The 102,533-nt window shown below is 66.7% G+C and carries 158 protein-coding genes (1 of these 158 running past the window's edge); 21 read left to right on the top strand and 137 right to left on the bottom strand.

The features are described 5' to 3' along the window. The 11 genes from ABGB08_RS15145 to tnpB all read right to left on the bottom strand — a co-directional run. On the bottom strand, positions 1-1,892 hold the 5' portion of the coding sequence (locus ABGB08_RS15145) for a phage portal protein (RefSeq protein WP_347590601.1). Its footprint begins 718 nt before the window's first position; only the first 1,892 of its 2,610 coding nucleotides appear in the window; it begins with the start codon at positions 1,890-1,892; its stop codon lies off the left edge, out of view. 17 nt (positions 1,893-1,909) lie between these two features. Beyond that, a complete protein-coding gene (locus ABGB08_RS15140; RefSeq protein WP_347590599.1) occupies positions 1,910-3,550 on the bottom strand; it encodes a hypothetical protein in 1,641 nt (546 codons plus the stop codon). Then, complete coding sequence (locus ABGB08_RS15135; protein WP_347590597.1) at positions 3,531-3,965, bottom strand: hypothetical protein; 435 nt, start codon at positions 3,963-3,965, stop codon at positions 3,531-3,533. The genes ABGB08_RS15140 and ABGB08_RS15135 overlap by 20 nt, the downstream gene beginning before the upstream one ends. 157 nt (positions 3,966-4,122) lie before the next feature. Next, complete coding sequence (locus tag ABGB08_RS15130; protein ID WP_347590825.1) at positions 4,123-4,413, bottom strand: HNH endonuclease signature motif containing protein; 291 nt, start codon at positions 4,411-4,413, stop codon at positions 4,123-4,125. Between the two features lie 141 nt (positions 4,414-4,554). Next, complete coding sequence (locus ABGB08_RS15125) at positions 4,555-4,860, bottom strand: hypothetical protein (RefSeq protein WP_347590595.1); 306 nt, start codon at positions 4,858-4,860, stop codon at positions 4,555-4,557. Positions 4,861-5,135: 275 nt separating this feature from the next. Beyond that, on the bottom strand, positions 5,136-6,011 hold the full coding sequence (locus ABGB08_RS15120) for a KOW motif domain-containing protein (RefSeq protein WP_347590593.1): 876 nt from the start codon (positions 6,009-6,011) through the stop codon (positions 5,136-5,138). A 45-nt stretch (positions 6,012-6,056) separates the two neighbouring features. Further along, on the bottom strand, positions 6,057-6,206 hold the full coding sequence (locus ABGB08_RS15115; protein ID WP_347590591.1) for a hypothetical protein: 150 nt from the start codon (positions 6,204-6,206) through the stop codon (positions 6,057-6,059). Beyond that, positions 6,199-6,483 (bottom strand): hypothetical protein, encoded by a 285-nt coding sequence (locus tag ABGB08_RS15110; RefSeq protein WP_347590589.1) that lies wholly within the window; start codon positions 6,481-6,483, stop codon positions 6,199-6,201. Before ABGB08_RS15110 ends, ABGB08_RS15115 begins: the two co-directional genes overlap by 8 nt. Continuing rightward, positions 6,476-7,012: a hypothetical protein gene (locus tag ABGB08_RS15105; RefSeq protein WP_347590587.1), complete on the bottom strand. Its 537-nt coding sequence runs from the start codon at positions 7,010-7,012 to the stop codon at positions 6,476-6,478. Before ABGB08_RS15105 ends, ABGB08_RS15110 begins: the two co-directional genes overlap by 8 nt. Next, the gene (locus ABGB08_RS15100; protein WP_347590585.1) at positions 7,005-7,472 is read right to left on the bottom strand and encodes a hypothetical protein; all 468 of its coding nucleotides are present in this window, start codon (positions 7,470-7,472) and stop codon (positions 7,005-7,007) included. The genes ABGB08_RS15105 and ABGB08_RS15100 overlap by 8 nt, the downstream gene beginning before the upstream one ends. Positions 7,473-7,503: 31 nt before the next feature. Beyond that, positions 7,504-8,892, bottom strand: a complete 1,389-nt coding sequence (gene tnpB / locus ABGB08_RS15095; protein ID WP_347590583.1) for an IS607 family element RNA-guided endonuclease TnpB — start codon at positions 8,890-8,892, stop codon at positions 7,504-7,506. A gap of 60 nt (positions 8,893-8,952) precedes the next feature. On the opposite strand from tnpB, the gene ABGB08_RS15090 reads away from it, so the two are divergent. Further along, positions 8,953-9,147 carry a helix-turn-helix domain-containing protein gene (locus tag ABGB08_RS15090; protein ID WP_347590581.1) on the top strand — a complete coding sequence of 65 codons (195 nt, stop codon included), beginning with the start codon at positions 8,953-8,955 and terminating at the stop codon, positions 9,145-9,147. A gap of 91 nt (positions 9,148-9,238) precedes the next feature. Here ABGB08_RS15090 and ABGB08_RS15085 read toward each other — a convergent pair whose 3' ends face one another. Together ABGB08_RS15085 and ABGB08_RS15080 are read right to left on the bottom strand one after the other, a co-directional pair. Then, on the bottom strand, positions 9,239-9,373 hold the full coding sequence (locus tag ABGB08_RS15085) for a hypothetical protein (protein WP_347590579.1): 135 nt from the start codon (positions 9,371-9,373) through the stop codon (positions 9,239-9,241). Next, the gene (locus ABGB08_RS15080) at positions 9,370-10,239 is read right to left on the bottom strand and encodes an ADP-ribosyltransferase (protein ID WP_347590577.1); all 870 of its coding nucleotides are present in this window, start codon (positions 10,237-10,239) and stop codon (positions 9,370-9,372) included. The genes ABGB08_RS15085 and ABGB08_RS15080 overlap by 4 nt, the downstream gene beginning before the upstream one ends. Before the next feature lie 39 nt (positions 10,240-10,278). Here ABGB08_RS15080 and ABGB08_RS15075 point away from each other — a divergent pair, with 39 nt between their 5' ends. Continuing rightward, positions 10,279-10,554: a hypothetical protein gene (locus tag ABGB08_RS15075; protein WP_347590575.1), complete on the top strand. Its 276-nt coding sequence runs from the start codon at positions 10,279-10,281 to the stop codon at positions 10,552-10,554. Here ABGB08_RS15075 and ABGB08_RS15070 read toward each other — a convergent pair. The 7 genes from ABGB08_RS15070 to ABGB08_RS15040 form a co-directional block, all read right to left on the bottom strand. Continuing rightward, positions 10,551-11,033 carry a hypothetical protein gene (locus tag ABGB08_RS15070; protein WP_347590573.1) on the bottom strand — a complete coding sequence of 161 codons (483 nt, stop codon included), beginning with the start codon at positions 11,031-11,033 and terminating at the stop codon, positions 10,551-10,553. The two genes, ABGB08_RS15075 and ABGB08_RS15070, sit on opposite strands and share 4 nt — an antisense overlap. Positions 11,034-11,229: 196 nt before the next feature. Further along, the gene (locus ABGB08_RS15065; protein ID WP_347590571.1) at positions 11,230-12,096 is read right to left on the bottom strand and encodes an NAD-dependent epimerase/dehydratase family protein; all 867 of its coding nucleotides are present in this window, start codon (positions 12,094-12,096) and stop codon (positions 11,230-11,232) included. Next, positions 12,093-12,668 (bottom strand): methyltransferase domain-containing protein, encoded by a 576-nt coding sequence (locus ABGB08_RS15060; protein WP_347590569.1) that lies wholly within the window; start codon positions 12,666-12,668, stop codon positions 12,093-12,095. The genes ABGB08_RS15065 and ABGB08_RS15060 overlap by 4 nt, the downstream gene beginning before the upstream one ends. Beyond that, positions 12,665-13,219 carry a hypothetical protein gene (locus ABGB08_RS15055; protein WP_347590567.1) on the bottom strand — a complete coding sequence of 185 codons (555 nt, stop codon included), beginning with the start codon at positions 13,217-13,219 and terminating at the stop codon, positions 12,665-12,667. Before ABGB08_RS15055 ends, ABGB08_RS15060 begins: the two co-directional genes overlap by 4 nt. 4 nt (positions 13,220-13,223) lie before the next feature. Next, positions 13,224-13,883 (bottom strand): hypothetical protein, encoded by a 660-nt coding sequence (locus tag ABGB08_RS15050; protein ID WP_347590565.1) that lies wholly within the window; start codon positions 13,881-13,883, stop codon positions 13,224-13,226. Next, positions 13,880-14,563, bottom strand: a complete 684-nt coding sequence (locus ABGB08_RS15045) for a hypothetical protein (protein ID WP_347590563.1) — start codon at positions 14,561-14,563, stop codon at positions 13,880-13,882. The genes ABGB08_RS15050 and ABGB08_RS15045 overlap by 4 nt, the downstream gene beginning before the upstream one ends. A gap of 8 nt (positions 14,564-14,571) precedes the next feature. Continuing rightward, positions 14,572-14,907, bottom strand: coding sequence for a hypothetical protein (locus ABGB08_RS15040; RefSeq protein ID WP_347590561.1), 336 nt, complete (start codon positions 14,905-14,907; stop codon positions 14,572-14,574). Positions 14,908-14,986: 79 nt separating this feature from the next. Between ABGB08_RS15040 and ABGB08_RS15035 the strand changes: the two genes are divergently transcribed. After that, the gene (locus ABGB08_RS15035) at positions 14,987-15,277 is read left to right on the top strand and encodes a hypothetical protein (protein ID WP_347590559.1); all 291 of its coding nucleotides are present in this window, start codon (positions 14,987-14,989) and stop codon (positions 15,275-15,277) included. Between the two features lie 47 nt (positions 15,278-15,324). Here the strand turns inward: ABGB08_RS15035 and ABGB08_RS15030 are convergent, their stop codons facing one another. The 37 genes from ABGB08_RS15030 to ABGB08_RS14850 all read right to left on the bottom strand — a co-directional run bounded on the left by ABGB08_RS15030 (position 15,325) and on the right by ABGB08_RS14850 (position 32,898). After that, a complete protein-coding gene (locus ABGB08_RS15030; protein WP_347590557.1) occupies positions 15,325-17,088 on the bottom strand; it encodes a hypothetical protein in 1,764 nt (587 codons plus the stop codon). A gap of 20 nt (positions 17,089-17,108) precedes the next feature. Beyond that, on the bottom strand, positions 17,109-18,104 hold the full coding sequence (locus tag ABGB08_RS15025; RefSeq protein WP_347590555.1) for a right-handed parallel beta-helix repeat-containing protein: 996 nt from the start codon (positions 18,102-18,104) through the stop codon (positions 17,109-17,111). Between the two features lie 19 nt (positions 18,105-18,123). Continuing rightward, positions 18,124-18,519 (bottom strand): hypothetical protein, encoded by a 396-nt coding sequence (locus ABGB08_RS15020; RefSeq protein WP_347590553.1) that lies wholly within the window; start codon positions 18,517-18,519, stop codon positions 18,124-18,126. 217 nt (positions 18,520-18,736) lie between these two features. After that, positions 18,737-18,973 carry a hypothetical protein gene (locus ABGB08_RS15015; protein WP_347590551.1) on the bottom strand — a complete coding sequence of 79 codons (237 nt, stop codon included), beginning with the start codon at positions 18,971-18,973 and terminating at the stop codon, positions 18,737-18,739. Positions 18,974-19,011: 38 nt separating this feature from the next. After that, positions 19,012-19,191: a hypothetical protein gene (locus ABGB08_RS15010; protein ID WP_347590549.1), complete on the bottom strand. Its 180-nt coding sequence runs from the start codon at positions 19,189-19,191 to the stop codon at positions 19,012-19,014. Beyond that, positions 19,188-19,526, bottom strand: a complete 339-nt coding sequence (locus ABGB08_RS15005) for a DUF6221 family protein (RefSeq protein ID WP_347590547.1) — start codon at positions 19,524-19,526, stop codon at positions 19,188-19,190. The genes ABGB08_RS15010 and ABGB08_RS15005 overlap by 4 nt, the downstream gene beginning before the upstream one ends. Positions 19,527-19,528: 2 nt before the next feature. Then, positions 19,529-20,197 (bottom strand): hypothetical protein, encoded by a 669-nt coding sequence (locus ABGB08_RS15000; RefSeq protein WP_347590545.1) that lies wholly within the window; start codon positions 20,195-20,197, stop codon positions 19,529-19,531. Beyond that, positions 20,190-20,498 carry a hypothetical protein gene (locus ABGB08_RS14995; protein ID WP_347590543.1) on the bottom strand — a complete coding sequence of 103 codons (309 nt, stop codon included), beginning with the start codon at positions 20,496-20,498 and terminating at the stop codon, positions 20,190-20,192. Before ABGB08_RS14995 ends, ABGB08_RS15000 begins: the two co-directional genes overlap by 8 nt. A gap of 100 nt (positions 20,499-20,598) precedes the next feature. Then, the gene (locus tag ABGB08_RS14990) at positions 20,599-20,796 is read right to left on the bottom strand and encodes a hypothetical protein (RefSeq protein WP_347590541.1); all 198 of its coding nucleotides are present in this window, start codon (positions 20,794-20,796) and stop codon (positions 20,599-20,601) included. A 159-nt stretch (positions 20,797-20,955) separates the two neighbouring features. After that, positions 20,956-21,963, bottom strand: a complete 1,008-nt coding sequence (locus ABGB08_RS14985) for a GIY-YIG nuclease family protein (protein WP_347590539.1) — start codon at positions 21,961-21,963, stop codon at positions 20,956-20,958. A gap of 381 nt (positions 21,964-22,344) precedes the next feature. Then, positions 22,345-22,551: a helix-turn-helix domain-containing protein gene (locus ABGB08_RS14980; RefSeq protein WP_347590537.1), complete on the bottom strand. Its 207-nt coding sequence runs from the start codon at positions 22,549-22,551 to the stop codon at positions 22,345-22,347. Further along, positions 22,548-23,213, bottom strand: a complete 666-nt coding sequence (locus ABGB08_RS14975) for a hypothetical protein (protein WP_347590535.1) — start codon at positions 23,211-23,213, stop codon at positions 22,548-22,550. Before ABGB08_RS14975 ends, ABGB08_RS14980 begins: the two co-directional genes overlap by 4 nt. 96 nt (positions 23,214-23,309) lie before the next feature. Beyond that, positions 23,310-23,552, bottom strand: a complete 243-nt coding sequence (locus ABGB08_RS14970) for a hypothetical protein (protein WP_347590533.1) — start codon at positions 23,550-23,552, stop codon at positions 23,310-23,312. 44 nt (positions 23,553-23,596) lie between these two features. Further along, a complete protein-coding gene (locus tag ABGB08_RS14965; RefSeq protein ID WP_347590531.1) occupies positions 23,597-23,758 on the bottom strand; it encodes a hypothetical protein in 162 nt (53 codons plus the stop codon). A 15-nt stretch (positions 23,759-23,773) separates the two neighbouring features. Further along, positions 23,774-24,028, bottom strand: a complete 255-nt coding sequence (locus ABGB08_RS14960; protein ID WP_347590529.1) for a hypothetical protein — start codon at positions 24,026-24,028, stop codon at positions 23,774-23,776. Beyond that, on the bottom strand, positions 24,025-24,378 hold the full coding sequence (locus ABGB08_RS14955) for a hypothetical protein (RefSeq protein ID WP_347590527.1): 354 nt from the start codon (positions 24,376-24,378) through the stop codon (positions 24,025-24,027). Before ABGB08_RS14955 ends, ABGB08_RS14960 begins: the two co-directional genes overlap by 4 nt. Beyond that, positions 24,375-24,671, bottom strand: a complete 297-nt coding sequence (locus tag ABGB08_RS14950; protein WP_347590525.1) for a DUF6221 family protein — start codon at positions 24,669-24,671, stop codon at positions 24,375-24,377. Before ABGB08_RS14950 ends, ABGB08_RS14955 begins: the two co-directional genes overlap by 4 nt. A gap of 22 nt (positions 24,672-24,693) precedes the next feature. After that, positions 24,694-24,858, bottom strand: coding sequence for a hypothetical protein (locus ABGB08_RS14945; protein WP_347590523.1), 165 nt, complete (start codon positions 24,856-24,858; stop codon positions 24,694-24,696). Beyond that, on the bottom strand, positions 24,855-25,229 hold the full coding sequence (locus tag ABGB08_RS14940) for a DUF433 domain-containing protein (protein WP_347590521.1): 375 nt from the start codon (positions 25,227-25,229) through the stop codon (positions 24,855-24,857). The genes ABGB08_RS14945 and ABGB08_RS14940 overlap by 4 nt, the downstream gene beginning before the upstream one ends. Next, entirely contained in the window at positions 25,214-25,351 is a 138-nt protein-coding gene (locus ABGB08_RS14935) for a hypothetical protein (RefSeq protein WP_347590517.1), read from the bottom strand. The genes ABGB08_RS14940 and ABGB08_RS14935 overlap by 16 nt, the downstream gene beginning before the upstream one ends. Beyond that, positions 25,348-26,166: a tRNA(His) guanylyltransferase Thg1 family protein gene (locus ABGB08_RS14930; protein WP_347590515.1), complete on the bottom strand. Its 819-nt coding sequence runs from the start codon at positions 26,164-26,166 to the stop codon at positions 25,348-25,350. Before ABGB08_RS14930 ends, ABGB08_RS14935 begins: the two co-directional genes overlap by 4 nt. Further along, the gene (locus ABGB08_RS14925) at positions 26,163-26,561 is read right to left on the bottom strand and encodes a hypothetical protein (protein WP_347590513.1); all 399 of its coding nucleotides are present in this window, start codon (positions 26,559-26,561) and stop codon (positions 26,163-26,165) included. The genes ABGB08_RS14930 and ABGB08_RS14925 overlap by 4 nt, the downstream gene beginning before the upstream one ends. Positions 26,562-26,566: 5 nt before the next feature. Then, a complete protein-coding gene (locus tag ABGB08_RS14920; protein WP_347590511.1) occupies positions 26,567-26,872 on the bottom strand; it encodes a hypothetical protein in 306 nt (101 codons plus the stop codon). Beyond that, entirely contained in the window at positions 26,869-27,276 is a 408-nt protein-coding gene (locus tag ABGB08_RS14915) for a hypothetical protein (RefSeq protein WP_347590509.1), read from the bottom strand. Before ABGB08_RS14915 ends, ABGB08_RS14920 begins: the two co-directional genes overlap by 4 nt. Continuing rightward, positions 27,266-27,859, bottom strand: coding sequence for a hypothetical protein (locus ABGB08_RS14910; protein ID WP_347590508.1), 594 nt, complete (start codon positions 27,857-27,859; stop codon positions 27,266-27,268). Before ABGB08_RS14910 ends, ABGB08_RS14915 begins: the two co-directional genes overlap by 11 nt. Then, positions 27,852-28,433, bottom strand: a complete 582-nt coding sequence (locus ABGB08_RS14905) for a Fic family protein (protein ID WP_347590507.1) — start codon at positions 28,431-28,433, stop codon at positions 27,852-27,854. The genes ABGB08_RS14910 and ABGB08_RS14905 overlap by 8 nt, the downstream gene beginning before the upstream one ends. Beyond that, positions 28,426-28,734: a hypothetical protein gene (locus ABGB08_RS14900; RefSeq protein ID WP_347590506.1), complete on the bottom strand. Its 309-nt coding sequence runs from the start codon at positions 28,732-28,734 to the stop codon at positions 28,426-28,428. Before ABGB08_RS14900 ends, ABGB08_RS14905 begins: the two co-directional genes overlap by 8 nt. Positions 28,735-28,880: 146 nt before the next feature. Continuing rightward, positions 28,881-29,249 (bottom strand): DUF4326 domain-containing protein, encoded by a 369-nt coding sequence (locus ABGB08_RS14895; RefSeq protein WP_347590505.1) that lies wholly within the window; start codon positions 29,247-29,249, stop codon positions 28,881-28,883. Next, positions 29,200-29,871, bottom strand: a complete 672-nt coding sequence (locus ABGB08_RS14890) for a hypothetical protein (protein WP_347590504.1) — start codon at positions 29,869-29,871, stop codon at positions 29,200-29,202. Before ABGB08_RS14890 ends, ABGB08_RS14895 begins: the two co-directional genes overlap by 50 nt. A gap of 101 nt (positions 29,872-29,972) precedes the next feature. Continuing rightward, positions 29,973-30,263, bottom strand: coding sequence for a hypothetical protein (locus ABGB08_RS14885; protein ID WP_347590502.1), 291 nt, complete (start codon positions 30,261-30,263; stop codon positions 29,973-29,975). Positions 30,264-30,266: 3 nt separating this feature from the next. Then, positions 30,267-30,521 carry a hypothetical protein gene (locus ABGB08_RS14880; protein ID WP_347590500.1) on the bottom strand — a complete coding sequence of 85 codons (255 nt, stop codon included), beginning with the start codon at positions 30,519-30,521 and terminating at the stop codon, positions 30,267-30,269. 3 nt (positions 30,522-30,524) lie between these two features. Further along, positions 30,525-30,677, bottom strand: a complete 153-nt coding sequence (locus tag ABGB08_RS14875; protein ID WP_347590498.1) for a hypothetical protein — start codon at positions 30,675-30,677, stop codon at positions 30,525-30,527. 3 nt (positions 30,678-30,680) lie between these two features. After that, positions 30,681-30,881 (bottom strand): hypothetical protein, encoded by a 201-nt coding sequence (locus ABGB08_RS14870; RefSeq protein WP_347590496.1) that lies wholly within the window; start codon positions 30,879-30,881, stop codon positions 30,681-30,683. 166 nt (positions 30,882-31,047) lie between these two features. Then, positions 31,048-31,272 (bottom strand): hypothetical protein, encoded by a 225-nt coding sequence (locus ABGB08_RS14865; RefSeq protein ID WP_347590494.1) that lies wholly within the window; start codon positions 31,270-31,272, stop codon positions 31,048-31,050. Positions 31,273-31,274: 2 nt separating this feature from the next. After that, positions 31,275-31,454: a hypothetical protein gene (locus tag ABGB08_RS14860; RefSeq protein WP_347590492.1), complete on the bottom strand. Its 180-nt coding sequence runs from the start codon at positions 31,452-31,454 to the stop codon at positions 31,275-31,277. 13 nt (positions 31,455-31,467) lie between these two features. Then, positions 31,468-31,977: a hypothetical protein gene (locus tag ABGB08_RS14855; protein ID WP_347590490.1), complete on the bottom strand. Its 510-nt coding sequence runs from the start codon at positions 31,975-31,977 to the stop codon at positions 31,468-31,470. 33 nt (positions 31,978-32,010) lie between these two features. Next, on the bottom strand, positions 32,011-32,898 hold the full coding sequence (locus ABGB08_RS14850) for a hypothetical protein (RefSeq protein WP_347590488.1): 888 nt from the start codon (positions 32,896-32,898) through the stop codon (positions 32,011-32,013). 102 nt (positions 32,899-33,000) lie between these two features. Between ABGB08_RS14850 and ABGB08_RS14845 the strand changes: the two genes are divergently transcribed. Beyond that, on the top strand, positions 33,001-34,203 hold the full coding sequence (locus tag ABGB08_RS14845; protein ID WP_347590486.1) for a transposase: 1,203 nt from the start codon (positions 33,001-33,003) through the stop codon (positions 34,201-34,203). 71 nt (positions 34,204-34,274) lie between these two features. Here the strand turns inward: ABGB08_RS14845 and ABGB08_RS14840 are convergent, their stop codons facing one another. Together ABGB08_RS14840 and ABGB08_RS14835 are read right to left on the bottom strand one after the other, a co-directional pair. Beyond that, complete coding sequence (locus ABGB08_RS14840) at positions 34,275-34,508, bottom strand: hypothetical protein (protein ID WP_347590484.1); 234 nt, start codon at positions 34,506-34,508, stop codon at positions 34,275-34,277. A 54-nt stretch (positions 34,509-34,562) separates the two neighbouring features. Then, on the bottom strand, positions 34,563-35,354 hold the full coding sequence (locus ABGB08_RS14835; protein WP_347590482.1) for a hypothetical protein: 792 nt from the start codon (positions 35,352-35,354) through the stop codon (positions 34,563-34,565). Positions 35,355-35,455: 101 nt separating this feature from the next. Between ABGB08_RS14835 and ABGB08_RS14830 the strand changes: the two genes are divergently transcribed. Further along, positions 35,456-35,713, top strand: coding sequence for a hypothetical protein (locus ABGB08_RS14830; protein ID WP_347590481.1), 258 nt, complete (start codon positions 35,456-35,458; stop codon positions 35,711-35,713). Positions 35,714-35,726: 13 nt separating this feature from the next. Here the strand turns inward: ABGB08_RS14830 and ABGB08_RS14825 are convergent, their stop codons facing one another. From ABGB08_RS14825 to ABGB08_RS14790, 8 genes are read right to left on the bottom strand one after another with little or no spacing between them, the layout of a single operon-like run. Beyond that, a complete protein-coding gene (locus ABGB08_RS14825; RefSeq protein ID WP_347590479.1) occupies positions 35,727-36,005 on the bottom strand; it encodes a hypothetical protein in 279 nt (92 codons plus the stop codon). After that, positions 35,998-36,213 (bottom strand): hypothetical protein, encoded by a 216-nt coding sequence (locus ABGB08_RS14820; RefSeq protein WP_347590477.1) that lies wholly within the window; start codon positions 36,211-36,213, stop codon positions 35,998-36,000. Before ABGB08_RS14820 ends, ABGB08_RS14825 begins: the two co-directional genes overlap by 8 nt. Continuing rightward, positions 36,210-36,539: a helix-turn-helix transcriptional regulator gene (locus tag ABGB08_RS14815; protein WP_347590475.1), complete on the bottom strand. Its 330-nt coding sequence runs from the start codon at positions 36,537-36,539 to the stop codon at positions 36,210-36,212. Before ABGB08_RS14815 ends, ABGB08_RS14820 begins: the two co-directional genes overlap by 4 nt. After that, positions 36,536-37,003 carry a hypothetical protein gene (locus ABGB08_RS14810; protein WP_347590473.1) on the bottom strand — a complete coding sequence of 156 codons (468 nt, stop codon included), beginning with the start codon at positions 37,001-37,003 and terminating at the stop codon, positions 36,536-36,538. The genes ABGB08_RS14815 and ABGB08_RS14810 overlap by 4 nt, the downstream gene beginning before the upstream one ends. Then, complete coding sequence (locus tag ABGB08_RS14805) at positions 37,000-37,254, bottom strand: hypothetical protein (RefSeq protein WP_347590471.1); 255 nt, start codon at positions 37,252-37,254, stop codon at positions 37,000-37,002. Before ABGB08_RS14805 ends, ABGB08_RS14810 begins: the two co-directional genes overlap by 4 nt. Beyond that, positions 37,254-37,583 (bottom strand): hypothetical protein, encoded by a 330-nt coding sequence (locus ABGB08_RS14800; protein WP_347590469.1) that lies wholly within the window; start codon positions 37,581-37,583, stop codon positions 37,254-37,256. Before ABGB08_RS14800 ends, ABGB08_RS14805 begins: the two co-directional genes overlap by 1 nt. Before the next feature lie 3 nt (positions 37,584-37,586). After that, positions 37,587-37,784: a helix-turn-helix domain-containing protein gene (locus ABGB08_RS14795; protein WP_347590467.1), complete on the bottom strand. Its 198-nt coding sequence runs from the start codon at positions 37,782-37,784 to the stop codon at positions 37,587-37,589. Positions 37,785-37,844: 60 nt separating this feature from the next. Beyond that, positions 37,845-38,144: a hypothetical protein gene (locus ABGB08_RS14790; RefSeq protein ID WP_347590465.1), complete on the bottom strand. Its 300-nt coding sequence runs from the start codon at positions 38,142-38,144 to the stop codon at positions 37,845-37,847. Positions 38,145-38,203: 59 nt separating this feature from the next. On the opposite strand from ABGB08_RS14790, the gene ABGB08_RS14785 reads away from it, so the two are divergent. Continuing rightward, a complete protein-coding gene (locus ABGB08_RS14785; RefSeq protein WP_347590463.1) occupies positions 38,204-38,377 on the top strand; it encodes a hypothetical protein in 174 nt (57 codons plus the stop codon). A gap of 126 nt (positions 38,378-38,503) precedes the next feature. Here the strand turns inward: ABGB08_RS14785 and ABGB08_RS14780 are convergent, their stop codons facing one another. From ABGB08_RS14780 to ABGB08_RS14750, 7 genes are all read right to left on the bottom strand, one after another. Then, positions 38,504-38,869, bottom strand: coding sequence for a hypothetical protein (locus tag ABGB08_RS14780; RefSeq protein WP_347590461.1), 366 nt, complete (start codon positions 38,867-38,869; stop codon positions 38,504-38,506). Next, positions 38,866-39,714 (bottom strand): hypothetical protein, encoded by an 849-nt coding sequence (locus tag ABGB08_RS14775; RefSeq protein ID WP_347590459.1) that lies wholly within the window; start codon positions 39,712-39,714, stop codon positions 38,866-38,868. Before ABGB08_RS14775 ends, ABGB08_RS14780 begins: the two co-directional genes overlap by 4 nt. Further along, complete coding sequence (locus tag ABGB08_RS14770) at positions 39,711-40,745, bottom strand: phage Gp37/Gp68 family protein (protein WP_347590457.1); 1,035 nt, start codon at positions 40,743-40,745, stop codon at positions 39,711-39,713. The genes ABGB08_RS14775 and ABGB08_RS14770 overlap by 4 nt, the downstream gene beginning before the upstream one ends. Before the next feature lie 335 nt (positions 40,746-41,080). Continuing rightward, complete coding sequence (locus ABGB08_RS14765; protein ID WP_347590455.1) at positions 41,081-41,617, bottom strand: hypothetical protein; 537 nt, start codon at positions 41,615-41,617, stop codon at positions 41,081-41,083. 1 nt (position 41,618) lies between these two features. Further along, entirely contained in the window at positions 41,619-43,211 is a 1,593-nt protein-coding gene (locus ABGB08_RS14760) for an AAA family ATPase (RefSeq protein ID WP_347590454.1), read from the bottom strand. Next, positions 43,211-44,101 (bottom strand): hypothetical protein, encoded by an 891-nt coding sequence (locus ABGB08_RS14755; RefSeq protein WP_347590452.1) that lies wholly within the window; start codon positions 44,099-44,101, stop codon positions 43,211-43,213. The genes ABGB08_RS14760 and ABGB08_RS14755 overlap by 1 nt, the downstream gene beginning before the upstream one ends. Next, positions 44,101-44,685 carry a hypothetical protein gene (locus ABGB08_RS14750; RefSeq protein ID WP_347590450.1) on the bottom strand — a complete coding sequence of 195 codons (585 nt, stop codon included), beginning with the start codon at positions 44,683-44,685 and terminating at the stop codon, positions 44,101-44,103. The genes ABGB08_RS14755 and ABGB08_RS14750 overlap by 1 nt, the downstream gene beginning before the upstream one ends. A 196-nt stretch (positions 44,686-44,881) precedes the next feature. Between ABGB08_RS14750 and ABGB08_RS14745 the strand changes: the two genes are divergently transcribed. Then, positions 44,882-45,157, top strand: coding sequence for a hypothetical protein (locus ABGB08_RS14745; RefSeq protein WP_347590448.1), 276 nt, complete (start codon positions 44,882-44,884; stop codon positions 45,155-45,157). A 64-nt stretch (positions 45,158-45,221) separates the two neighbouring features. Here the strand turns inward: ABGB08_RS14745 and ABGB08_RS14740 are convergent, their stop codons facing one another. From ABGB08_RS14740 to ABGB08_RS14665, 16 genes are all read right to left on the bottom strand, one after another. Then, positions 45,222-46,091: a hypothetical protein gene (locus ABGB08_RS14740; RefSeq protein WP_347590446.1), complete on the bottom strand. Its 870-nt coding sequence runs from the start codon at positions 46,089-46,091 to the stop codon at positions 45,222-45,224. 124 nt (positions 46,092-46,215) lie between these two features. Then, positions 46,216-47,220 carry a hypothetical protein gene (locus tag ABGB08_RS14735; RefSeq protein ID WP_347590444.1) on the bottom strand — a complete coding sequence of 335 codons (1,005 nt, stop codon included), beginning with the start codon at positions 47,218-47,220 and terminating at the stop codon, positions 46,216-46,218. Beyond that, on the bottom strand, positions 47,217-47,411 hold the full coding sequence (locus ABGB08_RS14730; protein WP_347590442.1) for a hypothetical protein: 195 nt from the start codon (positions 47,409-47,411) through the stop codon (positions 47,217-47,219). Before ABGB08_RS14730 ends, ABGB08_RS14735 begins: the two co-directional genes overlap by 4 nt. Continuing rightward, positions 47,408-48,007 (bottom strand): hypothetical protein, encoded by a 600-nt coding sequence (locus ABGB08_RS14725; protein ID WP_347590440.1) that lies wholly within the window; start codon positions 48,005-48,007, stop codon positions 47,408-47,410. Before ABGB08_RS14725 ends, ABGB08_RS14730 begins: the two co-directional genes overlap by 4 nt. Then, complete coding sequence (locus ABGB08_RS14720; protein WP_347590438.1) at positions 48,004-48,483, bottom strand: SLOG family protein; 480 nt, start codon at positions 48,481-48,483, stop codon at positions 48,004-48,006. Before ABGB08_RS14720 ends, ABGB08_RS14725 begins: the two co-directional genes overlap by 4 nt. After that, entirely contained in the window at positions 48,480-49,031 is a 552-nt protein-coding gene (locus ABGB08_RS14715; protein WP_347590436.1) for a hypothetical protein, read from the bottom strand. Before ABGB08_RS14715 ends, ABGB08_RS14720 begins: the two co-directional genes overlap by 4 nt. 184 nt (positions 49,032-49,215) lie before the next feature. Continuing rightward, positions 49,216-50,007 (bottom strand): WhiB family transcriptional regulator, encoded by a 792-nt coding sequence (locus ABGB08_RS14710; RefSeq protein WP_347590434.1) that lies wholly within the window; start codon positions 50,005-50,007, stop codon positions 49,216-49,218. Then, positions 50,000-50,545 carry a hypothetical protein gene (locus ABGB08_RS14705; RefSeq protein WP_347590432.1) on the bottom strand — a complete coding sequence of 182 codons (546 nt, stop codon included), beginning with the start codon at positions 50,543-50,545 and terminating at the stop codon, positions 50,000-50,002. The genes ABGB08_RS14710 and ABGB08_RS14705 overlap by 8 nt, the downstream gene beginning before the upstream one ends. A 118-nt stretch (positions 50,546-50,663) precedes the next feature. Further along, positions 50,664-51,173 carry an HAD domain-containing protein gene (locus tag ABGB08_RS14700; protein ID WP_347590430.1) on the bottom strand — a complete coding sequence of 170 codons (510 nt, stop codon included), beginning with the start codon at positions 51,171-51,173 and terminating at the stop codon, positions 50,664-50,666. Next, complete coding sequence (locus ABGB08_RS14695) at positions 51,170-51,355, bottom strand: hypothetical protein (protein ID WP_347590429.1); 186 nt, start codon at positions 51,353-51,355, stop codon at positions 51,170-51,172. The genes ABGB08_RS14700 and ABGB08_RS14695 overlap by 4 nt, the downstream gene beginning before the upstream one ends. Positions 51,356-51,608: 253 nt before the next feature. Then, the gene (locus tag ABGB08_RS14690) at positions 51,609-51,959 is read right to left on the bottom strand and encodes a hypothetical protein (protein ID WP_347590427.1); all 351 of its coding nucleotides are present in this window, start codon (positions 51,957-51,959) and stop codon (positions 51,609-51,611) included. After that, positions 51,956-52,294 (bottom strand): hypothetical protein, encoded by a 339-nt coding sequence (locus ABGB08_RS14685; protein ID WP_347590425.1) that lies wholly within the window; start codon positions 52,292-52,294, stop codon positions 51,956-51,958. The genes ABGB08_RS14690 and ABGB08_RS14685 overlap by 4 nt, the downstream gene beginning before the upstream one ends. Next, positions 52,294-52,593, bottom strand: a complete 300-nt coding sequence (locus ABGB08_RS14680) for a hypothetical protein (protein ID WP_347590423.1) — start codon at positions 52,591-52,593, stop codon at positions 52,294-52,296. Before ABGB08_RS14680 ends, ABGB08_RS14685 begins: the two co-directional genes overlap by 1 nt. After that, on the bottom strand, positions 52,593-53,501 hold the full coding sequence (locus ABGB08_RS14675; RefSeq protein WP_347590421.1) for an AAA family ATPase: 909 nt from the start codon (positions 53,499-53,501) through the stop codon (positions 52,593-52,595). The genes ABGB08_RS14680 and ABGB08_RS14675 overlap by 1 nt, the downstream gene beginning before the upstream one ends. Continuing rightward, positions 53,498-54,604, bottom strand: a complete 1,107-nt coding sequence (locus ABGB08_RS14670; protein WP_347590419.1) for a hypothetical protein — start codon at positions 54,602-54,604, stop codon at positions 53,498-53,500. Before ABGB08_RS14670 ends, ABGB08_RS14675 begins: the two co-directional genes overlap by 4 nt. A gap of 70 nt (positions 54,605-54,674) precedes the next feature. Further along, on the bottom strand, positions 54,675-55,613 hold the full coding sequence (locus tag ABGB08_RS14665) for a GIY-YIG nuclease family protein (protein WP_347590417.1): 939 nt from the start codon (positions 55,611-55,613) through the stop codon (positions 54,675-54,677). A gap of 132 nt (positions 55,614-55,745) precedes the next feature. Here ABGB08_RS14665 and ABGB08_RS14660 point away from each other — a divergent pair, with 132 nt between their 5' ends. Further along, a complete protein-coding gene (locus tag ABGB08_RS14660; protein WP_347590415.1) occupies positions 55,746-55,931 on the top strand; it encodes a hypothetical protein in 186 nt (61 codons plus the stop codon). A gap of 160 nt (positions 55,932-56,091) precedes the next feature. Here ABGB08_RS14660 and ABGB08_RS14655 read toward each other — a convergent pair whose 3' ends face one another. From ABGB08_RS14655 to ABGB08_RS14525, 27 genes are all read right to left on the bottom strand, one after another. Continuing rightward, positions 56,092-56,610 carry a hypothetical protein gene (locus ABGB08_RS14655; RefSeq protein WP_347590413.1) on the bottom strand — a complete coding sequence of 173 codons (519 nt, stop codon included), beginning with the start codon at positions 56,608-56,610 and terminating at the stop codon, positions 56,092-56,094. 8 nt (positions 56,611-56,618) lie between these two features. Beyond that, positions 56,619-56,972, bottom strand: a complete 354-nt coding sequence (locus ABGB08_RS14650; RefSeq protein ID WP_347590411.1) for a hypothetical protein — start codon at positions 56,970-56,972, stop codon at positions 56,619-56,621. A 5-nt stretch (positions 56,973-56,977) separates the two neighbouring features. Then, entirely contained in the window at positions 56,978-57,457 is a 480-nt protein-coding gene (locus ABGB08_RS14645; RefSeq protein ID WP_347590409.1) for a hypothetical protein, read from the bottom strand. A gap of 65 nt (positions 57,458-57,522) precedes the next feature. After that, a complete protein-coding gene (locus ABGB08_RS14640; protein WP_347590407.1) occupies positions 57,523-58,038 on the bottom strand; it encodes a hypothetical protein in 516 nt (171 codons plus the stop codon). Continuing rightward, positions 58,028-58,201, bottom strand: coding sequence for a hypothetical protein (locus tag ABGB08_RS14635; RefSeq protein ID WP_347590405.1), 174 nt, complete (start codon positions 58,199-58,201; stop codon positions 58,028-58,030). Before ABGB08_RS14635 ends, ABGB08_RS14640 begins: the two co-directional genes overlap by 11 nt. 108 nt (positions 58,202-58,309) lie before the next feature. Continuing rightward, positions 58,310-58,633, bottom strand: coding sequence for a hypothetical protein (locus tag ABGB08_RS14630; RefSeq protein ID WP_347590403.1), 324 nt, complete (start codon positions 58,631-58,633; stop codon positions 58,310-58,312). Then, positions 58,630-58,860: a hypothetical protein gene (locus tag ABGB08_RS14625; protein ID WP_347590401.1), complete on the bottom strand. Its 231-nt coding sequence runs from the start codon at positions 58,858-58,860 to the stop codon at positions 58,630-58,632. The genes ABGB08_RS14630 and ABGB08_RS14625 overlap by 4 nt, the downstream gene beginning before the upstream one ends. Further along, positions 58,857-59,255 carry a hypothetical protein gene (locus tag ABGB08_RS14620; RefSeq protein ID WP_347590399.1) on the bottom strand — a complete coding sequence of 133 codons (399 nt, stop codon included), beginning with the start codon at positions 59,253-59,255 and terminating at the stop codon, positions 58,857-58,859. The genes ABGB08_RS14625 and ABGB08_RS14620 overlap by 4 nt, the downstream gene beginning before the upstream one ends. After that, positions 59,252-59,842, bottom strand: a complete 591-nt coding sequence (locus tag ABGB08_RS14615; protein ID WP_347590397.1) for a hypothetical protein — start codon at positions 59,840-59,842, stop codon at positions 59,252-59,254. The genes ABGB08_RS14620 and ABGB08_RS14615 overlap by 4 nt, the downstream gene beginning before the upstream one ends. After that, positions 59,839-60,180 (bottom strand): hypothetical protein, encoded by a 342-nt coding sequence (locus ABGB08_RS14610; RefSeq protein WP_347590395.1) that lies wholly within the window; start codon positions 60,178-60,180, stop codon positions 59,839-59,841. The genes ABGB08_RS14615 and ABGB08_RS14610 overlap by 4 nt, the downstream gene beginning before the upstream one ends. After that, positions 60,177-60,323: a hypothetical protein gene (locus tag ABGB08_RS14605; protein WP_347590393.1), complete on the bottom strand. Its 147-nt coding sequence runs from the start codon at positions 60,321-60,323 to the stop codon at positions 60,177-60,179. Before ABGB08_RS14605 ends, ABGB08_RS14610 begins: the two co-directional genes overlap by 4 nt. Beyond that, positions 60,320-60,883 carry a hypothetical protein gene (locus ABGB08_RS14600; protein WP_347590391.1) on the bottom strand — a complete coding sequence of 188 codons (564 nt, stop codon included), beginning with the start codon at positions 60,881-60,883 and terminating at the stop codon, positions 60,320-60,322. Before ABGB08_RS14600 ends, ABGB08_RS14605 begins: the two co-directional genes overlap by 4 nt. A gap of 80 nt (positions 60,884-60,963) precedes the next feature. Then, positions 60,964-61,500 (bottom strand): hypothetical protein, encoded by a 537-nt coding sequence (locus ABGB08_RS14595; RefSeq protein ID WP_347590389.1) that lies wholly within the window; start codon positions 61,498-61,500, stop codon positions 60,964-60,966. Between the two features lie 21 nt (positions 61,501-61,521). Further along, a complete protein-coding gene (locus ABGB08_RS14590) occupies positions 61,522-62,040 on the bottom strand; it encodes a hypothetical protein (protein ID WP_347590387.1) in 519 nt (172 codons plus the stop codon). Positions 62,041-62,066: 26 nt separating this feature from the next. Further along, positions 62,067-62,678, bottom strand: coding sequence for a hypothetical protein (locus ABGB08_RS14585; RefSeq protein WP_347590385.1), 612 nt, complete (start codon positions 62,676-62,678; stop codon positions 62,067-62,069). Beyond that, positions 62,675-63,022: a hypothetical protein gene (locus tag ABGB08_RS14580; protein WP_347590383.1), complete on the bottom strand. Its 348-nt coding sequence runs from the start codon at positions 63,020-63,022 to the stop codon at positions 62,675-62,677. The genes ABGB08_RS14585 and ABGB08_RS14580 overlap by 4 nt, the downstream gene beginning before the upstream one ends. Then, entirely contained in the window at positions 63,015-63,536 is a 522-nt protein-coding gene (locus ABGB08_RS14575) for a hypothetical protein (RefSeq protein WP_347590381.1), read from the bottom strand. Before ABGB08_RS14575 ends, ABGB08_RS14580 begins: the two co-directional genes overlap by 8 nt. Further along, on the bottom strand, positions 63,533-64,474 hold the full coding sequence (locus ABGB08_RS14570) for an ATP-binding protein (protein WP_347590379.1): 942 nt from the start codon (positions 64,472-64,474) through the stop codon (positions 63,533-63,535). The genes ABGB08_RS14575 and ABGB08_RS14570 overlap by 4 nt, the downstream gene beginning before the upstream one ends. Further along, complete coding sequence (locus ABGB08_RS14565; RefSeq protein ID WP_347590377.1) at positions 64,471-64,821, bottom strand: hypothetical protein; 351 nt, start codon at positions 64,819-64,821, stop codon at positions 64,471-64,473. The genes ABGB08_RS14570 and ABGB08_RS14565 overlap by 4 nt, the downstream gene beginning before the upstream one ends. Next, a complete protein-coding gene (locus ABGB08_RS14560; RefSeq protein WP_347590375.1) occupies positions 64,818-65,090 on the bottom strand; it encodes a hypothetical protein in 273 nt (90 codons plus the stop codon). Before ABGB08_RS14560 ends, ABGB08_RS14565 begins: the two co-directional genes overlap by 4 nt. Next, a complete protein-coding gene (locus tag ABGB08_RS14555) occupies positions 65,090-65,398 on the bottom strand; it encodes a hypothetical protein (RefSeq protein ID WP_347590373.1) in 309 nt (102 codons plus the stop codon). The genes ABGB08_RS14560 and ABGB08_RS14555 overlap by 1 nt, the downstream gene beginning before the upstream one ends. Further along, the gene (locus ABGB08_RS14550; protein WP_347590371.1) at positions 65,395-65,796 is read right to left on the bottom strand and encodes a hypothetical protein; all 402 of its coding nucleotides are present in this window, start codon (positions 65,794-65,796) and stop codon (positions 65,395-65,397) included. The genes ABGB08_RS14555 and ABGB08_RS14550 overlap by 4 nt, the downstream gene beginning before the upstream one ends. Next, positions 65,793-66,107, bottom strand: coding sequence for a hypothetical protein (locus ABGB08_RS14545; protein ID WP_347590369.1), 315 nt, complete (start codon positions 66,105-66,107; stop codon positions 65,793-65,795). Before ABGB08_RS14545 ends, ABGB08_RS14550 begins: the two co-directional genes overlap by 4 nt. After that, the gene (locus ABGB08_RS14540; RefSeq protein ID WP_347590367.1) at positions 66,104-66,580 is read right to left on the bottom strand and encodes a hypothetical protein; all 477 of its coding nucleotides are present in this window, start codon (positions 66,578-66,580) and stop codon (positions 66,104-66,106) included. The genes ABGB08_RS14545 and ABGB08_RS14540 overlap by 4 nt, the downstream gene beginning before the upstream one ends. An 80-nt stretch (positions 66,581-66,660) precedes the next feature. Next, entirely contained in the window at positions 66,661-66,861 is a 201-nt protein-coding gene (locus tag ABGB08_RS14535; protein ID WP_347590365.1) for a hypothetical protein, read from the bottom strand. A gap of 12 nt (positions 66,862-66,873) precedes the next feature. Continuing rightward, positions 66,874-67,020 (bottom strand): hypothetical protein, encoded by a 147-nt coding sequence (locus tag ABGB08_RS14530; RefSeq protein ID WP_347590363.1) that lies wholly within the window; start codon positions 67,018-67,020, stop codon positions 66,874-66,876. Next, on the bottom strand, positions 67,017-68,117 hold the full coding sequence (locus ABGB08_RS14525) for a hypothetical protein (protein WP_347590361.1): 1,101 nt from the start codon (positions 68,115-68,117) through the stop codon (positions 67,017-67,019). The genes ABGB08_RS14530 and ABGB08_RS14525 overlap by 4 nt, the downstream gene beginning before the upstream one ends. 562 nt (positions 68,118-68,679) lie before the next feature. Here ABGB08_RS14525 and ABGB08_RS14520 point away from each other — a divergent pair. Beyond that, entirely contained in the window at positions 68,680-68,808 is a 129-nt protein-coding gene (locus ABGB08_RS14520; RefSeq protein WP_347590359.1) for a hypothetical protein, read from the top strand. A 10-nt stretch (positions 68,809-68,818) separates the two neighbouring features. Here the strand turns inward: ABGB08_RS14520 and ABGB08_RS14515 are convergent, their stop codons facing one another. From ABGB08_RS14515 to ABGB08_RS14505, 3 genes are all read right to left on the bottom strand, one after another. Beyond that, a complete protein-coding gene (locus ABGB08_RS14515) occupies positions 68,819-69,361 on the bottom strand; it encodes a hypothetical protein (RefSeq protein WP_347590357.1) in 543 nt (180 codons plus the stop codon). Positions 69,362-69,458: 97 nt separating this feature from the next. Continuing rightward, complete coding sequence (locus ABGB08_RS14510) at positions 69,459-69,650, bottom strand: hypothetical protein (RefSeq protein ID WP_347590355.1); 192 nt, start codon at positions 69,648-69,650, stop codon at positions 69,459-69,461. Beyond that, positions 69,650-69,937 carry a helix-turn-helix transcriptional regulator gene (locus ABGB08_RS14505; protein WP_347590353.1) on the bottom strand — a complete coding sequence of 96 codons (288 nt, stop codon included), beginning with the start codon at positions 69,935-69,937 and terminating at the stop codon, positions 69,650-69,652. The genes ABGB08_RS14510 and ABGB08_RS14505 overlap by 1 nt, the downstream gene beginning before the upstream one ends. A gap of 211 nt (positions 69,938-70,148) precedes the next feature. Here ABGB08_RS14505 and ABGB08_RS14500 point away from each other — a divergent pair, with 211 nt between their 5' ends. After that, a complete protein-coding gene (locus ABGB08_RS14500; protein WP_347590351.1) occupies positions 70,149-70,700 on the top strand; it encodes a hypothetical protein in 552 nt (183 codons plus the stop codon). On the opposite strand, the gene ABGB08_RS14495 is transcribed toward ABGB08_RS14500, so the two are convergent. From ABGB08_RS14495 to ABGB08_RS14465, 7 genes are all read right to left on the bottom strand, one after another. Then, on the bottom strand, positions 70,693-71,127 hold the full coding sequence (locus tag ABGB08_RS14495; RefSeq protein ID WP_347590349.1) for a hypothetical protein: 435 nt from the start codon (positions 71,125-71,127) through the stop codon (positions 70,693-70,695). The two genes, ABGB08_RS14500 and ABGB08_RS14495, sit on opposite strands and share 8 nt — an antisense overlap. Positions 71,128-71,408: 281 nt before the next feature. Next, positions 71,409-72,857 carry a recombinase family protein gene (locus ABGB08_RS14490; protein WP_347590347.1) on the bottom strand — a complete coding sequence of 483 codons (1,449 nt, stop codon included), beginning with the start codon at positions 72,855-72,857 and terminating at the stop codon, positions 71,409-71,411. Between the two features lie 1,845 nt (positions 72,858-74,702). After that, a complete protein-coding gene (locus tag ABGB08_RS14485; protein ID WP_347590345.1) occupies positions 74,703-75,464 on the bottom strand; it encodes a ComEA family DNA-binding protein in 762 nt (253 codons plus the stop codon). Positions 75,465-75,993: 529 nt separating this feature from the next. Further along, positions 75,994-76,836, bottom strand: coding sequence for a DegV family protein (locus tag ABGB08_RS14480; RefSeq protein WP_347590343.1), 843 nt, complete (start codon positions 76,834-76,836; stop codon positions 75,994-75,996). A gap of 125 nt (positions 76,837-76,961) precedes the next feature. Continuing rightward, positions 76,962-78,170, bottom strand: coding sequence for an imidazolonepropionase (hutI, locus tag ABGB08_RS14475; RefSeq protein ID WP_155352063.1), 1,209 nt, complete (start codon positions 78,168-78,170; stop codon positions 76,962-76,964). A gap of 743 nt (positions 78,171-78,913) precedes the next feature. Then, positions 78,914-80,311: a GTPase HflX gene (hflX, locus tag ABGB08_RS14470; protein ID WP_347590341.1), complete on the bottom strand. Its 1,398-nt coding sequence runs from the start codon at positions 80,309-80,311 to the stop codon at positions 78,914-78,916. Positions 80,312-80,591: 280 nt separating this feature from the next. Then, positions 80,592-81,272, bottom strand: a complete 681-nt coding sequence (locus ABGB08_RS14465) for a DUF4097 family beta strand repeat-containing protein (RefSeq protein ID WP_347590339.1) — start codon at positions 81,270-81,272, stop codon at positions 80,592-80,594. 137 nt (positions 81,273-81,409) lie between these two features. On the opposite strand from ABGB08_RS14465, the gene aceB reads away from it, so the two are divergent. From aceB to ABGB08_RS14425, 8 genes are all read left to right on the top strand, one after another. After that, positions 81,410-83,005, top strand: a complete 1,596-nt coding sequence (gene aceB / locus ABGB08_RS14460) for a malate synthase A (protein ID WP_347590337.1) — start codon at positions 81,410-81,412, stop codon at positions 83,003-83,005. A gap of 19 nt (positions 83,006-83,024) precedes the next feature. Next, positions 83,025-84,458 carry an FAD-linked oxidase C-terminal domain-containing protein gene (locus ABGB08_RS14455; protein WP_347590335.1) on the top strand — a complete coding sequence of 478 codons (1,434 nt, stop codon included), beginning with the start codon at positions 83,025-83,027 and terminating at the stop codon, positions 84,456-84,458. Further along, the gene (locus ABGB08_RS14450) at positions 84,458-85,744 is read left to right on the top strand and encodes an FAD-binding oxidoreductase (protein ID WP_347590333.1); all 1,287 of its coding nucleotides are present in this window, start codon (positions 84,458-84,460) and stop codon (positions 85,742-85,744) included. Before ABGB08_RS14455 ends, ABGB08_RS14450 begins: the two co-directional genes overlap by 1 nt. Beyond that, the gene (locus ABGB08_RS14445) at positions 85,744-86,970 is read left to right on the top strand and encodes a heterodisulfide reductase-related iron-sulfur binding cluster (protein WP_155360582.1); all 1,227 of its coding nucleotides are present in this window, start codon (positions 85,744-85,746) and stop codon (positions 86,968-86,970) included. Before ABGB08_RS14450 ends, ABGB08_RS14445 begins: the two co-directional genes overlap by 1 nt. Further along, the gene (locus ABGB08_RS14440) at positions 86,967-87,707 is read left to right on the top strand and encodes an IclR family transcriptional regulator (RefSeq protein ID WP_347590330.1); all 741 of its coding nucleotides are present in this window, start codon (positions 86,967-86,969) and stop codon (positions 87,705-87,707) included. The genes ABGB08_RS14445 and ABGB08_RS14440 overlap by 4 nt, the downstream gene beginning before the upstream one ends. Positions 87,708-87,720: 13 nt before the next feature. Then, positions 87,721-87,948, top strand: a complete 228-nt coding sequence (locus ABGB08_RS14435; RefSeq protein ID WP_155351989.1) for a DUF2277 family protein — start codon at positions 87,721-87,723, stop codon at positions 87,946-87,948. 140 nt (positions 87,949-88,088) lie between these two features. After that, positions 88,089-88,649 (top strand): RNA polymerase sigma factor, encoded by a 561-nt coding sequence (locus ABGB08_RS14430; protein WP_347590328.1) that lies wholly within the window; start codon positions 88,089-88,091, stop codon positions 88,647-88,649. Continuing rightward, positions 88,646-89,752 carry a CU044_5270 family protein gene (locus tag ABGB08_RS14425; RefSeq protein ID WP_347590326.1) on the top strand — a complete coding sequence of 369 codons (1,107 nt, stop codon included), beginning with the start codon at positions 88,646-88,648 and terminating at the stop codon, positions 89,750-89,752. Before ABGB08_RS14430 ends, ABGB08_RS14425 begins: the two co-directional genes overlap by 4 nt. 39 nt (positions 89,753-89,791) lie before the next feature. Here the strand turns inward: ABGB08_RS14425 and ABGB08_RS14420 are convergent, their stop codons facing one another. From ABGB08_RS14420 to ABGB08_RS14410, 3 genes are all read right to left on the bottom strand, one after another. Continuing rightward, positions 89,792-90,547: an HNH endonuclease family protein gene (locus ABGB08_RS14420; RefSeq protein ID WP_347590324.1), complete on the bottom strand. Its 756-nt coding sequence runs from the start codon at positions 90,545-90,547 to the stop codon at positions 89,792-89,794. A 99-nt stretch (positions 90,548-90,646) separates the two neighbouring features. Further along, positions 90,647-91,594 carry a sigma-70 family RNA polymerase sigma factor gene (locus tag ABGB08_RS14415; RefSeq protein ID WP_347590322.1) on the bottom strand — a complete coding sequence of 316 codons (948 nt, stop codon included), beginning with the start codon at positions 91,592-91,594 and terminating at the stop codon, positions 90,647-90,649. A gap of 67 nt (positions 91,595-91,661) precedes the next feature. Continuing rightward, positions 91,662-92,462, bottom strand: a complete 801-nt coding sequence (locus ABGB08_RS14410; RefSeq protein WP_347590320.1) for an SgcJ/EcaC family oxidoreductase — start codon at positions 92,460-92,462, stop codon at positions 91,662-91,664. A 153-nt stretch (positions 92,463-92,615) separates the two neighbouring features. Here ABGB08_RS14410 and ABGB08_RS14405 point away from each other — a divergent pair, with 153 nt between their 5' ends. Then, positions 92,616-93,101 carry a nitroreductase family deazaflavin-dependent oxidoreductase gene (locus ABGB08_RS14405; RefSeq protein WP_347590318.1) on the top strand — a complete coding sequence of 162 codons (486 nt, stop codon included), beginning with the start codon at positions 92,616-92,618 and terminating at the stop codon, positions 93,099-93,101. Between the two features lie 264 nt (positions 93,102-93,365). Here ABGB08_RS14405 and ABGB08_RS14400 read toward each other — a convergent pair whose 3' ends face one another. The 4 genes from ABGB08_RS14400 to miaA form a co-directional block, all read right to left on the bottom strand. Then, complete coding sequence (locus ABGB08_RS14400) at positions 93,366-94,127, bottom strand: SDR family oxidoreductase (RefSeq protein WP_347590316.1); 762 nt, start codon at positions 94,125-94,127, stop codon at positions 93,366-93,368. Between the two features lie 33 nt (positions 94,128-94,160). Further along, complete coding sequence (locus ABGB08_RS14395) at positions 94,161-96,446, bottom strand: tetratricopeptide repeat protein (protein ID WP_347590314.1); 2,286 nt, start codon at positions 96,444-96,446, stop codon at positions 94,161-94,163. A gap of 119 nt (positions 96,447-96,565) precedes the next feature. Then, on the bottom strand, positions 96,566-97,381 hold the full coding sequence (gene dapF, locus ABGB08_RS14390) for a diaminopimelate epimerase (RefSeq protein WP_347590312.1): 816 nt from the start codon (positions 97,379-97,381) through the stop codon (positions 96,566-96,568). Further along, positions 97,369-98,280, bottom strand: coding sequence for a tRNA (adenosine(37)-N6)-dimethylallyltransferase MiaA (gene miaA, locus ABGB08_RS14385; protein ID WP_347590310.1), 912 nt, complete (start codon positions 98,278-98,280; stop codon positions 97,369-97,371). The genes dapF and miaA overlap by 13 nt, the downstream gene beginning before the upstream one ends. A 77-nt stretch (positions 98,281-98,357) precedes the next feature. Between miaA and ABGB08_RS14380 the strand changes: the two genes are divergently transcribed. Then, the gene (locus ABGB08_RS14380; protein WP_347590308.1) at positions 98,358-98,552 is read left to right on the top strand and encodes an antitoxin; all 195 of its coding nucleotides are present in this window, start codon (positions 98,358-98,360) and stop codon (positions 98,550-98,552) included. Between the two features lie 40 nt (positions 98,553-98,592). Continuing rightward, a complete protein-coding gene (locus ABGB08_RS14375) occupies positions 98,593-98,922 on the top strand; it encodes an Rv0909 family putative TA system antitoxin (protein ID WP_347590306.1) in 330 nt (109 codons plus the stop codon). 306 nt (positions 98,923-99,228) lie between these two features. Here the strand turns inward: ABGB08_RS14375 and ABGB08_RS14370 are convergent, their stop codons facing one another. The 3 genes from ABGB08_RS14370 to ABGB08_RS14360 form a co-directional block, all read right to left on the bottom strand. Then, complete coding sequence (locus tag ABGB08_RS14370; RefSeq protein ID WP_347590304.1) at positions 99,229-99,744, bottom strand: methylated-DNA--[protein]-cysteine S-methyltransferase; 516 nt, start codon at positions 99,742-99,744, stop codon at positions 99,229-99,231. A 346-nt stretch (positions 99,745-100,090) separates the two neighbouring features. Beyond that, on the bottom strand, positions 100,091-100,585 hold the full coding sequence (locus ABGB08_RS14365) for a hypothetical protein (RefSeq protein ID WP_347590302.1): 495 nt from the start codon (positions 100,583-100,585) through the stop codon (positions 100,091-100,093). Positions 100,586-100,812: 227 nt separating this feature from the next. Next, positions 100,813-101,532, bottom strand: a complete 720-nt coding sequence (locus tag ABGB08_RS14360; RefSeq protein WP_347590300.1) for a CAP domain-containing protein — start codon at positions 101,530-101,532, stop codon at positions 100,813-100,815. Positions 101,533-102,533: the final 1,001 nt, after the last annotated feature.

The raw sequence follows: 102,533 nt of genomic DNA, 5'->3' as shown, positions 1-102,533 counted from the left end.
TTGTGGCCCAGCGACTGGATCAGCCGGTGGACGTCACGGGCAAGCCGCTCGTCGTGCAGGGTGATCGCAACCGAGCCCTGCTTGCCGTTCACCGACCCATCGGTGTCCATGATTCCTTGGAGCAGGGCAAGCCTCTGCTTCGCCGAACCGTGGAAGTACTCCTCCGGGATGTGCTTGTTCTTGAAGAGGTTCAGTGCGCGGAGACGGGCGGGGAACGACATGTTGACCCGCTCCGGCATCGGCCCGCCCGCGTCGCGAAGCTTCCGGCAGGAGGTGCAGCGAGCCGTGTCCTTGCGGGTGCCGCGCGGCCGGGAGTGTCCGTACGGGCAACGGGTGAAGTCGTGCACCATCGTCAGGAGACGGCAGTTCGGCCGGTCCTTCGGCGTACGCATCCGCACCGTCTCACCGCACGCGGTCAGATGGGCGGCCAACTCTCCGGCGTCGTCCTGGTGCTGAGTGATCAGCCCATGGTGGGCGTCGCCATCGCCGAGGAACACGCCGAGCACGTACGGGTCGATGAGGAACTCGCGCTCCGCGCCGTCGTGAGGCATCGCCACAGGGATGAAGTGGTTACTCGTCCCCATCGACGTTTTCAGCGACGCGGCGATCTCCGCAGTCGTCACGATCGACGAGACGAATTGCGCGCCCTGCCCCTGGCCATAGGGGCGGGCAGGGTCGGCAAAGTGGGTGGTCTCCCACATGTGCGCCGCGTCGGCCACGATCTCCGTGCCGTCGTCGAAACGCAGCCGGTAGCAGTCGTGGTTGGTGAAGACGGGCGACAGGCCGACCACCTCGGCGATCGATCCGTCAGGGGCGAACACTTCATCGCCGACGACCAACTCGCCCATGGTCGAACGGCCCCTGGGAACCGGCACGACCGTATCCAGGGCAAGCGGCAGATTGCTCACGACGCCTAGCAGGTAGTACGGGGGAGTTTGGGAGATGGTCGCCATCGACCGGATCGACTCTTCGCGCGACTTCAGATAGCCCTCAAGGGAAGTCTGCGAAAATTCGCCGAACTTGGTGTCGGGGTCCTCGGCCACGAACAGGCCGTCAACGCGCACCCTGAACGGCTCGATCGGGGTACCGTTCTCATCGAGTGGCGGGGCCATGCCTGTCACCCAGCGCTGACGATGCGCTGCGTACTGCTGCGCCATCAACAGGTTGAAGGTCGTGGAGTTGATCTGGTCCTGGATTTCAAGCAGCGGCTCGACCTCACCCGCAACGGCCTGGCTCTCGTCGAGATCCACTTCGTTGACGTAGCGGACGACCGGGCACACGCCGAGGTTGTGGTCTTCCCGCCCGCCCCATTCGAGACCTTTGCGGCCCTTGCGCTGCGTGAAGGTGTACCGGCAGACGTCATCCAGGAGGCGGACGTGCTTGACCCGCTCCAGTTTTCCTCCGGAGCCTTTCTCTTGCCCGTGCTCGACCTCGACCGCGTAGATCGGCCACTCATCGTTGATCGAATCCGAGTAGAAGGCGGTCATTCTCCGTGGCGACATCGGCCGAATCACAGGGAGCGGCTTTCCAGGCAGGACCATTCCGTAGCCGATGCCGTACTTCAGCGCGGCACGGTAGATGCCGTGCTGGCGGGAGTCCATCCGGTTGGCCTGCCAGGTTTCCCACGGTGCGGCATTGTCGTCGGTCTTGGCCCGCCGGTAGCCGTCCACGTACAGGTTTTGCGCGACGGTGTTGATCACCAGCGGCAGCATGTTGACCGTCGCCCTTTCGAGCAGCCACCGGTATTCGCTTTTAGCCCCAGCCGGGACATACACCGAGGTGTGCTTTCCGGCGACGTAATCGGCGATCCGCTGGAGGCGAGCCTGCTCCGGGTCCCGGCGGGCCAGTAGTGTCCGCGTGACCGCTTCGGCTTCTTTCTGGTCGAGCGGCACCCGCGGACTCCCTTCTTCTAGGCGAATCCGTAGACGCGGCCCGTCCGGGCCTTCTTGCGGTTCTTGTATTTGGGTGAGGCCAGGACAAGGCGACGGACCATGCGTGCGCCGATCACGCACACAGCGGCGTCGATCTTGAGGGGTGAGTCGGGCGATTCCTTGCCGATGGACACGCCAAACCGATTCGGACGCCGGCGAGCGTTGGTGACATGGCGGGCCACTCGAGAGTCGCCGTCATGCTGGAGCGCCCGATCGTTGATCTCGGTTTCCGTCAACTCGCAGGCCAGGGTGAAGTCATAGACCCGCGCGCGCATATCCCAGGCGATTGCCTGAGGCTCCTTGCCGTCAGGGACGGCCCAGACCAGGAGGTCGCTGGCGTAACGGTCGGGCCACGTGACTCGAGTGAAGCCCTCCCACTCCTTCACGTCGGCGAAGAAGGCCAGGACGTTCCAGCGATCGAACATGCGGGCTACTGCGGCATCCACCTCGGCTACAGGCACCACGGATTCGGTGTCGTGGGAGGTGTCGGGCTCCCACACGCCGATCGTGAACACGAACCCGTCCGAGATGCGGCAGCCCATGAGGGCCGTGGCGTCTCGGGCTCGAGACCCGTCGAAGAAGCCGACGATGTCCTCACCATCGGCAACCACCGTGTCCGGGGCGGCGCAGATCGACCACGCCTGAAGGGTGGTCCATGCATCCTCAGTGGCCGTCGGCCAGTTCAGGTACTTGCGCTTGGAGTCATCCGGTCGGCTTCGCGGATCCCAGATTCGCTCCACGATCGGGCTGATCTTCTGCCAGAAGCAGTCCTCGTAGACGAACTCGAGTGCGCGTCGCAGGGACCGTTCATCTGCTAAGTCCGTGTCGTGCGGTGCAACACGCGCGTCGTAGAGGATCCTCGACTTACCTCGAGTCCGGCCCTCTTCCTGCGCGATCCAGGCGTCCCATGACCCTTCGGCGACGGAGCCGATCCCGGGAATCCAGGAGTTGCAGGTCTCGAGCATCCGGCTACCCGACTTGGTCAGGTTGTCCTCAAGGGTGGCTGCCATCTCGGGGCCGCCGTTGGAGGGCTTCCAGTGCTCGGTTTCGTCGCCGACGACGAAACTCGACTCAGCACCTTCTGCGGCTGTCGAGGAGGCCGTGATGACCTCGAGCGTGCCTTCGGGGGCGCGGTAGTACCTCGTCTTTCCCGGGTCCAAGCCGAACTCGGTGACGATCCTCGAGCCCTTCGGCGCGAAAGCTCGCACCATCCGCATCGTGTTCGCCGTCTGCGATTCGGCCGTGGCCGCGATCTGCACGAGCGGCATGTCCACCGGCTTGCCAATCACGCCACCATGCGCTCGAGGATCGAAATCCTTCACCCGGACCGGCGCACACAACTCCGCCAACGCCATCAGCGCCGCGAACGGCGACTTGCCCGAACCCTTCGCCAGGCGCCGCACGCCGTGGTGGTAGAGCCAGCCCCCATCCTCGTCAACCGCGTACCAGTGCAGGAGAAACCGGACCTGCGACTCCACGAACTGCCACGACATTCCCGCCCGAGGCCCGTTCGGATGCCGCAGATACTTCCCGGCCCAGCGGATGACTTCCCAGCCGAGCGTGAATCGCGGGAGGTCATCCGGCAGGGTAATCAGCCGACTAGCCGGAGAGACGTTCACGCCACTCGTCAAGAGCTGCGACAGCCGCCTCCTCATCGGCGTCCGTCTGCACCGCACGCTCGAGTTCAACCCGAACCCGGCGGCGATCCCCCTCGGTCGTCAGCAGGCTCGACATGCCCGACATGACCGCGGCGAACAACTGCGCAGAAAACCGACCAGCCTCCAGGTTCCGCGACATCGCCTCCGCGACATACCGGGCAGTGGCCCAGTCGCTCGCCTCGTAGAAGACCCGCTGGCCCGACTCCCCGAGGGATCGGAACCACCGCTGAGCAATCGGATGCCACGACTCTTCGGGCTCCTCGGCGGGGGGCGAGCCACCTCCTAGGGGGACCTTCGTGACCGCCTCCTGCTCCGCCTTCGTCCGGTGGCCGAGCCGTTGATCCGAGCGCTTACCAACAGGCCCGCGAGTTCCCATGACCCACCTCGCACTCTCAGTAGGTCAGTGACTCTGGGTGGCGAGAGTGCGGGTTCGCGGGCATGAAAACTTGGGATGGATCTTCGGCGGTATACGAGACCGATCGGGGATTAGAAAATGATCATGGGTCACCCGCCACCCCTTACCCAGGGTGATGTCAGGCGGTGGCGTTCGCTGTTACGAGATCCCGCTTGGTGCTATTGCAGATGAAGTGCGCGAGTTGAAGATTGCCCGGCTCGTGCAGTCCACCCTTGGCGAGAGGGATGACATGGTCGAGCGTTGGTGCGAACCGCTCTGCCTTGCGCCTCTCGGCCGCAGCACTGGCCCACTTCTTGTCCCTGCCGTCTGCCTTGGCTCTACGTGCGCCGGCCTTGGCGCGGCAGGCTCCGGAGCAGTACGTGGGCTTGGGTCCAGCACCCTTCCGTACTAACGGGGTGCCGCATTCCATGCAGTCGCCAACGCCTGTAGCGTTCGTCATGTCGTCCTGGTCCTATCAGGTCGGCCGGCCCGGGGAGTGTTCCACCACTCGCTCGGGCATCTTCAGTTGTGAGCCTCAATCGTCTCAGAAGCCACTGACATTTCCGGCGCGCTAGACCATGCCCGGATGCCGTTCCGCTGGCCTAGCCCTGGGGATGCGTTTCGCCTGTGAAGCCTGCCCGCCTTCCCGTGCGGACTTGACACGGTGGCAGTACGGCTCCACCCGGTCGTGGATGGCCTTCAGGTTGGCTTCCGAGTGGTCGTCTCCGGCGATCACGTGGTCGACGCCATCGGCTCCCGACTGCCCGCAGACGTGGCAGATGCGACCGTCCCGCCTGAGGATCCGATTGCGGATCTTCGGCCAGTCGGGTGGCAAGCGGGAAGCCCGCTGGCTGCCTTGCCATCGTCCGCTGGCCATCAGTCTTCGTCCTTGCCGCGGTGCGCTCCTGGGTATTCGCCTGTAGCGGCGTGGTGCAGGCGTGCGCACCAGCCGTCAACCATGTGGTCGGGCATCCTGCCCTTGTAGAAGGCCTGGCAGCGTCGGAACGAACCCTCGGCTGGCCAGTTGAAATGAGCCGCTCCAGCGCCCGTGAGGGCCCACCTGCGGAGCGCCGCCACGTTGCCATCCACTGTGGGATTGGTGTCCGGCATGGCATCACCCCCTTGAGAGCGGCGCGGGCCGTCCTGCTTCCGTCAGCGGGAGCGGCGGATCTGATGGGCCCGCGTGGAGCCGATCATGATTTCAGCGGCGCGGTCTTCGGCCTTCAGATCGCCGTAGATGGCGATCGGTTCGATGTCGACCTTCCCGTCGAGCATCATCTGTCGGATCACGTCGTCCTGCTGGTTGCGCGGGACGCCCTTGAGTTGCTTGCGGAGGGCGGTCATGGTGGCCCACTTGCCCTCGGGGAGTCCCTTGAGGAAGTCGGCGACGGACGATGCGACAGCCGCGTCAGAGACGGGGGCGCTGTCCGGCCTGGCGGGCTGCTTGGGTGCCTCAGGTGCTGCGGGCCTGCCGCGGCCTGCCGCCGTCCGGATGGCGTCGTCGGCCTTCCGGGACGCTGCGGCGGCCTCCGTGGAGCGGATGTTGGCAGGGCTCCTGTCGGACTCTTGGCCATCCACGACCACCTTGACAGCGCCGTACTTGCCCTTGCCGGTGACCGTTCCGGTTTTCCCTCGGTCCTTGCCTTCAATGATGGTGACCTTGTCGCCTTCGCGGAGGGGGGCGTTCCTAGAGTCCTCGCCGGCCTTCTTGCCCAACTTCGGCTTCGCGGGAGCCTTCGCTGTCGGCTTCGGGGTTGGCTTGGGTGCGGGCTTCGCGGCAGGTTTGGCGATCGCCTTCGCAGCGGGCTTTTTCGCCGCAGGCTTGGCAGTCTCCGGCTTGGGCTTGGTGTCAGCTTGCCGGTTCTCCTGGTTCCGCTTGTGGACGGCGGCGGCCTCCTTCACTAGGCGGGAGATCACGTCACGGTTGCCTCCCTTGGGGAGGCGGCCGTGATTCTTGTCCTTCAGCGCTCCTGGGGTGAGCGGCTTCCAGCCGTGTTCCCACTGCTGGCCGGGGTAAGGCTGGGGCATCGGCCGCGGCCTCCTTGTCTGGCGGTTGCGGGCGGTGTGTCGGCGCTACGGCTTCATGCTTGCCGCGACCATCTGGCCGACCAGATACAGCGCTTGGGTCTCGGTGAAACCGGCAGCCACGTAGGTGGTGAACAGCTCATGGAGTTGAGCAGCGGCAGCAGCAAGAGCGGACAGCGGGTCCTGGGGGTCAGGCATTACGCCCGCCCACCTTGCGGCGTTCGTTCTTGCCGAACCATCCGCTGCCGTAGTTGGTTGCGCCGCACGCACAGCGGGAGATGCCCGCATGCGACGACCAGGCGCGGCAGCGGTGCCAGCGGCGGGGAAGCGTGGCGTCGTACCAGGCGATGTCGTCGCGGTGGCGGGCGTCGCCGATCATGGGCTTGTGCCAGGCATCGCATACCGCCTGGACGGCGGCGAGTGCTTCGGGGCTGGCCTCGAATGCCGGATGCTGGGCCGTCGTCATGTCAGACATCGCGCCGACCCGCCTCCGCGAGATCGACCCGCGCCTGAGCGATCGCCCTCAAAGCGCCGAGAAGCAGCGGACGTCCGCTGCGATCGCGGTAAAGGTCGGGCGGGGTGCCTTCAATCGCGCTCTGAGCCGTTCCGAGTGCCCGGTCAAGGAAACCCGCGAAGCCGTTAACGTCGGCGGGGTCTGTTCCGTCTTTCGCTGCTTGAACGGCCGCCTGGAGTTGGACGATGAGTTCTTCGGCAAGGAAGACGCTCGTCCGATAGCGGGTCTGCACGGGCATGCCGTCCTGGTCGTAGTTGTGTACGACCACGATCGGGAGATCATCCGGGTCGGAGAGTACGGCTTCGGCGGAAGGTCCGTCCGCCCACACCTTCGGCGTCCGGGCGTCCACATCGGGCTGCAAGACGGCCGCCGAATCCGGCATGGGTGCGTGCTGGGCGACAAGTTCCCGGACCTCATCCAGCGGGAAGCCCGCCTCCGTGAGTTCGTCTCGGTAGGCGGAAAGACGCTGGGCGGTGGTCATCTCAGGCATCCGCGTCCGCCTTGCGGGCGTGGGCGATGGCCACCTGCAACTCCGCGATGAGCCGTTCAGCCTGCTCGACGTCGATGCCGTGATGCTCGACCGCCACACCGCCGGGGTCGTCCACGGACAGACGCCGCTGGATGGTGACCGGGAAGTCGGGGTTCTGGTCGTTGGCCTCGGCGAAGAAGTGGCCGCGCCCGTAGATCGGGGGCTGGGCGGCAATGTCGGCTTCGGTGCCGACGATCAGGCGGCGCGCGAACAGGGTCAAGGTCACCGCGACAGGTTCGCCAGCCTTGATACCTACCTCGTGGACCGTGACCGGGCTGTCCGCCGGGGCTAGGAGGGAGACGCCGTTGAGTCGGATCTCGTTCGGGACGACGATCTCATCGCTGGACGCGCCCCTGTTCTCGACGATCTCGACGACGGCACCGACGAGCGGGCGGCGTTCGGCTGAAATTCGGATGGACATGTTCGTTCTCCTCATGAATGGCGGAAGCCGTTCACTGGGCATCAGGGATGCTCAACGATCCGCCCATTGCTGAGCGGAGGTCCCCGTCTAACCCAGGAAGGAGCTCCTGGAGCGGGGTAGACGCTTCACGGCCACCAGCCTCGGCAAGCGAGGTCTTACGGTCGGCTCCACATCCGTTTAACGTCTCCGGGCCACTCCCGGCGACGGTGCGCTTCACCAGGGAAGCGAGATTGAGCGCGGCGTTCACGTCCCGGTCGACGATCAGGCCGCAGGTGGTGCAGGTGTAGGTGCGTTCGGAGAGGGCGAGTTTGGCTTTCACCGCGCCGCACCCGGAACACGTCTTACTGGAGGCGAACCAGCGGCCGGCCACCACCAACCGGCCACCGCCCCACGCGGTCTTGTAGGCGAGCTGGCGGCGGATCTCGGCGAACCCGGCGTCGGAGATCGCGCGGGCCAGCCGACGGTTCCGCACCATCCCGGCCACGTGCAGGTCTTCGACCACGACCGTGCCGCACTCGCGTGCGAGGCTCGTGGTCAGTTTGTGGATGCCGTCACGGCGAAGCGCGGCCACTCGATGGTGAACTCGGTTGCGGGCGGCATTGGCCCTCCGCCATCGCTGCGACGCCTGCTGTCCCGTGCGCCGGTCCGGTCCCTGCTTGCGGGACGCCGCACGAGACAGGCGGCGGAGCTTCCGCGACGCGGCGGCCATGTGCTTAGGATTCTCGACCGCCGGGCGGCCGTCTGAGAAGACGGCCAGGGTCTTGACGCCCAAGTCCACGCCGATCACGGCATCGGGCCGGGACGGCGTCTTATCGGCCCGTTCGACATGGACGGAGAACGACACGAACCATCGGCCCGACTCAAGGCGAACGGTCGCCGATGCGATGCGCGCGGTGCCCGCCTCGATGCGGCGGCTCAATTTCCGGGTGGATTCGTGGGTCCTGATCCGACCCAGCACCGGCAGGATTACGTGGGTGCGGCCGTGCAGGCGGATTCTTTCGCCGTATGAGAACCGGACCGACGGGGCGGCTTCGCGCTTTGACCGGAAGGCGGGGAAGCCCATCTTTTGGCCTTTGCGCTTGCCCTTTCTGGAGTCGGACCAGTTCTTCAAGGCCGTGGCCAGTCGCTCCAGACCGCAGGCGTATGCCTCTTTGGAATTATCTGCCCACCACGGCGCAACGGTGGCCTTGGCGGCGTTCCACGCCTTTCGCAGCGAGTACATCGACCACGACAGCGGCGCTGTCAATTGCTCGTCGGGAACGCCGTAGGACTTCTCGGCTTCCCGCTGGGCGAGGTTGGCCTTGATCTGTGCGAGGCCCCAGTTGAACGCGAACCGCGCGGCACCGCAGTGCGAGGCCAGCGCGCGGGCTTGGGCCTGGGTGGGGTCGAGAGCGAAGCGGTACGCCTGAACGACCAGCATCCGCCCTCCCCAGCTATCACCCAACTCTCTTGGGTTAAAGCTTACCCTAGTCTGTTGGGTATGGAGTACCTGACCACAAAGCAGGCGGCCGAGATCCTTGGAGTGGATGAGCGGACGGTCTACTACTACGCCCGCGATCATGAGGACTTTCCGCAGCCCAAGCGGTTCGGCCGCACCCTGATGTGGGAGGAGCAACCGCTCCGCGAATGGCGGGTAGGGCACCCCGCCAAGCAGAGGGGTGCCGACGATCACTGAAGCACGACGAGGAAAGACCGGACTTTCGGAAGCCCCCGGACGCATGAGGACGTCGGGGGCTTCCTGGCCTGCGCTGTACGGGCGCAGGGTTCTAGTGGCGCTGAACTGGTGGGCGCTTACGGATTTCGGCGGGAGGTGCGGCCTGCTTGCCGTCCTCGTCGGAAGTGATCTCGACGGGTGCCATGGCGTCATCCGACCAGCGGGGATGCTCGAAAGGCTTCATCATTTGCCCCTCCCCGGTGGCAAGATCTCGATCTCCATGGACCAGCGGCCACCCTTGCCCTTGCGGACATCGCGAACGACGTACTTCGCGCCACGACCGAGAAGGAGTTCGCGTTCGTCGGAGGCGAAGCCGCTCGCCTGCGTCAAGTTGAGGGCCGGGTAGCCCTTCGGGACGACGATCGCCAGATCCACGGAACCGCGCATGTTGCTGCTGCGTGCTCCGACGCTGGTGGACAGGTAGCCGCGCTCCTGGAACCGTTTGCCCACCAGGGATTTCATCTCGGCCAGGTTCTCGATGTCGGCCCCGAGCGCCTGAATGTAGGCGTCGCCGACATCACGGTGGACGACGACCGGTTCGGGCGTCTTGGACTTCTTCATCGCCGAGTCGAGGTCCCGGACCGTCTCGTTGTACAGCTGGCGCTGCTTGGGGTGCGCGGGTGGCTTGCCTCGCAGGCCGTCGTTGACGAGTCCGTATCCGCGTCCGGTGTAGCGGCTGACCGCGTCTCGCTCGTCGTCGGTGAGGTCGGGCAGGGGCATGTTCTTCTTCGCCCACGAGACCGCTTCGCGGTTGGTGCGGTGCCTGAGCGCTGCGCCTGACTGTGCGTCGGGTGCAGCGTTGCTCGGCCCGGTGGGCGCTGGTGCGCTCTTGGCGTCCCGTCGGCTCGGGGCGGAGCCTGGACGCTTCCGGTTGGCCATGCTGCGGATCGCCGCGTCCGCCTTCTCCGACACCGCCGCCCGCTGGGCTGCCTCGGTGCCGGGGGCTGGCTTTCGCCCATGGTTCTTGGAGACGTGCGCTCCAGCGGTGACGGGCTCCCACCCATGCCGCCAGTCCTGGCCTGGGTAAGGGCGGCGAGACGGGTAGTCGGGCATCGGCTTCGCCCCCTCGGCTGGTGGCGAGAGAATGGAACCGTGCATCTCGGACTTAAGGCCAAGGACTACGGCAACTGCGTGGTCGCGCAGAACTTCGACGGGACGCTAACGGTTGAACGGGCCGACCCGCGCATCCTCATCAGTGCCGAACTCCTGAACATCGTCCGGAACCTAGACCGCGTCGATTGGATGCATCCCGGCGTCGCGCTCGTGGGCGACGTCTTGACGATCGACGGCAGCAATCAGACGGTGGTCTACCGGATCGGCGAGAAGGTCCCAGACCGGTACGCCTACTACGCGGAATGGCCGGACTAGACCCGAGCGAACTCTCCGACGATCGCGCGGACCAAGTCCGCATTGCCTTCGGCAGCCACGTAGCGCGCGGCTAGTTCGCCGTTGGCGATGTGGTTCGGGGAGCCGAGGCCCATCGTTTTCTCGTGGTAGAGGTGCCAGATCGCGCCCGGATGCTTCACGGTTGGACCAAGCAGGGCGTCAGCGGCAATCCGGTAGCACGTATCTTCGTAGCCGAAAGCGACAAAGCGCTCATCCATCCCGCCCGCACGCCACCAGGCGTCTGGGCGGATCACCCAGTAGCCTCCGGTTGCCCAGTCGTGGGCAAGTTCGGTCTCACACGCCTCCGGTGGATTGCCGCCGAGAAACAGGCGGGTACCGTTCTCGCTCAACCCCCTGAAGCTCACGTACGGCAGGTGGAGCAAGCCGTCTTCGTACGCGCCGTGGATAGCGGCGTGAAGCGGTTCGGGCTCCGCGAGGGTGTCGGCGTCGGCCAGGATCACGACGTCACATTCGGCCTCTTGGGCGAGCCGTACGCCTAGGTTGCGGGAGCCTGCCCGGGAGAACGGGTCATGCCCGGAGTCCACGTCAAGGTGGACGGCGTCCGGGAGAAGCTCCCGCAGGTGGGCGCGTACGGTTTCGTGATGGCGCTGCCGGTCGGGGCTGCTTCTCGGCCACCACGGGATCGCAGCTGCGACCTTAAGCGAGGGCACGTCTCACGCCCTCCTCGATGCTCACTTCCGGCACATAGAAGGACTCCATCAGGTATGGCACGCACACCCGGTGCGCGACTCCCGCAGGGGCGTCCGTCCGGTAGTCGAACGCGGGACCATATCCGGCCTCGGCCGCGAACAGCTTGGCGAGGTCGGTCATCGACGTACCGACGCCCGTCCCCAAATTGACGGGTCCGTCCACGTCCTGTTCGACGGCGGCCAGGACAGCGCCCACGACATCGTCTACGTGGATCCAGTCCCTGACCTGCGTGCCGTCGCCCCAGATCGTGAACGGATCCTCGCGCCGGCGGGCTCGCTGGGCGAACGCCGCGAACGGGAAGTCCGGGCTCTGGTCTTGGCCATAGCCGGAGAAGGGCCGCACAACCGTGACCGAGCCGCCCTGGGCGCGGTAGGCCTGCGCGAGGCGTTCACCCATCAGCTTGACCTCGCCGTAGATCGCGTCCGGCCGCTCCGGGGCGTCCAAGCGGATATGGCCTTCGCCGAGTCGCACCGCGAGGCCCTGCGACTGGAGCGCGATCGGGTACGCGGCCGAGGAGCTGAAGTAGACGACCCGGCCCGGCTTGGTGCGCGCCGCCCACGCGAACATGGCGGCGTCCAACTCCAGGCACCCGGCCCCGACCGTCGCCGGGGAGTTGTCGATCGCGGAGCGGTGCGGCGCGACGGCGGCACAGTGGAACACGGCGTCGTATCGGGTCTCGTCATCCCGGAACAGGTCGCGGGCGTCGTGCCCGTTGACGATGTCCACGAGCACGATCGTGTGGCCTCGCTCGAACAGTGCTGAAGCCAGATGGGAGCCGATGAAGCCCGCCGAGCCAGTGATGAGCGCTTTCACGTGTTGCGGCTCCTCCCGGCGATGATCTGCGACCAGGCCACGCCGATGTGCTCCAGCACTTCGAAGTGGGGGGCGAACAGGGATGCGTAACCTTCTTCGTCCCATGCCCACGCGTGGCAATCGCCGTGGCGCTCGCCCGTTTCATGACGTGGCGAGGACGCGACGACGTACTCGGCGTTGCGGGAGACCCATTCGACGACGCCATGGGGATCTGCCACGTGCTCCAAGACTTCGGTGAGTACCGCGACCTGTCCCCAGCGGGGCACGTCCCTGCCGCCGAAAACATCCCGGTGCTCGGCGGTGATCCCGCGCTGCTCCCAGCCTTGGGCGCTGGCGGGATGCCAGTCATAGCCCCACGATGGAATGTCTTTGATCAGGCTGAGTAGCCCTCCGTCGCCGCAGCCGAGATCCACCACGCTGGCCGGGTTCAGTTGCCGGACAAGTCGCGCCGTCTTCAGTAGGCGCTCGCGGTGGTCGGCCTGTTCCAGGTGGGGTGCGCGTTCACGGTGCTCGTGGAATTCGAAGGTGCTGACGTGCGGCAAGTCGCCGTCGAAGAGACGCCACTCCGTCATCGGCACCCCCAGAACTGGAAGGTGTAGCCAGGGGCCACGTGCGGATCGAAGGCCAGGTACAGGGTGGGCGCCCATCCGGCTGTGGCGAGCATGCGCCGCATCTCGGCGTCGTCCCATGACCAGTAGTGCTCGGGGTTGCCGTCGTTGTCTTCGGCGTTCGGCGTGGTCAGCACCAGGGCGTCGGCCTTGGCCCGGATCGCCGCGAGCAGGGCGTCAGGGTCCTCGACGTGCTCGATCGTCTCCGAGAGGATGAACAGGCCGACGCGGGCGATCTCGGTGACGGCCCGCTCGATCGGCCCCGCGTGGGCGCGGCCAGGAACGAAATCGCCGTACACCTTTTCGGCGACGTCGAGGCGGTCCAGGATCGCCCCATCGCCGCATGACAGATCCGCCGCCGAGGCCAGACCGTACTCGTCCACCATCGACTGCGCTAGCGCCACGGTGAGCGCGATCCGTGCCCGGTGCTCCCGCCAGCGGGAATGGTCGTACGGGTGGGCGTACACCTGCTCCAGCTGCTCCGGGGTGTAGAACGGGCGGAGTTGGCGGCGCACGGAGTCACACCCTCGTCGCGTCGTGCGGGATGCGTAACTCGTCGCTGCCCGTGAAGCCCTGGCCGACGAACCGGCCCGGTCTGCGTGGGATCGGGAAGGGCCTGCGGTCGGGCTCGAAGTCGAAGAACTCGTCGTGCACCATCAGCGACTTGCGCGCGATCGGGTAGACGCGATCCCGGAGCCAATGCTGATCCACCTGGTAGTAGTCCGCGCCGTGTTCGGCCGGGAGTAGCTCCCAGATTTGCCGTGCACCCCGGCGCGTGCAACCCCACATGCCGGACAGCATCTTCGCCCCATGTTCGGGATGGTCACGCATGATGTGGAAGTCTTTGCCCGACTGGAGCCACTCGAAGACCGCGGACTGCTCGCGCGCGTCCGGGCGTGAATCGCAGTCGCGGAACAGGTGCGCCTCTATATGGTCGTGGGCCAGCGCCCGGAACCGCCACGAGGTGGAGAACCAGTCCTCCGGCTCGCCTGCCATCGGAACCAACTGGACGTCCCGGTGGGCGAGGAGTTTTTCGCGGACGTCTTCGCCTATCGAGTCGCCGATGTAGAAGCGGCACGCCCAGCCGGGATAGAACTCGTCGCGGAGTTCCAGGTTGCGGATGGCGCCCAACTGGTACATGGGGTCGGAGCCGTACAGGCTGAAGCTGATGACCTTCACAGGAGGGCTCGCAACTTCTCGGCGTCGCGTGGCAGGTCGTTGGCTTTCCACTGTTCGTAGGCTGCGGAGTCGCGGCCGACCACGCGAGGGCTGTTGACATCGTCGTAACGCTCATCCTGTGCCGCTTTGCCGACGATGGGATGCATGTGCTCGATCACCACGTCCGGAAGGTAGCGGAGCCGGTCTACCGCCTGCCCAAGCTCCTTCCAGGCGTTGTCCACCCACAGATGCTCAAGGCAGGGCGGGGCCATCCAGCCGAGCGTCTGGACGATGTCTGACGTCATCGCCGCAGCTGTGGGAAGGTCAGGACCCCACACAAGGTCATCGCCGTAGACGATCCCGGTACCCATCTCCCGCAGTGCGGACACGATGCGCTCGTTCCATCGCGCGGTACGTGGCCTGTGGTCGTCGCCGATGAACGCCAGCGCGAAGTAGTCCGGCGCGTGCGCGCGTGCGACCGCGTTGAGAGTGCCGACCAGGCGAAGGCGTCCTCCTACCTCCCAGTGGATGCCCCGCTCGTTGCAGACGTCCTGGTAGTCGAACAATGCCGGGTCGTCCTGGTCGACCGCGACAAGCAGATGCGCCGCATCGGTCGTGTTGGGCAGCCATGCCTCGTCCCACAGTGCCGCGATGTTGTGTGGGCGTCCACGCGAGGGGACGATCACCAGAAGGTCAGCCACGCCACTCCTTACGCATCCGCCACTTGCATGTAGCCCCAGATCGCGGTCTCTGTGTCGTCGCCGAGATCGACCACGATCTTGTACAGCCACTTTCCCGGGGCTTGGGTGACCGCCACCGGGATCTCGCCCTTCACCTTGCCCGCCGCGGCGTCTACGACCGTCAGCCCATCGCCTTCGGACAGGTGGTGGGCGGTGTCGTCGTCATCCTCGACACCAGCATGCGGCTTGATGATCGCCGTAACCGTTACGGCGGACAGGTTCAGCGGAGTCTCATCGGTGGTGATCTGCCAGGTGCGGGAAGTCTCGTCGCCCTCGATCAGCCGGACGTTCACGATGGAGGCCACAAACACCTCCCGAACTGGCGGATATTGAGCCTATGGCAGGATTCGGCATGACCTGGCATGAGCAGGTAGGATTAGGCGCATGGAGAGAAGCGAGATTTCGCGCCACGAGATCGAGGTCCTCAAGGTCCTCAGCGGCAACCAGACCTCATGGCTCAGTAACGCCGAGATCGCCGCGCGGGCTCAAGGCGTTGCGCCGCGTACGGTCCGCGCCACCACGCTGAAGCTTGTGAAGGCTGGAGTCCTCGACCAAGCAGAAGTGTTCCCTGGCCACCGCTTCCGACTGGCCGACAGGGCAGCTCAGCGCAATCGGGGCTACTTTGACCGCCTGCACCGGGCGGCCGAAGTCTTCGGGGTTGAGTTGACCGTCTAGCTACGCTCGGATCAGGGTCCGTCTCTCGGGACGGGCCCTGACGCATTTCAGACGAGGGACCCACCGAGCCGCGAATCTGCCGCCAATGACCCGCCTAAGGCCCCAACGGAGGTCAATCTGCCACCAAGACGGTAGAGAGTGGGGCCTGGCCCGCCATCTGTCGCCGTAGCCGTAAAAGTGAACGTGACCGACGCATGCCCATGGACGCGGCGGCGGCCCGAAGCCGTGGCCACACAGCCCACAGACAGGACAGCCGTGCCGCGGACTGTTCTCCGGCCCGTCGCCGACGCCGCGAGAGCGCCGAGTGACGCCGTGGACGCGCCCTTGACCCGTCTGGTGCCCGAGCCGGTGGCAGACAGGCTGCCGAGCGAGGCGCTCGCGGTGCCGTGAACGGTGCGCCGGCCGTTGGCGTGAGCGGTCAGCCCGCCAAGGTCCGCTGCTGCGACGCCGACGACTTCGCCGGATGAGTTGCCGCTCGCGGTCGCGGTCAGGCTGCCCAGGTCGGCTAATGCGGTGCCGTAGGTGGTGCGCTTACCCGAGGCCGACGCGGTGAGACCACCCAGCGACGCTGCGGCGTGGCCGTGGACGGTGCGTTCTCCGATCGCCGTGGCGGTGAGCCCGCCGAGATCGGCAGTGGCGGAGCCCACTGCGGCGGACGTGCCGGACGCCGTGGCCGTCAACCCGCCAAGGTCGGCGGAGGCTTGGCCGTGAACCGTGCGGACGCCGGAAGCGGACGCGGTGAGTGATCCCAGAGATGCCGCTGCCTGCCCGTAGGCCGTCCGCTCTCCAGCGGCGACAGCGGAGAGCCCGCCGAGTGAGGCCGTCGCCTGCCCGTGAACGGTCCGCTGGCCCGACGCGGAGCCGGTCAACCCGCCAAGGCCTGCCACGGCTACGCCGTGAACCGTCCTGCCGCCGGAGGCTGTCGCGGTGAGCGCCCCGAGAGACGCGGACGCGACACCATGGACGCGGCGGACGCCCGACGCCGTCGCGGTCAAACCGCCCAGATCGGCGACGGCTGCACCGGTGACCTCATCTGCCGAGGTGCCCGAAGCGGATGCGGTGAAGGAGAACGACGCGGATGCGGCTCCGTGAACGGTCCGCTGTCCGGTCGCTGACGAGGTCAGGGATCCGAGGTCGGCGGTCGCCGCACCTGTGACTTCTGACGGTCCTCCGCCGCCTGCCGGGCCGATCCAATCCACGTCGGAAAGCGCCACGTCGTCGAAGTGCGCCGTCAGGGTGTTGGAGATGACGCCGCAGCGCATCCGCAGCGGGTTGATCGCGCCGGGCGAGCCGCCCACGATCTCCTGGGTGTAGCTGTCCACAGCGGCGTCAGCGGTGTGGTAGACGCGGAACCGGACTTCAGTGGCGTTGGTGACCTTGATTTCGATGCGGAACCAGGCGTCGCGCGGGTAGGCGGCGGATGAGTTGCCGGACAGGGAGCCGGTGCCGTGCAGGAATCCGAGCGTCCCGGCCGCGTTCAGCCGGACGGTCGCCATGATCGTGTTTCCGACGTTGAGGATGCGGAACACGTTCGTGTTCGACGCGGGCGCGTCAGCTGTCGCCACGTACATGTACACGCGGGCGTAGATCGTGGCGACGGACGCAAGACCTGACGTCCACCCGACGTAGCCGTCAGACGCGCCGGACACCTTAAACGACACCGAGCCGTGCGCGGCCTGCTCACTCGAATAGGTGATCGGCGAGTCGATGGCCACCAGGTTGAACGCGTTCCCGGATGCGCCGCCCGAGTTGCCGGTCGTGATGTTCGCGCCAGGAGTGCCGCCCTCGAAGCTGTTGGAGAGCGTGGTCATCGCTCACCCCCGGACCGGCGTCAGGGTGTGCAGGCCAGATTGGCGAAGCCGAGCGCGGCACCGGTGACGGTGTTGCCGCAGGCCACGACGTTGCCCGTCGTACTGGGATCGTGGACGTAGAAGCCTCGGCCAGGTCCCTGCACGTCAGCCGCGTTGCCGGTGAAGACGTTGCCCAGGCCCCAGTCGCCGAGCCCCGACTTTGTCAGGTTGCGGTGGTGGGTCTGGAAGCCGTCCAGCAGGCTGTGGACGCCGGTGTTGCCCGTGATGAGCCAGCCGTTGCCCTTGACGTCAACCCAGGAGTCCGCGCCCTCTTCGGTCTGGCCCGACCCGTCGAAGGAGTTGCCGGACGCGATCCCGTCCGAGGTGCCTTCCTTGATGTCGATGCTCTCGGCGGTGGTGTCGTAGATGGTGTTGCCGGTGATGGTGTTGCGGTCGGATGCGTCCGGCAGGCCGCCCGTGAGTGCACCCCAGTTGGCATCCGAGCTGCCGATGTAGACGCCCTCGCCGAACTTCTCCCGCCGGTTCCCCGTGTCGTAGATCGTGTTGCCGGTGACCAGGCTGTCGGTGGTGAAGGCGCGAAGGTGAATGCCCTCATCGCCGACGCCGTGCACGGTCAGCGCCTCGACGGTGACGTGCGCGGACCCGTCCACGATCACGCCCTTTTGGGCGTCGGTGACCGTGAAGCCGTACAGGTGCCACCAGTCCGCGCCAACCAGATGCAGGCCGTACCCGCTGGAGATCCCGTCATCGGTCAGGACCGCGCCGGGGCCGCCGCACAGCCAGATCGGATCGGCCTCCGTACCGGGCGTGGACGCCGCCCAGCCGTCGGCGTAGACGCCGTCCTGAATGTGGATCACATCACCCGGGACGGCAGCGCCGAGAGCGGCGGTCAGCTGTACCTCGCTCGCCACGGTGACCGTCGCAGCCGGGCATGGCCCGTCCGCGTGGGCGGTGGCAGGCAGTGAGAGCAGGCCGAGAGCGAGCACGGCAGCGGCGAGAATGCGGGCGTAACGCAAAGGGACAACTCCAGGTGGTTTAGGGATCGGTGGCGACGCCGAGAAATACGTCCATCTCGCCGATGGGGATCGTGAAATCGTCCGACGTCGAGACGGCGTTGGCGGTCATCAGGCCGGAGAAAAGGAACGTGCCGACGGTGGAGGCGGACCAGGCCGACCAGTGCGTGTAGTCCTCCGCGCCCGCGACGCCCGTCCAGGTGAGCGCCGCCGTGTTGGAGATCGCACCCGACGCCGCGTCGGTGCCGAACGTGGCCTGGATCCGGTCGGTCTCGGTCGCCGGGCTTCCAGTGCCCGCCGCTCCCGGATCGCCGACGTGGAGTTTCACCCACACCTCGTCGGGTTCGACCCACGGCGTGGATCGGCAGAGAGCGTTGAGGATGCTGTTCGCGACCCCAGAGGCGAGTCCCACAGCCATGACAGCCACCCCTTCCAGGGCGTAAAGAAAGCCCGCACGATGGCGGGCAAGAGGGTCCAGCGGATGCGTTGGGGCGTTAGTGGACGCGGGTCTTGGATGCGTTACAGCCAGGCCGTCTACACCGGTACGTGACGACGTTGCCGATGGTCTCTACGCGCTCCCAGGCGTGGGTGAAGGGCAAGCAGCGGCGGGAGGCCATGAGACCTCCCGTGGGCGCTCAGCCGTAGGTCTTTACTCGGCGCTTCTCGTAGCCCGGAACGACGCGGATCACGCTCTCGTGGGCGTACCACTGGCAGGTGTAGAACGCCTCTCGGCTGCCGAACCCGGTCATGTCATCGGGCCACGTGTCTTGGCGTTCCAGGCCGCCCCATAGGCCGTCCGGGCGCTCCAACCAGAAATGGAGGTGGGCGCGCTGGCCTGCCACTTCTACGAGTGGGGGCAGGTCTTCGGCCATGGAGGGATGCTACCCGGAGACCCGAACGGGTATTCGAGTCAGTCGCCGAACTCTGCGGCGGCAGCTCCGTACGCCGACGCCAGCAGATCCACCGCGTCCCCTTCGGAGTAGCCCCGGGCGACAAGATCTTGCGCCAACTCCTCGTACAAGGATTGGCCGTCCGAGTGCCACCAGCCTTCACCACCAGGGATAGCGGCGATCTTCTCGGCGAGAGTCACTCGTTCACCGCCTCTGCCGTGTCCAGAGCCCACGAAGGGTCGTAGTCCGGGTGGGTCGAGTACCGGGCAGCGAGGATGCTCAACGTCGGGATCGGCCAGTACTCATCATCGCCAGCCCCGTAGTAGCCGATGTGGGCGGCGATCAGACGCCTGCACATCTCCACATCCTGCCGTACGCGAGGCGCGGTGACCACGATCGTGTTGTGCAGGTAGTCGTCGTCGTAGACGTACAAGGCGTAGTCGCCCGGTTCGGGCTTCTCGTCTGCCTTGTGGGCCTCATCGATCACGGCGAGGTCTTCGGCGAGACGAGCCTCAAGGAACTCAACGATGGACATCGTCATGGCTTCACCGACCACTTGCGGGTCACCGTAGAACCGTCCTCGCGCTCCACAGTGAACGTGGACTCCAGCGGGTCAGAGCGGTTGAAACTCGCCGAATAGGACACAGCGCCAGCGGGCAGCGTGACGCGCTCGCCGTTCATGTACTGCTGGATGAGCGGGATCATCCACGAGGTGTCCTCGCCGTAGACGTCCACAGTGGGCTCAACGTCATCCCCTGCGGGCACCGGAAGGAACTCCGGACCGGACATGTCCGGCGTCGGGCGGTCACAGTGGTAGCCGTCTTCGGGCTCGTCGCGGTAGACGGGTTCGCGTTCGCCTTCCAGCACCGACAACGCCAACTCAAGGCCGTTGAACAGGCCGAGCATGTACGGCGAGAAGTTCCAGGTGCCGTTCCAGCCTTGGACGTCGCGTAGGTGGCGGACCTTGTCCACGACGGTGGGCGCGGGCTCAATTGTGGGGCTCTGACCCACAACTGCTTCGTCCCAGCCGTAGGAGCAGCGGAGGCACTCACGGTGGAGACGTTCCGGCCATAGGTCCGGGTACGCCAGCGAGACGTGCTCCCCGTCGATGCGTCCGAAACGCCACCAAGCCGTAGACGCTTCCCTGTTGCCGCACTTGGGGCAGGTGGGATCGTCACCACTGAAGGGCGGGAGAGTCTCAGGCATCGGCGTCGCCATGCTGAGTTTTGGCCTGCGCGGCGCGTTCGGCCTCGAGTAGTCGGTCGACCGGGTCTTGCCGAAGGTTAAGGAGATGGGCTTCAACCTTCTCCCAGTGCTCCCGATGGGCTCGGACGGCATCAAGGAGTTCATCGGAAGTGGTGGGCGTGTCGTCCGGAACCCCGACTAGGTACAACTGGACGTCCAAGGTCACCGGGTTGTCCGCGATCTGGTGGACGGAGCGGCGGGCGATCTTGTAGCTTTCCTCGCCCATCCGAACGGTCGAGCCTACTTGGATGCTCTCTGGCATTTGGGTTTCTCCCGGGAATGCGAGAACCCCGAGCCGGGAGACTCGGGGTTCTCTACCCGCAGTGATCAAGCTGCGGGATGACTGGACATGGGGGTTGGGTTCAACTGGTGGGCGCGGGCTCGTCGAGTCGGCCCCACACCGCGTCACAGGCTTCGTGCAGATCCCGCCAAAGCTCTTGCTGCCGCGCACTCGTCACGTATCCGGGCGGAGCCGCTTCGGCCCAGTGGTCGCGCATGCTGTCGGCGGCGTGGACTAGGCGGCGCACCTCGGGGGGAAGGTCGCGGAGTTCGCGCTGCATGATCGCTCCGGGGGTTCAGGGGGTTGGTCTCGGCCCGCCGCCGCGCCCGTGGGCGTAAGCCCCGCAGCGGCAGGCCGAAGTCATGGGGACAAGCGGAAGGCCCGGCACCAGCGGGGGCGAAGTGCCGGGCCTTGCTAGGGGTGTCAGATCAGGCGGTACTCAGGATCGGTGCGGGAGCGCATCCGGGAGGCAGGGCGGGAAGTCCGCCACCACTTCGGCTAGATCGCCTTGCTTGGTCCAACGACGGAAGCCCATCTCCGGATCCCAATCCCATTCGTCAGCGCTCGGGTCCGCCACACTGCTGAACCGGGGATCATCAGCAGGGAGCGCCCGTTTGATGGCCTCGCCGAACGGGGTGACCCAGCCGTGCTGGCCGTGCTCATGGACGTGTTGCGCGAGACGTGACGCCTCGGCCTCGACAATCGCCAACAGCGTCTCTTTGAGGAAGTCCAGGGGCGTCCTCTGGAGGACGCATTCCAGGCAGCATCCACGAGCGTCGGCGATCTCGCATGCCACATCCCATGCCGCTTCCGCCGTTTCGACGGATGCTTCCATCTCGGCGGGCGGCTTGAAGCCGTACGATCCGTCCGCATTCCTCCCAAACAGCTGGGAGATCACCGTCCTTGCATGCTCAGGCAAGTCGGCTACCGGGTCCACGGGCGGACTGGTGGGCGGATCGTAGTTGACGTGCCCGAAGATCGGGATCCTCTCGCGCTCGGCCTTTAGGACCGCAGCGATCTCTTCCGGATCGATCGGCGCAAACTGGACCCCGCGCGCGAACTCAACCATGGCGTCGCAGTTGAGCCCCTTGAAGTATTCGTCAAGGATCTGGCCCTTGCTGTTCTCCCGGGCGAAGCCGAGGAGTAGCTTCTCGACCTGCACGGGGTTGCGATGAGCGATCGAAAGCCAGAGTCGGACGATCCTCAACTCGAACGGGCCTGCCTGCTTGAGATGCTGCTCAACCCGCTGACATGGGTTGGCGGTCATGCCGATCTTGATGGTTCCGTTGCTCAGTTGGATCACGTAGACGTGGCCGACGTAACGGTAGTACTCGTGCCGCTTCGGCAGGCCCACAGGGCCGACGCCCTTGGGGCTGACCCAATCGAGTAACTCGAAGTTCGGGCTGGAAGCTTTGGCCAACGTCGCCTTACGGCTAGATTCGCTCATGTCTTGCCTGCTCCTAACAGGTTGGACACCGGACCTCGGCGAGCGGACTCCTACGAACGCTTGTCGAGGTCTTTGACTTTCGTACTGGTGTACATTCTCCCAGTTCAAGCCCGATATTTCAGGCGATTTGGGCATGTGATCGCACGGCCACGACCTCTACCGCGACCCCCCAGCCCGGGAGGTCGAGGCCGTACGTTTTGGGGGGCTCCGCATCGGGGCTCTCGGGGAAGGCCGATGCGGAGCGGGCGCGGCGGGTCGGGGGACCGGGCGCGCGTCTAGTGGAGCGGAAGGGCTCCGGGAAAAGCAAAAACCCGGCTCTGTGGCCGGGTTTGGGCATAGATCATCTGCTGCGTTTCAGGATGCAGTTCGCCCCCGCGAATGTCAAGCCGCACGCCGATGCTGCCGCTTCCGCTCCTTCTCCACGGTGAACCCGTCCTCAAGCCGGAACAGCCAGAACCGGCCACGAGAACCAGCCGGACGCAGATAACCCCGCTGCATCCACGAGTAGACCGTGCGGACTTTCACCCCGACTAGTGCCGCGAGTTCTTCGGCGGTCCAGAGTTCTTCGTCTTCGATCCACCCGCTCACTGGTCGGCTCCGATCGCCAGAGCGAGGGCAACCCACTGCTCTTCCGGCCACCGATGGTTACGCGGCGGATCCCACCAGCAAGGACAATCCTCATACGCGCACCTGCACGCCTTGTTGACGCACACCACCACACCCCTATCCGGGAAGGCGCGGAGCGAGCGGGCGTCACAGATGGAACAGCGGGCGTCGATGCGGAGAATCGCCTCGTTGTCGCCGATGGCTCTGCCCGCCAATCTGCGGAGCCTGACAGCCTCATCCGTCACGTGGTCGGCCAGATCCGGCCACGCCGCCACCCGGTCCAGCAGGCCGATCACGCGCGCGATCCGCTGCTCGGTGGACGCGCCGGCGAGTGGCGTGATCTGGAGTTGGTCGCACGCCGCGTCTTCCAGATCGGCGACCCCGGCGTGGATCTCGCCGGTCGTGACGAGCACGTCCAAGCGGAGCGGTGCCTTCCCGTCGCCCAACGCTTTGATGCCGCGCGAGAGGTTCTCCATCTTGGCTTCGCGTTCAACACGCGCCAAGGCGTCCATGCGGTCCCGCTGTTCCTCGGTGAGTTCGTGCTGGGACCAGCGGCGGGGGGTTCCCGGGATGAGCGCTTCCGGCAGGAGCGGCAAGGCTCCGCGGAGTGCTGTTAACGCGTCGTAGACGTAGTCGATGTTCAAGGCGGCCTCCCGAGTACGCTGAACGGGTAGACCAGAGTTGGCGCTGGTGACGTTGTGGTGGGCGGTCTCCTCGCTGGGCAGGCGGGGAGACGCCGATCAAGCCGCGAGCCGGTTGGGCTCCAAAGTGAAGGCGAGAGTGCAGAACTCGTCAGCGCCGATGCCCTCCGCTTCGATCACCTGCCGCAGCACTTGCTGGAAGGCGTCCTCGCGGGACTCCGTCGTCAGGGTGACCACCCCGTTGTGCATGCTGGTCCTGAAGCCGTGACCGCATGCGCTCGGCACCAGGTAGCTGATAATCCAGTGGTATTCGGTGCCCTCGGTCTGCGTTTCGCTGGTCAACGTGCCTACCTCTCCCCGATGCGGATAGACACATTGTGCACCCGCTAGACCGGTGCGGGTTCGGGCTCGTCGTCGCATAGCAGGCGGCACAGTTCGGCGCACTGGGCGTCGTCCAAACGAACCGTGAGCAGGCCGCGCAGCGAAAGGACCCGTGCCCCGGTAGGTGTGCGCAGCACCTCAACCGGAAGGGCGGGAGGGGAGGACATCTCCCGCCGATTATCTCAAGCGGTGGGCGCTAGTCCGTCCGCTTCGTCGAATTCCCAGCCATACGTTGTCGCCCACTCGATACGGGGAGACTCCACACAGGCGAAGCACTCCATGCGTTCGGCTGGCTTCCAGCGACGCCCGTCCAGTTCGGCACCCAGGTAGGTGACCCGACCGCCGCAGGTGGTGAGCAGTTGCATGCCGGTGTCCATGACCTTGTGGCCTTCGCCGCCGTAGAAGCTGACGAACATGCCGGGCTTCCAGACGGTCACCGCTCCCCCTCGGCCTCTCCCGGCAAGCCATCCCCGAGCATGAACCTGCTGTTGGCGAACTCCTCGTCACCGGGCATGAGTACGGCATGACCACGGCGCTCCTCAAGGACCGCCCATGTCCGGTCCGGGCTGTCGCGGAGAGCGGGCACGGTCACGTACTGGATCATGTGGTCCCGGTGGCCGTTCTTGGCCCGCATCGCCCGGCAGTCGTCGCACATGCCGTCCTCTGCGGTGGCCTTACGGATGCAGCGAGGGTGCAGGCGGGTTACGCAGTGGCAGCGCAGGCGCGGGTCGTAGCCGATCAACTCGTCGGCAAGGTCGCCTTCGGTGGACTTCATGGACGCGTTCATGGTCGCCACTCTTCCTTGTAGCCGTCTTCGCCAGCGAACGGGAGAGCAAGCAGGCGGAGGGTCTGCCTCGCCAGCAAAGCCCGGGGAGAGACGAGACCATTCGGGTGCACATCGAGTTCCTCGGCAAAGGCAGCGCAACGGCGAAGAACCGCCCGCTTGGATTCGATGTCGGCGAGTAGCCGTTCCCCGTTGTGTCGGAGGTAGCCCTGAACCAGCGCCTTACCGAGATGCCCTCTGAGGTCTTGCTCTTCCTCATCCCAGCGGGCGTTCAGGAAGGTCGTCAGGTCACCCATCACTGGCATGCCACTCTCCCCCTTACCACTTCGCCCGTTCCCGGACCAGCTTCAGGACCTCCTCCACGTCCTCCGGCATCAGCCCGTACACCTGGGTCCTGCCCCGCCCATTGCGTCCGCCGTCAGTGACGACGGTGAACCTCTCCACGCGGTCCAGGAGGGTGGTCTCGGCGGTCTGCTCGGTCATTTCGGCTCCCTGGTGCTCGTGTCGTTGGCTCTATCATCTCGGCTTTCGGCCGATGCGGGGCGGTGCTTCATCGGCGGGAAAGGGATCTCCTCGTAGCCCTTGGCTGACCACAAGGCAGGTTCGTGGTCTTCCAGCCAGTCCAGCCACTCATCCCGGGGATGCGCACCGGTGCCGTAGCGGGCTTCGAACCAGCAGGCGACCAGCAGGTCCGCACGGGTCAGCCCGTACTCGTCTTGGACGACGTGCACCAAGTCTCCGGACTCAAGCCAGTCGATGATGTGAGCGATCTGGACTCGGGTTCGGGCTATCGCTGGCTGGCCGAAGTTTTGGGCAGGGTCTATGACGATGTACGGCCTCACTTCCACGGCCACCGCCAAATGTCGTCGTCGAGCGTCATCCAGCAGCGGTCGCAACCCCGGTCGCCACAGGGTGCGTGCAGGCGCGGATTGAACGGGTCCCAGTTGGTCCAGCGGCGGAGGCGGAAACGGGTCATGCCGGTCTCCGCTCCGCGAGCGACGGCATGGGCGGGATGACCTCAGCGAGCCAGCCGTCAGGGTTGGCCGTGAAGTGTGGCGCGGCTTGGATCTCCCACCACGACCTGAGCGCGTCCACCGTCATCGTCTCGTCGCTGACCCGGTCGGTGTAGGTGACCTCTTGCTCGCCGGCGACCTTGATGCAGATCCGCCCGCGCTTCAAACCGTCCGGGTACTTCGCCCAGTTGATGCCCTTCTCCTGCCACAGCTTCTCCTGCATCTGGTCGGTGTTGACCTTGTGGAGTTCGGCTTGGGAGAAGTGAGCGTGAGCGGCCATGGAGATGCTGTTGCGGACCCAATCCTTCTGCCGCCACACGTAGTAGTTGGCGACCTCAACCGGGTCGGAGATGGTGAAGACACGCGAGTCGAACAAGGCCATGCCCGTGGGCGCGAAACCGCTCGTGGTCCGGATCTCGTGGGCGACTTCGTTGAACTTCACTGAAGCCAGCGCAGCCGAGATGGACACCATCTTGTTGACCACTCCGCCGAACCACGGCTGAGTGTGGATGGACCCGAAGTCTTCGATCAGGAGGCTGATCTCATCGGATTGGGTGTAGGCGAACACCGTCCCGGTGATCTCGGCGCACAGCGCTTTCGTCACCTCGTCCATGATGGCGATCACGTTCATGTCGAACGGGCGGTCGGCCTTACGCAGGTACTGGTGGAAGGAGCGGCCGTCGACGCGCAGTAGGCAGAACGAGCGGCGCGGGAGGACTGCCCTGGTCGGCGCTTCGTAGAGCTTCATCCTGTTGCCGAGGCTGCTGTTGTCGCTCATGAAAGATCCTTCGGTACGGGCTTGACGGTCAGCCAGAGTTTGCGGTGGGCGGGAGACGCGTAGTCGCCAGTGCGGGCCATGGCTTTCAGGTCGTCACGGGTACAGCCCAACTCGGCCAAGTCCAGAGCGAGAGCGCCATCCCACTCTTGGGCGGTGGGCGCGAAGACCTCGACCGGCTCGGGTTCGCTTTGCGCGTCTTCGCGTTCGGCCAGCCAGCGGTTCAGCCCGTCAGCCAGAGCCCGTACAGCCGAGACGTCCAGGCGGGCGCGGGCAAGTTGGGCGTGGATGACGGAACCGATCACCACCAGCAGGGCGTCACGCTCGGCGTCGGGGCTGTCCAGGAGTTGAACCGGGTAGCCGTAGACGTCGGAGATGGCCACTAGGGCGTCATCCATCACGGCTACCAACTCTCCTCTGACTGGAGCGGCTTTCTCGCGAGAGCCAGTAGCGCTTCCAAATCCCTCTCCACCTGGCCCAGGCGGGACTTCGACCACGCCGCTTCGCGTTGCGCCTCATCGCGCTCCTTGATCGCGTCCTGGAGCCGCGCTTGGAGCGCCTCGTCCGCCCGGGACTGGCGAATCTCCTCGATCTCTCGCATCGCTTCGGCGGAGAGCCCGCAGTAGGGGCAGGGGCGGTCATCTAGGAGCGCGGTCAGGATGCTCGACGAGTGGGAGTCGCAGCCTGGGCAGGTCATCTTGTTGCTCACGAACGGATCTCCTTGTGGACGCAGTCGGCTTCGGTCTCCCCGTGCAAGGCGAGATGGGTTGAGCACGGCCATGAGCGGCACAACTCGTTCGAGCACTCCATCCACACCTTGACCTCGCAGTTGACGCAGTCCCGAACGGGCGGGAAGACGATGCGGTGAACGCCACCGGGGCGTTCGGCATCGCGGGCAACGGGCTGGTGGAGGGCGTCCACACGGGCGAAGGTGGCGCGGAGCGTGTCCATCTCTTCGTCGCGGACGGCCAGAACCACATCGGCGACCTCGCCGACTGTGGACGGACGCCGCCGCCAATGGCCGTTCTCGGCGAGGAAGTTCGCCATCAGCGAGCGCGAAGTGAACCGCCTCGCGAGTGCTTCGGCGTAGCGCTGGCGTAGGTCATCGGCCACGTTCGGTCTCCTCGGTGAGTTTGTCCAAGAACGGATCCCCGGTGATCTCCAGGAAGCTGCGGCCTATCGCCGCTCGGGACCTCTCCACCTCGCCGGGCGGGTTCTTGCCCTTGTCTGCTACGGAGAGTTGGCGGGCGGCGAGTTTGACGCCTGTCAGCTTGAGTTCTGCCGCTTCCCGCTCCATGTCGGCTTGGTAACACTGGTCCAGCAGGGATGCGCAGTTGTGGCAGGTCGTATGCCACATGATCGTGTTCTCGTACTCGGCGAAGGCGTTCACCATCATGATCAGCCTTGCCGCATGCTCTAGCGAAGGTGACACCGCTACCAGGACATCGGATCCGTCAGGCCGCTTCGCGTACACGTTCAGCGGCGAGTGGTTGCCGTGCCGTAGCGGAGGAGTCCAGTCTGCGCGGGAGTGCTCGGCGAGGGCCTCCAAGACAGCGTCGGCTACGTCATCGGCTTCTCCGCCGTCGAGCATGATGTCGCCACCCAGTTGGGCGATTTTGAGAGCGTTCGGGCCGAGCCGGAGACGGACACGCTCACGGACCTTCCCGGCGATCAGGGCGCGGAGATCGTCAGCCACGGTGGATCCTCCATCGGTTCATTGCCGCCCACTCAAGGTCGTCGTCCTTGTCGGCGAAGACTCCTAGCAGGGCGCGCACGTACTCGTCTCGGTTGAGCGGTCGGCCGTGCTGCAAGGCGTCGTAGTAGTTGAACCGTTCGGACGCCTTGATAAGGGTGGGCTGCTGGCCACGGCGGATCTCATCCCACCAAAGAAGCGCTCGGCCTGTTCTTCCGTTGCCGTCCGTGAAGCAGTGGATGGTCTCGAACCTGACGTGGTTGTCCCAGGGCGAGAAGTCGTCCAACTCAGCCAGCCAGCCGTCCATCAGGTCGTCCACCTGATCCCACCGTGGCGGGACGTGCGGGCCGACTCTCACGTTCACCTTGGAGACGCTGCGGTAGAAGCCGATCTGGTTCATCGCCAGATCGTTCTGTGCCCACGTGATGCGCTTCTGGACGCCGCACACCACGTCATGGGTGAGACGGTCGTGCTCCATCAGCCACTCCCACGCCTTCAGTGAGCGATCCACTTCGGCGGGGTCGTGGATGCCCTCGATCGCGTTGGACTCCCGGATGTGCTGGCGCATGTCAGGCATCGGTGGCCTCCTCGGTGAACGCCTTACGGACGATCTCGGCCGACCAGGCGGCGTCATTGAGGAACTCGCCACGCTCCACCTTCGGGCGCGGATGTTCGCCGCTGGCGACCACGCGTTCGATCTCGCCGGCGACGTACTCCACGATCAGCCCGAGCGCTCCGTGTACGGCGTAGTGGGCGCGGTCGAACGCAGCTCGGCAGGCAGGACAGTCCTCCCACGTCTCGCCTCGGTCGCAGAACTCGAAATGCTGGCTGGACTTCTTCGCCGCTGCCTCGATGATCCCCTTAGGCAGGGTGCGCATGCTTGGTCTCCTTGGCGTTCTCGGGAATGGCGGGCTTTGGGTCGACTCCCACAGTGGAGGGCTCCCCCAAAGGCGGCTCAAAGACGGCGACGAGGGAGGCCAGCGCAGTACGCAAATGTCGCGCCGCTTCACCCGAACACTTGAGGTCAGTCATTGGCGATCCCCTCAGGGTTGGCCAGCGAAAGAAGCACATCGGCATGGCACGGCTGGGAGAGATGGCACCAGCACGCGAGATCGTGGCCGACCAGTTGTGGCAACGCTGCCAGCAGCCGATCCCGCGCGTCCACGGACTCGGGCTTCGTCGCGAAGCCGCCCGAAGTGTTGCGGGAGAAGACATCAGGATGGGCCAGCCAGTTGCCGAAGTCCTCTACGGCAAGTTCGCGACTGTGTGTCGCCCATCCGGGGATCACCGCAGGGGCGAACGGGTTGCCGAAGACCGAAGGGCGACCGACATAAACGCATCCCTCAGGGAGGCGAAAGCCCTTCGTCCGCTTCCTCTGGATTCGCTGCGGCATGGCGCAATCTCCATTCCTCGTTCACTTCGCGCTTGATCGTGTTGCAGTTCGCGCACAGGACCTGGAACATCTGGCGGAATTCGTCCGCCGGCATCGCCAACAGGACGCGGTAGTACTTGCTCCCGGACCCGATCGATCGCCTGTGCTTGCGTCCACCGCCGTTTCGGTGGTCGAACTGGAGTGCTCGCCGGTCGGCGAATCCGCAGCTTTCGCATTGCGTGGTTCCAGCCTTGGCGAGGAGTTGCGTCTTGAGCTCTTCGTGCTTCCCGCGCTGCCGGAGCGCCTTTCTGGCCAGGTCGCCGCGCCCTGCCTTGTAGACCTCGCCGCGTGCCCTGGCCTCAGCCCTGCGCTCGCGCCTGTATTCGTTGTTCCGCTGACTCTTCGTCTCCCACCGGGCCACATGGCGCGACTCAGTGCACTCTGGCGGGGGCTTGTTGTCCGCCTTCTCCCCACAGGTGCGGCAATAGCGGAGGTCCGAGTGCCCCACCGTCCAGGCGTCCGAGTCCTGGGGTGGGTGCTGCTGCCGGTGCTGCTCGCGTTGGAGGGCGAGCAGACGGTCACGGTTCCTCTGCTTGTACTCCCGCAGGTACGCCTTGCGTGCTTCGGGATCCTTGTGCGGCATGTAAGGATTCTACCAACCATTTGCATGCCGAGTCTTTGCACCCTTGGGCATCCGCCATCCCTTGACGCGCTTGCGCTGTATCCGCTGGGGACGGTCAGCCATCAGCCGCTCACCTCTGGCGCGTAGTAGGTGGGCAGCGGAGTAGGCCCGTCGTACTGGCGGCAGGTGCAGCGGACCTGCTCTTCGCCGATCCACTCGCCGTGCTTGTTGCGCACGTCCACCTCGTTCAGGCCGTGACACTCCCCCGTGGCGGGGTCGTGGTAGGCGAACTGGTGGTCGCAGCCGCACACCGCCTTGGGCGGCTTGGGCATGCGTCTGCGGGCGGGCGTGTACCGTCCCGCCAGCCAGCCGACCGCGAGAAGGGCGGCACCGGTCAGCATCTCAAGGACCATCGGTCAGCCCTCCTCGTCGTCGAGTAGGAACACCAGCCGGTTGGCCATGTCCAGCGCCCCCGAGTAACTGGCGACGTCATCCGCAGCGACAGCCAAGCGGCGGGCGTCCGAGGCGAAGTTCTGCGACGCCGGAACGTCGGCCAAGCGGCTTTCGATCGCGTCGAGAGCGCGGCGCACCTCCACCAGCTCGCGGACGAGGTTGGCTTTGACCCGTTCAACTTCGAGTTCGTAGGCGCGGCGGGCAAGCTTGTCGGCCACCGGTCATTCCTCCTCGTCGCCTTGGTCTGAGACTTCCGTGTCGCACTCGGTGCACACGTTCTCGCCAACTGGGACGGTGTGGTCCCACTCCCAGCCGCAGCCCTCCATCACCTCGTCAGGCTCGGCAGGGTTGTCGTCGATGCGGACCAGTTCCATGACTCAGTCCTCCGTCCACCACGAGTCGAGGTTGTTGCCGATGAAGTCGTCGATGGTGGGCTGCATGAAGTCGTCCTTCTCCTCGTCGGTGAGGGCGTCCCACTCCGCGCTGGTCTTCCCGGTGTCAACCTCTTCTTCGGTGGTGCTGTTGTTGATGTAGCCGACACTCATGCCGATCTTCACCTTGACGGTCTCTTCACTCATCGGGGGTCTCCTATCAGGGGGTGGTTCGGTAGGTGCGCAACTCGGCCAGCATCAACGGGACGACACCCCACACCGCTCGTCGGGCGTTCTCGCTACCTCTCATAGCGGCGTCCCAAGCGGCTTGGATCTCGTCTAGGTCTAGCGGCACAGGCCCAGCAGGCATAGGTCAGTCCTCCCGCCGAAGGGAGCGCATGTACTCCTCAACATCGCGGCCGAGAGCATCGAGCACCTGCTGCGGCGGATTCTGCCCGTGGGTGGCGCACGTGCGCTTCACGCCGTCTGGCCGGTGCCAGCGTGCCACCCACTCGGGAGTGCCCAACTCGGCTTCTCCGAGCGGGTAGTAGGCGAGTTCGATGGCGAACGTCGTCGCCTGCGCTTCCTTGTTCGACATGATCAGTTCTCCTTCGCAACGGGCACGCTTCGCAGCCACCGGACGAGTTCGACGGCAGCGTCGAACGCGCCGGGGCTGTGTCCAATCAAGTACTTGAGCGCGACGTGCTTCTCTCCGGGAGACATCGCTTCAAGGGTCGAGATCCGCTCGGCAGTCTCGGGCGGAAAGTCGGGAACGGCCATCGGGGATACCTCCTCAAGGGTTGGGGGTCGGGTTGGGGCTCAGCCGCTGCAGTCCGTACAGAGTGCCGTCATAGCCGCCGCGCCAGTGCAGCCAAAACCCTTCGCTGACGTCGTCGACGAAGCGGCGGCCTAACTCCCACCCGGCGTCCAGGCGGCCAAGTTCATCCCAGGTGATGGGATGCCCGGTGGAGTCCGCGCCCCGCTCGGGGTGGTTCATCATCGCCGGGTTCGGCCAGCCGTCGAACAGGCGGACCATGATGTCCGGCGTGAACGCGGTCAACTCGTACGGCTGGCGGGTGCCGATCGGGCAGGACTGGCAGCCGCCGTCAGCGACGCACTGGCCGAAGTGGCCCCAAGCGGCGCGTGCGGTGTCCTGCCGCTCCCACAAGGTCGCGTAGGTGCGGGGGCGTAGGGCGCACTGCGGGGACGGCTCGCCGATGTGGGCCGACAGAGAGAGCCGGTTCCAGCCCTTGCCGTCCACGCCTTTGACGTCGGCTGCGGGGGCTTGCAGGTAGATCGGCATCGGCTCTCCTCAGTGCGTATCGGTCGGGGACTGCTAGGCGGGGATGACGGCGAGGATCTTCTCCGCCGCGCCCCGCAGGGTTCGCGGGTTGATGATCCGATGGCCGGACGGCATCCGGGCTTCCATGTCGGCTCGCTCGCTCAACTCGCCGGCGAGTTCACGGGCGGCGTCGGCGGAGATCTCCAGCCGGATCCCGCCCGTCTTCGGAGCGGCTGAGACGAAAGCTTCCCGCCACTCCCGCTCACCCGGGCGATGACCCTCCTCCACCAGGTCGATGTCCTGGTCTGCGATCCAGGCGGCAACGGAGGTGGGCAGGTGGACGGTCACGGGCAGTCCGGCGAGTTCGTCGGCACCGTAGGCAGCCGGGAGCGCGTCCGGGTCTCCGTCCAAGAGCACGCCATAGCTGCCCCACTCGTCATGGGCGGCCGTAACCGTGCCGAGGGTTCCGACGGGAGCGGCGAACCCGCCGGACCAGCCTGCGGGAGCGTCCACGGTGGTGCGTACGCGCTGGCCGACGTGGAAGGTCGGGGAGGAAGTCATCAGGGTCTCCGGGGAGCGGTTGAGGGTGGGTTGGCGGAGCGGCAGAGCGGCGGACGCGGCGGCGATCGAGGCGGCCATGCCGTCCTGTACGGCCTTCGCGATAGCGGCGGACGTGGACACGCACCCACGGGCGATACGGGTCGAAGAGGCGGCATTGGCGAGGCTGTCGGCGACGTCCTGCCACTCGTCGTCCTCGAACAGGTCGACGTTGTCGGCGCACTGCTTGAAGACGTCGGCGAGGTTGCCGGACGCCTCCTCAAGCTCACCGAGGAGTGCGGCGTAGTCGAAGTCCCAGTCGCTGTCGGAGTCCATCTCGGCGAGGTCGTTGTGGAGTTCGGCCAGCAGGGTCTTGATCTGTGCGGCCTTCTGGGTGGGGGTCATGATGATCTCCAGTGGGTTTCGCGGGTCGGGGGCTTGACGATCTGCACGGCCACCCTTGCGAGAGGCCATGTTTTGTCGGTGTCACCCGATAACGTTGTTCACATGTCCCGCTACCGGCTTCAGCCGTCGCCTGCCCAAGAGGCGGCGATGCTGGAGCATTGCGGGCATGCGCGGTTCGTGTGGAATCTCGCGGTTGAGCAGCACTCGTACTGGAAGCCGGGTCGGAAATCCGCTCCCGGGTTCGCCGAGCAGTGCCGTCAACTCACCGAGGCACGGGGCGAATTCGATTGGCTGCGTGCGGGGAGTCAGGTCGTCCAAGCGCAGGCGCTCAAAGACTTCGCGCAAGCCATGGCGAACTTCTTCGGCAAGACCCACCGCAAGCCGACGTACCGCAAGCGCGGCCAGAGTGAAGGCTTCCGCATGGTCGGCAAGCGTGGCAAGCATTGGGATGTCCGCCGCGTGTCTCACAGTGTCGGCGAGGTTCAGGTGCCGAAGATCGGCTGGGTCCGCTTCCGATGGTCGCGGGCTGTACCCGAGGGCGCGAAGTCCTATCGGATCACCCGTGACCCGGCGGGGCGCTGGTTCGTCGCGTTCGCCGCGATCCCCGAACCCATCCCCGCACCGGGAACCGGCGAAGTCGTCGGCGTAGACCGGGGCGTGACTGTGTCCGCCGCCGTCTCGACCGGCGAGATGCTGAACGCACCCACACTCCGGGACACCGAGAAGGCCCGCCTCCTGCGACTCCTGCGCAAACTGGCGCGGGCCAAGCGGGGCTCGAATCGGCGCGGCGAGACGAGACTCGCCATTGCGAAGTTGAAGGCCCGCGAGACGGATCGGCGCAAAGACTGGGTGGAGAAGACCAGCACCGACCTTGCGCGACGGTTCGACGTGATCGCCGTTGAAGACCTGAAGGTCAAGAACATGACCCGATCGGCCAAGGGCACCGTCGAAGCGCCCGGAAAGAACGTCCGCCAGAAGGCGGGACTGAACCGATCCATCCTCGCCAACGGCTGGGGTCAACTCGTTACCCGCCTGGAGCAGAAAGCGCCCGGCAGGGTCGTCAAGGTCAACCCCGCATACACGTCGCAGACCTGCAACACCTGCAAGCACGTCGCCAGGGAGAGCCGCGAGAGCCAAGCTCTCTTCCTGTGCGTAGCTTGCGGGCATCAGGTCAACGCCGATGTGAACGCGGCACGAAACATTCGAGATATTGCGGCAGGGCTTGCCGTGACTGCGCGGGGAGGCTTGCCGTTGGGCGAGTCGTTGAACCGCGAACCTCAACTTGAACTCCTCCTCGTGGGGTAGTTGATGTTGGAATTCGCTTCCGAAAGGAAGGGGAGGAAGTCAACCTTGCGAGAGGGTGACCAGACAGAACGTCAGGACCCGGGGTGGAAGATGTGGCGGAGCTCGCCCAACTCGCTCACGATCGCGACGCGACGGCGCAACTCGGCGACGTCCCTTTCGATCGTCTGGGCGACCTGGTCATCGGCAGGGTTGACCGTGAGGTAGCCGCTGTACTCGGCGATGTGGGCGGCGATCTGGGCCACCTGCTCCATGTGCCGTTTGACCAGCTTGTCGTAGTCGCGGACATCGGCGGATTCGAGGCTCATCAGGGTCCTCCTCGGGGGGTTGGGGGTGGCCCAGCAGAGATGCTGGGCCGGGGGCTACTTGTCCTCGCCGTACTCGGCGACGTAGGCCGCGTGGTTCTCCGTGATGACGGCCTGCGCCGCCTCGGCGGTGAGGTGCTCCATCTCGGAGACGCCGGGCACCTGGCGGCCGTGGAAGTCGAGCGTCATCTCCTCGATCCAGCGGGCCAGCTTGGCGACGACGCTGGGGGCCGACTCCACCAGCAACTTCCCGTCCCGCCACGAGTGCTTGGGCGTGCGGCCGATGCCGGTTTCGCGGATCTTCCACGCCAGGGACGTCACGTAGTTGTCCGGCAGTTCGGGGTTGGTCGTCAGCAGCAGGTAGACCCGTTCGGTGTCATCGCCGTAGCCGATCAGGCCCGTGCACGGCTTGATCGGCCCGTCCCCATCGCGGGCCACCACCTCGTAGACCCTGCACTCGGTGCAGCGGAACAGGTCGGTCGCCGATTCGTACTCGAACTCGTGGCCACCGAAGCGAACATCCACGGGGGCGGGCTTGGCGTCAGCCATCTGCCGGACGACGTACTCGCCCACGGCCCTGCGGGCGTCCAGCCGGGTGTAGCCGAACTTGGCCTCGGCGATCGCCGCGTCGGTGAGTTCGTAAACCGTGTTCTCGGCGACGGCGAACTCGACCTTGGCCGCCTCCGCGTAGGCGCGGATTTTGCCGTTCTGCGCGCCGTTCGGGATGAGCAGGGCACGCACCCGCATGTTCGCGTACACCGCGTCGATCAGAGCGTCTTCGTACTCGTAGGGCTGAGGGCTCCCGCCCGTGGCGGAGCCGTACTCGCTGGTGGCGTTTTGGCTGCTCATCACATCTCCGTCCGTAATCTCGTAGCGACTAGATTACGGATGCCGAACCATGTCCGCAAGGGGTCTGGCGAAACTGGTAGCGACAAAATAAGATTCGCCACGTGAGCGACGACATCGACCCCAACAAGCCGCGCGGAATCCGCATCCCCCACCAGATGTGGACCGCCTACGGCAACATCTGCAAACAACTCGGCACCAACCGGACGGCGGATCTTCTCGCTCACATCCGCCGCCAGATCAACAGCCACGGCACCGCGCGAGACCTCGACCTGCTCGCCCAAGCCGACGAAGAGGGCGCCAGACGGCATGCCCGCATCTCTCCCGGGCGTCCGAAGAACGAACCCGACGCCGCGGAGTAGCGCGCCGGCGCATTCACCGCCCCTCCCGCCGACCCTCGAAGCGCTCCGAGACGAGCCGCCTGGCCACCCCAAGAGCCGTCTCCAGATCGAAACGGCGGGACGGATCGCTGTAGTAGCCGTCCTCGCCATCAGCGTCGTACCAGTAGTTGAAGCCGTTCTCAGTCACGCCCCAGACGTCACCTCCGATCCGCTTCACGAGCAGCCGGAAATGTTTGGCCAACTCGTGGTCGGGCGGGATCGCGGTCACCTCGTAGGCGAAGACGCGAACCTCTGGTTCGGGGATCTCAGGCATGGTCGTCCGCCACGTTGAGGTTGACCCGCTCCGCCTTTTCGAGTTCGGCGACCACGCGCATGTCCCGCCGTTCCGCGTCCCGGCCTGCTTCGAAGCCGTCCACCCACATCTCGGTGAGGATCTTCCGCCAGACGAAGACCCGCCCGTGCGGGTCGCCTCCGGATGCTGCGGCGAGTTTGCGCATGTGGTGCTCCAGGTCGACGATCATCGGATCCCCTCCGGTTCGGCAGTGCCGAGGTGCTGAAGCAGTTCGGCGAATCGGTGGACCTGGTAGACGTCCTCAGCGGTGAGGTTTCTGCCTGCCAAGGCTTCGGTGACGTGCGGATCGGTTTGGAGTGGTGCGCCGTGCAGGCGTTCGACCGACGTCCCGCACAGGCGGGCGATCATCTCCAACTGCTCGGCGTCCGGTTCGGCAGTCCCGGACTCGAACGCGACGTACTCGTCAGGCGAGATCTTGAGAGTTTCGGCCATGTGGTCTACGCCGTAGCCGACGTACTCCCGCTCCTGTCGGATGTGGTCGGACAGAGCGCTCACCGGTCGGCCTCCGCATTCTCTGGGATGGAAGCCGCGAACACGTGGACGTGCTCAGCAGCAGCCGGGATGACGTCGCCGAGAGACGCGAACCACTCCCCCTCGAAGGTGGTTCGGGCCGTGCATTTCGGCTCGTCGCAGCCGATGGTGAGAACCGCCAGATCGGCCATCACCTCGAAGTCGTCGTAGTCGGTGAAGGGTCGGTCTGCCTCCTTGGTAGTGGCGGGAAGCGGCTCCGCGTGCGGCCAACTGTCGGCGGGCCAGCCCTTCGGGCGGGTGTTGCACGTGGTGCCCGAGTCGGGGTGGAACCAGATCGGCGGGTTCGGCAGCTTGCCGTCCAGCCAGTACGGCTTGAAGACGATCGGCCCGTCGCAGTGGCGGCAGGTGCCGTGGCCTTGTGCGGGCACGGCTGCGTCCATCTCGCGGACTACGGCGGCAGCGGCGGCGAAGTCTGGGACGTGGCTCATCGGTCTGTCTCCGTACTGGCGAGAACCGGGCCTAACGGGTAGGCGGTGTGGGCGTACGTGGTGATCTCCCGCCAGGTCATCGGGTCGCCGTGGTCGTCGAGATGGAACCAGCGCTGGTCGTCGGCCAAGCCGAGTTCGCGGCCCTGCGCGTCGAAGCGGCGGACAACCATGTGGCCGCAGATCGTGCGGCCTGTCAGGACGATCGTGGTCCCGTCTTCGGGTTCGGGCAGTAGGTCGGCTAGGCGGCTCATCACGCGTCCACCACGATCCGGCACTTCGGATGCGCAGCGCACGCCTCAGCGACGGCACGCAGGTAGTTGAGAGCGCCCTCGTAGTCGCCCCAGCCGTTGGACGGGTTCATCGCCCGATACTTCTCCGGGTCGGCCTCCATCCGCTTCACGCCATCGGCTAGCGGCCCGGCAGCTTCCGAGCACAGGGCGTGGTGGTACTCGCGGAGGCTCATCCCGTTGAGGGCGTCCGCCCACATGGGGAACACGTTCATGGTGTAGTTGCCGATCTCGACGACCTCTTGCCACTCGCCGTGGCCGGTGTCGATCTCAAGCCAGACGTCGTAGGACATCGGTCAGACCTCCTGACCCTGGACGACCGCTCCGGCCTTGTACGCCTCGAAAGCAGCGACAGGAACCCGGAAGCCCTTGCCTACCTGGATCGCAGGCAACTTGCCGGAGTGGATGAGCCTGTAGGCGCTCATCTTGGAGATGCGGAGCTGGGTGGCGATCTCGGCTGCGGTGAGGTACTCGACCTCTGCGGGGGTGGTCACGATCTTGCCTTTCGGGGGTTAGGTGGCCCGCTCTACTCGGGGAGAGCGGGCCGAAGGGCTTCAGTCGTCGTCGGTCATGAGCGTCGGGTCTACCTGTTCAGGGCCTCCCAACTGGAAGCCCACCCAGTCGGCGGACACGTACGTCCACGAGCGGCAGCCCCAGCACAGGCAGTAGACGTGGGCGTCGATGAGGTCCGGCTGGCGGATCTCAACCCGGCCGCGCTCGTCAAGGACCTGGGTTTCGAAGCGGAAGGAGAGCGGCTGCCAGACGTGCTCCTTGCCGTCCACGCAGAGTCCACCGTCGCGGCGGGGCTTGGCGTTGGACTGACGGTCGTAGTAGTTGCGGCGCTTCTCGGTCATCGGTGGGCCTTTCGGGTTTTACCTGCGGAAAGTAGGAGCGCGTCAAGAGCTTCGCCAGCGTGCTCATGGCACACGGCTTCGGCGGCTACCGGACCGTCCGCGAGTTCGGCCGCACGCGTTCCGATGACGACGGTGAGGCGAGCCGACTCGCCCACGGTGCTGAAGACGACGGCCACGGCGTCGGCGGTGCAGTCGCGGATTCCGCACGGGCCGAGATCGGGTTCCATCGGTGAGCCTTTCGATCTTCGTATCGAACAGAGAGTTTTGAAGGGCTGAGAAGCCCTGAGAGTCGATCTGGAGTTCAGTCCTGAGGCGAGTGCGGATCAGGCGTCCCTGGAGCCTCAGGGACCGCTACAGGCTCAGGGAGGGCTGTTCTCGCGTTCACGGTCGAACGCGGATCGCAGTTCGTCCCGCTCCGCCGTCAACTCCCGGATGCGAGCTTTGGCTTGAACAAGCTCTTCGACGAGAGCAGCCCGACCGGCTTCCGTCCGCGCCAACCGGAGGGCTTCGTGCCGGTGGTCGGCTTGGACCCGCTCTTCCTTCGCCGCTCTCCGGATCTCCGCCCGGTGCCGGGTTGCCGCCTTCTCCGCTTCGGCTTCGGACGCGAGATCTTCGGCCACGCAGTGGAAGCCGTACGAACTCAGGCAGTCGGAGTTGCAGCAGCCCGTCTCCCACAAGCCGGTGGGTTCGACCTGCACCACGAAGACGCTCAGGTCGGTGTTCACCGGTCATCGCCGCCGAACACGCGACGCGCGGCTTCGAGCGGAGAGCCGGACACCTCGGTCTCCCGGGAGAGCATGTCCAGCCACACCGCTTCGCCCTTATCGATGGCGACAGCGTCATCGGCGAACTCGGTCTCCGGCACCGTGCACTCGTCACAGGTGCACCCCGGCGCGGTCGCGGGCGGCATCGCGAGAGAGCCCTCGGGTATCCGGAGATCGTCAGGGTTGAGCCAGTCGGAGTCGTACACCGGGATGTCAACCAAGCGCGGGACCACACCACCCGCCGTGTAGCCGACCGTCACCGAATCCGAGTCCAGCGAGAAACCCGCCGTGGTGATGGCGATCTCCGGACGCGCCCATCTCTGAGCCCAGGCGTCCGAGTACGACTCCAGCATCAACCGCTCTTGGAGCCGCATTACGTCGTCGATGAGCGACGGTCTTGAAGCGTCCTCCTGCGCGGCTTCACGCGCTGCCCGCTGCTGCGGTGTCGGCTCGAACCCTGACGGGAGAGCAACCCGAACCGAGTCGGGCTCTACCCGTGCACCGGCGAATCGTCCTGGAATCGCCTGCATGAACGGGTCGGCCTCGAACTCGGCGAGTTCGGCGAGACGCGGGTCAGCAGGCGACACGGCGTCGTCTCGCTGGACAACCGGGCAGACCGGGAAGCCTGTCGCATCCCAGATGGCTTCTCGGGTGATCCACTGAGACGGAGTCACCAGCAGGTCGGGGGCCCCGTTGCTGTCTAGGCGCACCGCGAACGTGTCGGGTTGTCCGGACTGGGCATCGGACCATCCGGCATCGGCCAGGATCTGCCGGATCCACTCGGATTGGAGACGCTCGAAGGTCACGACGTCACCGCCGTCTCGGACTCCCCGAGAATGACCCGAGCCACAGCCGTCTTGGGGAACTCCCGGACCCGCAGATCCTCCGGCCAGTACGACCACACCCCGCCCTTGCGGTCGCCGACCGCCGCGACCGTGCGAACGCCGTACGCCGCGTCAGCTGCCCAGACGGATCCCAACTGCTTGACGAACACGGGGACCGTCGCGTGCTGACACTGCTCGACCATCGAGCGTGCCCACGTGGGATCCATCGGCCGCGCCCCCGAGCCGGACTCACCGCCGACAACCGCCCAGTCGAGGCGCGGACCCACGGTGATCGGCTGCGTCGTCAGCCCCGTTGCGGTCGTCTCCTCGGGACCCCAACCAGGGCGTCCGTCTAGCCAGTACGTCAGCCGTGGCCTGTGCCCGGGATGAACGAGCGGACCGAGCAGGTCAATGGGGCCGAGCAGCGGTTCCGCCGAGATCCAGCGGACGGCGGCCGGGGTCTCCAGCAGGGCTGGGATGCGGAGATCGGCCCGCTTTTGGTCCTCGACGCTGACGCCCAACCAGACGTTCGGCAGCGGCATGGAGGGCCACATCGAGACTGCTTGTGCACCGACGCCAGGGGCACGCTTGTCGACCTCGCCCCACACCTTCGCTACGAAATAGCCGCTGTTGAGTAGAGACCGCATCCGTCCATGCCGCTTGGTGAGGATCATGTACGTGTGCTTCGGGGTGGAAGCCATCGCGGCGAACACGGAAGCGATGAACGATTCCGACACCTCGTCGTGGAACAGGTCGGACATGCTGTTGACGAAGACGCGGCGAGGCTTCCGCCAGCCGAACGGGTCATTCAGCGTGTCGAAGTGCTCGGAGACGCCGAAGCCCGGACCGGACGTCTTCGGGTCGCCATCTCGCTGGTACTTCGCCGAGCCCATGCCCTTGAGCCGCTTCGCCATGGTCAGCGCGTAGCAGTTGTCACAACCGGGGCTCACGCGGTCGCAACCCGTCGTGGGGTTCCACACGTGGGTCGCCCACTCTATGGACGTCGTTGCCATGATCTATTTCTCCGTTCGGGGGGAAGCGCCGGCGAGCATTGCCAGCGAAGAAGCGGTTACATCCCCTACGGGGACGAGAGCAGCGAGAGCGATGCACAACGCGCAGTACTCGACCGGGCCGAGTCCACCCAAAACCGAGTGGGAGAGCTCCTGGTTTCCGGTGTGTACCGCCTCCACAAGTCGGGTGGCGGGAGTGAGCATGTGGAGAACGAGATCGTCGAGTTCGGCGGCAGGGATCACCACGTCGTACGCCCACTGGGATCCACAACGGCACACGGACTCGTCGGGTCCGTCACCCGGGAAGGTTCCGCCGCAGCCGCGGCAGGACGAGGCGCTCATCGGCTGCCTACCTTGGATTTGATGCTCCACTGCTTGGCGGCAACCGGGCCGTCACTCTCGCACCAGACCACGTGGTCGTTCAGGAGCAGCGACCAGCCGCGCCGCTGGATTGGGCTGAGTTCTCCAACGCCGAGTTGCCCGAGCATCCTCGCCATGAGGTCCCCGCCGTCGCGCTCGGCGAGGACGACGAACGGAGACGGGCAGGTGAAAATGCGAAGCCGCCCGTAGCCGTGCCAGTACACGTGTGTGTAGTCAACGGCTTGGGCAGCCCATGCCGTGAAGTCGCGAGTACTGCCGGAGTGGGCAAGCTTGAACTCCACGCCGAACGCGGGATCCTCGTCCTTCCACGACGAGGAGTCGCGTGGGCGGAGGATCGCGTCAAGACGAACCCGCCGACCGCTGCAATGCGAGCCCCAGACCTCCCGCTCCACCTGGAACCACTGCCCCAGGTATGCGAGCGCCCATGTGGCGCGGTCGGCCTCCGTCGCGTGATCGGGGATCGGAAGCCGGGGGCGGTGCCTTAACGCGCCCATCTCAGTCGTCCTCTCGGATGGCATCCCAGCCGGGAGCCGGGGTGAATGTGGAGACCGACTTCCACGGCCATTTGCCTTGGTCGCCCCAAGTGAGCCGGACCGGCCAATCCCGCGTTTCACGAGCGCCGCGCCAGGGCTTGACATCGACGGTCTTGCAGGACTCGCCGGGCTCTGGCTCGTAGGCGGGGGTGATGCCGAAACCGAACTCGGGCCAGCGCAACAGCAGGCTTGAGCCCACCGGGCGGACCGACCGGTTCTTGCCGTGCTCGCCATGGCCTGCGTGGGCTTCGATGACGAGCGCACAATCCGCAGCAGTGCGGGCCTTGTCGAGGACGCCGACCGTGTGGCGGGCGGCCACCTCGTCGTTGATGTTCCCGGCGTGAAGTCGGTAGAAGGGGCCGATAAACAGCACGTCCGGCTTGTGGGCGGTCACCCGCTCCAGTAGCCAGGCGGCATCGTCCGCCCGGGAGACATCGATCCCTTCGGGCTTGTGGATCAGCCGTAGAGCGCCATCGGGTACCCGATGGCCAACGGTGATGGATGCGGCAGCGAGCGGGCGGAACTTGCGCCGCGACTGGGATTCGGAGTTCTCGCAGTCGATGAACAGCACTCGCATCTTCGGGATCTCGTGAAGCTTGAACGGGTGCAACCCCGCCGCGATCGTGACCGCCATCTGGCGCAGAGCGACCGACTTTCCCAGCCCCTCGAATCCAGTCCAGACCAGGCGGTCGCCGCGCTCCAGAAGGTCGGGGACAACCCAATCGAAGTCCTCGTCGTTAACCGCGATGAACTCCCACAGGTCCGGCGCAAGGTCCACTTTGGCGGGAGCTTCTGACGTCCACGTCTCCACGAATTCGTGAGGCTTAAACCCAGCCGAGATGTGGTCGGCGGCATCCTTGCCCGCAGCGGCTTCAACCCGGCGGATCGTGGTCGCGATGCCGGTCAGCATCTCGGTGACCTGCCGGGCGTGGGCCTGGCCGGGCTCGTCCTTGTCGGCGACGATCGTGACGTCGGCTTCGCGGAGGAACTCGCAGAACTCCGGCCGCCACTTCCCGGCACCGCCGGAGTTGCAGGTGGCGATGAGCCCTTTGGACTCCAGGGCGTGGACGTCTTTCTCGCCTTCCACGATGAAGATGACGTCCCCGTTGCGCACACCTTCGATGACCTTCGGCAGCCGGTACGGCACGCGCCGGACGCCGCCGAGTTTCCAATCCCACCCGGACTTGCGGGACGGGTTCGGAACGCGCTGGCTGAACTGCTTGTCGGCGGTCCGGCACACCTGGTACAGCAGCGTCCCGGACTCGTCTACGTAGTCGTAGACGGCGACGGCCTCGCCCCGCGGAGTCCACTCGCCGCGCTCCGCACGCTCTTCGCGAGGCTTGCAGATGTCGGCCCACGTGAGCCCGATCGCAGCCAGGACGTCGTCACGGTCGCATCCGGCGTGGCAGTTCATGACGACCGGCTGCTCTTTGCCGGGCCCGACCGACAGACTCGCCGTACGGTCGCCGTGCGCTGGGCACTTGGCCATGTAGCCGCCAGCCTGCGGGCGGATGCCCTCAAGGCGGGGCAGGACGAGTTCGTGAAGGGCGTCCATCAGTTGTTCCACCACCCTCCGCTGCCGCCGGGCTTGGCGGTGGGCGTGGCCTCGTCCGTCCAGCGGCCTTGGTTGAGCCACGTGGACGGGTGAGCCGTGAACTGGATCTCGTTGGTTCGCCGAATCGGGTCACGGACGTAGTTCCGCGCACCGGCCGTGATGTCCTCCGGGTCGGCACCGGCCTTGATCGCCTTGTCCCACGCCTTCCGGGCAGCGCCTTTGCCGACCTTGCGCGGGTAGATCTTCCAGAAGGCGTCGAACTCGGCGTCGGCAATCGCCCGGCCTTTGCCGGGCTTCCCCCCTTGGGGGCTAGGGGGAGTCTTTTCTTCTGTCTCTGTCTCTGTCTCTGTCTCTGTCTCTGTCTCTGGCGATCCCTCCCGAGTCGTTGAGCGATCGGTGGCCGAGTCGCCTGCGATCGCATCCCGATCGCTATCCGAATCGGGGGTGCGATCGCTATAGCGATCCCTATCCGATCGGCAGTGAGCACAGTCAGCCTTGAACTGGCCGAGTTTGTCGTGCCAGCGGATGTGATTACCCAGCGACCCACCAGCGGCCTTGTCCGTGGCCATGCGGATGACCTCGGCTTTGCTCCGATTCCGCTTCTCGTACGCAGCGACGGTGAACCCGCCATCGGCACGCCACAACAGGCCCGCCTGAACGAGTCGCTCGGCGTCACGAATGCCGTTGTCGTAGGTGTCGGGGTACACCAAAATGCCCACCTCTTCCTCCGGCACGAAGCCGTCAGAGAGGTTGCGCTTGCAGTACAACGCCATCTGCACGTACAGATCGCGAAGCCCTCGAATGTCGCTGCCGTACTTCATGAGGCTGCGCACTTTCGGGTCTTCGGCGAACCCGACCACCAATTCGATGTAGATCTCGACCGTCGCCATCAACGGCTCCCACGCCGAGTGGGACGGGGAGCGGAAACGAAGGGCAGCCGACGGAACATCGGGTTGTCCTCTTGGAGTGCTTTCAGGAAGGCCGGGGAGTGCTCCTGTTCCAGGCTCTTGGCGTGGATCGCCGAGATGTACTGGTGCTCAGGGTTCAGTCCCTCGGGTGCCTCGCAATGGCGGCAGAACTGACCATCAACCAGGTTCTGGGTAAAGCACCACTCGGCACAGATGCCGCATCGCTGGACAGTCACGCTGCGGTACGCGCCGGTGATGGCCTGCCAGTTCGCGGACCGGCCGGGCTCGCCTGCGGCGCGAAGGATCACCACAAGTTCCCCGCCTGGCCGCTCGGAGTCGGCGAGCGCCTGGTGGAACCTGCGGGTCTTGGCCAGGCGCTCGTTGTGAGCGCCCTTCACTTCGCACCAGACGTTCTGTCCGGACAGATGGAAGTCGGCCAGATATTGAGTGCCGTCACCCAGGTCGACGGCCCAGGGCTCGTACTCGAAGTACCAGTTCAGGCTGTCGAACGTGGCAGCCCAATCAGCCTCAAGCGTCGAACGGTACGTAGTCCCGTTGTAGGTCATCGGAACGGCTTGGATCTTCAAGTGCGGGAGGACCTTCCGTGCTCGTTCGTGATCAGTGGAAGGTGGGGGCGGAGAACCCCCGGTTCTGCTGTGACTCCTGATCCAGTATATGCCACATCAATAGAGGCATAGCGCTTCTATGCCTCTGATACATTGGCCTCACAACAGGTGTAACCATGGAGAGGTGTCCGACCCCATGACCGGTATCCGCCGCGCGCAAGCCGCCCTTGATGCGGCCAAAGCCGAAGCCCGGCGAATCGTCACGGAGGCGCAGTTGGAACTCGGCCGCGAGATCCTGGCCGCTCGTGCCACTGGCGAAGTTGAACAGAAGGACGTCGCCGAAGAACTCGCCATCACCCGCGAACAGGTCCGTCGCCTTGAAGTCGCTGCCGAGAAGTCGGGCACGGTGCTGCTCGACCGGAAGCCTGGCCGTCACCCGCGCCGTACCGGCTCGAAGCCGTCCGACTCCTGATCCCATCTCCTCCTCCTTCCGGGTGAAGGGGGCGGACCTAAGTCCGCCCCGACGAACGAGCGGACTACTTGGGCTCGGGGAACCGCTCGTTCTCAGCCCAGCGGACGACGACCATTTCGCCGCCCTCCCGGTAGCGGTTCCAGGCCTTGACCACGAACGCGGTGGCGAGGTTCTCCGGCAGGGTGGTCTTGGCGGCGCGGGCTTCGATCAGCCGGTTGCGCAGCGTCAGGATCGGGTGCTTCTTCGCCAGCGAGTCGCCGTCGGTGAGCCGGTCGAAGAACTCCTTGCACTGCTCGCCGTCCAGCTTGGCGAACAACCACCAGGTCAAGCCGATCGTGGACGGGCGCAGCAGTTTGACCCGCCGGTAGTGGCTCGCCGCAGTCGCCGCCATCCGGATGTCCGGGTTGTCGGCCAAGAAGTGGAACGCCTCCATCGCCGACGGCTGGAACCGCCCGTTGGTCGCGCGCACGCCCTTGCTCCACAGTTGGGCGCGGCGGATCACCGACGCGAGGATGGAGGCGTCGGTCTCGCCGTGGAAGGACAGCCGGTCGCCCATCGTGCGCTTCGCGCCGTCGTCCACGGTGTCGCGCGCCTGGTCGGGCAGGTTCGACACCACCAGCAGCCACGCCGCGACGCCGGAGGCGGCCAGGGCGTGGAGGCGGTGCTGCCCGTCCAGGAGAACCTTGGAGGCGCTGAAGCGGATGGCGTCGCCGTTCTCCAGGAACAGCGCGGCGATCATGTCCCGGCCCAGCCGGTCCACCATCTCCGCCCGCAGAGGACGGTTACCGGTGTTGAGCCCCAGCCACTCCATGGCCATCTCCGGAGTGACGTGGATCAGCTCGTACACCACCCCGGAAGGGGAGACGAAGGAGCGCGGGTTGTGCTGCCCGGTGACGGACTGGACCGCCAGCGACAGGTTCGGCGAAGCGTCCACGGGCGTCTCCTGGGGAGCGACGAAGGTTAGGCTTGGGATCGACATCGGGTGGTCCTCTTCCTGTTGTTGGGTGTTGGGGCGGGGCCGCCCGTGCTGTGGGCGGCCCCAGGTCGGGGCAGGGGCCTCAGGCCCCGTTTCGAAAGATCGCCGCCGCAGCGTCGTACTGGGCGAGTCGCCTGTCCTTCTCGGCGATCTGGGCGGTCAGGTCTTCGATCCGGGAGCGGAGCGCGGCGTTCGCGGTCTCCAACTCGGCGATCCGCTCCGCGGAACCTGGGTCCTGCCGAAGGCGTGCCGCCAGCAGGGCAAGCAACTGCTCGTCGGAGACCTCGCCGGACGGCTGGACGGCCATGCGGGTCACCTTCAAGCCGCCGTCGTTCCACGCGTTCGCCACCCACCACACGGGCGGGCTGGCGTCTTTGCGCTGGCATTTGGTGTGGCGGGTCCGCTCCAAGTAGCCCGCGACCTGCCTGCGGTACTCGGCGTCCCAACTGGCGAACTCGTCCATGACTTTGGTCAGCGCGCCATCCCACAGGACGCCGTCGATTCCGGCGTTGTTGCCGTACCGGTCGTTCTGCTCGGCGGCCTTCTCGCGGACGATCTCGAACAGGGCTTGGGCGTCACGCGCCAGATCTTCGGCAGGGCGGGAGATCTTGGCCACGTCTCGGACTCTTGCCACGTCGTCTACTTCCTGAGTCGGGGGGTTTGGGGGGTTCAGGTGGGCGAGGACTTCGCCGGCGCGGTCCCGCAGCAGCCGTGCGAGCGGTTCGGACTCGGGAGGGCCTGACACCTCCAACAGGCCGTTGCGGACCCGTATGGAGATCTCCTGCCGTTCGGCTGCGATCAGCAGGGAGCCGAGGTCCCAGTCACTCAGAGCTCGTTCGGTGAGGTCTCGTTCGGTGGGCAGACCAGAGACGGCGGCCACCATCGGGTTGGGCTTCTCGGCCAGTAGCCGCAACTCACGCCGGACCGCTGACAGGCTGTGCCCTACACCCGACGCTGGGATGGACAGCGGTGCGCCAGGCTTGGCAGGGTTGGAGACCTCCCACCTGTAGCCGACCCGCTCCGCTTTCAAGCCGTCGCGCTTGGCCTGGCGGATCAACTCGTCTACCTCTCGGCTCCCGCGCGTCACGACCGGCTCCGTTTGGCTGCCCAGTCGGCTTCGATCTCCGCCATGAGCCGCACCGTGTGCGGGTTAGGGACGTGACCCAACGCCTTGTGTGCGAGACGGTTCGACCTGAGGCATGAGGTGGTCTCCGCGATTTCGGCGAGCGCCTTTTCAAGCTCGTCTACGCGGGCACGGAGACGGTCGAGTTCGGTCACGACTCCACCTCCCGAGGGATGCGGCAACCGCACATCACGACGCCCTCCACCAGCCGCAACTCACGCCACGCGTGGAACGGGCAGCCCGCGATCAGATCCGGTCCGGGATCGTGGTTGGTCATGCCCCAGTGCGAGTTGTACGGGCCGCCCGAAGAGCGCATGGGGGTGACGACGCCGCAGACCAGGCACTTGCCGACGTTCCACGCCAACTCTTCGCAGAGCATGGTGCGCGAGCCGGGACAGCGCTTGGGCGCGGTCAGGCGGCGCGGCGAGAAGATGAGATCCGGACCGCCCTCGACCATCCATGCGTCTTGCCCGGCACCGACCGCGCGGCCATCGCAGGTGCCGCACAGAGCACTGCCGGGCGGGAGTTCTTCGGCTTCGGCGAAACCGGCCTCGACCTTGATGTGCGGTCCGCACCACAGGTTGTAGGAGACCCGATCTTCGCGCCTCGTGCCGGATCGCGGACGGTGCCAGCGCCCGTTGCGCGGGCCACGAATGAACCTTGGCCCGACCGCGAGTGCTTCACCCCACAGGTTGCGTGTCCACGGCGTGACACCCGAGGTGGTCAGCGGCGGCTCCAGGACAACGCTCACGGCTCCACCGGCCTAACAGGGATCCCAGCCTCATCGGCCAGCCGCGCTGTTTCGCTGGCCCCATGAGAGCCGTGCGGTTGCGGCTTGCGACAGTTGGGCTTCACGCAGTCGGCGACGAAAGCGACACACTCGTCGGCCCCCAGCACGACCATGCGGGCGTCACGATCGAGTCCCGCAGTCGGGCACCAGGTGCCGGACCGGCCACGCCGTTGACGGTGGGCGGGCTTGCACTTCGGTCCCGTGCAGTGATCCCAGTCGGCGGGATGGCGTTCGGGCGTGAACCCGAGTCCGGTCAGGATCTCGTCGGCCAGGGCGTCGGCTCCCTGCTTGCAGTCGCCGTGCACCCATTCGACTTCGCGGTCTTGTTCGGTGGCGTCGTGCCAGATGTCCAGGACGGTGGCCAAGATGGCATCGCGGTTGAGGTAGTTCCTGCTGCCGGTGAGCAGAACCCGATACGGCTTCGCAATCTCGCTCACGCGTCCGCCTCCTCGTCGAAGCGGATGCCGAACTCGTCGCGCAACTCCTTCTCGATGCGGACAACCTGCCGATCGATCTCGGCGAGGCGGTCGGCCACGGACACGACGGGCGCGGGCTCAGGCTTCACGCTCCGCGAAGCCGCATGGTCGGAGACCACGGCGGACAGGGCCTTGGCTGCGTCCCACAGTTTGATCAGCAGCAGGATCGTCAGGTTGAGCGGCCACGTCAGCGAGTAGTGCCACCATCCGCGCGCAGCCTGACGACGCAACCGGTCCACTGGGACGGGCTCAGACCTGATCGCCTCCACGTGCGCGGCGGTGTCCGCTTGGTAGCGGCGGTGGAATTCGCGGTCCCGCTCGTTCCGCACCGAGCGGAAGAGCTGGTGCCTGAGCCGAGTCGAGTCGTATTCCATTGCCCGCATGTGCGCGTCTTCACGCCATTCGGCGATCAGGAGATCCGTCTTCAACCGGACCGCTCGCGGGACGTAAAGCCAGTACCCGACAGCCATGTATCCGGCGACCCCGGCACCGATCAGGTAGGCGCTCACACGTCACCGCCGAGAAGTCGCAGAGCGGTTCGGAGAGCGTCTGCTTCAGCAGCTATCCACACCCTCGCTACGGGATGTCCGCTCGGGTCTGCTGCCGCGCGCTCTAGGCACGGCAGGTGGCGGGAGATCCGCTCAAGGTCGCCCGCGAGGTCGGCCAGCGGTTCGGGTGCCCGGGTGTCGGCGGTCATGCCGCACCCGCTTCGACTTGAGCGGCTTCGGCTTGCGCGGCCTTAGACCGCGCGTCGGCCTCTCGCCGCATCCACCTACGCCGTTCGGCGTCCCGCTCGTCCTCTCCCAGTCCCGCCCACACACCCGACCGTTCGGGATAGGACAGGGCGTGCAGGAGGCATTCCGTGCGCGCCCAGCAGCCGTCACAGACAGCCTTGGCCTTCTCTTCGCGGGCAGCCTTCTCGGCGGCTTTCTCGCCTTCGTGGCCGAAGAACAGGGCCAGCGACTCGCCACGACAGGCGGCGTCTTCCATCCACGCCAGCGACCCAGCGGACAGTCTGCGGACGGGCGGGCGACTCACCGGCCTGGGCACTACGGCCACCGGTGCGGGTGCTCCCGCTTCTCCTACGGGACGTCCCGACCCTGGGCAGCGGTCCTCCCGTACTGGGAGGTGTGAGGATCGCGGGTGCTCGTAGAAGGTGCCGTTCGACGAGAGCCGGACCTTGCGCTCGCATCCCGCACAACGCGCCGAGCGGTGGCCGTTGCCGGAGACCTCGATCGCGTACCGGTCATCTACCAGCCCGAGCGCGACAAGCATCTCCCGCGCGGCCGACACGTCCGCAGCGTGGCCGGGCAGGCTACACGGCGGGTCCGACATCCTCCGCCGCGTACAGCCATGCCGGTTGGCGGCGCGGCGCACGAACCGGTGCGCCGCCTCCATCTCTTCCGGCGTGGAGTTGGCGCCCTCCGTCAGCGCGACCGCTTCCGGGAAACGGGCGGGCGACAAGGAGCTCTGACGGTCAGCCACCGGACACCTCCGGCCACGCGACTTTGGCCAGCGCCCCGCGATGGAGTTGCGGCAACTCCACGACGGGATGCCCGAGATGGTCGAGCCCGGCCATTCGCAGCCAAGCCGCGTCTACCTTGTTGTTGTCCTTCTCGTCGATCCCCGTGCGCTTGAACAGCGCCATCCGCATGTCCGGCTTGTCCGCGCTGCCGCTGCCCGTGGCGTACTTCTTCAACGTCGCCGGGGGGACGACGGCGTACGAGATGCCCCACCAGTCCAGGTGGTAGACGATGTGCCACCACAGCCCGGCTGACTCGTGGTGGCCAGCACCGGACATCGACCCGTACGAAGGACCCTCGATCACCACCAGGTCCGCCGTCTTGGAGCCGTCGAACGGCATGGCCGGGTCGACGTGAGGGACGACCGCGAGGCGGATGTGATCGAACCGGGCGACGCCTCGCAGGTCCTTGGGGTCTACTCGGGCCAGGTCCCCGGACGCTGTGGCGATGCCGGTAGCGGTGAGGGACAGATCAAGCCCGACCACGCGGGGAGTGCTCACGTGCGCGCTCCTTCGGGAGAGTTGGACCGCGGGTCCGCGCTTAGAACCGGGACTAGAACCGGTTCGGAGATCTGCTCCGTACCGGCGGCGGACCCGCGGGGATTGAGGGCGAGGCGGATCACGCGTCCACCTCGCGGAGGGAGTGCAGCCATTCGGCCGCTTCGGCGATGTCGTCGTCGGTGATCCCGCGCATCTCGTCGGTGACGATCGCCTGGAACGGACCCACGTTCGGATGGTCGGCAAGCCAGCGGGAATCCAGCACCGTCAAGTCGTCGTCGAACCACACGAAGGGGCGGCGATTCACGAACGCGGCGACGGCCGGGAGTTTCCAGGTCCCGCCCGGCGGCTCGTCCTCGGGTGTCAGGTGGACGTCGATCACCGGCAGTTCGGGCAGTGCGAGCAGCGGGCCGACGGTCTTGTTGGCGTCGTAGGTCCATGCCGTCGCCCACACCAACTCCGCCCCGGTCTCGTCGGCGAGTTCGAGCAGTTTGGGGCCGTGCCCGGGGTTGAGCAGCACGTTGACCGTTCGGCCGGAGAGCATGCACTTGTACGCCTGGAAGCCGGGGGCGGGACCGCCGAGCCGATTCAGGCAGCCATCGATGTCCAGCAGGATCAGCGGGCGGGTCACGGCGTCGTCCCCCAGGCGAGAAGGAACGAAGAGGCCGCGATGACCGCCAGGCCAGCCGCCGTGATTGCCCACACCGCGAGCGCGCCCTTCCAGCCGAGCGCTTTGACCATGAAGGTGCCGACGGTGACGAACAGGGCGGCCAAGAGCGCGATGCCGAGCCAGAGCGCGAGTTCCTTGGACATCACTCACCACCCGCAGGGATAGGCGTCAGCGTGAACCGCCACACCTGGCCGAGAACGCTGCGGGCATCAGGCTCGCCCTGGTCTCCGCAGGGAGCGCACACGAGAGACACGCGGCGGCCGTAGGTGGGGTAGTGGACGGCGAAAAGCTGGACGGCTGTGCTGTTACGGCACCACTCACAGGTGAGCGGGGAGTCCACGCCCGGCGAGTCTGAGCCTTGGGAGTGAGCCGAGTCCTTCGTAGTGGGGTTGTGGGTCACTGGGACTCACCTGCGTCCTTCGCGTCAAGAGCGGCGAGGATGACGCGACCAGCGCGAGCCCACGTCCCCCGAGCGGTTGGCGGCTTGCCGTAGCCGGGAGGTGTCGCGGCCATCTCGTCGGCGGCCTTACGGACTCGCGCGACGATGACTTCGGCCTCTTCGGCTCGGGCGAGTGTGGCGATGAGCGCGTCCATGAGTTTCGCGTCGGAGATTTCCGCCTCGCCGTCGCAGGACATGCCCCCGCCGACGAGGCGGCCGGTGCACACCCAGCAGTGGCCGCAGGGCTTACGGATGCTCACGACGCCTGCATCTATGAGGCGCTGGGTGCGGTCGTCGAAGACGCTCACTCCGCCCCACCCGCTTCGGTGGAGAGCGGGTAGCCGTCATCGGTCAGCGGCCCCGTGTACTGGGTCCCGCACTTGCCGCAGTAGCAGCGCACGCCGAAGTCGTCGTCCACGACGTCGTCGTAGGTGTGATCGCAGGCGGCGATCTTGGCGCTGTGCTCATCGGTGCGGTCGCCAATCGGCTTCCGCAGCTTCTCGACCTCAGCGCGGAGCTTCTCCATCTCCTCGTCGCGGACAGCCAGAACGGCGTCACCCATGCATTCCACGCAGCGGGGGCGCTTCTCACATTCGGCCTGGGCGAGGGCTGCGGCGAGGCGCTTGCGGTAGTCGTCGGTCATCAGGACTCACCCGCCTGCTGCTTAGCGGCCAGGTAGTCGATGGACTCCTTCATGGACGGCTCGTGGCCGAGAGCGGCGGAGACCTCCTTGCGGACGCGGCGGCCGAGCTTCTGCCAGCCGGGCGGCAGGAACATGGCGTGGTCCTCGCCGAACAACTCCTTCTGGCGGTCGTGCTCGGCCTTGACGTCTTCGACGGTCAGGCCGACCAGCAGAGCCAATCCGGCGTCGGTGATGACCGGTTCGCCTTTGATGTAGCGGTAGTACGGGCTTGCGGGCTGCCGCTTTCGCTTGCGTGCCATCAGAAGTCTCCGGGAGCGACTTGGAGAACGGTCAGACCTAGGTCGCGCCACATCTGGACCACCGAAGACCGGTCATCCAGAACACAGGCGACGTCGTAGACGTCCCTGACGTGCTCGTCGAAGAGTTCGGCCTTGACGATGTAGTCCTTGCGCTTGTCGGCGGCGGCCCGCATGTGAAGGCCCGCGTACGGCACGCCGACGTGAGTGGACAGCCATTCGGCCGTTGCGTTGCGGCACACGTCCGAACGCCCCGACATGAAGACGATCAGGCGACCAGCAGCCGCCAGCGCCCGGACAACGTTGATAACCGGCGCGTTCGGGATGTCTTCGTGGACGCGCGTCTCATCGAAGGGCGAGCGGTCCACCATCAGCGCCACCGTGCCGTCGATATCGACCAGAACAGCCTTCGGCGTGCCCGGCTTCGGCTCGTACGGCTTCGGCTCTCCGGGCTCGTCGGTGCACTCCTCCGGCAGCGGGAGAGGCAGCGTCCGGCCCTTCAGGAACCGTCCGTGCATGCTGCGGATGACGTCTTCGCCTACCGTGCGGTCCCGCTTGGCGTCCCGTTCGATGCAGGTGTCCAGCGGCGTACCGGTGAAGTCAGCGATCTCGAAAGTGCCTCCGACCCGCTTCGCCAACTTGGCGAGATCCCGCGCCGTCCGCTGCGGCAGGTTCGTGTCATCCGAAACCACGTCCACGCCCTTGCGCAGTAGGGCCAAGATCGCAGCGTCCCGGACGGCGATGATGCGGTGTTCGGTGACTCCAGCCACCCATGCGCCGTCATGGACCATGCCGCGCAAGGAGTCGCGATTTACGCGGGCGCGGGCAGCCTGGTCTTCGGCCACCCAGCGGGTAGCCCAGTAGGTTTTCCCCGAGCCAGGGAGTCCCCGGCAGATGATGAGGTGGCTCACGCGGTGTCCTCGGAGAAGTTGACGGGACGACGGTCACCGGACGGGCGGAGCGACTTCCAGATCGCCGGGTACGGGTCCTTGCCGTCCAGCAGGTTGAACAGCCACGCGCGCTTCGCGGTGTCGTCCACGTACCGGCTGATGAAGATCGCGAACTCTTTGCGCTGCCAGCCGTCGGCGTGTGCCTGGTCCAACTTCTCCCGGACGTTCCCGTAGGTCGTCTGCGTGGACCACAGGCGCATCTCGGCCTGCTCGCGGAGTTCGACGGCGAGATCGCGCACCCACTGGTGGAACTCGTCTGGCAGCGGCTCGCACAGGTCCGCGATCGTCCGCCCGTTGCCGAGCGCCTCCCACACGATCCGGGCGTTCAAGCCGGTGATGACCTTGTGGAGTTCGACGTAATCCGACTGCTTGATCTTCACCATCTGGCCGGTCTCGACCATGCGGACCACGAGACCTTCAGCACCGGCGCGCGGCGGCATGGCCAGGGCTTCGCCCAGGGTGGCGGCCACGAACACGTCTGCCGATGGGCCGTCCCAGCCGGGGATGTCCTGGGGTCCGAGGACCTGCCGGTTGGCCATGTCCACGCCACCGAGCAGGATCAGATCGTCCAGGCCGCCGTAATCGCAGACGATTCGGTTCTCCGGGAACACGATCTCGAACAGTGCCGTCACGCCCGATGGCGGCTCGAAGCCCTTGTAGCGCTCGTGAAACAGGTCGGTCGCGTGCTTGGCCTGGTCGCTTGTGAACGAGCCGCGCGTGGCGATCGACCAGCCGACCGGCGTCGGGTAAAGGATGCCGAGCGAGCCATCCATCTTGTCCACGACCACGGCCTTGCCGTTCAGGTCGAGCGGCCCCGTCTGCTCCTGGCCATAGTTGAAGAATTTTCCGAAGGGTAGAGCGCGGACCCATCCGGAGTCGTCCACGATCAGGCCACGGCAGGCGAGCGTGACGTCGTTCCACTCCTGTGCGAACTGGGCGCGCTCCGTGTAGTTGTAGATCTTGAGCGGCTCGTCAGGGTGGACCTGAACGCGGACGAAACCGTTCTCGATCGCTTCGTCAAGATCGCACGGGTCGAACAGGTCGGCAATGTGCAGACGCGTCATGACTGGTCACCTTCAAGGGGAAGTTCGGGCCAGCCCATCGGCTCCACGGCCACCTGTAACTGCGCGGCCATCAGGACTCGCCGCCAAGGAGGGAGCCCTGCGAGTCGCGCCCGGTCCAGACGCGGGCTAGCGACTCTTCCGCGCACCGCACCTCTGCCCTCGCCTTGTAGATCTGCTGGTGGGCGCGGCGGGCCATGTCGAAGAGGACGGCGGGGTCGATCCCGTCCTCTATGACCCAGCGGTTCAGTTCGTCCCCGTACTCGCCGCAGCGGTCATCCCAGAGGTCGCGCGCGACCGCATCGGCGGCCTCTTCACCGACCAGCGCGATCAGACTTCTGAGCAGGAACGTCATTCTGAACGCGTGACGCGACCGATGAAGCGCCTCTTGCCAGTCGATCGGGCCAGTCCGGGAGTCGAGTTTGTATCGAAGGAGATGCTGCACCAAGGCATCTGCGGCGTAGTGCTTGGCCATGGAGCGGGCAGTGACCGACTCGACCTCTTCGTACAGGGGAGCGACATCTTCAAGGAGGACGAAGTCTTCGTCGTACTCGTGGGCATCTGCCTCTTCTTGGGCGTGTTCCCGGTGCCGTGCGAAGGCGTTCCAGATCTGCACGCCGAGTGGCGGGCTGGCGGCAAGTGCGCGGTGCTCCCGCATCAAGCGCTGATCGAGTTCGGCGTCGGTCAACTGCGGCATCGGCAGGTCGCTGGCATAGGCGACGACCGAATCGAAGTCGGCTCCGCCGAAGTACTCCCGACCGCTAGCGGCAGGCCAGCGCTCCGCGCAGAAGCCGATGAGTGCGGTTTCGTTGTCGAGGTATGTGTGGTGCCCCGGCGAGAACCATGTGCGCGTGATCTCCACATGGTGCTGGGCTGCGTCTTTGCGGTGCGCCGCGAGCCGCTTCGTCGTGTCGTTAGTCCTGCCCACCTTCACCACGCCAGAGGAGAACTCGATCGCGTAGATGCAGTTCTCGTAGTCGCGACGCCACTTCGCACGACGCTCCTGATCCATGACACTCCCTTTGACTCCGGCTTCCATGCGAACGTTGTTCGCGAACAGTGTCGACGCTATCGGGATTGGGTGACAGATGCCAACTGGGTTCGCGTCCTTTGGGAGCGCACGATGTTGTGAGACCATGCGCCCATGGCGAAGGAAGAGATCCCGGAGTTGCGGCAGCTTCGCGACGACTACGACCGCGCACGCGCGGCTCTCTTCGCGGGCATCCGCAAGCACCTTGCTGCGGGGCGTGGCCCGTCTGAGATCGGCCGTAGCGTCGACTGGACGCGCGAGTACATCGCCAAGATCCGTGATGGCAAAGTCCAGTCCTGACGCCGCATCCCCGACTAGCCCGCTCACGACGCCACCACCAGCACCACGACGACCACAGCAAGAACGACCGCTCCCACAAGCGCGGCGTATGCGGACAGCGAGGCCGAACACCTCCACCAAGGGCAGTCGCAGGCGAGTTCGTCGTCTCGGTCGCGAGGCTCTACCACGGCGTCTCCCGGCGGTCTCGGTAGACGACCTCAACCTCTTCCGTCATGGCCGCGATAAGCCGCCCGCCCATCGCCACGTCGTCCAGATCCGAGTGCCACACCATCCCGGGGGCTTGCTTGGCGTGCTCGTCCACGGACGCGCCGGCGAGTTCGTTCTCCAACGCTTGCGTGGCCGCTCGCAGCCGTCCGGTGTAGTCGCCACCGGACAGCACCCAGCGGGCAGCATCCACAGCGGCGGCGATCTCTACCGGGTCTTCGGACTGGTGGGCCGCATCGACGGCCTTCAAGGCGTCCAGCGCGGCGTCACGTTCACGCTCGGCGTCCAGCCGCGCCTTGGCGTGCTCGGCCAGCGTCGCCATCTGCGGCCGTGGGCGCTCGGCTCCAACGACTACGCCGACGATGACGCACACCGCACAGGTCAAGGTGAAGACCAGAACGGAAGCCCAAGAGCCGTTGGTGAGTCCGACGAAGACGAGGGCGCACAGCCACGCCGAGAAGCCGAGAGAAGGCATGTAGGGCTTCACTTGGCACCCGCCAGGAGTGCGCGGGCCACACCGATGGGACGGTCGAAGCACCAGCAGTCCTCGCCGACCGCGCCGTTACAGGTGTCGTGAAGTTCGTCGTGCTTGACTTCGGCGTCCCAGGTCTTCGCCGACCGCTTCAGCCAGCCGGAAGTCTGCGCGGCCACCTCGGGAGTGAACAGCGCGGCCAGACGTCCGCCAGCACCGCCCATCGCGTTGTCCACGCCCTGCGCCCAGTTGCCGCCCTGCCAGTACGGGCTGCGGACTTCTTCGGCGATGAAGTCGCGGACGCGGGAGTCGATCAGGTCTGCGGCGGCGCGCATCTCCTGCGGCGGGGTCATGTTCGTGTCCATCCGCGTCAGCCGTACTGCGCGCAGAGAAGCCAGCCCGGACGCTCCTGAGTAGGAGTCATGTCCAGAGCGCGGCAGGCGGCGTCAAGCTTGGCGTCCCAATCGGACGCGGCGGCTTCAGCGGTCAGCGCGGCCAGATCGACGGGGATGCTGCCCCAGTCGACTTCGACCACTTTCGCGGCGAGGACGACCGCTCCGGGCTCGTAGGCGTACCACTCGAAGTCCACACCAAGACGGGCTGCGGCTTCCTTCTCGCGGGCGAAGTAACCGTCTGCCCGCCAGTCCGTCTCGGTGAAGCCGACGGAAGCCAGCAGCCGCTTCTCCGCTTCGGTGATGAAGTCGCGCTCTTCGGCGTCCTCGTCGTCCCAGTCCTGCGAGAACCACGACAGTTTCAGTTCGCCGTCCTCGCTGACCTCCTCGATCTTCCATTCGCTGCTGCCGTCTAGGTCGTATCCGTAGATGAGTTTGGCGGTAGGTGACTGTCCCATTTCGGTCTCCGTTAGGTTGATGGCGGAGTCCCGCCTGCTTTGGTCGGGCGGGACTCCGCGAAGGGCTAGGTCTGGTTGGCGATCAGCTGTTGGAGCGTCTGGTGCCAACTCGCTTGGACGTCCACGTCTCGGATGGCGTCGGCTATGCCAGAGCGGAGACGCTCGTTCTCAGCGCGGGCTCTGTCCCGCTGCTCAATCAGCAGCCAGACATCAGCGACGACACCCGCCCCCGCCCCGTCGCCTTCTCCGCTGCCGTGGGCTTTGTCCAGTACCTCTTGGATCTCCAGGTACAGGGAGGGAGAGAACGAGAGACGCATCGCGGTCCGTAGGCGGTCCACTTCGGCGACCAGATCGGGCACATCACTGCGAGCGCCAGCGATAAACGCGCCATCGGCGAAGTGATTCGACCCGCTGGCGACCTTCTCCACCAGGTAGTAGCCGATCGTGTCGGACCACACGCTCACGTCCACTTGGCCGTGTCCGTGGTTGTCCACGACGGACTCCCACGGTCCGGGAGTGGCAGCCGCTTCCCTCGCGCGGATCCCTTCCAACCGCTTGGGGCTCATGGGCTCAGTGCTCACGGGTCTTCTCCTCCATGGCGTCCTGGTTCATGTCGTCCAAGCGCTGGCGGAGGCGAGCCAGTTCGGCGCGCATCGCGGCGGCCTCTTCAGCGGTCGGGATGTCGTCCTCAGGCCACACCAGCCGCACCTCTACACGGACCGCTTGGCCGTCGCGGATCGCCACCCGCCACAGGTCGCCTGTCCTGATTGGCGAAGATGCTGTCCTTGATCAGCCCCCACGGGATAGGCGGGCTGATGGCGATCTCGCCGTCGTAGCGCGTGTGGTTGCCCATCAGTTCGCCACCTCCACCGGCTTGCGTGCTTCTGCCAGTACGTCGGCAGGGATGTAGTCCAGGGAGTCGGCGGGCGCGTCCGGGCTGGTTAGGTCGTACTCGCAGACCAGGGCCACCGCCGCCGCCCTGTAGTTGTCCCGCTCGGCACGCACCCGGCGAAGCCGCTCCGTCCCGGTCCACATCAGCACTGAGGCGGGAGCGGCGAAAGCGAACGCCCACCAGGTGTCGAGCGGGATCCACGACCAGCCGGCGAGTGCGACGACCAGGCCCAGCAGCGGGGACAGGTCTCCCGCTACGGTCCGCCACGAGATGCTCGCGGTCATCGCTCCGCCCTCCCGCTCTGGGAGTGGAGCGCGATCAGGTGCCGGAGATCGACGACGAGCAGCGCGAGCGACCCGGCAGCGGCAGCGCCGAAGAAGTAGGCAGCCGCCGCCACGTCATTGGATGCGGCGAGTAGGCAGACGAAGACGTCGGACGGAATGCAGGCGGACCAGAAGGCGACCCAGAGCCCAGCGGCCCGCTTCGGGGTCAGCCAGCCGGGGCGCTTCACAGGACACCGCCCAAGCCGAGCCGGGCGCGTCCCGACTCCGTGAGACCCCAACGGATCACCGAGTCCCGGTCGGCGCCGATGCGGATCGTCGACCCGTCCCGGCAGTCCCACCCCGTGTAGTCGTTCCAGGACTCCACTGATGCCCAGCGGCCATCGGTAAGACGCAGGATCGCGGTCAACTCCAGTTCGGAGCCGACAGGGTCACCGGGCTTCCACGGCTGGTCGTGGTAGGAGATGGCGTAGCAGTCCACGGCGGCTACGTGGGCCACCGTGATCGGGTCGGCGGCGACGGACAGCGGCTCGGCGGTGCCGGTGTCGCGTGCACCGACCTCGATGGAGGACTGCCAGTCTCCGGCGCTGCTGCCGTCGGGGATCCACGGGTAGTTGTTGCTCACAGCGCACCGTCCAGCGCTTCGGAGAGTTCCATCCGTGTGGCGTCGTCCATTGCCAGCAGCACGGCGTTGCCGTTCACGTCCCAGGCTCGGAGCGCGAGCGCCCCTAGGTTGTCGTCCACCTCGATGCGGAAGTTGTGGACGGCGATCTTCACCGGTTCCGGCTTAACGACCGGGTCGCCGGTGACGGCCGAGATGACCAACTCGTCGTTGGTGGCGGGACGGACCATGATCGCCGCGCCGTCGTCCTTGGCGGCTGCAAGTAGGAACGCCTCGGCTGCCTCTTCGGCGTCCATCGGACCTGACTCGCCGACATCGCGGCCGACCAGCGGGACCGGTTTGCCGTCCGCGAGTACCCGGTACTTGCCGTGGCCAGTGGCGCGGGGCAGGACCAGCAAGCCCTCATCGAGCAGGCAGTCCTCAAGGTCGATCACGCTGTGGGTGACCGGACCTTTCTCCGGCTTTCCGTCCAGGTAGGCGTTGAGTGCCGCCTTGACGCGCCCGGCCTTCTGCGCCCAGTACGACTTCTCGCGGGGCTTGTCGTTGAAGCTTTGGGGGCGGCCGTACTCGTCGTCGTAGTCGTGGCTCATCGGACATCACCCGACCGCATGGCCTCGATCAGACGAGCGCTCGGGTGCACCTGGGAGCGGTCGCCTTCACGCGCCCTGTCCGCTCCCAGTGCCGCCCGCACGTCGGCGGGCAGGGTCACCCCGTGGACGGACAGAGCCGATTCCAGAGCGACTACGGCCGGGATCTCGCCCGGCATGCCGCCGACCCAGAACACTTCGATCTCGTCGTCGAACTCCTCGCCGGAGGCGGGCGGGTCGAACGCCATCGCGAAGAAGGTGCTCAGAGGTGCGTCCCATCCGACTGTGGTCACGCGACCGTCCGGGGAGTCGGGGGCGTTGGGGATCTTGTAGCGGCTCACTGATCGTCTCCGTTGCTCTGGTTGGGGAGTTCGTAGGCCAGGTGTGCGTCCGGTACGGCCTGCTCGGTCATGCGGCGCTTGCCCTTGGGGCAGCCGTTGGCGAGCCAGCGGACCGTCTTCACGGCGGACCTGAGCGCGCTCACGACGCCACCGCCTGCTCCCCGAGATCCGCCACCTCGGAGTCGGGGCTGTCGGGGTCGCACGTCGCGCCGAAAGAGTGGGTCGCACCGCGCGGATTGGTCGGCGACGCCGGAACCCGCCAGACGGGCTGGCCGCATCGGATGCAGTGCCCGTCCGGCTGGTTGTCCGCGAACGGGTCAACAGCGGCGATACTGCCCGTCTCCGGCGCGCCGTTGCCGTTCCAGGTGGCAGAGTGGACAACCCTGTCACCCTGCGAGGTGTCGAGCGTGGCCTGCGAGCCGAGACGCTGCCGGTACCGGTCAGCCGTCCCGTCCAACTCGGCGAGGATCGTGTCCGTGGAGTCGATCTCTTCGTGCATCGCGGCCACGAACCGCTCACATTCGGCGCGGGCCTGCTCGATCCGCAGCCACATGTCGGCGCGCTTGGCGGCTACGCGCTCCCGCTCGCCTTCGGCCTGCTGGAGAAGGAGGCGGAGGTCGTTGGCGGCGTTGGCGGTCAAGGCTTTAGGCCCCGGTAGCGGCTGCTGATCGGTCGGGTAGGGATGGACGCTGGTCTTGGACATGACATGTCTCCTTGAAGATCGGATTGGGAACCGGTCCCGTGCTGTCCCCCGAACGGCACGGAACCGGGGAGGGGGAAGGGCTAGTCGACGCGAGCGACCAGGGAGACCGGGGTCTTGATGTCCATCGGCTGGTCGGACTGGATGTAGTCGCCCGTCCAGGTGATCAGGACGCCCTCGGTGGTGAAGAAGAACACGCCCGGCTCGTTGCCGCCGTAGGTGCCGTCATCGCCCGCCGAGTCCACCGACATCGGGCAGTACGACGAGCCGCACGGGTCGACGATGTCGTCCTGCGGCAGCAGCTGCGAGGAAACGGAGGTGACCTTGCCCTTAATGGCGTAGTAGGCAATGACCTTCGCGTCCATGGACAGCAGGTACACGTACGACGTGCGGTTCTTGTCGTTGTTGCGCTTCAGGTACTCGGCCAGGTTCGCCCGGTCCAGCGGGTTGTTCAGGTCGCCAGCGGGGAACGGGACCGCAGCCTCGTACTTCTTCTGCTGGTTGCCGCTGATCGCCTGAGCCTGCTTACGCTCCTCGCTGGAGTCGCAACTTCCCGCCGTGGTCGCCAGCACGGCCAGGGCGGCGCCGAGCGCGGCGATGGTCTTCGTGGATCGCTTCATGGGAGTCATCCGTTCGGGGGGTTAGTTGCAGGTGGGGGTTGTGTCGTCGAGCCGGTACGGCAGGGACGCGTCTTTGAACAGCGCGCGGTTGTGCTTCGCGGAGTCGGCGTTGTACTTGGCCACGGCGTCCGCGCGCTGGTTCTGGAGCGCGGTCAGCTCCGTGTTCAGGCGGTCTATTTTCGGCGCGGTCTGGAACTTGTCGCTCTCGTCGCCGTCCGGGCGCGCCTTGTTGTAGGCGTCTATCTGGCCCTGCTTGATGGTGATCTTGTCGTCGGTAGCGGCCACGCCCGCGCACAGGTCGTGGAAGTGCTCGTACTGGTGGAGCACGTTCTCAGCGGTGCCGACCTTCTCCCTCACGGCTGCGGCGGTACGGAACGGCTGGGTGAACCAGGCGATCCCGTAGCCGAGAATCCCGAGCAGCGCGACTACGGCGAAGATCCAGAGCAGCCACTTCAGCGGCTGGAAACGGACCTCCGTGTCCTCCTCGAAGGCATCGCGGGTGGCGCGGCCGAGCGTCTGCTTCGGCCTCTCTTTAGGCATGGGGTATCTCCTTGTCGATCAGGGGGCTAGAAGGGGGCGTCTAGATCACTGGGACTGCCACCGATGTCTGCCGTCTGAGCGGCCCCGCATTGGGTGCAGTCAGTCGCTCCGCGCACGCTCTGTCCGCACCACAGGCACAGAGCCACGGACTCCACGACGGGCAGGTCTTCACGAGCCGGGTCGGCGGACGTCCACGTCCCGTCTTCGGCGAGCAGGATCCAGCCGTGCACCCAATGCCGTACGGGTACTTGGGTGGGGTCGGCTACTCCGCGGCGGATCTTCCAGCCGTTCGCGTACGCCGCGGCGGGATCGCGCTCAACCAGATCGTGATCAGCGCGGCAAGCGTGGAGATTATTCGCAGCCGTGTTGGAGCGCGGGTCCTTTGTCCCACCCATGCCCTTCGCGATCCGATGGGAGGGATCGACGGCGGGAGCGTTACCGAGACACACCATGCCGATCTCGCACAGGCCACCCGACCGCTGAGCCAGCAGCGCCATCACATCCGCCGGCGGACCGGTACGGCGGCGCTTGGACGCCTTACGGACTGCCTTGCCGGAGCCCTGCTTGAATGGCGTGCGCTTCAACTGGGAGGTGCCGGACTTCATCGGCTTGACCCGGCGGATCTCGGATCGCTTCATCGCACACCCGCGTTCGTGAGGGCGATCTCCGCACGAGCCGTGGATTGGATCGTCCGACCGACCTCAATACGCGCGTGGAGGGCACGCAGGTGCTGCACCTGCTTACGGACCGCCGCTTGCGCCTTGCCGGAGATCCGATACAACTTGTCGCATTTGATGACCGCCTGCTGCTTGCGGCTCTCGACCGGCCCGATGCCGCCCTCGAACGCCTCCGCGAACGCCTTCTTGTAGTCCGCTTCGGCGTCGACCGCGATCTCTTCGATCTCGCAGAGAAGGTCAACGGCGTTGTCGAGATCGACGGAGAGTTTGCCGAGTTGGTTGACGATCGTCTGGATGTCAGCCATCGACCTCACCCGGCCCGGCCTCAAGTTGGGGCAGGAGCCCGCCGACGATCTCCCACAACTCACCCGACGCCCAAGCGTCAGCCACCAGTTCGGCGGCGTCATCGGCGAGAGACACGGCCACCTGCGGGCCCGCTTGGCTGACGGTGACGCCGGGGATCTCCTCGCCCTGCGGCGTGACTGCGACGCCCTCCTTCTTGGCCACGTCCAGGACGGCGGTCACGAATGCGGGACGGACCCGCGTGAAGGGCTTGGGGATGACGGTCTCCCACTCGTCGGGGCGGTTCTCCTGCACCCACTCCTCGAACGCCCCGGCGTCGGTGATCGCGGCCCGCTTCGCGCCTCGCTTCACCTGGACGGTCCCGCCTGACGCTCCGCCCACCATGCCGTTGATGCGGTCGTCCACGACCCAGCCCTTGGCGACGTCCCCGCGTACGGTCTTGTCGCTGGCCTGGATCAGCTCGACCAGGACTTTGGCCACGATCAGCTTGACGGCCTGCTCGTCACGGATGCTCACTCGTCACCACCAGTGGCGCCAGGCTGTTCGGCGGCGGCGCCCTGCTGCTCAACGGCATAGGCGGCCTTGCCGCGCGCCACGATCAGGTCGCCGAGCATCACCGTCTCGCCGGTGTCGTCGATGACGGCCGCGCCCAACATGCCGCGCCGCTTCACCGTCTCGTGCAGGGCGCGCAACTCCGCGTAGGTACCACCGACGGCGATCGCCGTGTCGCGGTAGTCCAGCGCCGACGGCATCGGCTTGCCCTGGCCCAGCCACTCCAGGACGGTCCGCCCGAACTGCTCGTCGGGTCGGCGAATCACTGCGTCGGCGAGCGGCTTCGCTCTCGACTTGGAGACGACGAGCGTGTGCTCCAAGTCCATGTCGCCGACGATCGTGAACTCGTACTCGATTCCCTCTCGCTGCTCCGGCTTGGTGCCGATCTTCTTCGGCTCCTTACGCCCGCGCTCGTTCTCCTGCACCACCCACTCGGTCTTGGTGCGCATGGTCACGATCACGTGGCCGGGGTAGGCGAGGATGGCGTCGATCATCTGGCGTTCCATCGGGCGGGCTTCCTTCCACCCGCCGAAGGAGTTGCCGCCGTAGGAGCGCTTGGCGGCGTTGTCGACCTGCTCCAACATGCCTGCCGTGCCCATCCAGAAGTGGGACAGCGAGTCCACGACCACCGTGTTATAGCCCGCCTCACCGGCGGCGGCGAGTGCCCGGACGAGGTCGCGCGGGTCGTAGGTGTGCATGGTCAGGGTGTCGAACGCGAACTCGTCGGCGTAGAGGCTGGCCGACTCGCGCTCGGTGTCGATGACGGCGACCTTGCCGCCCGCGCCGGCGAGCGCCTGAGCGGTGATCAGCGCCGTGTACGTCTTCCCGCTGCCCGAAGGCCCGGCCAGCGCGATGCGCGCCTTGGCCTGCTCCTTCGTTGCCGGAGTAAAGGTGAAACTCACGACTGGTCCCCCGTCTCGTCGTCGTTGATCTGGTCTTCTTGGGCGGCCTTGTAGGCGGCATCAGGGTCGGGATCGGCGAGAGCGGTGTCCGGGTCAACTTCGTCAGCCCGTGGGCTGGAGCTCTCACCCGCCGCTCTCTGCCGGGGGACGATGCGGACGACAGCCGACTTGGCCGCGTGGAAACGGAACGGATCCCCGCTGCCGGATCGGACCGCGTACGCCTCGCAGCACGTGGAGTGGCAGGGGCGCGGGTCTTCCAGCAGCAGCACGAACGGGAGCCAGTGGTCGCCGTCTACGTCCAGGAGTTCGACCCGCTGGCCTCGGTGGGTGTCGGCGAAGGTCGTCACGCCCGCCCCCGCTCGTAGCGGTAGGCGTCAGACAGCAGATCCCCGGCCATCCGATGAGCAGACGTGACCACCGTGGAGTACTGGGCTCCCTCGACGAGCAGGTATTCGCAGACCTCTACGAGCAGCAGGTCGCGCTGTTCGGCCGCACGTTTGTCCAACTCGCCGGCGCGGACGTACGGGCTCGCCTGCTCGACCGATTCGGCCTTGAGGGCCAGTCGTGCGGCGGTTCTGGCGCGTAGCACGCAGCCGTAGGGGTGGTGGGTGGTCATCACGCCGCACCCCCGGAGGGCTGCGGCTTGATGTCCGCGCTGTCCGCCCACGTGAAGAAGGGCACGCCCGCCACATCCACCCAGGCGTTGCCGTCCTCGGGACGGGTCTGGTCGTCGCCCGGGTGGCAGAGGGCTGTAGCGGCAGCGAGAGCGAGGGTGGCGTGCACCTGGGCGGTGGCCATGAGCACGTGGATCGCCGCGTTGGTGCGTTCCGGCTCGCCCTCGTCCTGGGGGTTCGCGGCGTCTGCGATGTGGTTAGCGAGGTCGAGCAGAGATTCGGCTTCGCGGTAGTGCTCCGGGCCGGTCATCGCGCACCCCCGGAGGGCTGCTCGGCAGCCAGAGCCAGCGGCGACCAGAGCGCGATCAGGGTCCTGGCCCGCTCCGTCAGCCACGCCAGCACGGCGGGCTCGTCGTCCTCCGTGACCACGCACTCGGTTGACCGCAGGATCGCCTTGCGCTGAAGCACCCAGTACACGAACAGTCGGTCCGGAGGGAACTCCTCGCCGTCCTCGTAGTCGTCAGGGTCGGCGCGCTTCCAGTCCCAGCGGAACACGAGGTTCATGTCCGAGTCGGCGTCGCCCCAGTCGTCGATGAAGTCCGCCCACGACTCGTACGCGCTATGGACCTCATGCCAGCGGGTTCCACCGACGTAGAAGTTGCCCTCGGAGCAGTAGTAGGGGTGGCTGGCCTCCCACAGGTGCGTCACAGCACACGCCCGGCAGCCTTGGCGTCCCGCCGCTCAACCGCTGCCGCGATCAACTGGTCACACTCGACTTTCGCCAGCCGCAGCGCGCCCCCGACTTCGAGCCCGTGAACGTTGATCAGGTAGTGGCGGACGATCTCCCGCATGGCCTGCCACAACGCCACTCCGGCACCGCTCGTCACGCCGTGGTGGGCGGACTCGGCGGCAAGGATGTGGAGAGCGACCGCGAGCGGGTCGCCGTAGACCTCACCCGTGGACGGGTGGACCTGCGCGTCTCGCAGCGAGTAGGGGGTGATGTCCGGGAGGGTCTTCACGCCGACACCGCCGAGTCCTCGTCGTCGGCGGCGAGAATCGGCTTACAGTCCCAGCGGATGACCTCCTCGGTCCGGGTGACCGTGACCTTCGGGACGGCGGCCAGCGCCTGCGGGTCGGGGATCTCCTCGGTCACCTCGCGGGTGCCGGTGACCACCCGCGTGCACACCTCGTCCCGTTGGGCGATCATCTTGACGTGCAGTCCGTGCAACTTGCCGACCAGGTCAAACGCGGTGTCGCGCGGCTCCTTGCCGACCGTCCCGGGAATGAGCCGGGCAAACAGGCGGGCCTGCTTCTTGCTGCTCTCGCCCGGGATGAAGTGGAGCATCCCGTACTCGCGGCGGCCCGTGTACGGCAAGTCCAGGTCCGGGTTGTTCTCCAGGATGTCCGCGAGCGCCCGCAGGCCTCGGATGTACTCGGCGCGCGGGTCCGGCTTGACCGTCTGCTTGTCCTGGTCGGTTACCGTGGTCTTCACGCTCACCGACTCCTCTCTTAGTGATCAGTTGGTGGTCTGTGTGGCCCGGCCGGGTGCGATCCGGTCGGGCCTTTTCTGCGCTAGCGGTGGAGCAACTCGGCGCGACGGCGGGACTCGGCGGCGGCCTTGCGGTCCTTGGAGCGGGCCTCACGGACCGCCGAAGCCTGCACGGACTGGCTGTGGCGCTTCTTGTTGACTCGCCGCTGCTGCTTCGGGGTGAGCCGGGAGCCGTAGCCGTTCTGTGCCTGGTAGATGCCGATACGGGCGATGGCGTCGAGCATGGGGAGGTCTCCTCAGGGGGTAGCGGGGGCGTCGTCGGCGAGTTCGTCGCCGTCCACGACCCGCCAGCGGAGGGATGCCGCCTGCCAGTGGCCAGCGACGTCGAATCGGTAGTCGTTGAGCCGGTCAAGGCGGAGGGCTTCCGCGACGAGCGGGCTCACGGCGTGGTCTCCTCGTGGATGCGTCGGGCTTCGCGCCACAGGTCCTTCAGCAGCTCTTTCGAGACAGCCCGGAGAGCGCGGCCATGCTTGTGCCCACGGGACAGGTCAGAGCCGGGCTGTGCGGGTTTGCCTTTCGGGCCGCACTGCGGGCACTCCACGTGGTGGATGGCGTCGGCGTACTTGACGCGGGTGGCGTCGTACACCTTGCGGTATCGGGCGCACGCGCAGCCGTCCGCGTGGGTGGCGAATCCCTGTTCGGCGTCCGCCGGGCAGGTGCGGGCGAGTTGCTTGATGCACGACTCGGCGATGAGGCGGGCGCGCGTCCTCGCCGTGTCCGACCAGTTCGCCTTGGCTCCGCGAGCCCGTTTGGGGGCAACGCCAACGCCACGGGTATGGGCATCGGGGATTCCGTGGTTGGCGTTGCCCCCGGCCTTGCTCCCGCTGGCGGGACCGCCTTGGGCGTCGTGCATGAGCTGGCCAGCGGGAGAGTTTGAGACCGAGTCGGCGACGCGCGCTATATGGGCATCGCTGCCGGCCTGGCCACCGACTCGGACGACTGAATACCCGCAGTAGCTCCACAACTCAGAGACCTTGCGCGGGCGATCGTGGAGGGTGTTCCAGAAGGGATCCCCGATGCTGGCCAGCAGGCGAGCGGCCTGCTTGTCGCCAACACCCTTCTGACCTTTCAGCCACGGGTACAGCGGGTGCTGCTTGAGCCGCTTCGCGAGGTTCTTCGCCGCGTCCTTCTCCGCCGACGCCAGCGCATCCACGAGAGCCGCGAGCCGGGCGACGTCCGGGTGGTCGAGCGTCAAACCGAACCCGCGCTCTTCCCCGTCCACGTCCGTCTCATCGCGGGTGAGTTGCCGTAGGCGGTTTTCGTTCGCGATGCGGACCGTTTCCAGGTCGTCGAGAACGTCAGCGGCGAGAGCCAGGAGAGGGTCCGCAAGGTCCGGCGATGGACCGGTGGGCGTCGTGACCCTTTTGGCCAGACCCTGCGGACCCTGGTCTTCCGCCCCCAGCGCCTTCTCTATGGGCGACGATCCGGCGGTGGCCGGGGGCGTGTCTATCTCCGCGAGTAGCGCACCGACTATGGGCATCGGAGGGACGCTGGCCACTCGCGGAAAGGTGTCCCCGGACGGCGAGGTCGGTATGGGCGTCGCAACCCGCATGGCCGTCCGGGGCGTGTGGTCAGCCGACAGCGGGAGCGGGATGGTTGCCGCAAGGGTCATGGCTGTCGGCTGGTCTTGCTCCGCGAACGACGTCCCGTCGTTGGGTGTCGAATGTAGTTCGGTCGCTCGTGGAAGGGTGCCCCCGGACGGCGCGGCGTCATTGGGCGTCGTCGCCAGCTTGGCCGTCCGGGGAGAGGTACCAGCCGACAGCGCGAGAACATTGGGTGTCGATGGGTGTGTGGCTGTCGGCTGAGTCTGGTCCCCCGCGAACGACGCTTGTATGGGTAGCGCATGGTCCGTGGTCGCGGGGGAAGTAGTGCCCTCAACGGCGAACTCCTTAAGGGCTTCGTCCACACTTTGGCCGTTGAGGGAGTGTGGGTGCCCGGTCGGCGGGCCGCATCTGGGAGTCGTTACTTCCTTGGCCGACCGGGCGGTCTTGCCCCCCGCAGGCACGGGCAGAATGGGCTCCGAGTCGGCCATGGCCTGCGGGGTGTCGTTGTTCCCAGCCGACGCCAGCACTGTGGGCGTCGACTCCGGCATGGTCGGCTGGGAAGCGTTGCCCCGCCCCGGCGAGTGGGCCACGGGTACCGGCGGGAGCATGGCCGGGGCGGAAGTCTGAAGGTCGGCGGTCACCAGGACCGCCCGAAAAACTCGGCGAGAACGTCGTCAGCGAGGCGGGCGGGAGCGTCAACGCCGTGCTCGTCGCACAGCGCGGCCAAAGCCTCAAGCTTCGCCGCGTTCGCGACGTTGGCGGCGGCAAGGTCTCGGCGCTCGCCAGCGGCGAACCGCAACTCCTCCGTGGTTGCCTCGCCAAGGAACTGCCAGTCCGACGAGCCAGGGCCGACGTGCAGCCGCTGGCGGAGGATCGACCGCCACGTCTCGCGGACGCCTTTGACTTTCCACGAGCGGTTCGACTTGGACTTGCCGCCGTCCGGCTCCTTGATCTCGGCGGAGTCGTCAGCCGGGGTCGGCGGAGCGCTGGCGAACCGGTGACCCGAGATCACGTTCTGCACGAACGGGCGGATCATCTCGTCGAAGCACGCCCGCAATAGGTCGTCAGTGACGTGCTTGGAGACCTCTTTGGCGAGCGCGCCGGGGTCGGCAAGTGCGCTCTCTTCGGCAACCTCACGGATGAGGTTCCGGAGGGAGAACGTGTCGGGTGCTGCGGTCACTGGGCCCGTCCTCTGCTAACGGTGCGTTACTGTTTGGGCGGGATGTCCTCCCGCAGCCCCGGCCCGGCATGGTCGGGGCAAAACTCATTTCAGGGGGCTAGGCGGCCGAATCGATCGCGTCGGCCTTCTCGGCTGCGTGGGCGCGGATCCGTTCGGCCGAACCGGCGAAGATCCGCGACAGGGCCGAGATCTGTTCGGCGGACAGCGGCGGAGCCCTGTCGACGATCCGTTTGATAGCGGCGGCGCGTTCCGCCGCAGCCTCCTCAGCGGTGACCTTCGAGGCGCGCATCAGGCGCTCGCCCGGCACGCGCAGTTCGGCTCGTCGGCAAGATCAACCGGCACCGGGCGGGGGCTGCGCAGGAGTGCGTCAACGGGCACATCGAGCGCGTTGGCGAGTGCGTCAACAACGGCATCAGAGGCGGAGCGCGCTTCGCTCTCAAGCAGCGACAGGTAGGACTGGTCAATGCCGACGACCTCGGCGATGTCTTCCTGAGTGCGCCCGGCCGTCTTGCGAATCGCCTTGAGGGCCGGGCCGTTCTGTGGGCCAGTTCCGAGCATGAGGTCAGTCTGTGTCACTCAGACGTCATATGACAACAGTTTAGGTCACTCAATTTCATACCGATGGGTAAGTTGAGGTCATTTGACAACTCTTGGGACTGGAGTGGCTGTCATGAAGTCAGACCGTTTCAGGCATGGTCATAGACGGGTCTGCCTGCGTCATTTACAGTTGGCTTCGTCCGGCCCGTATGACAAGACATAACGGGCATCCGTCGCCTAAGGGGTCATCGTGGTGAGCTCCGCCCTCACCGACAGATGGGCCGAACTCGGCCCGCTCCTCGCCGCACGCAGGGTTCAGATCGACGCCAGATACCGCGTCCGCAAGGTGTTCGCCGCGGAAGTCTCCGTGCACTCGGGAGTCCTCCGGGACATCGAGATCGGCGCGCGAGACAACTTCAGCCCGGCAACCCTGAGCGCGGTTGAAGGCGCGTACCAGCTCCAGGCGGGATCCATCCGTAAATTCCTCGACGGCAAGACCGACGAGTTGCCCGCCGCTGACGCCGCAGAGTCCGGCCGAGAGCGCATCGCGCGAGCAGACGAAGAACAAGTGCTCGCTTACCTGCGCAATGAGGCGCGGAGCAAGGGCAAGACCCTCGGGGAGATCCTCCTGGAGCGTGATCTCGCCACCCCGGAAGAACTCACGGTCAGCGACCAGAAACGCAATGACCCCGTCGTCCGAGAGATCCTGGAATCGGACCTCTCGGACGAGACGAAGGGCCGTGTCATCGCGGCTTACGCCAGCTTGCGACGCGACGATTTCCGGGATGAAGGGCTTACCTGACGGTTCCGAACGGTCCAGTGCCCATCTCGTCGAACGCCCTGTCCGTGCGCCGGTTCTCCCGCTCCTTGGCGATGTCGTGAGCGGCTAGCGCCTTACCACGCCATCCGGCGGCCATCAAGGCGACCGGGTTGAGCACCGACGTGCCCAGCTGTTCGGCATGCTCCTTGGCGGTGTTTTGCACCGTCTCCCGGTGGAGCTGCCCGTTGGTGTCCACGGTTTGAGCGATCAGCCGACAGCCCTTCTCGAACCGGGTGGCGACTCGGAGGGCGACCGTGCAGACGTTGATCACTCCCGCGCCGATGGCGAGGATGACCCGCGTGTCCTTGGCCAGGGTGTTGAGTGCGACCTCGACCCCGATGACCGCCCAGGGGGCGGCCATGAGCGCGACGAGAACGGTCTTGGAGGGGTGGGTGATGTTGAAATTCACGGGGGGTCCTGCTTTCCGGTCCACCCAATCCCCGAGGCGGGCCAAATTGCGTGTCGCTTTTCCCGAGGCGACGTAAGGAGCGTGCTCCACAGTAGGCGCGTTTAGGGCGAGGGGGAACCCGCGTTTGGGAACGGTCCACAAACGACTACAGGCAGTTCACCAGCGCGTTCCTGGGGCTCACGTTGTGTAGCTGAATCTATCTTTGAAATATGGACATGAGGCCGAAATGCCGCGAATGCCGCGCGCAGTAAGGTAAGGCTTTTATCACCTTCCAGACAGCGTCACGGGGCCGGAATGTCCTGCCCGCGCCACGTCACAGCGACAGATTCCCAATCGGTGTAGTTCCGCCGACCCCTGCCCACAGGCAGGAGCTGCAGAACCATCAGATGCTTGACCACCTCCCGCTGCTGCGCCAGATCAAGCCGCCGCCACTCGGCGCGGACCACCGCCGGGTCGCTGTTGATCAGGTCGCCGAGTTGGGGGGCGAGCCGGACCCGGTTCATCTGGCCTTCGAGTCGCTCGATCTCCGCGAGCGCCGGCTTCTCCACCCATGCCAGACCGACAGCGGACAGGTCCCCTTTGGCCGCCTGCTCGTAGAACGTCTCCAGGTTCCGCCGCTTCTCCGCGATCTCATCGGCCAGGCGGTAGACCGTGTTCAGGTCCGCCTCGTTCCGGGCGTGCAACTCGACCGCGTCCGGCCGCGAAAGGCGGTCGATTATCAGGTCTTCCGCGAAGGCATCCACCCTGGCGACGAGGCGGCATGGATGGCCGACACCCTTCGCGATGCCCTTCTTCCGCAGGTGCGGCATGCAGACGTAGCTGAGGCTCCCGCGATTAGGCAGCACACGCAACGGGGTCCCGCATGCACACAAGGCGATACCTGTGAGCAGGTACTTGGCCCGGGAGTCGCGGAGGTAGCCGCGGGCCGGGTCGGTGAGTTTCGCGACGAGGGCCGAGTGGGTCTTCTTCTTGAGGATGGCGGGCCACACCGCTTTGCCGACGATCTTGCCTTGGTGGACGCGCATGCCGATGTAGCCGGGGTTGAGGAGGGTGCGCTTGACCTGGCCGGGGATCCACTGCCCGCCCGTCCCGGTGGGCTTGTCCTGGCTGTTCAGCCAGTCGGCGACCATGTAGAGGGACTCCCCCGCCAGGACGCGCTTGGCCATCTCGCGGATCGTGGCCGCCTGCTCGGGGTCGATCACCTGCGAGACGAACTCCCTCGTCGTCTCGTGGTACAGGCGGCGGTAGCCGAACAACTGCCGGCCGTGGGGGCGGCCTGTCGCCGCGTTGGCGCGGACGGTACGCAGGACACGTTTGCGGGTGACCCCGGATTCGCGGACGCCGAGAGAGAAGAACAGGTCGAGTTGGAACGCGTCGTCGGGGTCGGCCAGGTCGTACACCCGGCCCGATGCGGCGATCTTGACGCCTTGCTCTTCGCAGATCGCGGCCAGCGCCGCCCACACGAGCCGATCACGAGTGGCGCGCGAGGGATCCCACACCACCAGGACGTCGATGTTGCCGCCCCGGATCTCGTCGAGAAGCAGCTCCCAGTCTTTACGCGCCTGTTTTGCGTACTTGCTGGCGGAGCGGTCGTTGTCGGACCAGACTCCGGCCAGGTCCCACGACTCCCTTGAGACCTGGACGCGGCATTCGGCTTCCTGCTCGGCAACGGAGCGACCGCCCCGAATGTCTTGGCTGACCCGCGTGTAGATGGCTGCTCGTGTCGTCATAGTCTGAAGATACGACTGAAAACACTGTCTAGGACGCACAATCTCCGCTCACAGCATTGAGATGACTCAGCCCAGCATCAGCGAAATCCTCCTTGACCTGCGCATCCAGCCGCGAAACATCCCCCACGACCAACCCTGGCAACAACCCACGGGCCCCCGCCGGCAAGACCTCACAAGCCGCCCGCAACCCACTCCGCAAAACCCCCGCCACACCCTGTACGCCCGAAGGCCCACCCACCACAACCGGCACCCCCCGGACAACCAACACCCCCGCCTTCAACCCACCCGACTCCGCCACCGCCAACCGCCCAACAACCCGAACCCGCTGACTCGGCAACAACCCCAGCCACTCCTCCCCCACCCCAAACACCACCACCGGCGAATCCACCCTCACCGCGACCACACCCGCAGCCGAATCCGCTCCCACCCCGTTAACCACCCCAGCCGAATCCGCCCCAACCCCTCCCCGCACACCGACTCGGCTCGCGTCAGCCTTCGGAGCGTTGCCCGGAGCACCCACGTCAGTCGCGACCACAGACGAGTCCACCCCCACCGCTCCCCGCACACCGACTTGGCTCGCGTCGGCCATCGGAGCGTTGCGCGGGACTCCCGTGCCGATCACCACAGACGAGTCCACCTCCACCGCTCCCCGCACACCGAGTAGGCGCTCGTCGGCTTCCGGAGCGTTGCGCGCAGAGCCCGCGTCGGTTCCCATCACCGACCGCCGCGCCTGAAGCCCCAACCCATCGCGAAGTTCAAGCCGCACAATCTGTGCCTCCACAACCACGCTCGCGCCCGAACCCCCAGGCCGCGACCGCGCGCGCGGATCGCCGGAGAGCACGATCTCCGCCTTTACCACCGCATTCCGAGCCGCCAACTCAGCAACGGGACCTGTGGTGACCGCGTGCACTTTGATTGCCACCACTCCTGCCACAACCCCAGCACAACAAAGGCTCCCAACAACGACGTTCCGCCATCGCTCACTTACTCCCACCCGGCTTCCGAACCAAGCCACCCAGCCCCCGGCTCCCAAACCAGCAGCCGCCACAAGCCCGCCGACCAACGCCGGACATGCCACCAAAATCAGCGCAACAACCCACGCGGAAACCGCTGGCCCAACCAGCACCAGAGAACGGCCTGACTGAACAAGCTCATCCTCGCCCTCAGGTTCGGACCCGTCCTCGGCCCGAGGCATGGCCACGCGAAATGCCCCCTCTCAATTGATGGCACCACGAACTTGATCGAACGAACCCGGCAGCGTAATGCTGCAAACAAAGATTGCCCACACTGAAGTACGCGAGCCCAGAGAGCCACATGGCCCAATGCACAGGCGCCTCAGATAGCGGCTCCCCCGGCCAACTTGGAAGACCCGTCACACTTCACATGGCAGAAAGCCTGATCGACTAACGCGCGACACCTGCGCTAGCGATTCCCCCGGAAAACATCCCACTACGAACTTGATCGGGAAGGCCATCAACGCGACGCCGCAACAAATTACCCGCACCAAACTTCGCAAGGCCAGAGCCCGACCGACCAACGCACGACACCCCCGCTAGCGACTCCTCCGGAAACATCACACTTGATCGGGAAACTCACCAGCGCGACGCCGCAACAAATTACGCGCACCAAACTTCGCAAGGCCAGAGCCCGACCGACCAACGCACGACACCTCCGGTAACGGCTCCCCCGGAAACATCACCTATACCGATTCGATCGCAAAGCCCGCCAGCGTGAGGCCGTAGATAAAATTACCCGCATGGAAATTCGTGAAGCCGAGGGCCCGATGGACTACAGCATCTCCAGTAGAGGTTTCCTGAATGACTTCGAAGACTCTAACTGGATGAACTACGGGGACACTTTGTCTTTTAGTTCGGCGTATTTTCTTTCTCCTATGCCGGAGACTTCGCGTAATTGTTCGATGCTTTGGAAGCCGCCGTGGGTGTCGCGGTATTCGATGATGCGTTGGGCGAGGACTTCTCCGACGCCGGGGAGTTGTTCGAGTTGGTCGGCGGTTGCTGAGTTGAGGCTGAGGATGTTGGTGGTTGCGGGGTCGGTTAGTGGGTGGGATCCGGGAGGGGGTGGGAGGCCGACGACGATTTGTTCGCCGTCTACCAGGCGGCGGGCGAGGTTGAGTGGGCCGGTGTCGGCGCCCTTCTTTATGCCTCCGGCTGCGGTGATGGCGTCTACGACCCTTGAGCCGATGGGTAATGCCAGGACGCCTGGGTCGCGGACCTTGCCGGTGATATGGATTGTCACGCTGGCGGTCGGTGAGGGGGTGGCCGGAGATCCGGCGCTGGCGGGGGTGGGTGGTGGAAGGGGTTCGGGGACGGGTTGTGATCGCCATGCGTAGATTCCGGCCACCACGGCGGCGGCGATCGCGAGCAGTATCAGGGCCCTTACGCCTGGGCGGCCGGGGTCGAAACGTTCGCTATCTCCAAGCAGCTCGCGGAGGCGACCGGAAATTGTTCCGCTCCTGTCCTTTTCGTGCCCGATACGAGCAGCCGTCGGCGATCTATCCAGATCGTAATCCTGGTTCTGTGTTGCCCTCTTGACCTCGTCGGGACGGCTAATCTCCGTCTGGCTCCCATAAGCGGACTCGCGGGCCATTCCGTCGTAAGGCCTGAGGCGGTCCTGTGGTTCGAATTGGTGCGGCAACTCTTCCGTACCAGATGGGGCCGCAACACCGAATGACGGAGGTGGTCCCGGCGTGAAAGGTATGGGATTTGGAGAAAACGAATGGGAGATGGCGGCCGAAGGAAGGGGATGGGCGTTGTGAACGGCAGTGGCCAGAGGCGAAGAGTGACTGATATGAGAGGTAGCGGATGAAAATGAGGGGTGGGTTGGGGAAAGCTGGGATGCGATGGGAAAAGGCGAGGAGTATGGAGATTGGGAAGTGGTGGGAGGAAGTGTGGGGTGAGAGTCGTGAGATGGGGTGGAGGGCGTGGAAGGTCCAGGGATGGCGCGAGAGGTTAGCCGGTGGAGGCGGACTTCGATGGCGGCACGTTCGGCTTGTTGGCGTTCCCTGGTTCCCACGGCTATGACGTTAGAGAGGTGAGTTCGCGATTGGGTGGCCGAACGAGGTTCTGTGGATAGTGGGGTGCTGTCCCCAGGTGGCCAGCCGAATTCGAGATGTTGGTCAGGGTTGGGGGGAGATGGTTACGGCGAGCATGCCGGGGCCGGTGTGGGCGGCTATCGCGGCGCCTACTTCGACGATCATCATGTGGTTGAGGTTGGGGATTCGGGTCGTGAGGCGGGTGGCTAGGGAATCGGCCTGGGTGGGGGTGGAGAGATGTTGGATCGCGATGTTCACGGGGGTTTCGCCGGCGGTGGATGTTGCCAGATCTTCCAGGCGAGCTAGGGCGCGGGTCGTCGTCCGTACCTTTTCCAGGAGGGTGATCGAGCCGTTGGTGAGGTGGAGGAGTGGCTTGATGGCGAGGGCGGAGCCGAGCATGGTGGCGGCGGCACCGATGCGGCCGCCTCGGCGGAGGTATTCGAGGGTGTTGACGTAGAAGAAGCTCTGGGTGGCGGCGGCGGTGGTACGGGCGATGGTGGCAACCTCAGAGAGATCGGCACCTAGCGCGGCTGCGCGGGCGGCGGCGAGGACGGGGAAGCCGAGGCCCATGGCGATGGAGCGGCTGTCGATTACTTCGACGGGGATGAGGGCTTGCTTGGCGGCGATCCTGGCGGCGTCAACCGTGCCGGACATTTCGCTGGAAAGATGGATCGAGACGACACCGGTGGCCCCGCAGGCGACGGCGGCCTCGTAGGCGTCCGCGAAACGCTGTGGGGCGGGACGGGACGTTGTGACGGGTGTCCATTCCCGTAACGCGTCTGCGACGCCCTTAGCGTCGATCTGAGCGCCGTCGTCGAACTCGCGGCCACCAATGATCACTTGTAATGGAACGACTGTTACGCCCCACCTGTCCGCCTCAACAGGCGGCAGGTAGGCCGAGGAGTCCGTGACCACAACGACCGACATATCGAGAGATTACCCACCAGCTGATCGCCATCCACCGAATGAGCACGTCACCGGCGTCGCATCTTGCGCACTCCATATAAATGGCGGCGCCATGAACCGCCGTCACTTATATGAGAGACCGCTGGTTACTGGACCGGGGTGCCGCCGCGCCAGACGCGGCGGGGTTTGAGGCCGAAGGCCCAGGCGAAGGCGCCTTCGTGGTCGGCGTCCCATTGGACGATGTCGGCGAGGCGGCCGGGGGCGAGGACGCCTCGGTCGGGAGCGCCGAGGACCTGGGCGCCGCCGAGGGTGGCGGCGCGGAGGGCGTCGCCGACGCTCATGCCGAAGGCGGCGACGGCGAGGCTGATGACCAGGGCCATCGAGGTGATGCCGCAGTGGCCGGGGTTGTGGTCGCTGCCGAGGGCGATCGGGACGCCCTGGCCGATCAGGCGGCGGACCGGTGGGAGGGAGCCGCTGGAGAGGGCGGTGCCGGGGCAGACGACGGCGGGCACGCCGTAGCGGGCCATCAGGGCGATGTCCTCGTCGGTGATGTGGTGGAGCAGGTCGGCGGAGGCGCAGCCCATCTCGGCGGCGAGCTGCACGGCGCCACGCTTGCTGTACGCGCCGGCGTGCACCCGGGGCAGCAGGCCGACGTTGCGGCCGGAGGCCAGCACCCAGCGCGCCTCGTCGGGGCTGAAGTGGCCGTCGTCGCAGTAGACGTCCACGCTGTCGGCTCCGGCCGCGGCGGCGTCCGCGCACCAGGCGGCGACGGCTTCGACGTAGTCGCGCTGGCGGCCGAAGTACTCCGGCGGGACGACGTGGGCGGCGAGGAACGTGACGTGCACGCGCGGCATCATCGGCTCCTTCTCCAGTTCGCGGAGAAGGCGCACGTCGGCGAGTTCGCCGTCGCGGGTGAGGTGGTAGCCGGTCTTGGCCTCGACCGTGGTGGTGCCGCTGAGCAGCCACTCGCGGAGGCGTTCGCGGACGCCGTTGCAGAGCGTCCACGGGTCGGTGCCGCGGGTCACGGTGACGGTGGAGCCGATGCCGCCACCGGCCGCGGTGATCGCCGAGACCGAGGAGCCGCCCGAGCGCATGGCCATCTCGGCGTAGCGGTTGCCCGCGTACACCGGGTGGGTGTGAGCGTCGATCAGGCCGGGCGTGACAAGCGCGCCGCCGAGGTTCTCGACGTGGTCGACGTCGGTGATGTCGTCGACGACGCCGGGCACCGACTGCGGCAGGTCAGCCGCGCGGCCGACCCAGGCGATGCGGTCGTTGTGGACCAGGATCGACGCGTTGCTGCACACGTCATGGCCGGTCCAGAGGCGGCCGATGTTGGTGAGAAGGCGAACGGTCATCCGACCACCATCCGTGACGACGTCCCTGAGGACGCCGCGGAAGCCCAGCTCGTGGGCGCCGCGCCCGCTGGGTCCGCTCCGTGTCCGGACGTCATTGGGGGGTCTCCTGCTCTCATCGCGCACCGGGTTGTGCGATGACCGGATCGCCGTGAGGGTAGCCTCGGCGATTTCAGTTCAGTTACGTTATTTCACAGGTCGGCTCGCTGTACAGGGTTATTGAGAAGAACGCCGGTTCGCCTCCCTGGCATCCGGTTGACCCGTCCTTCTCCCCCGTCACTTCCGAGTCTGTCGCTCCAGCTCAGACCCGGCAAACGCACCCGCACCCCAGGTGTAACAGCACTCACAGGTGTCATCGTGTGTACCCGCGCAAGATTGTCGCGTAAGGCTTGGCTTATCCTAGCAACGCCGACCCCGGTGGGCCAGTGTCGTTTTCCTTCCGCTTTAGGGCTGGCCTCCCCTAATTCTCCGATTTGTCACCTTTACTGGGTCTGTCGAAACAGGTTCTATGCCAGCTTCCGGCTCGTTTTCATGATCTCGAAACGATAACCTCGCCGGACGTCAGACGGGGTGTCAGGGCCGTGACCACCCAAGACCCGCTCGGGCAGAAGAGCAGCTCAGCACGCGATCCGGCACCCCGCAGGGGATCATTTCGGACATGCGCCCATGATCCCGTGGCGTCCGCTTCTGGACACACAGAGAAGCATGGCGAAGGCCCCGAGCGGACCCGGGGCTTCGACGCCGTCCTACACCGTCTCCACGGGCTTGGCGACCCGATCGAGTTCGTGGAACAGGCTGGGCAGGACACGGGCGTGCAGGACGGTCCCATCGCCCGTGTGGTCGACGGAGAGCACCTCGCCCTCCTTGTGCGCCCGGGCGATCAGATCTCCCCTGTCGTACGGCACCAGCATGTGCACCTCATGATCGAGACGCGGCAGCTCCCGCTCGATCAGCGCCATCAACTCGGGCATCCCCGACCCTGTACGCGCCGACACCACGATGCTGTGCCGCTCCCGCATGGTCAGCCGCGCCAGCACCACCGGATCGGCTGCGTCGGCCTTGTTCACCACCACGATCTCCGGAACATCCCGCACCCCGGAAATCTCCGAGAACACCTCGCGGACGGCCGCGAGCTGGGATTCCGGATCGGGGTGGGAACCGTCCACGACGTGCAGGATCAGGTCGGCGTCCCCGACCTCCTCCAGGGTGGACCGGAACGCCTCCACCAGCTGATGCGGAAGATGCCGGACAAATCCCACCGTGTCGGCGAGGGTGAACAGGCGGCCCTCGGGCGTGCGCGCACGCCGTACCGTCGGATCGAGAGTCGCGAACAGGGCGTCCTCGACCAGGACGCCGGCCCCGGTCAGCCGGTTGAGCAGCGAGGATTTGCCGGCGTTCGTGTATCCGGCGATGGCCACCGCGGGCACCTCGCGCGACTGCCGGCGGTGCCGTTTCGTCTCGCGGGAGGTGGACATCTCCTTGATCTGGCGCCGCAGCTTGGCCATGCGCTCGCGGATCCGCCGCCGGTCCAGCTCGATCTTCGTCTCACCGGGGCCGCGGCCGCCGATGCCGACGCCGCCCGCCGCCCGGCCGCCGACCTGGCGGGACAGGTTGCCGCCCCAGCCGCGCAGCCGCGGCAGCAGATACTGCAGCTGGGCGAGCTCGACCTGGGCCTTGCCCTCCCGGCTCTTGGCGTGCTGGGCGAAGATGTCGAGGATGAGCGCGGTCCGGTCGATGACCTTGACCTTGACGATCTCCTCCAGCTGCCGCAGCTGTCCTGGCGTCAGCTCACCGTCGCAGATCACGGTGTCGGCGCCGCTGGTCGAGACGATGTCGCGGAGTTCGGTGGCCTTGCCCGACCCGATATACGTGGCCGAGTCCGGCTTGTCGCGGCGCTGGATCAGGCCCTCCAGGACCTCGGATCCGGCGGTCTCGGCCAGGAGCTTGAGCTCCTGCAGCGAGTTCTCCGCGTCGAAGGCCGTGCCGCTGGTCCACACTCCCACCAGGACGACCCGCTCCAGCCTGAGCTGGCGGTATTCGACCTCGGTGATATCCGTGAGCTCCGTCGAGAGACCCGCGACGCGTCTGAGCGCCTGACGCTCCTCAAGTTCGTAGTCGCCGATGTCCTCTGGCTCGTTGCGCATATATGTCATCTCTACTAGACCAACAGTCCGACACCGTGGTGTCTTCCCTTCGATGGTGGCATGACACCCAAAGATCGCGCACCCTGATAATCACCCAAGGGGATACCCAGTCGTCTCCAGGTCGCCGAGGCAGTACGGGACGCGGCGGGGCCGCCATCTGGGCGGTGCGCTGAGCCGTCCTTCGGCCGCGTTCCCGGGGGACGTGCTGGCCCCGGCTTCGCGACATCGAACGCCGCCGGGATCCGCACGGGGTGTTCCGGAGCAACTTCCCGGTGCTCGGTTAGACCAGGACCTTGACGTCGCCGGAGCCGGTCTTGATGGTGATCTTCTTGGGGGAGGCGGGGTCCTGGGCGACCTGGACAGTGTGCTCGCCCGAGCCGCTCTGCAGGGTGACGTGGTAGGTGCCCTTGGGGACGTAGACGACGCCCTCGCCGGAGCCGCTGGAGACCTGGGTGTTGTCGGGGGCGGCGTCGAACCTGAGCTCGACGTCGCCCGAGCCGGTGTCGGCGAGGGCGGTCTTGCTGGTCAGGCCGTTGGCCTCGATGTCGCCCGAGCCGGTGGAGACGTCGATGGGGCCGGTCAGGGAGCGCAGGGTGATCGTGCCGGAGCCGGTGTCGACGCGCACGTTGAGGCCGCGGGGGACCTCGACGCGGTAGTCGATGGAGCAGTCGTTGCAGTCGTAGGCGAGTCTCAGGGTGTCGCCGGACACCTCGTGCCCGTCGGTGGGCTGCGCGCCCCGGTAGTTCAGGGTCTCGGTGACCTGGATGCCGGTCCGGTCGGACTCGTTCACGATCACGTCGCCGGAGCCGGCGTCCACGGCAAGGGACGTCACCTTGTCGGTGACGTCGTATTTCTCCACGCTTTGCGATCTGTTGAAGTTCAGGTCGAGGCCGCAGCCGGTGAGAACCAGGGCCGATCCGATGACCGCGCCCGCGAGGGCCAGGTTCCGCTTTGTTCGCATGCTCTGATTCTGCGGATTTCCCGAGGCTGCGCCCATCCGGGATACCCCCGAACACCCCCTGAGGCGACCCTCACGTTGACCTCCGAAAACCGATGAAGTAGCGTCGATTCCACGTGATAGAAGACTTTTTCCATATTATGGAAAGGATGTCGTCCGTGGAGATTAAAGGGCCGATGCTGGAGCGGTTCGACGAGATCCTCACGCCGGAGGCCCTCGCCTTCGTCGCCACCCTGCAGCGTGAGTTCGACGCCCGCCGCCTGGAGCTGCTCGACGCGCGGCAGGTGAAGCAGGCCGGGCTGTCCGCCGGGGGCACGCTGGACTTCCTGCCGGAGACGGCGGAGATCCGGGCGGGTGACTGGCGGGTGGCGCCGCCCGCGCCGGGTCTTGAGGACCGGCGGGTGGAGATCACCGGGCCGGTGGACCGCAAGATGACCATCAACGCGCTCAACTCGGGCGCCCAGGTGTGGCTCGCCGACTTCGAGGACGCCAACTCCCCCACCTGGGACAACGCCGTCAACGGCCAGCTCAACCTGCGGGACGCGCTGGATCGCACGATCGACTTCAGCAGCGGCGGGAAGTCGTACGCGCTGAAGGACGACGCCGAGCTGGCCACGGTCGTGGTCCGGCCGCGGGGCTGGCATCTCACCGAGAAGCACGTCACCGTGAACGGCAAGCCGGTGTCGGGATCGCTGTTCGACTTCGGGCTCTACTTCTTCCACTGCGCGCAGCGGCAGATCGACAAGGGCAAGGGGCCGTACTTCTACCTGCCGAAGATGGAATCCCATCTGGAGGCGCGGCTCTGGAACGACGTCTTCGTCCGGGCGCAGGAGCTGCTGGGCATTCCCCAAGGGACGATCCGGGCGACCGTGCTGATCGAGACCTATCCCGCGGCGTTCGAGATGGAGGAGATCCTCTACGAGCTCCGCGACCACTCCGCGGGGCTCAACGCCGGACGCTGGGACTACCTGTTCAGCGTGATCAAGAAGTTCCGTACCCGGGGGCGGGAGTTCCTGCTGCCCGAGCGGAACGCGGTGACGATGACGGCGCCGTTCATGCGCGCGTACACCGAGTTGCTGGTGCGGACCTGCCACAAGCGCGGCGCGCACGCCATCGGGGGGATGGCGGCGTTCATCCCGTCCCGCCGGGATCCCGAGGTGAACAAGGTCGCGCTGGAGAAGGTCCGGGCCGACAAGACGCGGGAGTCGGGGGACGGTTTCGATGGTTCCTGGGTGGCGCATCCCGATCTGGTGCCGATCTGCCGCGAGGTGTTCGACTCGGTGCTGGGTGAGCGGCCGAACCAGCTCGACCGGCTGCGCGAGGAGGTCAGCGTGAGCGCGGCCGATCTGCTGGCGGTCTCCAAGACGCCGGGAGAGATCACCGAGGGCGGGCTGCGCAACAACGTCGACGTCGCGCTGCGCTATCTAGCGGCGTGGATGGCCGGCAGCGGCGCGGTGGCGATCCACAACCTGATGGAGGACGCGGCGACGGCCGAGATCAGCCGCTCCCAGATCTGGCAGTGGATCAGGAGCGAGATCCGGCTCGCGGACACCAGCGCGGTGGTCACCAAGGAGCTGGTCGAGCGGATCATCACCGAGGAGCTGGCCGAGATCGCCACCGAGCCGGGGTACGACGAGGAGCGGTTTGCCCAGGCCGCGGCCCTGTTCAAGGAGGTGGCGCTGGACGATGACTTCGCCGAGTTCCTGACCCTCCCCGCGTATGCCCGTATGCCGTGACGTGAGCGAAGATGGCGGTATGACGGATTTGCTCGCCAGCCGGTTGCGGGAGGTGCTGCCGGACGAGGCCGTGATCACCGATCCGGTCCGGCTGCGCACCTACGAGTGCGACGGCCTCACCTACCACCGGGCGACGCCCGGCGTGGTGGTGCTGCCGGAGACGGCCGAGCAGATCGCCGCCGTGGTACGGCTCTGCCAGGGGTTCCGGGTTCCGTTCGTGGCCCGGGGCTCCGGCACGGGCCTGTCCGGCGGCGCGCTTCCCCGGTCGGACGGGGTGCTGATCGTGACCTCGCGCATGCGGCGCGTGCTGTCGATCGACCTGGCGAACCGCCGCGCGGTGGTCGAGCCGGGGGTGACCAACCTGGCCATCACCGAGGCGGTCAGGGCGGCCGGGTACTACTACGCGCCCGACCCCTCCAGCCAGCAGATCTGCTCCATCGGCGGCAACGTCGCGGAGAACTCGGGCGGGGCGCACTGCCTCAAATACGGCTTCACGGTCAACCATGTGCTGGGGCTTGAGCTGGTGACCCCGGATGGGGACATCGTGGAACTGTCCGACATGGACGCCGGATACGACCTGCTGGGGGCGTTCATCGGGTCGGAGGGCACGCTCGGGATCGCCACCAAGATCACGGTACGGCTGTCGCGGGCGCCCGCGGCCGTCACGACCATGCTCGCGGCGTTCACCACGATCGAGGGCGGCGGCCGGGCGGTGTCGGCGATCATCGGGGCCGGGATCGTGCCCGCCGCGATCGAGATGATGGACGCGCTGGCGATCGAGGCGGCGGAGGCCGCGGTGCGGTGCGAGTATCCGGCGGGGGCCGGGGCCGTGCTCGTGGTCGAGCTGGACGGGCCGGAGGCCGAGGTGGACCTGCAGTTCGCCGAGGTCGATCGCATCTGCCGGGAGGCGGGGGCGTTCGAGATCCGGGTGGCGGCGTCGGCGGAGGAGCGGGCGGCCATCTGGAAGGGGCGCAAGTCGGCGTTCGCGGCGGTGGGGCGGATCAGCCCGGCGTACATCGTTCAGGATGGGGTCGTGCCGCGGACCGCGCTGCCGGAGGTGCTGGCGGGGATCGATCGGTTGCAGGAGGAGTTCGGGATCCGGGTGGCGAACGTGTTCCATGCCGGGGACGGGAACCTGCATCCGCTGGTGCTGTTCGACGACGCGGTGGCCGGGGAGGGCGAGCGGGCGGAGCTGGTGAGCGGGCGCATCCTCGATCTCTGCATCGAGTACGGCGGCTCGATCACCGGCGAACACGGCGTCGGCGTCGACAAGTCCCGATATATGCCGAGAATGTTCACGGACGAGGATTTGGACACGATGCAGCTCGTCCGGTGTGCTTTCGATGTGGGGAATCTGTCGAATCCGGGGAAGGTGTTTCCGACCCCTCGGCTGTGTGGCGAGATTCCCAGGGTACGCAAGGAGCCGCATCCGTATGAGGCGGAGCTGTTCTGATGCCGCATGACGCGCTGGCCGGGACCGGGGTGACCATCCGCACGGCCGATCCCAGCGATGCGGTCGCCGGAGTTCAGCCGAAATGGGTGGCTTTGCCGGAGTCCACCGAGGAGGTCGCGGCGCTGCTCCGGGCCGCCGCCGAGCATGATCTCGCGGTGACGCCCGTGGGCGGGGGCACCAAGCTGGACTGGGGGCCGCCGCCCGAACGCTGCGACCTGCTCATCGACCTGTGCTGCATGAACGAGATCCTGGAACACGCCGCCGGCGACCTCGTCGTCCGCGTGCAGGCGGGAACGACCTTCGAATCCCTCAATCAGCAGCTTTCCACCGAGAACCAGGAACTCGCCCTGGACATCCCCGTCCCCGGCACCACCGTCGGCGGCCTGCTCGCCACCGCCCTCTCCGGCCCCCGCCGATTCCGGTACGGCACGCCACGCGACCTCGTCATCGGCATCACCGTGGTCCTCGCGGACGGCACCACCGCCCACTCCGGCGGCAAGGTCGTCAAGAACGTGGCGGGCTACGACCTGGGCAAACTCTTCACCGGCTCGTACGGCACCCTGGGCATCATCACCGAAGCGGCCTTCCGCCTCCATCCCCTTCCGCCCACCCGCAAATGGGTGACCGCCACATACCCAACCCCGGAACAAAACGACTCCCCGCCCGACTACGCCACCCTCATCGGCGCGCTGGTGACCCAGCTGGCCGCCTCGCAGGCCGAGCCGTCCGCGATCGAGCTGAACTGGTCGGCCGTTTCGCCTGGTTACACTGTGTCCGTCCTCCTCGAAGGCACGGCAGCGCCGTCCCGGGCGGCGGCCATCCAGCACGCGATGATTAATCTGGAAATATCCGGCATTGAGGCATCCAGCGGGAACGACCCAGCCCTGGGGCTGCTGTCTCGGCCGGAGATCACCGACAATCCCCCCGCATGGTGGGGAGAACTCCCCGACGACGGGATCCTGACGGAGATCAGGGTTCCTCCCGGAAGCATCGGACCGGTGCTCCGCGATGTCGCCTCGGCCTCGATGTCCGGTCACGTCTTGCGTGGATCGGCCGCGAGTGGCGTACTCCACCTGGCCGTACCGAATGAAACCCATCTGACCGCCATAGCTCGACTGCGAGACCAGGTGGAAGGCATCGGAGGGCGGCTTGTGGTGGTTTCCGGGGCGGGCAATGGGGTTGATCGGTGGGGGACGATCGGCGCCCTTGATCTGATGAAGCGGGTCAAAGCGCGCTTCGATCCGGATCGCCGGCTGTCTCCGGGGCGTTTTGTGGGAGGGATCTGATGGACCCTGAGCTGATCAAGGATTGTGTGCACTGCGGGTTCTGCCTGCCGACCTGCCCTACGTACGTGCTCTGGGGCGAGGAGATGGACTCGCCGCGCGGCCGGATCCACCTCATGCAGCAGCACGTCGAAGGCACCCCGATCACGCCCGAAATGGCCGGGCATTTCGACGCCTGCCTGGGATGTATGGCCTGTGTGACCGCGTGCCCTTCGGGCGTGCAGTACGACCGCCTGATCGAGCAGACCCGCGCCGAAGTCGAACGCGAGCACGTCCGGACCCCGCACGATCGCGCCATCCGCGGCATCGTGTTCGCCCTCTTCCCGTACCCGCGCCGCCTGCGCCTGCTGAAACTCCCGATGCGCCTGGCCGGAAAGCTGCGGCCCTTCCTGGCCCGAGTCAACCCGTCACTCGGCGCGATGGCCGAACTCGCTCCCCCACCTGCCCGCCGTATTCGCCTGCCCAGACGCGTACCCGCCCGAGGACCCTACCGGGCCACCGTCGGCCTGCTCACCGGCTGCGTGCAGGGCGAGTTCTTCCCCGGCGTCAACGCCGCCACCGCGCGCGTGCTCGCCATGGAAGGCTGCGACGTCATCATTCCCCCAGGTCAGGGCTGCTGCGGCGCGCTCTCCCTGCATTCCGGCTACGACGCCCGGAAATTCGCCAAACGCACCATCGCCACCTTCGAGCGCGCCGGCGTCGACACCATCGTGGTGAACGCGGCCGGTTGCGGCTCCACCATGAAGGACTACGCCGAGATCCTCGCCGACGAACCCGAATGGGCCGCGAGAGCCGCCGCGCTCAAGGTGCGCGACCTGGCCGAATACCTCGTCGAGCTGGGCCCCGCCGCGAAGCGCCATCCGCTGAACGTGACCGTCGCCTACCACGACGCCTGCCATCTCGCCCACGCGCAGGGCATCCGCGCCCAGCCCCGCGAATTGCTCAACGGCATTCCCGGCCTCACCGTGCGCGAGGTCGCCGAGTCGTCGATCTGCTGCGGCTCCGCCGGGACGTACAACCTGTTCCAGCCGGAAGCCGCCCGCGATCTTGGCGACCGCAAGGCGGAGCGGGTCCGCGCGACCGGTGCCGAGCTGCTGGTCTCCGCGAATCCCGGGTGCACGATGCAGATCACGGCCGCGATGCGCCGCGGCGGCGAGCAGCCGATCCCGGTCGCGCACACCGCCCAGGTGCTGGACGCGTCGCTGCGTGGCACGGCGGTGCGCGGATGAGCGTGCAGAGCGTCGATCGGACTCTGGACATCCTGGAAGCCCTGGCGGATCAGGGCGGCGAAGCGGGCCTTTCGGAGATCGCGGCCAGAACGGGGCTGCCGTACGGGACGATTCACCGGTTGCTGCAGACGTTGCTGGCCCGGGGGTATGTGCGGCAGGAGTCGGACCGGCGGTACGCGCTGGGGGGATCGCTGGTGCGGATCGGCGAGGTGGCCGAGCGTTTGGTGGGCGGGTGGGCGGAGCCGTACCTCACCAAGATGGTGGAATTGTCGGGCGAGACGGCGAATATGGCGGTGCTTGAGGGCGACTTCGTGGTGTATGTCGCGCAGGTGCCGTCGCCGCGGCGGTTGCGGATGTTCGCCGAGGTGGGGCGGCGGGTGTTACCGCATAGTACGGCCGTCGGCAAGGTTCTCCTGGCGGACCGAGCGGACGCGGCTGCCGTTTTCGGGCGGACCGGTCTCCCCCGCCGGACCGAGCATACGATCACCAGCGTGGACCGGTTGCTCGCCGAGCTGGTGACGGTCCGGGAGCGCGGATACGCGATGGATCTCGGTGAGGAGGAGCTGGGCGTGCACTGCCTGGCCGTGCCCGTCTCGGACGGAGGCCGCGTGGTGGCCGGAATGTCGGTCTCCGGACCGGCCGACCGCATCAGCGCCCTCAACCGCGACGAACTCGCCCAGGGCCTGCGGAAGATCGCCCACGATTTCGGCGCACAAGCCTTCGGATCTGGACGATAGATAGGCTCGAACCATGTGCAGAAGCATCAAAACCCTGCGTCCGCCCTTCACGGACGAGGTCACCGACGACGACATCCGGGCAGCGGCACTCCAGTACGTCCGCAAGATCTCCGGCTTCCGCGCCCCCGCCGCCCACAACGCCGCCGCCTTCGACCAGGCGGTTGCCGCCATCACCGAAGCCAGCACCGCCCTGCTGGCCTCCCTGGAAATCCGGGGCTCCCGCCCAGCCCCAACCCCCTAAGCCCCCCGGCCCGCCACCTTCTCGTGGCGGCCTTCGTTACGGCGTGCTCTTTTGACGCGGATGGAACTCGCTCGTGGGCTTCGGCGGAGTAGAGGCGAAGCCCACGGAAGGATTCCTCCCATGTTCGGACAGCACGCGTGGTGAACACGGACGCGCTGCCCCGGATCGACGATGCCGCGCTCATCCGCGCCTCGCTTGAACGCCCCGACGAGTTCGCCATCGTGTTCGACCGGCACGCGGACGAGATCCACGACTACGCCGCGCGCCGCCTCCACCGCGAACAAGCCGACGACGTCACCGCGGAGACATTCCTCATCGCGTTCCGCAAACGCCACCGCTACGACCAGACCCGCTCCGACGCCCGCCCCTGGTTGTACGGCATCGCCGCCAACCTGATCGCCGGCCATCGCCGGTCGGAGGTGCGCAGGCTCAAGGCCATGGCCCGCGCCCCGCGGGAGACCACGGTGGACGAGGAGGAGCGCAGCGCGGAACGGGCCAGCGCCGAGGCCATGCGCCCGGCGCTGGCCCTCGCCCTGGCCAAGCTCTCCGCCCAGCAGCGCGAACTGCTGCTCATGATCGCCTGGGCCGACCTCAGCTACAAGGAGGCGGCCGAGGCGATGAACATCCCCGTCGGCACGGTGCGCTCCCGGCTGCATCGGATCCGCGCCAAACTCCGAGACCACCTGGAGACCCCCAAATGAACGATGAAATCGAGCTGGTCGCCGAAATCCGTCCCGATGTCGATCCTTACGCGCCTGAAGCCAGGACCGCCGCACGCGCCCGGTTGGGGGTGATGCGGCGCAAGCCGTACCGGCTGGTGCTCGCGGGCGCCCTGGCGGTCGGCGTGGCGGCGACCGCGGTGGCCGTCATGAACGGGCCCGCGCGGGAGGCCGTTCCGGTGGCCCTGGCCACGCCGGAGATGGCGAAGATGTCCGCCGAGGAGCTGCTCGGGCGGGCCGCCGGGCAGGCCGCCGGCGATGATCTCCGGCCGCGCGCGGATCAGTACATCGAGGTCAGTTCGCAGGTCATGTACAGCGCGACTGCGGTGAGTTCGGGCGGGACGAGCCGATACCTCTACCGGAACAATCGGACCATCTGGCAGTCCGCCGACGGTTCCCGGGCGGGCGTGCTGCAAAGCGAGCGTCTGGAACCCAAGGCCTACCCTGGCTGGCCGGTTCCCGATTACGCGTGGGACAACATCGGCGAGGTCAGCTTGATGAAGCTGACTCATTGCGACACCGTGGCACCGTTGTGGGCCAGATACGACTACTTCTCGCTCAGCACGTGGCCCGATGACGTGGCCGGGATGCGGGCCCTTCTCTATGACGAAGGGCGGAACGGGAGCGGACCGGATCAGGCGGCGTGGACTGCGGTCGGGGACGTTCTTCGCGAGAACTACGTTCCGCCCGCGCAACGGGCCGCTCTGTTCAAGGCCGCCGCGACCATTCCCGGCGTCACGGTGACCGAGAACGCGCAGGACGCCGCCGGACGGCACGGGCTCGGCGCCGGGCGCGAGTTCCGGGGGATCCGCGAGGAGATCATCTTCGACGCCACGACGTATGAACTTCTCGGCGAACGTCAGGTGGTCGTCGACGCGGACCAGGCTCAGGCGCCGGTCGGCAGCCTGCTGGGGTCCACCGCCCAGCTGGAGGTGAAGATCACCGACACTGTTCCCGCCGTGGCGGACGACCCCGGCGCCGTCTGCCCGGAACCGGCTCCAAGCCCAGACCCGGCCAACGACTCCAGCGCAAGCCCCGAAACCAGCCCATATGGAACGCCGCCGAAGCCCTCGGGCACGTCGTGAAGGTCGGCACGAGGGTGGCGCGGCATCCGTTGGGGTTGGTCAGGCGCACTGGTCGAGCATCGCGGCCTTGTCGGGGGCGGTGACGGGGAGCTCGTATTTCAGGGCTACCTGGGCGAAGCGGACTGCGTAGGAGCAGCGGATCTTGCGCGTGGGTGGGAGCCAGGAGGCGGGGCCGGAGTCGCCTTTGGAGGAGTTCATGGAGCCGTCGACCGCGAGCAGGTTGAGCGGATCGTTGCTGATCTGCTTGCGTTTGGCGTCGGTCCAGCGGGACGCGCCCATCTGCCAGTCGTAGGACAGCGGCATGATGTGATCGATCTGGATCTCGGACGCGTCGGCCTTCAGCCACTCGACGGTCTGCTCGGTGTACGGATCAAAGATCGTCATCTCCACGACCACGCAATCCGACCCATCCCGATATTTCAGCTCCTGCCCGTCACGCTGGAGGATGTCGTTCCGGGTGTCACACCCATTCCGGGCGTACGGAATGTCGTCCGCGTTATCCGCCCAGGCGTACCCGAACTCATCCCGGTCGTAGCCGGTCTTCGGTCCCCGCCCCTTCGTGGCGACCTTCTCGATCAGCTCACGCGCGGCCTCACGATCCTTCGCTGAGGTGATCGCCGCGAGCCCCGGCTTGGTCCCGTCCGGATTGTCCAGGGGATTGGTGCCGGTCGCCTCGCCATCCCCGCTCTGCTTGACCCGATCGCCGGGCGAGTCCAACCCGATGCCCGCGTCCAACGGCGCACACCCACTCACCACGACAACCGCCATGATCATCCCGACGATCGCCTTGCGCACCGCTACCCCCAAGTCAAGAAATCACCAACTTAGGTATAGCAAATGCCCATAAATCCATCATTTATGGGTCACGCAGGCCATGGGAAGGGCGAGGCGGGATCAGTCCACGACCTCGCTCGGGAGGCCGAACCGGGGAAAGTCCGCGATGAGGAACGAAACCACCTCGGCGATCTTCGTACCGCGTAGCGTGAGCACGTCCAGCCCGGCCGGCGTGTATGCCGCCCGGTCCGCGTCCCACATGTACGTGCCGAAGGCCAGTTGCCCGTTCGCTTGCGCGGGAAGCATTCGCCAGCGCCTGGCCAATGGCTTATCCAGCAGGAACGCCCGGATGGCGGCACGGCCCTCGAACCATTCGGGCAGCGGCGGCATGGAGTACTTGGCGTCTTCGGTCAGCATGGAGACGATGGCGTCGACATCGCCGAGCTCCCACGCGCTCGCGTATCGCGCGGCCAGCTTTCGGACTTCGTCCTCGTCAACCGGCCTGCCCCGCTCGGGCAGGCGGTCACCGACGATGGCGCGGGCCCGCTGCAGTGCGCTGTTGACCGACGCGACCGTGGTGTCCAGCAGTTCCGCGGTCTCGGCGGCGGAGAACTCCAGAACCTCCCGGAGCACCAGGACCGCACGCTGGCGGGGCGTCAAGTGTTGCAGCGCGGCGACGAAGGCCAGCTCGATGCCCTCCCGCGCCACGTACCGGGCCTCGGGGCTCTCGGGATACGGTTCGAGCCAGACGGTCTCGGTCACCGGTGCGGTGCCCGGGGTGAGGTCGGTCGGCAACTCCCGGCGGTGCCGCTGTTCGAGCAGCGTCAGGCACCTGTTCGTGGAGATCTTGTACAGCCACGGGCGCACCGAGCCGCGGTTGTCGAAGCGGGCCAGCCCGCGCCACGCGCGGACCAGGGCTTCCTGGAGCACGTCTTCCGCGTCGTGTACCGAGCCGAGCATGCGGTAGCAGTGTGCGCGCAACTCGGCCCGGTACGGATCCACCAGGTGTTCGAAGGCGACAGGGTCTCCCGCTCGCGCCGCCTCCAGCAGCGTTTCCTGCGTTGGCATGTGTCCGCCCTCATGATCTGCGAAAGCCCGGCTCTCGACCCACCGCCGACGGTACGCGGCGATCGCGTTACGGGCGCAGGCCCGTACTCGCCTCGCCGGTGCGCGGGTCGAACGGGAAGGAGAGGTGCTGATGGATCAGCACCCACGCACCACCTCGCCGTTCGAACACCCGGGTCCCGCGTGACCAGCTCTCGGACTCCTGGCCGACGCGGACCCGGTTGAGCCCCCATGCGACCGCGAGGTCCTCCCTGACCAGGATCTTCAGGTCGGGGACGTCCCAGCTGACGTCGGCGGCCGCGTTGAGGCCACGCGCGCAGACCTCCCGCAGGGCCGCCACACCCTCGTACCGGAGTGGCGCCTCATGCTCGTACGAGACGACGTCACCGGCGATGGCGGCCATCATGTCGTCCAGGTCCTTGGCCGCGGTGGCCTCGTACCACCGCTGGTGCACCAGCCGCACCTCCTGCTCGGCCGCACCCACATCCGTGATCGGGAACGAGTGGTGCTCGTGAGCGACGACCCACCGCCCGTCCTCCTCGCGCAGGCCGAGCGTCAGCCGCAGCCGCCGGTCCGGGTCGTCGTCGGGCATGCCGCAGCGCAGCAGGGCTTGGGCGAAGGCGACGTCGTCACCAGCGGTGACGTCCAGCGACACGATCTCGAACGAAGCCCCTTGCGCCTGCCACTGAAGGAACGGCGACCACGCCTTCCGGTAGGCCTCAATGCCGCGAACCCCCTCATGCGGCGGCGGCACATCGAACATCACGATGTCCTCGGCATGATCGGCGACGACCCCTTCCAAGTCACCACCGTGGACCGCCTCGGCCCAGCGCTCGATCAGGCTGCGGATCTGCTCTTCATTGGTGGACATGAGTGCGGTCCTTCCGGGTCGATACTTCCGTCAGGACTACAACCCACGCCGATCCGGAAACTCATCGCGGATCCGGCAACTTCTTAAGCAGTTCGGCGGCCCATCGCACGCCCGGCAGTATGGTGATGACGAATCCGACGATGGGTGAACGGGATGCCTCTTGAGGGCGAGTACGAGCCGAGTCCGGCGCAGTGGGTGCGCGAACAGGTCGCGCTGTACGAGAGTTCGGGCGGCACGCAGGGGACGACGCTCTGGGACACGGGCCTGCCCGTCGTCATTCTCACGACGCGCGGCGCGAAGAGCGGCAAGATCCGCAAGATCCCGCTGATGCGCGTGGAGCACGAGGGGCGTTACGCGGCCGTGGCCTCGAAGGGCGGCTTCCCGCGTCACCCGGTCTGGTACTTCAACGTCAAGTCCGACCCGCACGTGGAGCTCCAGGATGGGTCCGTACGCCGGGACATGAAGGCCCGCGAGATCACCGGAGACGAGAAGGCCGAGTGGTGGGAGCGCGCGGTCGCCGCGTATCCGCCATACGCCGAATACCAGGAGAAGGCCAACCGCGTGATCCCCGTCTTCGTGCTGGAGCCCGTGTCCGCAGCAGGATCGGCGGACGCCCCACTGTCGTCAACGAGGACCTGATCCGCGCGGCCAGGTCAGGACGAGCATGGGCATCCGCTGGAGCCGCCTGGCGGCGGTCGAGCGCCAGCGTCGCAAAAGGCGGGGGCGTGATAACCACGACGCCGTGGTTGTCGTTTTGGCCGACAGCCACGATGCCATGGCTGTCGTTCGGCCGGCAGCCACGGCGATGGCGGGGGCGGGCGGAGCCCGCGGGTAAACAAAGGGCTGGGTGGGTGGGGAGAAATCCGGCAAGCTTCTGCGGATGTCGTACAGGTGACGGCTTAATTAGGTGATCAGGATGCCGCCATCGACTGGGAGGATGGCGCCGGTTATGTAGGAGCCGGCGCTGGATGCGAGGAAGATGGCTGCTGACACCAGTTCGGCGGGGTCGCCGGGGCGGCCCATGGGGACCCTCCGCGTGAGCATCCGGTCCAGGTAGCCATCCGGGTATTCGTCGGTCATTTCTGAGGCGAAGAAGCCGGGTTCCAAGCAGTTGACGCGGATTCCCCGGCGGGAGGTCCATTGCTGGGCGAGATCTCGGGTGAGGCCGATGATCGCCGCCTTGGACGCGCTGTAGGCGGCCTGCGGGAGTTCGGCCGTCGTCTCCCCCAGGATGCTGCCGATGTTGACGATCGAGGACCCCGGCCGCATCACCCGGGCACACGCCTGCGCCATCCAGTAACTGCCGTGCAGATTGACATCCACCACCCGCCGGAACTCCTCGGGCGACTCCTTCAGGGCAGGCACCGCCGTACCCACCCCAGCATTGTTGATCAGGACATCAACCTGACCGAACTCCCCCATGGCCGCGTCCACCAGCGCCTGGCAATCCTCCGCCACAGCCACATCAGTCGAAACAGCGAGACAGCGGCGACCGGTCTCCTCGACCAGCCGCCGCGTATCCGCCAACCGTTCCACCCGGCGGGCGCCGATCACCACATCCGCGCCCGCCTCGGCGAAGCCGCGCGCGAACGCGACCCCAAGCCCGGAGGAAGCCCCCGTGACCACTACAACCTTGCCGTCCAGCCGGAATCTCTCCAGAATCACCCGGCCACCATACCGAACCCCGTTCTACCCGTTCTAAAGGCCGTACTCCTTCACGATCCGCTCGTGCCGTTCGGCTTCGACCCCGACCTCGCGGGAGAGGTCCAGCCAGGCCAGCGGATGCACCCACTGCTCGGTCGCGTCGTCGAGCACCGCGTCCAGCTCGGCCGGAGTGACCGACGGCGGAATCGCGATCCAGCCGAACACACCGGGCAGCGGCTCACCCGTGCCCGGATGCGTGACCTTGTAGCTGTCGTCGCTGTAGACCCACATCGGCCAGCCACGCTCGGCCAGCAACTCGTTGAACTCGGTCCACTCGTGCTCACCAGGCGCGGCGCCATCGAAGAACCAGCTGGTGAAACCACCCGGCCGGAGGATGGACACCCCCGCGAACGGGATGACGAAGTTCTCGCGCTCCTCCTCGGAGTCCGGGATCGGCTCCAAGGGTCGCGGGTCCACCACGACGACGTCCCCCGCGTTGTACTCCATGCCGCGCGGCTGCGGAATCGCCAGGCGCGCGGTCGCCGGACCGGTGCGCACCGCCAGCACCTCCCGCTGGCTGCCGTCAGGCGCGGGCAGGATGGCCCGGATGAGGTGCCATTCCTCCTCGATCGGCCCTTCCGCCGACTGCAGCGGCATGCCCAGCTTGGCCGCGCCCTCGCGCACGGTCACCCAGTCCTCGGTGGCGGTGGCCAGCACGATGACGCGCCAGATGTCCTCTTCCTCACCCTCGGCGCCCTCCGCCAGCACCGGCTTGAGGATCTCGGCCGCGGCCGCGTTGTCCCCCAGATGCTGCACGGCGGCCGACCACAGCCGGCGGCCCTCGAGCCCGGCCCCGCCCTGAACGGCCAGCTCGGCCTCGGCTGAGGTCTCTTCCCACCGCTCCCTGGCCCGGTAGAGCCGCGCCAGCGCCAGATGCGACTCCGGCGAGCTCAGCCGGGAGGCCAGGTCGAGCACCCGATCGTCCTGCTCGGCCTCGATCAGCAGACCGGTCAGGTAGGCGATGTCCTCCTCTTCGGCGTTCGCCGGATCGGCGTCCACGACGATCATCTTCCAGTAGATGTCGGCGCCCACCGGCGCGTACCCCAGGAAACCCAGGGTCGTGGTGTGCCGGCGCGTGGTCTCCAGATCCTTGCCGGACTGCGGCCACAGCCAGCCCACCCAGCGCTCCGGATCCGCGGTGCGGCCGTCGGCCGCGTCGAAGTAGGCGACCAGCTCGTCCTGCGGCCCGGGCGGGGGCACCTCGGGGGCCGCGTCGGCCGCCGCGCGCAGTTCGGCGATCCGCTCGGGCAGCCCGGCCGTGGACTGCAGGTCGGGCAGCGCGGCCTCGGCCAGGTCGGCCAGCTCGCGCGCCTGCCAGGCTCCCTGCCGGGCGATCGCCAGATGCCCGGCGGTCAGCGCCAGCTCCACCCGGGCCCGATGCCCGCCCATCGTCTCGAAGTAGCTCATCCACTGCCGCATGACGCGGCCCAGCTGCCAGCTGTTGGCGATCGACGCCCCCGCCGCCAGCTTCCTGACGACCTGCGACCACTCCACCCACTCGCGCGGGTGCTCGCCGACCACGTCCAGGTCGGGCAGCGACTCGACCGCGTGCTCGATCCGCCCCAGTTCGGTGAGGATGCCGGAGTGCAGCAGCCCCTCCCGGCGTGCCTTGGCGACCGGATCGTCGGGCTTGAACCCGTTGGCGGCGTGCAGGGCGGCCAGCGCGTCCTCACCGCGGCCGACCGCCAGCAGCGCCCGGGCGGACACCGCGGCCAGCTCCCAGGAGGCCTCCCTGCCCGCGCCGCGCAGCCGCTCCACGGCCGCCTCGGCGTAGGTGACGGCCTCGGCCGGCTTGCCGTCGTCCAGCAGCGCCGACACATACTGCGTGGTGAGCCCGGAGAAGGCGAGCGAGTCGGGACCGACCGTGCCGAGCGCGCGGCCCAGGATGGCCAGGCGCTCGTCCGCGTATCCAGGCCCGTCCGTGTTGGCCAGGGTGATCGCCAGCGCCTCCGCGGCGGCCGAAGCGGCCGGGCAGTCGCTGACATCGGACCGCTGGGCGAAATCTGCCAGTTCCCGAGCGTCCGCGAGGGCGACGGCGCCGTTGGCCCGGTCACCCACCCGGCCGATCACATGCCAGTATCGCGCGAAGAGCTCCAGCCACGGCTGTTCCAGCTCCTCCGCCTGCTGCGCGACGGCTGGGGCCACGACGTCGAGCTGGCCGTATCGCCCCTCCAGCGCCTGGGCGGGCACGTCGCCCAGCGCCATCGCCAAACCGGCGTTTCCGGCTTCATGAAGTTGCCGCTGGGTGCCACCGACCCACGACCAGATGTCCACGTCCATGGGCAGTCAGTCTGCCAGGTCACCGACCATGTCCCAAACGCGCGCGCGTCAACGCCGAACCCACCCGCCACAAGAGATGGATACGCCCCCAAATGCCGCGTTCTTCGGGGCTTTTAGGTCTAAATCGCGATGTCGTGGTACTCACCGGAGGCGACCAGAGCGGCCGGACCGGTGAGGTAACTGGTGTCGGGGTCGAGTGTGATCTTCAGGGTGCCGCCGAGCACGCGGACCTTCCAGACCCCGGTCTTCTCACCGGAGGCGTACGCGGCCGCCACGGCGGTGGCCACCGCGCCGGTGCCGCAGGAGCGGGTCTCGCCGGAGCCGCGCTCGTAGACGCGCATGGAGACGGCGTGGTCGCCCACCGGGTTGATCAGCTCGATGTTGACGCCGTCGGGGTAGACCGCGTGGTCATAGCGTGGCTGGGCGTCCAGATCGAGCTCGGTGACCGGGTCGTCGATCACGCAGGCCAGGTGCGGATTGCCCATGTTCACGTTCAGACCGCGATACTCCCGCCCGTTCAGCCAGGTACGGCTCTCGCCGAGGATCTTGGGCCGGCCCATGTCGACGGTCACGTCCCCCGCCATGCCGAGCCTGACCCGCTTCACGCCATCCCGGGTCGCGACGCCGAACTCCCCGGCGGTGGCCAGCCCCGCGTCGACGAGGTAGCGGGCGAAGACGCGCACGCCGTTCCCGCACATCTCGGCCACGCTGCCGTCGGCGTTGCGATAGTCCATGAACCACTCGGCCTGGGCGGCGTATCGCTCGGCCTCGGCCACGAACGTGGACGGCACGACCCGCAGGATTCCGTCGCCGCCGATCCCGGCCCGCCGGTCGCACAACCGGGAGACCAGCTCCGCGGACAGGTCCAGCCGCCCTTCGGGATCAGGCAGGATGACGAAGTCGTTCTCCGTCCCATGCCCCTTCACAAACCGCATGTCGCCAGCCTAGCGGCCTGATCGACAAGGTCAGGCGCGTCATACGGCAGCCACCGCACCCGGGGATCGCGGCGGAACCAGGACTCCTGCCGGCGCGCGAACCTCCTGGTCGCCCTGACCGTTTCGGCCCGCGCCTCCTCTTCCGACCACTCGCCGTCCAGAAACCGCAGCACCTGGGCATACCCGAGGGCTCGGCTGGCGGTCAGCCCGCCCGCCAGGCCCTCTTCCCTGAGCGTACGGACTTCGTCCACGAACCCTGCCTCCCACATGCGCTCGACCCGGAGCTCGATCCGCTCGTCCAGCTCCGGCCGGGGGACTTCCAGGCCGATCTGGACGCTCGGGTAGACCGAGTCGTAGGACGGCATCGTGGCCGAGAACGGGCGGCCGGAGAACTCGATGACCTCCAGGGCGCGGACGATGCGGCGGCCGTTGGTGGGCAGGATCGCGGCGGCGGCGGCCGGATCGGCTTCGGCCAGCCGGGCGTACAGGGCGGCTGGGCCCGACTCGGCCAGCTCGCGCTCCAGCCGGGAGCGGATGTCGGGGTCCGTCCCCGGGAACTCAAGATCGTCCAGCGCCGCCCGGACGTACAGACCTGAGCCGCCGACCAGGATCGCGGCCACGCCCCTGCTCCGCAGGTCGTGGATCAGCGGGCGGACCAGCTTCTGGTACTCGGCGACACTGGCCGTGCGAGTAACGTCCCATATGTCGAGTAAATGATGCAATACACCTTTTCGTTCGGGGATGGTCAGCTTGGCCGTACCGATATCCATTCCTCGGTAAAGCTGCATCGAGTCCGCGTTGATGGCCTCGCCGCCCAGCCGCAACGCCAAATCGACGGCCAGATCGGACTTTCCGGCCGCCGTGGGCCCCACGACGGCGATCACTGGTAGCTGCCCCACCCGGTAAGTGTCCCAAGCCCCGGGGTAACAATTAGTCGTACGGTGCCACGTCGCGCCGCGAAACGGGGGATTTCAAGATGTCGATCTTCGACAAAGTCAAGGAGAAGCTCGTCGGCCACGCCGACAAGGTGGAGGACGCCGCCAACAAGGGCGTCGACAAGGCGGCGGACATCGCCAAGGAGAAGACCGGCGGCACGTACGACAAGTACGTCGACACCGCCGCCGAAAAGGCCAAGGAGGCCACCGACAAGATCGACGGCCAGCCCGGCTGATCCCGCCCTGACGGCGCCAGTCACACTCGCGGAGGACACAATGTCGTTCTTTCACAAGGTACGGGAGATCTTCGGCGGCGCCGGAGACAAGGTGCGGAACACCCCCTCGCAGCCGAAGGCCACCGGCGAGAACGTCAGGATGCGCCAGGGCGCGGACTCCGCCAAGGATCGGGCCGACGGCATGAAGCAGGACCCGCGGAACAAGTCCGGCGGCATGCGCGACAAGGTCGAGGACAAGGTCATGGACGGCATCGACAGCGCCGCACGCGCAGCCGACAGGGCCACGGGCGGCAAATACCGCGACCAGATCAACAAGGGCGCCGACGCCGCCAGAAGGGCCGCCGACAAGATCGACGGCGAGCCCGGCTAACCCCCACCCACCACTGGAGCCGCCCTAACCTAGGGGCGGCTCCTGCTTCACCCCAAACGGCATGTCAGCCCGGCCCGCTTTCGCCACCTCGCTCTACTCCCCAAGGTGCGACCATGGCTTTCGCGGCTCCGCTTTGCCCCCAAAACACATGTGCGACCCGGCCCACGCTTTCACGGCCACCCCGCTTCACGGGACTGAGGCGGCATCAACCCCCACGCACAACCGCTGAACGGACTAGCCCGCGAAACTCTGCCAGGCCGCCCAGAGGCCTCCCCGAAGCCCCACACAGAACGGTGGGCCTCCCTCCTAGAAGAGCGCCAACGGCAGCTGGCCTTCGTGAGTGAGCAGCCAGCGCTTGGACTCCACGCCGTCGCCGCCGCTGAACCCGCCGAGCCCATCCCCTGCCACGACGCGATGGCACGGCACGATGATCGGAATCGGATTGCTTCCCATGATCGATCCGATCCCCCTGGCGGGCACGCCCGTCTCGTCGGCCAGATCGCCGTAGGTGACCACCTTGCCGAACGGCACCGACTCATAAAGCAGCCCGAGCACGCGGCGCTGGCTTCCCGACATCAACCGCCAGTCGACGGCGACGGTGAACTCCCGTAACTCGCCCGCGAAGTAGGCCGCCAGTTCCGCCCGCACCTGGCTCACCCGCGCGTCATCCTCGACGATCGGCAACCCTAACCGCGCGGCGAACCGCTCTCGAGCCCGCTTGGAGTCCCGGAAGTTCATCCCCGCGACCCCGGCCGGAGTGACTGCGGCCAGCACATCTCCCAGGTCGGTGGGAACACTCCCGAAGGCAACCGTCTCAGTCATGCCCTCATTCTCCGCCCTGCCACCGACAGTTTCGGCGCGGGCGATTCCGGCGCGAGACATAGAGAGGCCCGTGCGGAATACCGCACCGCACGGGCCTTTCTGAGCGAGGGCTTCCCCGATCCCTCACCCACGAAACCTGCCGAATCGACGAGGCGTCCGTAGCCGGAAGCGCGGGGTTTCACTCCGGCGACGCCGTGATCTTGCCCTGTGCAACCTGGACGGTAATGGCCTTTCCCGACCGGGTGGCACACGACGGGGTGATGCCTCGTATTAAGAGGAAAGTCGCGATCTGGACAGCTGCGGCGGTGAGTCGATGGCCGACGGCTGCCCCTGGGACAGCTTCTGGTTAATAGCCGCCGACCGGGCCTCCGGGTTCGACCGCGCCCGCGCCGCTGCCCCGGTCGATCTCGTCAGGGTTGTCAGTGGGGCCTGTCGTGGGTTTGGGCTTGGTAGTCGCGGGGGTCTTGGGGGTTGTTTCGGTTGGTTTGTCCTTCTTGGTGGTGGAGTTCTGGGCGGGGGGATCGGCTTGGCCGCCTTGGGCGCTGTTGCCCGGGTCACCACCGGCGGGATTGGCCTCCGGCTCGGTGGACCCGTCCGGTTCTCCGGATTCGGCGGGGTCTTCCGCGGGATCGTCGGCGAGCGGAGCGGTGGCGTCCTCCGAAGTGGTAGAGGTAGGGGCTGGTTGCGTGACAGGAGTGTCGTTACTGGACATCGCGTACACAACCCCGCCACCCCCCACGGCGGCCGCCACCAGGGCGACGCCGATCAGGATGGCGCGAGGATTGCCGCGCGAGCGCGGTCGTTTGGGGCGGTTTCTGCCGGTTGGCGTGGATCCGTCCATCGGGGGAACTCCCTGCGGGTTGGCTGCTGCTCGGGAACCTCAACGGCTTCCGAAGGGTTCCGCCAGACTAGCCAAGAACAAGAAAGAGATGCACAAAAATGATGTTTTAGGCATCTAACGGGCAGGTCAGGGGCGGTTTCGGACGAATCGGCCGGGGACAAATCCCGGCGACGGTCTCCGGCATGCCCGGCCTCGACGCCAAGGCTAGGGGGCCCAGCGGGGACGAATCAGCGGGAGCCGAAGTTCTGGGTCCACCACGGGCCGCCGGTGCCGAGCCGTACGCCGATGCCGATGGCTTTGAGGTCGCAGTTCATGATGTTGGCGCGGTGACCGGGACTGTCAAGCCAGGCGTCGACCACCTCGCGGGGGGTGCGCTGACCTCGGGCGATGTTCTCGGCGGCGGGGTAGGCGTAGCCGGTGGCCCTGATCCGGTCCCACGGGGAACGGCCGTCGAGCGAATCGTGGCTGAAGTAGCGGCGCGCGGCCATGTCGGCGGAGTGCGCCCGGGCGGCTGTGCGCAACCGTTCTTCCGTACGCAACGCTCTGCACCCTTCCCGCTGGCGAGCGGCATTGGTCAACCGCACGGCCTCGTCTTCCAGCGACCGCTGCGCCGCGTCCGTCCGGCGTTCCGGTTGGGTCGGGGAGGTGGCGGAACGTTTGGGAACACTGCCGAGACGTCCGGATTTATCCTCAGATCCCCGTGCGTCGGCAACAGCGGACCCGGGCTTGGAGATTCTCCGCGCCTTGGCCGTTGGACTCGGCTTGCGTGGTTTGGAACCGCTGGCGGACGGCTTCGTGGGCACCACGTACGAGTCGACCGGAACCGGTGATTCCTCCGTCAGATCCCCGGCCACCCGGCTACCACTCGATCCGCACCCGACCGCACCGAACACGAGAGCGCTCAGGCCGATGGCCAACCAGGCACTGCGCCGCCCAAACCGGGGCATCCGCGAACCCTCCTTGCCGATGTCTTGGGGAAATCCGTGCCTCCCGCGTGGATGAGCGACCACACTAAACCCAATAACGAATTCACGGCGCAGGAATCACGAAAGAATTACGACATTGCCGGACTTCTCATCACCACGCACAAACTGGCCCCGAACGTTGCTGGCCACGGCAGGCGCAACCACCGTCCTCGCCACCGCCGGCTTAGGCGTCTGGCTCGCCATCACCTTCGAAGAGACCTCCGGCCAAACGCCCTTCACAGAACAAACTTCCAGCCAAAACGCCCTCCCTCCATCAGGCGGCCCAGTCCCCCCAGACGATCACCAAACCCCCACCCCACCTCCCATAACCCCGCTGCCCACACTCCCCGAAGCCCTCACCAACCTAGGCCCCCTGGCCGGCGGCCTCCTCGGCTCCCGCCCCCTCCCACTCCCCACCCTCAAACCCCCACCAACCGCCCCTACCCCCATCAAAAGCAAGATCAGCCTGCCCCCCAGACCCCTCCCACCCGCGACAACCCAGGCAACAAGGCCAAAACCAACCACAAGAATCCCCGACCCTTGTGCCACCTTCCACGACATCCGCCGCGACTACTGCTACGAAGTCCTGCACGAAATCACCGGTCAGTGACGGTGGTGATTCGGCGCAATGAGTCCCGAAGGCAACCCGATAGTCCTGATTAGGGCTGGGCGGATGGGAGAACCATCGGCGACCTAATCAACAAGTGCTCACACCCCCGGCGAACAGGGGTGGGCACGACATCCCAGCAGCGATCAACTTTCCCGGCCGACCGGAGGGGGCACGATCTTTGTTCAGGGCTCCCGAAGGGCCCAGGGAGGGAGGGTGCTCACCCACCGGCGGCTCCCTGGCACCAAGTCTGCCCGAAGGCAAACCCGATAACTCTGATTAGGGAGGGTGGTGGGAGAACCACGGTGACGGCGGAGGCGGGGCGGAAGCCGGCGAGGGCGGGACGGAAGCCCCGAGGTAGATCAAAGGGCTGGGT

Source organism: Acrocarpospora sp. B8E8 (genome assembly GCF_039871605.1).
Taxonomy (GTDB): Bacteria; Actinomycetota; Actinomycetes; order Streptosporangiales; family Streptosporangiaceae; genus Acrocarpospora; species Acrocarpospora macrocephala.
Note: the sequence above shows the minus strand (reverse complement) of the source record. Positions and strands in the feature narration are given on the sequence as shown.

Excerpts from the sequence above, each read along its gene's own strand:
- ABGB08_RS14865 (WP_347590494.1), bottom strand. The coding sequence starts at position 31,272 with ATGTCGAACAAGGAAGCGCAGGCGACGACGTTCGCCATCGAACTCGCC.
- ABGB08_RS14840 (WP_347590484.1), bottom strand. The coding sequence starts at position 34,508 with ATGAGCCTCGAATCCGCCGATGTCCGCGACTACGACAAGCTGGTCAAA.
- ABGB08_RS14440 (WP_347590330.1), top strand. The coding sequence starts at position 86,967 with ATGAGCGTGCAGAGCGTCGATCGGACTCTGGACATCCTGGAAGCCCTG.
- ABGB08_RS15120 (WP_347590593.1), bottom strand. The coding sequence starts at position 6,011 with ATGCCCCAGCCTTACCCCGGCCAGCAGTGGGAACACGGCTGGAAGCCG.
- ABGB08_RS14615 (WP_347590397.1), bottom strand. The coding sequence starts at position 59,842 with ATGAGCCACGACTACGACGACGAGTACGGCCGCCCCCAAAGCTTCAAC.
- ABGB08_RS15130 (WP_347590825.1), bottom strand. The coding sequence starts at position 4,413 with ATGGAATGCGGCACCCCGTTAGTACGGAAGGGTGCTGGACCCAAGCCC.
- ABGB08_RS14800 (WP_347590469.1), bottom strand. The coding sequence starts at position 37,583 with ATGTCCTACGACGTCTGGCTTGAGATCGACACCGGCCACGGCGAGTGG.
- ABGB08_RS14770 (WP_347590457.1), bottom strand. The coding sequence starts at position 40,745 with ATGGCAACGACGTCCATAGAGTGGGCGACCCACGTGTGGAACCCCACG.
- ABGB08_RS14895 (WP_347590505.1), bottom strand. The coding sequence starts at position 29,249 with ATGCCGCAGCGAATCCAGAGGAAGCGGACGAAGGGCTTTCGCCTCCCT.
- ABGB08_RS15015 (WP_347590551.1), bottom strand. The coding sequence starts at position 18,973 with ATGGCCGAAGACCTGCCCCCACTCGTAGAAGTGGCAGGCCAGCGCGCC.
- tnpB (WP_347590583.1), bottom strand. The coding sequence starts at position 8,892 with ATGCTGGTCGTTCAGGCGTACCGCTTCGCTCTCGACCCCACCCAGGCC.
- ABGB08_RS14415 (WP_347590322.1), bottom strand. The coding sequence starts at position 91,594 with ATGCCAACGCAGGAAACGCTGCTGGAGGCGGCGCGAGCGGGAGACCCT.
- ABGB08_RS15005 (WP_347590547.1), bottom strand. The coding sequence starts at position 19,526 with ATGTCCATCGTTGAGTTCCTTGAGGCTCGTCTCGCCGAAGACCTCGCC.
- ABGB08_RS14525 (WP_347590361.1), bottom strand. The coding sequence starts at position 68,117 with ATGCCCATAGTCGGTGCGCTACTCGCGGAGATAGACACGCCCCCGGCC.
- ABGB08_RS14845 (WP_347590486.1), top strand. The coding sequence starts at position 33,001 with ATGTCCCGCTACCGGCTTCAGCCGTCGCCTGCCCAAGAGGCGGCGATG.
- ABGB08_RS14585 (WP_347590385.1), bottom strand. The coding sequence starts at position 62,678 with ATGAAGCGATCCGAGATCCGCCGGGTCAAGCCGATGAAGTCCGGCACC.
- ABGB08_RS14360 (WP_347590300.1), bottom strand. The coding sequence starts at position 101,532 with ATGCCCCGGTTTGGGCGGCGCAGTGCCTGGTTGGCCATCGGCCTGAGC.
- ABGB08_RS14480 (WP_347590343.1), bottom strand. The coding sequence starts at position 76,836 with ATGTCGGTCGTTGTGGTCACGGACTCCTCGGCCTACCTGCCGCCTGTT.
- ABGB08_RS15125 (WP_347590595.1), bottom strand. The coding sequence starts at position 4,860 with ATGGCCAGCGGACGATGGCAAGGCAGCCAGCGGGCTTCCCGCTTGCCA.
- ABGB08_RS14765 (WP_347590455.1), bottom strand. The coding sequence starts at position 41,617 with ATGGGCGCGTTAAGGCACCGCCCCCGGCTTCCGATCCCCGATCACGCG.
- ABGB08_RS14900 (WP_347590506.1), bottom strand. The coding sequence starts at position 28,734 with ATGCGCACCCTGCCTAAGGGGATCATCGAGGCAGCGGCGAAGAAGTCC.
- ABGB08_RS14695 (WP_347590429.1), bottom strand. The coding sequence starts at position 51,355 with ATGTCCAAGGAACTCGCGCTCTGGCTCGGCATCGCGCTCTTGGCCGCC.
- ABGB08_RS14680 (WP_347590423.1), bottom strand. The coding sequence starts at position 52,593 with ATGGCACGCAAGCGAAAGCGGCAGCCCGCAAGCCCGTACTACCGCTAC.
- ABGB08_RS14745 (WP_347590448.1), top strand. The coding sequence starts at position 44,882 with ATGACCGGTATCCGCCGCGCGCAAGCCGCCCTTGATGCGGCCAAAGCC.
- ABGB08_RS14985 (WP_347590539.1), bottom strand. The coding sequence starts at position 21,963 with ATGAGCGAATCTAGCCGTAAGGCGACGTTGGCCAAAGCTTCCAGCCCG.
- ABGB08_RS14645 (WP_347590409.1), bottom strand. The coding sequence starts at position 57,457 with ATGGGACAGTCACCTACCGCCAAACTCATCTACGGATACGACCTAGAC.
- ABGB08_RS15090 (WP_347590581.1), top strand. The coding sequence starts at position 8,953 with ATGGAGTACCTGACCACAAAGCAGGCGGCCGAGATCCTTGGAGTGGAT.
- ABGB08_RS14930 (WP_347590515.1), bottom strand. The coding sequence starts at position 26,166 with ATGAGCGACAACAGCAGCCTCGGCAACAGGATGAAGCTCTACGAAGCG.
- ABGB08_RS14760 (WP_347590454.1), bottom strand. The coding sequence starts at position 43,211 with ATGGACGCCCTTCACGAACTCGTCCTGCCCCGCCTTGAGGGCATCCGC.
- ABGB08_RS14805 (WP_347590471.1), bottom strand. The coding sequence starts at position 37,254 with ATGAGCCGCCTAGCCGACCTACTGCCCGAACCCGAAGACGGGACCACG.
- ABGB08_RS14425 (WP_347590326.1), top strand. The coding sequence starts at position 88,646 with ATGAACGATGAAATCGAGCTGGTCGCCGAAATCCGTCCCGATGTCGAT.
- ABGB08_RS14810 (WP_347590473.1), bottom strand. The coding sequence starts at position 37,003 with ATGAGCCACGTCCCAGACTTCGCCGCCGCTGCCGCCGTAGTCCGCGAG.
- hflX (WP_347590341.1), bottom strand. The coding sequence starts at position 80,311 with ATGCGCAACGAGCCAGAGGACATCGGCGACTACGAACTTGAGGAGCGT.
- ABGB08_RS14860 (WP_347590492.1), bottom strand. The coding sequence starts at position 31,454 with ATGGCCGTTCCCGACTTTCCGCCCGAGACTGCCGAGCGGATCTCGACC.
- ABGB08_RS14750 (WP_347590450.1), bottom strand. The coding sequence starts at position 44,685 with ATGACCTACAACGGGACTACGTACCGTTCGACGCTTGAGGCTGATTGG.
- ABGB08_RS14595 (WP_347590389.1), bottom strand. The coding sequence starts at position 61,500 with ATGAAGCGATCCACGAAGACCATCGCCGCGCTCGGCGCCGCCCTGGCC.
- hutI (WP_155352063.1), bottom strand. The coding sequence starts at position 78,170 with ATGACCGTTCGCCTTCTCACCAACATCGGCCGCCTCTGGACCGGCCAT.
- ABGB08_RS15105 (WP_347590587.1), bottom strand. The coding sequence starts at position 7,012 with ATGCCTGAGATGACCACCGCCCAGCGTCTTTCCGCCTACCGAGACGAA.
- ABGB08_RS14375 (WP_347590306.1), top strand. The coding sequence starts at position 98,593 with ATGTCGTTCTTTCACAAGGTACGGGAGATCTTCGGCGGCGCCGGAGAC.
- ABGB08_RS14945 (WP_347590523.1), bottom strand. The coding sequence starts at position 24,858 with ATGACCGAGCAGACCGCCGAGACCACCCTCCTGGACCGCGTGGAGAGG.
- ABGB08_RS15020 (WP_347590553.1), bottom strand. The coding sequence starts at position 18,519 with ATGGCTGTGGGACTCGCCTCTGGGGTCGCGAACAGCATCCTCAACGCT.
- ABGB08_RS14925 (WP_347590513.1), bottom strand. The coding sequence starts at position 26,561 with ATGGATGACGCCCTAGTGGCCATCTCCGACGTCTACGGCTACCCGGTT.
- ABGB08_RS14790 (WP_347590465.1), bottom strand. The coding sequence starts at position 38,144 with ATGACCGAGAAGCGCCGCAACTACTACGACCGTCAGTCCAACGCCAAG.
- ABGB08_RS14820 (WP_347590477.1), bottom strand. The coding sequence starts at position 36,213 with ATGATCGTCGACCTGGAGCACCACATGCGCAAACTCGCCGCAGCATCC.
- ABGB08_RS15110 (WP_347590589.1), bottom strand. The coding sequence starts at position 6,483 with ATGTCTGACATGACGACGGCCCAGCATCCGGCATTCGAGGCCAGCCCC.
- ABGB08_RS14600 (WP_347590391.1), bottom strand. The coding sequence starts at position 60,883 with ATGTCCAAGACCAGCGTCCATCCCTACCCGACCGATCAGCAGCCGCTA.
- ABGB08_RS14380 (WP_347590308.1), top strand. The coding sequence starts at position 98,358 with ATGTCGATCTTCGACAAAGTCAAGGAGAAGCTCGTCGGCCACGCCGAC.
- ABGB08_RS14850 (WP_347590488.1), bottom strand. The coding sequence starts at position 32,898 with ATGACCCCCACCCAGAAGGCCGCACAGATCAAGACCCTGCTGGCCGAA.
- ABGB08_RS14560 (WP_347590375.1), bottom strand. The coding sequence starts at position 65,090 with ATGACCACCCACCACCCCTACGGCTGCGTGCTACGCGCCAGAACCGCC.
- ABGB08_RS14365 (WP_347590302.1), bottom strand. The coding sequence starts at position 100,585 with ATGGACGGATCCACGCCAACCGGCAGAAACCGCCCCAAACGACCGCGC.
- ABGB08_RS14535 (WP_347590365.1), bottom strand. The coding sequence starts at position 66,861 with ATGCTCGACGCCATCGCCCGTATCGGCATCTACCAGGCACAGAACGGC.
- ABGB08_RS15060 (WP_347590569.1), bottom strand. The coding sequence starts at position 12,668 with ATGACGGAGTGGCGTCTCTTCGACGGCGACTTGCCGCACGTCAGCACC.
- ABGB08_RS15080 (WP_347590577.1), bottom strand. The coding sequence starts at position 10,239 with ATGCCCGACTACCCGTCTCGCCGCCCTTACCCAGGCCAGGACTGGCGG.
- ABGB08_RS14650 (WP_347590411.1), bottom strand. The coding sequence starts at position 56,972 with ATGGACACGAACATGACCCCGCCGCAGGAGATGCGCGCCGCCGCAGAC.
- ABGB08_RS14990 (WP_347590541.1), bottom strand. The coding sequence starts at position 20,796 with ATGCAGCGCGAACTCCGCGACCTTCCCCCCGAGGTGCGCCGCCTAGTC.
- ABGB08_RS15115 (WP_347590591.1), bottom strand. The coding sequence starts at position 6,206 with ATGCCTGACCCCCAGGACCCGCTGTCCGCTCTTGCTGCTGCCGCTGCT.
- ABGB08_RS14630 (WP_347590403.1), bottom strand. The coding sequence starts at position 58,633 with ATGACCGCGAGCATCTCGTGGCGGACCGTAGCGGGAGACCTGTCCCCG.
- ABGB08_RS15135 (WP_347590597.1), bottom strand. The coding sequence starts at position 3,965 with ATGGGAACTCGCGGGCCTGTTGGTAAGCGCTCGGATCAACGGCTCGGC.
- ABGB08_RS15030 (WP_347590557.1), bottom strand. The coding sequence starts at position 17,088 with ATGACCACGCTCTCCAACAGCTTCGAGGGCGGCACTCCTGGCGCGAAC.
- ABGB08_RS14405 (WP_347590318.1), top strand. The coding sequence starts at position 92,616 with ATGCCTCTTGAGGGCGAGTACGAGCCGAGTCCGGCGCAGTGGGTGCGC.
- ABGB08_RS14555 (WP_347590373.1), bottom strand. The coding sequence starts at position 65,398 with ATGACCGGCCCGGAGCACTACCGCGAAGCCGAATCTCTGCTCGACCTC.
- ABGB08_RS14890 (WP_347590504.1), bottom strand. The coding sequence starts at position 29,871 with ATGCCGCACAAGGATCCCGAAGCACGCAAGGCGTACCTGCGGGAGTAC.
- ABGB08_RS14450 (WP_347590333.1), top strand. The coding sequence starts at position 84,458 with ATGCCGCATGACGCGCTGGCCGGGACCGGGGTGACCATCCGCACGGCC.
- ABGB08_RS14590 (WP_347590387.1), bottom strand. The coding sequence starts at position 62,040 with ATGCCTAAAGAGAGGCCGAAGCAGACGCTCGGCCGCGCCACCCGCGAT.
- ABGB08_RS14465 (WP_347590339.1), bottom strand. The coding sequence starts at position 81,272 with ATGCGAACAAAGCGGAACCTGGCCCTCGCGGGCGCGGTCATCGGATCG.
- ABGB08_RS14510 (WP_347590355.1), bottom strand. The coding sequence starts at position 69,650 with ATGCGCGCCTCGAAGGTCACCGCTGAGGAGGCTGCGGCGGAACGCGCC.
- ABGB08_RS14885 (WP_347590502.1), bottom strand. The coding sequence starts at position 30,263 with ATGGTCCTTGAGATGCTGACCGGTGCCGCCCTTCTCGCGGTCGGCTGG.
- ABGB08_RS15085 (WP_347590579.1), bottom strand. The coding sequence starts at position 9,373 with ATGATGAAGCCTTTCGAGCATCCCCGCTGGTCGGATGACGCCATGGCA.
- ABGB08_RS14965 (WP_347590531.1), bottom strand. The coding sequence starts at position 23,758 with ATGTCCTCCCCTCCCGCCCTTCCGGTTGAGGTGCTGCGCACACCTACC.
- ABGB08_RS14835 (WP_347590482.1), bottom strand. The coding sequence starts at position 35,354 with ATGAGCAGCCAAAACGCCACCAGCGAGTACGGCTCCGCCACGGGCGGG.
- ABGB08_RS14855 (WP_347590490.1), bottom strand. The coding sequence starts at position 31,977 with ATGCCGATCTACCTGCAAGCCCCCGCAGCCGACGTCAAAGGCGTGGAC.
- ABGB08_RS14490 (WP_347590347.1), bottom strand. The coding sequence starts at position 72,857 with ATGACGACACGAGCAGCCATCTACACGCGGGTCAGCCAAGACATTCGG.
- ABGB08_RS14670 (WP_347590419.1), bottom strand. The coding sequence starts at position 54,604 with ATGACGCGTCTGCACATTGCCGACCTGTTCGACCCGTGCGATCTTGAC.
- ABGB08_RS14935 (WP_347590517.1), bottom strand. The coding sequence starts at position 25,351 with ATGACCCGTTTCCGCCTCCGCCGCTGGACCAACTGGGACCCGTTCAAT.
- ABGB08_RS15100 (WP_347590585.1), bottom strand. The coding sequence starts at position 7,472 with ATGTCCATCCGAATTTCAGCCGAACGCCGCCCGCTCGTCGGTGCCGTC.
- ABGB08_RS14665 (WP_347590417.1), bottom strand. The coding sequence starts at position 55,613 with ATGGATCAGGAGCGTCGTGCGAAGTGGCGTCGCGACTACGAGAACTGC.
- ABGB08_RS14660 (WP_347590415.1), top strand. The coding sequence starts at position 55,746 with ATGGCGAAGGAAGAGATCCCGGAGTTGCGGCAGCTTCGCGACGACTAC.
- ABGB08_RS14950 (WP_347590525.1), bottom strand. The coding sequence starts at position 24,671 with ATGGGTGACCTGACGACCTTCCTGAACGCCCGCTGGGATGAGGAAGAG.
- ABGB08_RS14955 (WP_347590527.1), bottom strand. The coding sequence starts at position 24,378 with ATGAACGCGTCCATGAAGTCCACCGAAGGCGACCTTGCCGACGAGTTG.
- ABGB08_RS14905 (WP_347590507.1), bottom strand. The coding sequence starts at position 28,433 with ATGCCTGACATGCGCCAGCACATCCGGGAGTCCAACGCGATCGAGGGC.
- ABGB08_RS14580 (WP_347590383.1), bottom strand. The coding sequence starts at position 63,022 with ATGGCTGACATCCAGACGATCGTCAACCAACTCGGCAAACTCTCCGTC.
- ABGB08_RS14995 (WP_347590543.1), bottom strand. The coding sequence starts at position 20,498 with ATGCCAGAGAGCATCCAAGTAGGCTCGACCGTTCGGATGGGCGAGGAA.
- ABGB08_RS14455 (WP_347590335.1), top strand. The coding sequence starts at position 83,025 with ATGACGGATTTGCTCGCCAGCCGGTTGCGGGAGGTGCTGCCGGACGAG.
- ABGB08_RS14825 (WP_347590479.1), bottom strand. The coding sequence starts at position 36,005 with ATGCCTGAGATCCCCGAACCAGAGGTTCGCGTCTTCGCCTACGAGGTG.
- ABGB08_RS15035 (WP_347590559.1), top strand. The coding sequence starts at position 14,987 with ATGGAGAGAAGCGAGATTTCGCGCCACGAGATCGAGGTCCTCAAGGTC.
- ABGB08_RS14755 (WP_347590452.1), bottom strand. The coding sequence starts at position 44,101 with ATGGCGACGGTCGAGATCTACATCGAATTGGTGGTCGGGTTCGCCGAA.
- ABGB08_RS14870 (WP_347590496.1), bottom strand. The coding sequence starts at position 30,881 with ATGAGTGAAGAGACCGTCAAGGTGAAGATCGGCATGAGTGTCGGCTAC.
- ABGB08_RS14370 (WP_347590304.1), bottom strand. The coding sequence starts at position 99,744 with ATGACTGAGACGGTTGCCTTCGGGAGTGTTCCCACCGACCTGGGAGAT.
- ABGB08_RS14685 (WP_347590425.1), bottom strand. The coding sequence starts at position 52,294 with ATGACCGACGACTACCGCAAGCGCCTCGCCGCAGCCCTCGCCCAGGCC.
- aceB (WP_347590337.1), top strand. The coding sequence starts at position 81,410 with ATGGAAAGGATGTCGTCCGTGGAGATTAAAGGGCCGATGCTGGAGCGG.
- ABGB08_RS14445 (WP_155360582.1), top strand. The coding sequence starts at position 85,744 with ATGGACCCTGAGCTGATCAAGGATTGTGTGCACTGCGGGTTCTGCCTG.
- ABGB08_RS15000 (WP_347590545.1), bottom strand. The coding sequence starts at position 20,197 with ATGCCTGAGACTCTCCCGCCCTTCAGTGGTGACGATCCCACCTGCCCC.
- ABGB08_RS14655 (WP_347590413.1), bottom strand. The coding sequence starts at position 56,610 with ATGCCTTCTCTCGGCTTCTCGGCGTGGCTGTGCGCCCTCGTCTTCGTC.
- dapF (WP_347590312.1), bottom strand. The coding sequence starts at position 97,381 with ATGCGGTTTGTGAAGGGGCATGGGACGGAGAACGACTTCGTCATCCTG.
- ABGB08_RS14875 (WP_347590498.1), bottom strand. The coding sequence starts at position 30,677 with ATGGAACTGGTCCGCATCGACGACAACCCTGCCGAGCCTGACGAGGTG.
- ABGB08_RS14395 (WP_347590314.1), bottom strand. The coding sequence starts at position 96,446 with ATGGACGTGGACATCTGGTCGTGGGTCGGTGGCACCCAGCGGCAACTT.
- ABGB08_RS14435 (WP_155351989.1), top strand. The coding sequence starts at position 87,721 with ATGTGCAGAAGCATCAAAACCCTGCGTCCGCCCTTCACGGACGAGGTC.
- ABGB08_RS14410 (WP_347590320.1), bottom strand. The coding sequence starts at position 92,462 with ATGTCCACCAATGAAGAGCAGATCCGCAGCCTGATCGAGCGCTGGGCC.
- ABGB08_RS14485 (WP_347590345.1), bottom strand. The coding sequence starts at position 75,464 with ATGGCCCGCGAGTCCGCTTATGGGAGCCAGACGGAGATTAGCCGTCCC.